This is a genomic window from Streptomyces sp. NBC_00258 (genome assembly GCF_036182465.1).
Taxonomy (GTDB): Bacteria; Actinomycetota; Actinomycetes; order Streptomycetales; family Streptomycetaceae; genus Streptomyces.
The window spans coordinates 11,132,624-11,247,966 of record NZ_CP108081.1 but is presented as its reverse complement, the minus strand read 5'-3'; the positions used below and the strand labels follow the sequence as shown (position 1 = coordinate 11,247,966).

At 69.9% G+C, this 115,343-nt stretch carries 93 protein-coding genes and 2 pseudogenes (2 of these 95 running past the window's edge); 31 read left to right on the top strand and 64 right to left on the bottom strand.

Features of this window, described 5'->3' with window-relative positions; genetic code table 11:
* From OG718_RS49835 to OG718_RS49800, 8 genes are all read right to left on the bottom strand, one after another.
* Nucleotides 1–1,237: the 5' portion of a fatty acid--CoA ligase gene (locus OG718_RS49835; RefSeq protein ID WP_328847343.1), read on the bottom strand. 323 nt of this gene lie to the left of the window's left edge; only the first 1,237 of its 1,560 coding nucleotides appear in the window; the start codon lies at nucleotides 1,235–1,237; the stop codon falls past the left edge of the window.
* A gap of 23 nt (nucleotides 1,238–1,260) precedes the next feature.
* Nucleotides 1,261–1,758: a (2E)-enoyl-ACP glycyltransferase gene (gene scoD / locus OG718_RS49830; protein WP_328847342.1), complete on the bottom strand. Its 498-nt coding sequence runs from the start codon at nucleotides 1,756–1,758 to the stop codon at nucleotides 1,261–1,263.
* On the bottom strand, nucleotides 1,755–2,645 hold the full coding sequence (scoE, locus tag OG718_RS49825; protein ID WP_328847341.1) for a (3R)-3-[(carboxymethyl)amino]fatty acid oxygenase/decarboxylase: 891 nt from the start codon (nucleotides 2,643–2,645) through the stop codon (nucleotides 1,755–1,757). Before scoE ends, scoD begins: the two co-directional genes overlap by 4 nt.
* Before the next feature lie 34 nt (nucleotides 2,646–2,679).
* On the bottom strand, nucleotides 2,680–2,919 hold the full coding sequence (locus OG718_RS49820) for an acyl carrier protein (RefSeq protein ID WP_143642120.1): 240 nt from the start codon (nucleotides 2,917–2,919) through the stop codon (nucleotides 2,680–2,682).
* Nucleotides 2,916–3,998: a beta-ketoacyl-ACP synthase III gene (locus OG718_RS49815; RefSeq protein WP_328847340.1), complete on the bottom strand. Its 1,083-nt coding sequence runs from the start codon at nucleotides 3,996–3,998 to the stop codon at nucleotides 2,916–2,918. The genes OG718_RS49820 and OG718_RS49815 overlap by 4 nt, the downstream gene beginning before the upstream one ends.
* A gap of 91 nt (nucleotides 3,999–4,089) precedes the next feature.
* Nucleotides 4,090–5,502: an MFS transporter gene (locus OG718_RS49810; RefSeq protein WP_443055386.1), complete on the bottom strand. Its 1,413-nt coding sequence runs from the start codon at nucleotides 5,500–5,502 to the stop codon at nucleotides 4,090–4,092.
* 223 nt (nucleotides 5,503–5,725) lie between these two features.
* Nucleotides 5,726–6,478, bottom strand: coding sequence for an aspartyl/asparaginyl beta-hydroxylase domain-containing protein (locus OG718_RS49805; protein ID WP_328847338.1), 753 nt, complete (start codon nucleotides 6,476–6,478; stop codon nucleotides 5,726–5,728).
* Nucleotides 6,479–6,534: 56 nt separating this feature from the next.
* The gene (locus tag OG718_RS49800; protein WP_328847336.1) at nucleotides 6,535–7,269 is read right to left on the bottom strand and encodes a DJ-1/PfpI family protein; all 735 of its coding nucleotides are present in this window, start codon (nucleotides 7,267–7,269) and stop codon (nucleotides 6,535–6,537) included.
* A gap of 572 nt (nucleotides 7,270–7,841) precedes the next feature.
* Here OG718_RS49800 and OG718_RS49795 point away from each other — a divergent pair.
* The gene (locus OG718_RS49795) at nucleotides 7,842–8,363 is read left to right on the top strand and encodes a copper chaperone PCu(A)C (protein ID WP_143642130.1); all 522 of its coding nucleotides are present in this window, start codon (nucleotides 7,842–7,844) and stop codon (nucleotides 8,361–8,363) included.
* A gap of 80 nt (nucleotides 8,364–8,443) precedes the next feature.
* Here OG718_RS49795 and OG718_RS49790 read toward each other — a convergent pair whose 3' ends face one another.
* The 5 genes from OG718_RS49790 to OG718_RS49770 all read right to left on the bottom strand — a co-directional run bounded on the left by OG718_RS49790 (nucleotide 8,444) and on the right by OG718_RS49770 (nucleotide 13,211).
* Nucleotides 8,444–9,094, bottom strand: coding sequence for a sigma-70 family RNA polymerase sigma factor (locus OG718_RS49790; protein ID WP_373466316.1), 651 nt, complete (start codon nucleotides 9,092–9,094; stop codon nucleotides 8,444–8,446).
* Between the two features lie 236 nt (nucleotides 9,095–9,330).
* The gene (locus OG718_RS49785) at nucleotides 9,331–10,032 is read right to left on the bottom strand and encodes a hypothetical protein (protein WP_328847335.1); all 702 of its coding nucleotides are present in this window, start codon (nucleotides 10,030–10,032) and stop codon (nucleotides 9,331–9,333) included.
* Between the two features lie 151 nt (nucleotides 10,033–10,183).
* On the bottom strand, nucleotides 10,184–10,702 hold the full coding sequence (locus OG718_RS49780) for a copper chaperone PCu(A)C (protein ID WP_143642134.1): 519 nt from the start codon (nucleotides 10,700–10,702) through the stop codon (nucleotides 10,184–10,186).
* Nucleotides 10,699–12,969 (bottom strand): heavy metal translocating P-type ATPase, encoded by a 2,271-nt coding sequence (locus OG718_RS49775; RefSeq protein ID WP_328847334.1) that lies wholly within the window; start codon nucleotides 12,967–12,969, stop codon nucleotides 10,699–10,701. The genes OG718_RS49780 and OG718_RS49775 overlap by 4 nt, the downstream gene beginning before the upstream one ends.
* The gene (locus OG718_RS49770; protein ID WP_143642137.1) at nucleotides 12,966–13,211 is read right to left on the bottom strand and encodes a hypothetical protein; all 246 of its coding nucleotides are present in this window, start codon (nucleotides 13,209–13,211) and stop codon (nucleotides 12,966–12,968) included. The genes OG718_RS49775 and OG718_RS49770 overlap by 4 nt, the downstream gene beginning before the upstream one ends.
* 98 nt (nucleotides 13,212–13,309) lie before the next feature.
* Between OG718_RS49770 and OG718_RS49765 the strand changes: the two genes are divergently transcribed.
* The 7 genes and pseudogenes from OG718_RS49765 to OG718_RS49735 all read left to right on the top strand — a co-directional run bounded on the left by OG718_RS49765 (nucleotide 13,310) and on the right by OG718_RS49735 (nucleotide 17,647).
* Nucleotides 13,310–13,468, top strand: a complete 159-nt coding sequence (locus OG718_RS49765; protein WP_306942352.1) for a hypothetical protein — start codon at nucleotides 13,310–13,312, stop codon at nucleotides 13,466–13,468.
* A 67-nt stretch (nucleotides 13,469–13,535) separates the two neighbouring features.
* Nucleotides 13,536–13,874 (top strand): PadR family transcriptional regulator, encoded by a 339-nt coding sequence (locus OG718_RS49760; protein WP_328847333.1) that lies wholly within the window; start codon nucleotides 13,536–13,538, stop codon nucleotides 13,872–13,874.
* The gene (locus OG718_RS49755; protein ID WP_328847332.1) at nucleotides 13,871–14,758 is read left to right on the top strand and encodes a hypothetical protein; all 888 of its coding nucleotides are present in this window, start codon (nucleotides 13,871–13,873) and stop codon (nucleotides 14,756–14,758) included. Before OG718_RS49760 ends, OG718_RS49755 begins: the two co-directional genes overlap by 4 nt.
* A gap of 70 nt (nucleotides 14,759–14,828) precedes the next feature.
* On the top strand, nucleotides 14,829–15,767 hold the full coding sequence (locus tag OG718_RS49750) for a DUF4184 family protein (RefSeq protein ID WP_223064972.1): 939 nt from the start codon (nucleotides 14,829–14,831) through the stop codon (nucleotides 15,765–15,767).
* Nucleotides 15,706–15,892 (top strand): annotated as a pseudogene (locus OG718_RS49745) (ATP-binding protein); the annotation flags it as partial. The gene OG718_RS49750 and the pseudogene OG718_RS49745, both read left to right, overlap by 62 nt.
* A 57-nt stretch (nucleotides 15,893–15,949) precedes the next feature.
* Nucleotides 15,950–16,972 carry a GNAT family N-acetyltransferase gene (locus tag OG718_RS49740; protein ID WP_328847972.1) on the top strand — a complete coding sequence of 341 codons (1,023 nt, stop codon included), beginning with the start codon at nucleotides 15,950–15,952 and terminating at the stop codon, nucleotides 16,970–16,972.
* A gap of 192 nt (nucleotides 16,973–17,164) precedes the next feature.
* Complete coding sequence (locus OG718_RS49735) at nucleotides 17,165–17,647, top strand: DUF4259 domain-containing protein (RefSeq protein ID WP_328847331.1); 483 nt, start codon at nucleotides 17,165–17,167, stop codon at nucleotides 17,645–17,647.
* A 53-nt stretch (nucleotides 17,648–17,700) separates the two neighbouring features.
* On the opposite strand, the gene OG718_RS49730 is transcribed toward OG718_RS49735, so the two are convergent.
* Both OG718_RS49730 and OG718_RS49725 read right to left on the bottom strand, forming a co-directional pair.
* Entirely contained in the window at nucleotides 17,701–18,510 is an 810-nt protein-coding gene (locus OG718_RS49730) for an alpha/beta fold hydrolase (protein ID WP_143642152.1), read from the bottom strand.
* 46 nt (nucleotides 18,511–18,556) lie between these two features.
* Complete coding sequence (locus tag OG718_RS49725; RefSeq protein WP_143642154.1) at nucleotides 18,557–19,015, bottom strand: cupin domain-containing protein; 459 nt, start codon at nucleotides 19,013–19,015, stop codon at nucleotides 18,557–18,559.
* Nucleotides 19,016–19,150: 135 nt separating this feature from the next.
* Between OG718_RS49725 and OG718_RS49720 the strand changes: the two genes are divergently transcribed.
* Complete coding sequence (locus OG718_RS49720; RefSeq protein WP_143642155.1) at nucleotides 19,151–19,747, top strand: TetR/AcrR family transcriptional regulator; 597 nt, start codon at nucleotides 19,151–19,153, stop codon at nucleotides 19,745–19,747.
* Nucleotides 19,748–19,783: 36 nt separating this feature from the next.
* On the opposite strand, the gene OG718_RS49715 is transcribed toward OG718_RS49720, so the two are convergent.
* Nucleotides 19,784–20,470, bottom strand: coding sequence for a response regulator (locus OG718_RS49715; protein ID WP_143642157.1), 687 nt, complete (start codon nucleotides 20,468–20,470; stop codon nucleotides 19,784–19,786).
* Nucleotides 20,467–21,642, bottom strand: a complete 1,176-nt coding sequence (locus tag OG718_RS49710) for an ATP-binding protein (RefSeq protein WP_328847330.1) — start codon at nucleotides 21,640–21,642, stop codon at nucleotides 20,467–20,469. The genes OG718_RS49715 and OG718_RS49710 overlap by 4 nt, the downstream gene beginning before the upstream one ends.
* 181 nt (nucleotides 21,643–21,823) lie before the next feature.
* Here OG718_RS49710 and OG718_RS49705 point away from each other — a divergent pair, with 181 nt between their 5' ends.
* The 3 genes from OG718_RS49705 (at nucleotide 21,824) to OG718_RS49695 (ending at nucleotide 25,955) form a co-directional block, all read left to right on the top strand.
* Nucleotides 21,824–22,399, top strand: coding sequence for a class I SAM-dependent methyltransferase (locus tag OG718_RS49705; protein WP_143642161.1), 576 nt, complete (start codon nucleotides 21,824–21,826; stop codon nucleotides 22,397–22,399).
* A gap of 132 nt (nucleotides 22,400–22,531) precedes the next feature.
* The gene (locus OG718_RS49700) at nucleotides 22,532–24,757 is read left to right on the top strand and encodes an MMPL family transporter (protein ID WP_186001397.1); all 2,226 of its coding nucleotides are present in this window, start codon (nucleotides 22,532–22,534) and stop codon (nucleotides 24,755–24,757) included.
* A 178-nt stretch (nucleotides 24,758–24,935) separates the two neighbouring features.
* Complete coding sequence (locus OG718_RS49695; RefSeq protein ID WP_328847329.1) at nucleotides 24,936–25,955, top strand: NAD-dependent epimerase/dehydratase family protein; 1,020 nt, start codon at nucleotides 24,936–24,938, stop codon at nucleotides 25,953–25,955.
* Between the two features lie 40 nt (nucleotides 25,956–25,995).
* On the opposite strand, the gene OG718_RS49690 is transcribed toward OG718_RS49695, so the two are convergent.
* Nucleotides 25,996–26,454 carry a TetR/AcrR family transcriptional regulator gene (locus OG718_RS49690; RefSeq protein WP_328847328.1) on the bottom strand — a complete coding sequence of 153 codons (459 nt, stop codon included), beginning with the start codon at nucleotides 26,452–26,454 and terminating at the stop codon, nucleotides 25,996–25,998.
* Between the two features lie 4 nt (nucleotides 26,455–26,458).
* On the opposite strand from OG718_RS49690, the gene OG718_RS49685 reads away from it, so the two are divergent.
* Nucleotides 26,459–26,758: a hypothetical protein gene (locus OG718_RS49685; RefSeq protein WP_328847327.1), complete on the top strand. Its 300-nt coding sequence runs from the start codon at nucleotides 26,459–26,461 to the stop codon at nucleotides 26,756–26,758.
* A gap of 73 nt (nucleotides 26,759–26,831) precedes the next feature.
* Here OG718_RS49685 and OG718_RS49680 read toward each other — a convergent pair whose 3' ends face one another.
* Complete coding sequence (locus OG718_RS49680) at nucleotides 26,832–27,305, bottom strand: carboxymuconolactone decarboxylase family protein (RefSeq protein WP_143642170.1); 474 nt, start codon at nucleotides 27,303–27,305, stop codon at nucleotides 26,832–26,834.
* A 228-nt stretch (nucleotides 27,306–27,533) separates the two neighbouring features.
* Here OG718_RS49680 and OG718_RS49675 point away from each other — a divergent pair, with 228 nt between their 5' ends.
* Nucleotides 27,534–27,881, top strand: coding sequence for a VOC family protein (locus tag OG718_RS49675; protein WP_143642172.1), 348 nt, complete (start codon nucleotides 27,534–27,536; stop codon nucleotides 27,879–27,881).
* On the opposite strand, the gene OG718_RS49670 is transcribed toward OG718_RS49675, so the two are convergent.
* The 13 genes from OG718_RS49670 to OG718_RS49610 form a co-directional block, all read right to left on the bottom strand.
* Nucleotides 27,859–28,389, bottom strand: coding sequence for an SRPBCC family protein (locus tag OG718_RS49670; protein WP_143642174.1), 531 nt, complete (start codon nucleotides 28,387–28,389; stop codon nucleotides 27,859–27,861). The two genes, OG718_RS49675 and OG718_RS49670, sit on opposite strands and share 23 nt — an antisense overlap.
* Before the next feature lie 92 nt (nucleotides 28,390–28,481).
* Nucleotides 28,482–29,471: a sugar kinase gene (locus tag OG718_RS49665; protein ID WP_328847326.1), complete on the bottom strand. Its 990-nt coding sequence runs from the start codon at nucleotides 29,469–29,471 to the stop codon at nucleotides 28,482–28,484.
* Nucleotides 29,468–30,319 carry an SMP-30/gluconolactonase/LRE family protein gene (locus OG718_RS49660; protein ID WP_328847971.1) on the bottom strand — a complete coding sequence of 284 codons (852 nt, stop codon included), beginning with the start codon at nucleotides 30,317–30,319 and terminating at the stop codon, nucleotides 29,468–29,470. Before OG718_RS49660 ends, OG718_RS49665 begins: the two co-directional genes overlap by 4 nt.
* Nucleotides 30,320–30,438: 119 nt before the next feature.
* The gene (locus OG718_RS49655) at nucleotides 30,439–31,071 is read right to left on the bottom strand and encodes a bifunctional 4-hydroxy-2-oxoglutarate aldolase/2-dehydro-3-deoxy-phosphogluconate aldolase (protein ID WP_328847325.1); all 633 of its coding nucleotides are present in this window, start codon (nucleotides 31,069–31,071) and stop codon (nucleotides 30,439–30,441) included.
* A gap of 24 nt (nucleotides 31,072–31,095) precedes the next feature.
* Nucleotides 31,096–31,938, bottom strand: a complete 843-nt coding sequence (locus OG718_RS49650) for a hypothetical protein (protein WP_328847324.1) — start codon at nucleotides 31,936–31,938, stop codon at nucleotides 31,096–31,098.
* The gene (gene dgoD, locus OG718_RS49645) at nucleotides 31,935–33,080 is read right to left on the bottom strand and encodes a galactonate dehydratase (RefSeq protein WP_328847323.1); all 1,146 of its coding nucleotides are present in this window, start codon (nucleotides 33,078–33,080) and stop codon (nucleotides 31,935–31,937) included. Before dgoD ends, OG718_RS49650 begins: the two co-directional genes overlap by 4 nt.
* Nucleotides 33,077–33,820 carry a FadR/GntR family transcriptional regulator gene (locus tag OG718_RS49640; RefSeq protein WP_143642183.1) on the bottom strand — a complete coding sequence of 248 codons (744 nt, stop codon included), beginning with the start codon at nucleotides 33,818–33,820 and terminating at the stop codon, nucleotides 33,077–33,079. Before OG718_RS49640 ends, dgoD begins: the two co-directional genes overlap by 4 nt.
* A gap of 34 nt (nucleotides 33,821–33,854) precedes the next feature.
* Complete coding sequence (locus tag OG718_RS49635; protein ID WP_143642185.1) at nucleotides 33,855–34,628, bottom strand: SDR family NAD(P)-dependent oxidoreductase; 774 nt, start codon at nucleotides 34,626–34,628, stop codon at nucleotides 33,855–33,857.
* A 71-nt stretch (nucleotides 34,629–34,699) separates the two neighbouring features.
* A complete protein-coding gene (locus tag OG718_RS49630; protein ID WP_328847322.1) occupies nucleotides 34,700–36,778 on the bottom strand; it encodes an alpha-galactosidase in 2,079 nt (692 codons plus the stop codon).
* Entirely contained in the window at nucleotides 36,775–37,623 is an 849-nt protein-coding gene (locus OG718_RS49625) for a carbohydrate ABC transporter permease (RefSeq protein WP_143642190.1), read from the bottom strand. Before OG718_RS49625 ends, OG718_RS49630 begins: the two co-directional genes overlap by 4 nt.
* Entirely contained in the window at nucleotides 37,623–38,558 is a 936-nt protein-coding gene (locus OG718_RS49620) for a carbohydrate ABC transporter permease (protein WP_328847321.1), read from the bottom strand. Before OG718_RS49620 ends, OG718_RS49625 begins: the two co-directional genes overlap by 1 nt.
* A 1-nt stretch (nucleotide 38,559) precedes the next feature.
* Nucleotides 38,560–39,849, bottom strand: a complete 1,290-nt coding sequence (locus tag OG718_RS49615; RefSeq protein WP_306942306.1) for an ABC transporter substrate-binding protein — start codon at nucleotides 39,847–39,849, stop codon at nucleotides 38,560–38,562.
* A gap of 114 nt (nucleotides 39,850–39,963) precedes the next feature.
* Nucleotides 39,964–42,135, bottom strand: a complete 2,172-nt coding sequence (locus OG718_RS49610; RefSeq protein WP_328847320.1) for a glycoside hydrolase family 27 protein — start codon at nucleotides 42,133–42,135, stop codon at nucleotides 39,964–39,966.
* A gap of 383 nt (nucleotides 42,136–42,518) precedes the next feature.
* Here OG718_RS49610 and OG718_RS49605 point away from each other — a divergent pair, with 383 nt between their 5' ends.
* Nucleotides 42,519–46,598, top strand: coding sequence for a discoidin domain-containing protein (locus tag OG718_RS49605; protein WP_328847319.1), 4,080 nt, complete (start codon nucleotides 42,519–42,521; stop codon nucleotides 46,596–46,598).
* A 27-nt stretch (nucleotides 46,599–46,625) separates the two neighbouring features.
* Here OG718_RS49605 and OG718_RS49600 read toward each other — a convergent pair whose 3' ends face one another.
* The 3 genes from OG718_RS49600 to OG718_RS49590 form a co-directional block, all read right to left on the bottom strand.
* Nucleotides 46,626–47,009, bottom strand: coding sequence for a VOC family protein (locus OG718_RS49600; protein WP_328847318.1), 384 nt, complete (start codon nucleotides 47,007–47,009; stop codon nucleotides 46,626–46,628).
* 89 nt (nucleotides 47,010–47,098) lie between these two features.
* Nucleotides 47,099–47,680, bottom strand: coding sequence for a PadR family transcriptional regulator (locus OG718_RS49595; protein ID WP_143642201.1), 582 nt, complete (start codon nucleotides 47,678–47,680; stop codon nucleotides 47,099–47,101).
* 24 nt (nucleotides 47,681–47,704) lie between these two features.
* Complete coding sequence (locus OG718_RS49590; protein ID WP_143642203.1) at nucleotides 47,705–48,532, bottom strand: SGNH/GDSL hydrolase family protein; 828 nt, start codon at nucleotides 48,530–48,532, stop codon at nucleotides 47,705–47,707.
* Between the two features lie 246 nt (nucleotides 48,533–48,778).
* Here OG718_RS49590 and OG718_RS49585 point away from each other — a divergent pair, with 246 nt between their 5' ends.
* The 6 genes from OG718_RS49585 to OG718_RS49560 all read left to right on the top strand — a co-directional run bounded on the left by OG718_RS49585 (nucleotide 48,779) and on the right by OG718_RS49560 (nucleotide 57,645).
* Nucleotides 48,779–49,894: a LacI family DNA-binding transcriptional regulator gene (locus OG718_RS49585; protein ID WP_443055297.1), complete on the top strand. Its 1,116-nt coding sequence runs from the start codon at nucleotides 48,779–48,781 to the stop codon at nucleotides 49,892–49,894.
* Nucleotides 49,895–50,344: 450 nt separating this feature from the next.
* Entirely contained in the window at nucleotides 50,345–51,730 is a 1,386-nt protein-coding gene (locus tag OG718_RS49580; RefSeq protein ID WP_143642205.1) for an ABC transporter substrate-binding protein, read from the top strand.
* A 1-nt stretch (nucleotide 51,731) separates the two neighbouring features.
* Nucleotides 51,732–52,628, top strand: a complete 897-nt coding sequence (locus OG718_RS49575) for a carbohydrate ABC transporter permease (protein ID WP_143642207.1) — start codon at nucleotides 51,732–51,734, stop codon at nucleotides 52,626–52,628.
* The gene (locus OG718_RS49570; protein ID WP_260695646.1) at nucleotides 52,625–53,575 is read left to right on the top strand and encodes a carbohydrate ABC transporter permease; all 951 of its coding nucleotides are present in this window, start codon (nucleotides 52,625–52,627) and stop codon (nucleotides 53,573–53,575) included. Before OG718_RS49575 ends, OG718_RS49570 begins: the two co-directional genes overlap by 4 nt.
* A gap of 49 nt (nucleotides 53,576–53,624) precedes the next feature.
* Nucleotides 53,625–55,781 carry a beta-galactosidase gene (locus OG718_RS49565; protein ID WP_328847317.1) on the top strand — a complete coding sequence of 719 codons (2,157 nt, stop codon included), beginning with the start codon at nucleotides 53,625–53,627 and terminating at the stop codon, nucleotides 55,779–55,781.
* A 112-nt stretch (nucleotides 55,782–55,893) separates the two neighbouring features.
* A complete protein-coding gene (locus tag OG718_RS49560; protein WP_328847969.1) occupies nucleotides 55,894–57,645 on the top strand; it encodes an RICIN domain-containing protein in 1,752 nt (583 codons plus the stop codon).
* A gap of 34 nt (nucleotides 57,646–57,679) precedes the next feature.
* Here the strand turns inward: OG718_RS49560 and OG718_RS49555 are convergent, their stop codons facing one another.
* A complete protein-coding gene (locus tag OG718_RS49555) occupies nucleotides 57,680–58,696 on the bottom strand; it encodes a LacI family DNA-binding transcriptional regulator (RefSeq protein ID WP_328847316.1) in 1,017 nt (338 codons plus the stop codon).
* Nucleotides 58,697–58,997: 301 nt separating this feature from the next.
* Here OG718_RS49555 and OG718_RS49550 point away from each other — a divergent pair, with 301 nt between their 5' ends.
* Nucleotides 58,998–62,306 carry a discoidin domain-containing protein gene (locus tag OG718_RS49550; RefSeq protein ID WP_328847315.1) on the top strand — a complete coding sequence of 1,103 codons (3,309 nt, stop codon included), beginning with the start codon at nucleotides 58,998–59,000 and terminating at the stop codon, nucleotides 62,304–62,306.
* A gap of 13 nt (nucleotides 62,307–62,319) precedes the next feature.
* A complete protein-coding gene (locus OG718_RS49545) occupies nucleotides 62,320–63,819 on the top strand; it encodes a family 43 glycosylhydrolase (protein WP_328847314.1) in 1,500 nt (499 codons plus the stop codon).
* Here the strand turns inward: OG718_RS49545 and OG718_RS49540 are convergent.
* The 3 genes from OG718_RS49540 to rraA form a co-directional block, all read right to left on the bottom strand.
* A complete protein-coding gene (locus OG718_RS49540) occupies nucleotides 63,791–65,032 on the bottom strand; it encodes a PP2C family protein-serine/threonine phosphatase (protein WP_328847313.1) in 1,242 nt (413 codons plus the stop codon). The two genes, OG718_RS49545 and OG718_RS49540, sit on opposite strands and share 29 nt — an antisense overlap.
* Before the next feature lie 99 nt (nucleotides 65,033–65,131).
* Complete coding sequence (locus tag OG718_RS49535) at nucleotides 65,132–65,890, bottom strand: IclR family transcriptional regulator (protein ID WP_143642218.1); 759 nt, start codon at nucleotides 65,888–65,890, stop codon at nucleotides 65,132–65,134.
* 62 nt (nucleotides 65,891–65,952) lie between these two features.
* Nucleotides 65,953–66,420 carry a ribonuclease E activity regulator RraA gene (gene rraA / locus OG718_RS49530; RefSeq protein ID WP_143642220.1) on the bottom strand — a complete coding sequence of 156 codons (468 nt, stop codon included), beginning with the start codon at nucleotides 66,418–66,420 and terminating at the stop codon, nucleotides 65,953–65,955.
* 321 nt (nucleotides 66,421–66,741) lie between these two features.
* Here rraA and icmF point away from each other — a divergent pair, with 321 nt between their 5' ends.
* Nucleotides 66,742–69,972, top strand: coding sequence for a fused isobutyryl-CoA mutase/GTPase IcmF (gene icmF, locus OG718_RS49525; protein ID WP_328847312.1), 3,231 nt, complete (start codon nucleotides 66,742–66,744; stop codon nucleotides 69,970–69,972).
* Here the strand turns inward: icmF and OG718_RS49520 are convergent.
* Nucleotides 69,923–70,102: pseudogene (locus OG718_RS49520) on the bottom strand (hypothetical protein); the annotation flags it as partial. The gene icmF and the pseudogene OG718_RS49520 sit on opposite strands and share 50 nt — an antisense overlap.
* 206 nt (nucleotides 70,103–70,308) lie before the next feature.
* Between OG718_RS49520 and OG718_RS49515 the strand changes: the two are divergent.
* On the top strand, nucleotides 70,309–71,418 hold the full coding sequence (locus OG718_RS49515; RefSeq protein WP_328847311.1) for a glycoside hydrolase family 76 protein: 1,110 nt from the start codon (nucleotides 70,309–70,311) through the stop codon (nucleotides 71,416–71,418).
* On the opposite strand, the gene OG718_RS49510 is transcribed toward OG718_RS49515, so the two are convergent.
* From OG718_RS49510 to OG718_RS49495, 4 genes are all read right to left on the bottom strand, one after another.
* Entirely contained in the window at nucleotides 71,419–72,450 is a 1,032-nt protein-coding gene (locus OG718_RS49510; RefSeq protein WP_328847310.1) for a LacI family DNA-binding transcriptional regulator, read from the bottom strand.
* 93 nt (nucleotides 72,451–72,543) lie between these two features.
* On the bottom strand, nucleotides 72,544–73,839 hold the full coding sequence (locus OG718_RS49505; protein WP_143642352.1) for an ABC transporter substrate-binding protein: 1,296 nt from the start codon (nucleotides 73,837–73,839) through the stop codon (nucleotides 72,544–72,546).
* A 55-nt stretch (nucleotides 73,840–73,894) separates the two neighbouring features.
* Nucleotides 73,895–74,806 (bottom strand): carbohydrate ABC transporter permease, encoded by a 912-nt coding sequence (locus tag OG718_RS49500; protein WP_328847309.1) that lies wholly within the window; start codon nucleotides 74,804–74,806, stop codon nucleotides 73,895–73,897.
* On the bottom strand, nucleotides 74,790–75,671 hold the full coding sequence (locus OG718_RS49495; RefSeq protein ID WP_328847308.1) for a carbohydrate ABC transporter permease: 882 nt from the start codon (nucleotides 75,669–75,671) through the stop codon (nucleotides 74,790–74,792). Before OG718_RS49495 ends, OG718_RS49500 begins: the two co-directional genes overlap by 17 nt.
* A gap of 308 nt (nucleotides 75,672–75,979) precedes the next feature.
* Between OG718_RS49495 and OG718_RS49490 the strand changes: the two genes are divergently transcribed.
* Nucleotides 75,980–77,335, top strand: a complete 1,356-nt coding sequence (locus OG718_RS49490; RefSeq protein WP_328847307.1) for a glycoside hydrolase family 125 protein — start codon at nucleotides 75,980–75,982, stop codon at nucleotides 77,333–77,335.
* A 365-nt stretch (nucleotides 77,336–77,700) separates the two neighbouring features.
* Here the strand turns inward: OG718_RS49490 and OG718_RS49485 are convergent, their stop codons facing one another.
* The 12 genes from OG718_RS49485 to solA form a co-directional block, all read right to left on the bottom strand.
* Complete coding sequence (locus OG718_RS49485) at nucleotides 77,701–78,984, bottom strand: NAD(P)/FAD-dependent oxidoreductase (protein WP_328847306.1); 1,284 nt, start codon at nucleotides 78,982–78,984, stop codon at nucleotides 77,701–77,703.
* Nucleotides 78,985–79,030: 46 nt separating this feature from the next.
* Nucleotides 79,031–79,696: a haloacid dehalogenase type II gene (locus OG718_RS49480; protein WP_328847305.1), complete on the bottom strand. Its 666-nt coding sequence runs from the start codon at nucleotides 79,694–79,696 to the stop codon at nucleotides 79,031–79,033.
* Between the two features lie 56 nt (nucleotides 79,697–79,752).
* Nucleotides 79,753–80,691 carry an aldo/keto reductase gene (locus OG718_RS49475; protein WP_328847304.1) on the bottom strand — a complete coding sequence of 313 codons (939 nt, stop codon included), beginning with the start codon at nucleotides 80,689–80,691 and terminating at the stop codon, nucleotides 79,753–79,755.
* A complete protein-coding gene (locus OG718_RS49470) occupies nucleotides 80,688–82,148 on the bottom strand; it encodes an aldehyde dehydrogenase family protein (RefSeq protein ID WP_328847303.1) in 1,461 nt (486 codons plus the stop codon). The genes OG718_RS49475 and OG718_RS49470 overlap by 4 nt, the downstream gene beginning before the upstream one ends.
* Nucleotides 82,145–83,098: a succinylglutamate desuccinylase/aspartoacylase family protein gene (locus tag OG718_RS49465; protein ID WP_143642238.1), complete on the bottom strand. Its 954-nt coding sequence runs from the start codon at nucleotides 83,096–83,098 to the stop codon at nucleotides 82,145–82,147. Before OG718_RS49465 ends, OG718_RS49470 begins: the two co-directional genes overlap by 4 nt.
* A gap of 24 nt (nucleotides 83,099–83,122) precedes the next feature.
* Complete coding sequence (locus OG718_RS49460; protein WP_328847302.1) at nucleotides 83,123–84,514, bottom strand: aminotransferase class III-fold pyridoxal phosphate-dependent enzyme; 1,392 nt, start codon at nucleotides 84,512–84,514, stop codon at nucleotides 83,123–83,125.
* Complete coding sequence (locus tag OG718_RS49455) at nucleotides 84,511–85,374, bottom strand: ABC transporter permease (RefSeq protein ID WP_143642241.1); 864 nt, start codon at nucleotides 85,372–85,374, stop codon at nucleotides 84,511–84,513. The genes OG718_RS49460 and OG718_RS49455 overlap by 4 nt, the downstream gene beginning before the upstream one ends.
* Nucleotides 85,371–86,303: an ABC transporter permease gene (locus OG718_RS49450; RefSeq protein ID WP_328847301.1), complete on the bottom strand. Its 933-nt coding sequence runs from the start codon at nucleotides 86,301–86,303 to the stop codon at nucleotides 85,371–85,373. Before OG718_RS49450 ends, OG718_RS49455 begins: the two co-directional genes overlap by 4 nt.
* A 1-nt stretch (nucleotide 86,304) precedes the next feature.
* Nucleotides 86,305–87,450 (bottom strand): ABC transporter ATP-binding protein, encoded by a 1,146-nt coding sequence (locus OG718_RS49445; RefSeq protein ID WP_328847300.1) that lies wholly within the window; start codon nucleotides 87,448–87,450, stop codon nucleotides 86,305–86,307.
* Complete coding sequence (locus tag OG718_RS49440) at nucleotides 87,443–88,549, bottom strand: ABC transporter substrate-binding protein (RefSeq protein ID WP_143642246.1); 1,107 nt, start codon at nucleotides 88,547–88,549, stop codon at nucleotides 87,443–87,445. The genes OG718_RS49445 and OG718_RS49440 overlap by 8 nt, the downstream gene beginning before the upstream one ends.
* Nucleotides 88,550–88,634: 85 nt before the next feature.
* On the bottom strand, nucleotides 88,635–89,696 hold the full coding sequence (locus OG718_RS49435) for a succinylglutamate desuccinylase/aspartoacylase family protein (protein ID WP_328847299.1): 1,062 nt from the start codon (nucleotides 89,694–89,696) through the stop codon (nucleotides 88,635–88,637).
* 2 nt (nucleotides 89,697–89,698) lie between these two features.
* The gene (gene solA / locus OG718_RS49430) at nucleotides 89,699–90,838 is read right to left on the bottom strand and encodes an N-methyl-L-tryptophan oxidase (RefSeq protein WP_328847298.1); all 1,140 of its coding nucleotides are present in this window, start codon (nucleotides 90,836–90,838) and stop codon (nucleotides 89,699–89,701) included.
* Nucleotides 90,839–91,120: 282 nt separating this feature from the next.
* Here solA and OG718_RS49425 point away from each other — a divergent pair, with 282 nt between their 5' ends.
* Both OG718_RS49425 and OG718_RS49420 read left to right on the top strand, forming a co-directional pair.
* Nucleotides 91,121–91,867 (top strand): IclR family transcriptional regulator, encoded by a 747-nt coding sequence (locus tag OG718_RS49425; protein ID WP_143642252.1) that lies wholly within the window; start codon nucleotides 91,121–91,123, stop codon nucleotides 91,865–91,867.
* Nucleotides 91,868–92,177: 310 nt separating this feature from the next.
* Nucleotides 92,178–92,921 (top strand): IclR family transcriptional regulator, encoded by a 744-nt coding sequence (locus OG718_RS49420; protein WP_143642254.1) that lies wholly within the window; start codon nucleotides 92,178–92,180, stop codon nucleotides 92,919–92,921.
* Between the two features lie 221 nt (nucleotides 92,922–93,142).
* On the opposite strand, the gene OG718_RS49415 is transcribed toward OG718_RS49420, so the two are convergent.
* From OG718_RS49415 to OG718_RS49395, 5 genes are all read right to left on the bottom strand, one after another.
* On the bottom strand, nucleotides 93,143–93,466 hold the full coding sequence (locus OG718_RS49415) for a hypothetical protein (RefSeq protein ID WP_328847297.1): 324 nt from the start codon (nucleotides 93,464–93,466) through the stop codon (nucleotides 93,143–93,145).
* Between the two features lie 70 nt (nucleotides 93,467–93,536).
* A complete protein-coding gene (locus tag OG718_RS49410) occupies nucleotides 93,537–95,390 on the bottom strand; it encodes an ABC transporter permease subunit (RefSeq protein WP_328847296.1) in 1,854 nt (617 codons plus the stop codon).
* Between the two features lie 5 nt (nucleotides 95,391–95,395).
* Nucleotides 95,396–96,919: an ABC transporter substrate-binding protein gene (locus OG718_RS49405; protein ID WP_328847295.1), complete on the bottom strand. Its 1,524-nt coding sequence runs from the start codon at nucleotides 96,917–96,919 to the stop codon at nucleotides 95,396–95,398.
* A 342-nt stretch (nucleotides 96,920–97,261) separates the two neighbouring features.
* Complete coding sequence (locus OG718_RS49400; RefSeq protein WP_328847294.1) at nucleotides 97,262–97,942, bottom strand: SDR family NAD(P)-dependent oxidoreductase; 681 nt, start codon at nucleotides 97,940–97,942, stop codon at nucleotides 97,262–97,264.
* Between the two features lie 105 nt (nucleotides 97,943–98,047).
* On the bottom strand, nucleotides 98,048–98,758 hold the full coding sequence (locus tag OG718_RS49395) for a DsbA family oxidoreductase (RefSeq protein WP_328847293.1): 711 nt from the start codon (nucleotides 98,756–98,758) through the stop codon (nucleotides 98,048–98,050).
* Nucleotides 98,759–98,862: 104 nt separating this feature from the next.
* Here OG718_RS49395 and OG718_RS49390 point away from each other — a divergent pair, with 104 nt between their 5' ends.
* Together OG718_RS49390 and OG718_RS49385 are read left to right on the top strand one after the other, a co-directional pair.
* Nucleotides 98,863–99,282: a winged helix-turn-helix transcriptional regulator gene (locus OG718_RS49390; RefSeq protein WP_143642264.1), complete on the top strand. Its 420-nt coding sequence runs from the start codon at nucleotides 98,863–98,865 to the stop codon at nucleotides 99,280–99,282.
* A 257-nt stretch (nucleotides 99,283–99,539) separates the two neighbouring features.
* Complete coding sequence (locus OG718_RS49385; protein ID WP_328847292.1) at nucleotides 99,540–102,668, top strand: discoidin domain-containing protein; 3,129 nt, start codon at nucleotides 99,540–99,542, stop codon at nucleotides 102,666–102,668.
* A 32-nt stretch (nucleotides 102,669–102,700) separates the two neighbouring features.
* Here the strand turns inward: OG718_RS49385 and OG718_RS49380 are convergent, their stop codons facing one another.
* The 3 genes from OG718_RS49380 to OG718_RS49370 form a co-directional block, all read right to left on the bottom strand.
* On the bottom strand, nucleotides 102,701–104,374 hold the full coding sequence (locus tag OG718_RS49380) for a hypothetical protein (protein WP_328847291.1): 1,674 nt from the start codon (nucleotides 104,372–104,374) through the stop codon (nucleotides 102,701–102,703).
* Between the two features lie 187 nt (nucleotides 104,375–104,561).
* Nucleotides 104,562–106,835: a M4 family metallopeptidase gene (locus OG718_RS49375; RefSeq protein ID WP_328847290.1), complete on the bottom strand. Its 2,274-nt coding sequence runs from the start codon at nucleotides 106,833–106,835 to the stop codon at nucleotides 104,562–104,564.
* 469 nt (nucleotides 106,836–107,304) lie between these two features.
* Nucleotides 107,305–107,622 carry a hypothetical protein gene (locus tag OG718_RS49370; protein ID WP_143642270.1) on the bottom strand — a complete coding sequence of 106 codons (318 nt, stop codon included), beginning with the start codon at nucleotides 107,620–107,622 and terminating at the stop codon, nucleotides 107,305–107,307.
* A 365-nt stretch (nucleotides 107,623–107,987) separates the two neighbouring features.
* On the opposite strand from OG718_RS49370, the gene OG718_RS49365 reads away from it, so the two are divergent.
* On the top strand, nucleotides 107,988–115,343 hold the 5' portion of the coding sequence (locus OG718_RS49365; RefSeq protein WP_328847289.1) for a non-ribosomal peptide synthetase/type I polyketide synthase. 4,878 nt of this gene lie beyond the right edge of the window; only the first 7,356 of its 12,234 coding nucleotides appear in the window; the start codon lies at nucleotides 107,988–107,990; its stop codon lies off the right edge, out of view.

Below are 115,343 nucleotides of genomic sequence, written 5' to 3'. Positions count from 1 at the left end.
CGTCCTTGATGCGGTCGCGGATGAAGACGTAGCCGTCCTCGTCGACGTAGCCGGCGTCCCCCGTGTGGATCCAGCCGTCGAGGAGGGTCTCGGCGGTCTTGTCGGGCAGTCCCCAGTACTCGACCATGCGGGCGGGTGTGGCCAGGCAGACCTCGCCGACCGCGCCCGGCGGCAGTTCACGCCCTTCGCCGTCGATGACCTTGCTGCGTACGCCCGGATAGGGGTGGCCCGCCGCCTGCATCAGGGATCCGCCGGGGACGTGTGCGGCAGGGGGCAGGCAGACCGCGGTGTTGCCGGTCTCGGTGAGGCCGTAGATCTGGGCGAACTCGCAGTCGAGGACGGCGAGGCTCTCCTCCAGCAGTGCCTCGGAGATCGGGGAGCCGCCGTAGACCGTCTTGCGCAGGGTGGTGAAGTCCTTTGCGCCGACGCCGGGTTCGGTCAGCATCATGCGGAGCATGGCGGGCACGACGCAGGCTGTGGTGATGCCGAGGTCACGGATGAGGTCGACGGCCTGTCGGGCGGCGAAGGCGCGCATCGCGACGACGGTGGTTCCGGCGTTGAAGTTCTGCGTGGCCCACCACAGGCCGCCGATGTGGAAGCCGGGGATGCCGATCAGTGCGATGTCCCCGACACGCCAGTCGATCCAGTCGAGACCCTCACTCGCCAGGGCGTCGCGGATCGCGAAGAAGCTGCGGTGGGCGAGCACGACGCCCTTGGGCAGTCCGGTGGTGCCGCTGGTGTAGAGCTGGGCGACCGGGGTGTCGGGGGTGACGTCGTGCGGCTTCGGGTCGGTGTCGGGGTGCGATGCCTTCCAGGCGGCGAAGGACGCTCCGAGCGCGACGATCGTTTCGGGGGGCGCGGTCGGCATCTTCTCGACGATCGGCCCGAACTCGTCCTCCAGGAAGAGCAGTCGGGTGCCGGAGTCCTGCAGGATGTGGCTGACCTCGGGTGCGGTGAGCCGCCAGTTGACGGGCACCAGGACGGTGCCGCTCTTGGCGCAGGCGAAGAGGATCTCGTAGTAGTGCTCGGACTCCTTGCCGAGGTACGCGACCCGGTCGCCCGGCGCGAGTCCGGCGGCCTCGAGGGCGTGGGCGATGCGGTTGCTCTCGCGGTGCAGTTGCTCGTACGTGAGCGTGCGGCCCTCGCAGAGGACCGCGGGGGTGGTGGGCTGCTGCTGTGCGTGGAAGCTCGTGGTCTGGACGAGTGTCTGGAGCTGCGGGTGGTGGAGCCGGTCCATGGTCGTGGATCTCCAGTCTCGTGTCAGGGGGCGTTGACGAATGCCAGGGTCGCCTCGCCGTCGCAGCGGCCCGAGCCGGCGTCCCAGTAGCGGAAGGCCGTATCGGCGTGCAGGAACGGGATCCCACTGGCCGGAGCGCGCCGGGTGACGGATCGGAACTCCATCTCCCCGGAGAACACACGAGGATTGACCGGGCGTCGGAAATTCGATGAGAAGCGCGCGATGAGAATGTCCGGGAGCTGGTGCTTCCAGAAGTCGGCCAGCGTCCAGGATTCGAATCCCGTCCCCAGTCCTTCCTTCACGGACTTGGCAACGAGGTAGTACATCATCTGGTTGTAGCAGATGTTCACCTCGACGGAATTCAGATGTCCGGTGTCGTCGATGTAGCACGACTCGGGGATCTCGAACTCGCAACGGGCGAAGGCGCGTCCGTCGGTCTCCGTCGCAACGGCCGAACGCAGGTACTTGCAGTGGTCCTTGTACGGCATCAGCACTTGCGTCAGCAGGGCTTCGTCCGTCATGCCGCCTTGATCCCGCCGTGGAGCTTGTGTTCGTCGTGCACGGTGACGCGGTAGGAGACGGTCGGCTCAGGGGTGGTCGTGTGCCGGGCGCGGTGGATGAGGCTGCGGTTGTCCCAGACCAGCAGGTCACCCTGCTCGAAGCTCTGCAGGAGGATGTTGTCGTGCTCGAAGGACTCGTCGAGCTGGCCGGTGGCGTCGAACAGCCGCTTGAGCAGCTCCTCGTCGAGCGGATTACCGTCCTGGTCCTCGATGCCGACGGTGAAGCCCTCACTGATGTAGAGGACCGTCTCGCCGGTCATGGGGTGCGTGAACGTGGTCGGCTGGACGACAGCCGGGGTCTTCCGCTCGACCTCCTCGATGATCTCGGAGATGGGGCGGTAGACGTCGTGGGGCCGGATCTTGAAGTACTTGCGGACGGAGTGCCGGCAGTACGTCCCACCGATTTCCTTCTTGAGATCTTCGGGCAGCCTGTCGTACGCCCGGCCCATGTCGATGAAATATGTGCCCCGGTTCTTCTCCGGAATGACCTGGGGGTAGATCAGGGTGATTCCGAACGGCTCAGGCATGAACTGGTAGTCGGCGTGCCAGAATTTCCCGGTCTTCGGGACGCCTATCTGCTTTCCGTTCTCGGGCACGTTGGAGGAGACGAATATCTCGGTGACCTCCGGGTGCTGGTACATCGGTTCGTAGTAGGTCTCCGGTCGGCCCAGCCGCTTGCCGAGTTCGAGGAACTCCTGGGGCGAGAGGTCCTGGTCCTTCAGGACGGCGATCTTCTTCGTGTAGACGGTGCTCTTGAGGGCCTCGATGTCGGCGTCCGAGGCGGTGGCGTGGTCGAATCCCTCGACCGCCGCGCCGATCGCGTTGCCGGGCTGTTCTTCGATCTGCATGGGCTGCTGCCTTTCGAGGAGTGGTGAGGAGGAGTCAGGCCGCCGCTTGTCGGGCGTCGACGAGTCCGGCGATGTCACCGAGCGTGAGGTCGGGCTGGAGTTCGTCGTCGCCGACCTTCACACCGAGGTCGCGCTCGATGCGGATGCTGATCTCGACCGTCGTCAGCGAGTCGACGTCCAGTTCGCCGAGGGTTGCCTCGGGACGGATCCGGTCCGCGGGAGCGTCGTGCAACCTCGCGAGGATGTCGACCAACTGTTCATAGGTGGTGCTCATGACGTCGTGGTCTCTCCTTGGTCGAGGGAGTCGTAGGGGTCGTACGGATGGGCCAGCGCGGGCAGCGCGGGCCAGGTCAGGAGGCAGGAACCCCAGGTGAGGCCGCCTCCGAACGCGGTGAGCAGAAGCCGGTCGCCCGGGCGGACCATGTGGCCGGCGGCCGCGTCGGCGAGGGCGAGCGGGATGGACGCGGCGCCTGTGTTTCCGACGGACTCGACATGGGTCACGCAGCGCTCACGTGGGAGACCGAGGTCGTCGGCCACCGAGTGCAGGATCCGCAGGTTGGCCTGGTGGGGTACGAAGTGGTCGACGTCGTCGATCTTCCAGCCGGCCCGGGACAACGTGGCGCGCGCGGACTCAGCCATGCGTGTCACCGCGTGGCGGTAGACCTCTTTGCCCCGCATGGCGAAGTGCCGGTCCTGGCGGCTGGGTTCGCCCGGCAGGGAGCGCTGACGGGAGCCGCCGGCCGCGACCATGATCAGGTCCTCCTGGGCGCCGTCGCTGCCGAGGTCGAAGTGACCGACCGCGCCCGGCTCGTCGGGATGTCCGGCCCGCAGGACGACGGCTCCGGCGCCGTCGCCGAAGATGATCGCGTTGGCCCGGTCCAGCGGGTCCACGATCGTGGAGTAGGTGTCCGCCCCGATGAGCAGCACCCGTTCGGCCACGCCGGCCGCGATGAGACCGGCGGCCGAGGCGAGCCCGTAGACGAACCCGGTGCAGACGGCGCCGATGTCGAAGGCGGCGACTCCCGCCAGCCCGAGTCGCGCGGCGACCGCGGGCGCGGTGGCCGGGCAGGTGTGGTCGGGGGTCGTGGTGGCGACGACCACGGCGTCGACCCGGTCCGTCGCGGCGGAGGCGAGGGCCCGGCGGCCGGCTTCGACGGCCAGGTCGGACGTCGCCTGTCCGGGATCGACGACATGCCGGCGGCGGATCCCGGTCCGAGTGCGGATCCACGCGTCGTCGGTGTCGAGCCGTCGCGCGAGGTGCTCGTTGGTCACCACGCGGGACGGCACCCACCCGGCCAGCCCGCACAGGACGGCGGCCGGAGCAGCGGAAGGACCGGCGGCAACAGGGGACATGGGGGTTCTCCTGGCATGACGGAGGACGGCCGGGCAGCCCGGACACGGGAAGGGGAAGGGAGGTGAGAAAAGGAAGTCGCGAAGGGAGGGCCTAGGGACCGCTGGTCCCGGTCGTCCTGCGCCGGACGAGCAGTGCGAGCGCACCGCAGCCGATGCCGCCCGCGATCACGAAGACGGCGGTGCGGATGCCGTCCAGGAGCCCGGGGCCCGAGCCGCTCTGCCCGACGCCGCCGGCGAGCGCGACCAGTACGGCGAGGCCCACCGCGCCGCCGACCTGCAGGCTGGTCGACGCCAGCCCCGAGGCGATGCCCTGGTCCCCGGGGGCCACTCCGGCGGACGCGGCGATCCACATACCCGTCCACGCGGCCCCCTGGCCGAGGCCCATCAGCACGATCCCCGGCAGCAGCGCGGGATACGAGCCGTCCGAGGTCAGTGCCAGGCCGAGGGCAGCCGCTCCGGCGGCGCCCAGCGCCATGCCGCCCACCAGCATGCGGCGCATGCCGAAGGCGGACACGGCCCGTTCGCCGGCCTGCGTACCGACGGCCACCACCACGGCGGGTACGAGGAACGCGAGCCCGGTCGCGACCGCGCTGTAGCCGTGGACGGTCTGGAAGTAGAGGGTCAGGAAGTACGGCACCGAGCTGAACGTGGCGCTGAACAGGGCGGTCACCCCCATGGCCGCGAGCAGACCGCGGTGGGCGAACAGCCTTGCCGGTACGAGTGGATCGCGGGATCGCCTCTCCACGACGACGAACAGCGACAGCAGCCCGACGGACAGCACCGCGCTCCCGAGGGCAACGGGCGTGCCCCAGCCCTCCGCGGGGGCCTGCACCAGCAGGAACACCAGGAGCGTGATCCCGCCCGTCGCGGTCAGCGCGCCCGCCACGTCGAAGTGCCGCGAGCGGTCGCGCGGCCCGTCCACGGGGAAGAGCGACCACCCGGCCGCCGCGAGGGCTCCCGCCACGGGCACGTTGGCGAAGAACACGGACTGCCAGCCGAACGCCTCCACCAGGACGCCACCGAGCAGGGACCCGAAGCAGAGCCCGCCCGCTCCCGCGGCACCCCACACCGCCAACGCGCGGTTCCGGTCGGGCCCTTCGTCGTACATGGTGTTGATCAGGGACAGCGTCGCCGGGAACAGCAGGGAGCCGCCGACGCCCTGTACCGCCCTGACGGCCACCAGGACGCCCGGCGAATCCGACAGGCCGCCCACGAGGGACGACCCCGCGTACAGCAGCGCCGCTGCGACGAACGTCCGGCGCCTGCCCAGCAGATCCGCGGCCCGGCCGCCCAGCAGCAGGAAACCTCCCGTCGCCACGACGTAGGCGCTCACCACCCACTGCAGGTCGTGGGCGGAGAATCCCAGCCCGGCGCCGATGTCCGGCAGCGCGACATACACGATGTTGTAGTCGAGCGAGATGACGAGCTGTCCTGTCGCCAGCACCAACAGAGGAACTCCGAGCGGCTTTCGCAGCGGCGTCTTTGCCGGCTCTGTCACGGACATCATCGATCACCCCCTCGGGATCGCAATACAAAGAATTCCCGCGAAGGAATTCCATAACGTCGATAATTTTCAGTCACGGTAGCAGCCCGGATCCAGCTTGTGAATGGTCAACCTCTCGAACCGCATTGCGTTTTCACGGAGCGTCAGGGCAGCCCTTTCACCCAGCAGTCGAAAACTGCCGGGACAGGGAAACCAGGGGGTTTACCTAATTACTTCCTCCATGTCAGCCCTCCCCCATGAGTCGCCGAATCTCAGCCATCAGGGCGACGAGAGCCCGGCGTTCCGGAACAGTGGTCTCCGGATGCCAGAGGTCGATGAGCAGGCAGGTCCGCGGGCGGGTCCCCGAGTTACGTGCCTCATGCTCGAAGGAGTAGTCGAAGAGCAGGCACTTTCCCTCCTCCCAGGAGCGCGCCTCTCCGGCGACCGTGATGCTGCACCCGTCCGGGATGTCCACGGCGAGATGCAGGTTGATGCTGAAGTTCCACAGGTCGCAGTGGGGTTCTATGACAGCGCCCGGCAACAGCGTGGAGAAATGACATTCCAGGAGAGGGCATATCTTCTCCGTGTCGACGGCCACTTCTTTCAGTACCTGATAAGCAGTGGGAGCCGTCGCGGCGGACTCCTCGACGAGACGTCCTTCGCGGAACAGGTAGAGGGCCTGCCAGTTCTCCTGGCGGGTCAGATAGTGCTCGTAGTCCGAAAACGCCTCCCGGCGCGCCGCCCATGCGGCATTCAGCTCCTTCTTGATCGCCTGATGACCGGCTTCCAACTCACGGACGACGGGGGCCAGTTCGGCGTAGGAGTACGGGTCGTGCCAGGGAGTGGGAGAGAGCCCGGGCATGATCCATTTGGCTCCCTTCTGCAGTGGATGCCGTTCGCCACCGCCCGGCTCCAGCATCTGTTGGACCCGCGTGATCGATTCCGCACCGAACTCGGCTCTGATCGCGGCGAAGGCGTTCTCTATCTCAGGTGTCATACGGTTCTCCGGAGCTGAGCGGCCGGGGGGTCAGGGGATGCGGTGACGGCCGGCGATCACGAGGAGGCGGTCGACGTCCGGAGAACCGTCCCGCGGCGCTCGAACTCCACGATCGACTCCGTGTAGGTGGCGGCGGTGCTTCCCAACTCGCGTTCCAGCAGCCACAGGGCTCCGTCGATGCCGGACGAGACTCCTCCGGCCGTCACCAGGTCACCGTCGTCGACGACCCGCTGGTCCACGACCCGGGCTCCCTGTTCGGCGAGGTAACTCCGGGCCAGGTGGTGGGTGGTGCACGTACGGCCCCTGGTCAGGCCGGCGGCGGACAGCACGATCACTCCCGTGCAGACACCGAGGACCGTCACTCCGGCTTCGTGCGCCGCGCGCAGCGCGGACGGCAATTCCCCCTTGCCGATCTCCGCCCAGACGCCGGGGCCGTCGCGCCGGCTGAAGCCACCGCCGGGCACGACGACCAGATCGGCGTCGTGCGGGGACCAGGCCGCCGCGGCCACCTTCGTGCCGAAGCTGTGAGTCACCTCGGTCGCCTCCCCGCCGGTCACCAGCTTCACCGTCACCGGATGGGCCCGGGCAGCCACGGAGAAGACCTCGAACGGGCCGAAGACGTCCAGCTCTTCCACGCCGTCGAAGGTGACGATGTGGACTCGCAGTGCTTCACCGCTGCCACCACGAGCGCGCCCCGGGGCGGCCGCGTGGGAGGTGCCGACCGCGAGTGGGGTAGTCGAGAGGGCACCGATCGCCGCCGCGGATGACTGCAACAGACGTCTTCGCTTCACGTGTGCCGAACCACCTTCGCCCGAAGTTCCGCGCCCCGACCCGCCGATGACCTCACAAGGTGGTCAGTGGGTGTCGAACCGCGCTGTCGAACCAGTAGTCGGTCACCGACGGCCCCGAGTTCCCGCGTCTTCGGGCCAATTTCCTTTGCTGTGGCGGCACTTGAGAGAACACAGCCGTGGCGTCACACGGTCGGCGGCGCGGGCACGTCCCTGGCGTGTCCACTCCCCCGGCCGGCCCCACGAACAAGTAGTCGCGCCGACGGGCCTCGGAGTTCCCGTGTTCGCACGGCGTTCTGTTCAGCCGCGCCGGCGGAAGTGCGAGCGGACCTCCACCGCGCCGCGGCCTCCGTGGTGCGGCGGTCGCGGACCCGAGACGGCCGACTCCGCGGTGTCCCTGCCTTCGGCTGTCGCGCGTGACCTGGCATGCCGCCCCTCCCCGCCACGGTCGGCACAGTTCCGCGACCGCGCTCGATCTGCGCTGCGGAGGGGCCCTTCCCCGCCACCACAGGCCGGAACCGGTCGGCCCGGCAAGTACCGGGAACCAGCCGGAACCGCGCCACGACCACTGACACATGCAGCCGAGAAGCCTGATGCGTGTGATGCGCCGGAAGCCGAACTCGCCCTTGGGAAACGCCTTACGGGCCGTCGCGGCGCCATTGGGTGCTTCCTGTGGTGCGCTGGCCCTGCTGGTGGCCTACACCGCGACCGGTGCGGCAGGCGAAGCTCCGCCCAGGATCACGGTCCTCGACGCGCGCATCATCGCGGCACCCGCGGGCTCCGACTCGACCGCCGCGTACTTCGAGGTCCGCAACGCCGGCTCGTCGAAGGACACACTGCTGTACGCGGACTCGACGGAACTGGGCCTCAGCATGCTCCGCCGTACGGTGCGCCGGACCGGGACAGGGCGTACGGATCCCGTATGGGCCGTCGACGTTCCGGCAGGCGGCACGGTACGCATGGCCCCGGGCGGACTGGGGGTCGTGATCCTGGATCCACCCGAGCTCAAGGCCGGGCAGACGCTGCCGTACACCCTGTGGTTCCGGCAGAGCGGGCGGGTCGTCGTCCGGGCGACCGTGACCGAGGGCGTGCGGTGAGCCTCTGGCACCTGGGTGGTCCGGAGAGAGGGAGGGGTGCCGGTGTCCCGCGTCCGCGGAGGACACCGGCACTCCCTTCGTCAGGCCGCCACGGCGGCCGGGGCAGGCAGTTCCTCGGCCTCGGCAAGGAGTTCGACGAGGACTGCCCGGGCCCGTGCCACCCGCGACCGGATCGTCCCTACGGGGCAGCCGCTGAACTCGGCGGCCTCCTCGTAGGGCAGCCCCGCCAACTGGGTGAGGACGAACGCCTGACGACGCTCGGGGGGCAGGGCGTCCAGCAGGTCGAGCAATGCCACGCCTTCCTCGAAGCCGGGGAGCCCTCTCGGCTGGGCCCTCTCGGCCCGTATCGTCCAGTCGTCCCCGTCGGCCAGCCGCGGCCGCGTGGCGGCGTACCGCAGGCTGTCGACCACCGTGCGACGCGCGATGGACAGCAGCCAGGTGCGCGCCGAGGAGCGCCCCTCGAACCGGTGCAGACTGCCGAGCGCCCGCAGGAACGTGTCCTGCGCCAGGTCGTCGGCGAGCTGGCGATCGGATGAGAGGTGGGTGATGTAGCGGACGACGTCGGGATGCAGGGCCCGTACGAACCGGTCGACGGCGTCAGGGTCGCCACCGCGGGCGGCCAGCGCCCAGGCGGTGGCCGACTCGTCGCGCGATGCCGCGCCGGACTCGTCCGTCACCTCGTACCCCGCCGCACGCTTTTCGCGCGAGGCGGGAAGGACAGGAGTGATCACCTGTGTGTCCTTCTCTGGTTGTCCGGGATCCGGCACGGCGGCACGCGCGACCGCGCACTGGCGCGCGATGCGCCGAGCACGCGCGGTACGCCGCTGCGGAGAAGTCCCGGAACAGGAGGAAAGTGGGATGGGGCCGTACGACGTGAACGACCCGTGCCCGAGAGTCCTGCCCCCGGTCCCGCGCCGACTACGCGGCGCTCATGGGGATGGGGGACGGCCTCGGGGAACCGGCTGCCTCAGGCGACAGCGGTCCCGGCCGGAGGCCCCCGAGAGATGATCGTGTGAGCAAGCGTCAGCCTTGGTACCCGCTGCGAACGCTCACGGGTGGGCCGCGGGCGCGGCGGGTGGTGCGGCGCGGCGGACAGGGCCGTCGGCAGCCGCAGCGGAGCGGCCAGCCATCCCGCGACGGCCCGCAGGACACGGAAGGCGGCCCGCTCACCGTGGGCCAGCCACAGGCCGCTGAGCAGTGCGGCCAGAGTGTGGGCGGCGAGCATGCCGAACGACGACGTGCCGCCCATGTCGTGAGCCATGTGGCCGAGTTGCTCCGCATGCGCCGAGTGGCCCATGTCCATGGAACCCATGGAGGCCATGTCGATCGCGTCCATGGACGCGGAGCCCATGTGCATGCCGCTCGGGTCACCACTCATCGGGTGCGCCACGGAGTCCGTGCCGGACGCCGAGACCGCCGACTGGGCCAGCGAGAAGGTCCAGTGGAGCGCGCCCTGTGCGAGGGCGACAGCGGACACCACCAACGTGAGCCCGCGTTCACGGCCCGCCAGACACCAGCCGACGCCGCTCGTGGCGACGAACCCGGCGGCCATCGTCCACCAGGGCACGGTGGAACCCGACATCAGGACGTGTCCGAGGGCGGCGAGCAGCACACAGACGACCGCGAACACCGCGGCCCGTATCGTGCGTGCACACCACCCGGCAGTCATGTCGGCCTCATCCTTGCATCCGATCCCTGCTCGTCACAGGTGGGTACGCACACCACCCGGGCCTGCCACTCAACTCCGCATCAGTGATAGACGACACACCAAAGTGTCGGAACCCGACGGGCGGCCCGCCCGACTTCTGAGAGTGGGGACGTCACGTTCCGTCCTGGCCCGGGCGGACCACGACCGCGGGGTACTTCACGGCCGCGCTGTGCTCGAAGTGCAGGGTGAACGTGATGAGATCACCGGCCTGCCACTCCGTCTTCGCCGGCACGATCACGTCGAGGCCGGACGGGGACATGGCGAGGCTGCCGCCGGCCGGGACGGACACCGAGGTCACCGTACGGTCGGATGCCGTGTTGGCGGTGACCATGCGGTGGCGGCTCAGCCTGGTGACACCGTCGATTTCGGCGGAGGTCACCTTCAGCAGCCGGTCCGCCGATCCGCCGCTGTTGGTGATCCGGAAGAAGGCCGCCGTGACGGGGGTGTCGCCGGTAGGCAGGAACACCCGGCCGTCGCTGACCGCGACACGGGCGGGACTGCCCGCGTTGCCGTAGGCGGTCCACATGCTCAGACCGCCGAGGGCGAGTCCGAACGCGGCGACGGGCGCGAGCGCGGCGGACAGGGAGTCGGTGAGCCGACGGCGGTCGGGTCTCCAGGTGTCGCCGGTCATCGGGTGCGGCTCCGTGCGGGTGAGGGCTGCCAGGCGCGCAGCCGCAGGCTGTTGGCGACGACCAGCACCGAACTGGCCGACATGGCCGCCGCGGCGACCATCGGATTGAGCAGGCCCACCATCGCGAGCGGCACGGTGACGGCGTTGTAGCCGAAAGCCCAGAGAAGGTTGGCACGGATCGTGCCCAGCGCGCGCCGGGCGAGCTTGATCGCGTCCGCCAGGGCCTCGATGTCACCGCGCACCAGCGTGACATCGGCGGCTCCGATCGCGACGTCGGTGCCGGTGCCCATGGCGATGCCCAGGTCGGCGCCGGCCAGCGCCGCGGCGTCGTTCACGCCGTCACCGACGACCGCGACCCGGTACCCCTGCTCCTGCAGGTCCAGTACGAGATCGGCCTTGTCCTCAGGTGTGCGGCGGGCATGCACCTCGTCGATGCCCAATGCGTCCGCGACGGCCCGGGCGGGCGCCTCGCGGTCGCCGGTGGCGAGCACGGGGCGCACACCGAGGCGCCGCAGCCGCTCGACGGCCCGGTAGCTGCCGGGCCGCACGACGTCACCGATCTCGATCAGGGCTTCTGCCGTGCCGTCCACGCGGACCAGTACGGGCGTGCGGGCGGCGGCTTCGGCCACCGGCAGGGCATCCGCGAGGGCCGCGGGCAACTCGTCGTCCGGAGCGAGGACTTCGACCAGCCGCCCCTCGACCTTGCCGCGCACCCCCAGCCCCGGCAGGGCGCTGAAGCCGCTCACGTCCGGCAGCCGTTCCTCGGGCGACTCCCGCCGGGCGTATGCGGAGACGGCCCGGCCCAGCGGGTGTTCCGAGCCCTGCTCAACGGCACCGGCCAGCCGCAGCACCGCATCACGACCGAGCCCGTCCGGCACAGCGGTGACCCGGGCGACGCTCATGTGCCCGGAAGTGAGCGTGCCGGTCTTGTCGAGGACTACGGCATCGATGTGCTGAAGTCCCTCCAGTGCCTGCGGACCGGTGACGAGGACACCCAGTTGGGCACCCCGTCCGGTGGCGGCCATGAGCGCGGTCGGGGTCGCGAGGCCCAGCGCGCACGGGCACGCCACCACCAGGACGGCCACACAGGCCGTGATCGCCGCCTGCGGATCCGCCCCGGCACCCAGCCAGAACCCGAGTGCCGTGACGGCCAGTGCCAGCACGACGGGCACGAAGACACCGGCGACCGAGTCGGCCAGCCGCTGAGCGCGCGCCTTGCCGGCCTGCGCGTCGGTGACCAGCCGGGTGATGCGGGCAAGTTGTGTGTCGGCACCGACGGCCATCGCCCGTACGAGCAACAGCCCGCCTGCGTTGACGGCCCCACCGACCACGGCCGAGCCCGGCCCGACCTCGACCGGCTCGCTCTCGCCGGTGACCAGAGACAGATCGACCGCGGAACTCCCCTCCACCACCTCGCCATCGGTGGCGACCCGCTCCCCGGGCCGCACGAAGAAGACCTGCCCGGCCCTCAACTCCTCGATGGGGATGAGCCGTTCGATGCCGTCCTCGCGCACCGAGACCTCCTTGGCAGCGAGGTTGGCCAGCGACCGCAGCGCTGCCCCGGTCCCGCGCCGGGCCCGCGCCTCCAGGAACCGACCGGCCAGCACGAACAGCGGTACCCCCACGGCCGCTTCGAGATAGATGTGCGCGACACCGTCCGAAGCGGTCGGCACGAGTGTGAACGGCATCCTCATCCCGGGGTCGCCGGCTCCCCCGAGGAAGAGCGCGTACGTCGACCACGCGAAGGAAGCCACCACGCCGAGGGACACCAACGTGTCCATGGTCGCCGTCGAGTGCCGCAGCCCTCGTACCGCCCGTACGTGGAACGGCCAGGAGCCCCATAGGGCGACGGGCGCGGTGAGGACGAAGCACAGCCACTGCCAGTTGCGGAACTGGAGCGCGGGCACCATGGACAACACGAGCACCGGCACCGCAAGCAGCGCCGTGATCAACAGACGGTCGCGCTCCTGCCGAGCGTCGTCGGACTCCGCGTCCCCCTCCGCATCCTCGGGCTGTGGCTGCCGCTTCTTCGGCGGCTCGGGCAGGGCGGCCGTATAACCGGCCTTCTCGACCGTCGCGACCAGTTCCTCGGGGCTGATCTGCGACGGATGGCTCACCCGGGCCCGCCCGGTAGCCAGATTGACGGTCGCAGTGACCCCGTCCAGCTTGGCGAGCTTCTTCTCGACCCGGTTCACGCAGGCCGCACAGGTCATACCCCCGACGGCCAGATCGGTCGTCACCAGGGAGGCCACCGGCTCGGCACTCATCCGTTGCCTCCCCCGCGCATGTCCATCTCGTTCATCTCTCCCATGTCCCCGCTCCCGCCGCCGGGTGTGTCACTGGTGCCGTGCATGCCGGGCGCGACGGGACCACTGGCCGTCCCTGCGGCGTAGGACGCCGTGAAAATCAGGGCCAGCAACAGAAGGAAGCCGCAGAGCGCGGGCGGGGGCGCCACTCTCCGCAGCACCGCGCTCACGCCCACGAAGGAGAATTGCCGGGACTCGTCCATCAACCGCGTCTCCAGGTCACGACGTACGGCGTCGCTCGGATCGCGCCGTACCGAAGCAGTAGTCGGACTGGCTGCGGCCCGAGTTCCGGAGCAGATCTATGGCGCGCGTCACACTGGAGCCGTCCGTCCCATACGTCGCGTCGGGCACACGGACGTCCTGCCCACGCTTTGACGTATTCGTCGACCTCGTCGAGAGTCCGCGCAACCCGGCGGCCATCGCCCGCCTCGGTGCGTACCTGCGGACGACGGTCGGGTGATCTGGTCCTTCCGAGGGTCCGTGGGAAGGCCGATGGGAAGGTCCGTCGGACGGAATACTCTGCTGGTATGAGCGAACGAGGAATGCAGGAGCTGGCCTTGCTCCTGCTGACGGCGCTGGCGGATGCACCCCGGCACGGATATGCCGTCGCCCAGGAGGTCAAGGCCATCACCGACGGCCGGGTGGTGCCTCGTACCGGGGCGCTGTACGGAGCGCTGGACCGGCTGTTGGCGGAGGGCCTGATCCAGGTGGAGCGTGAGGAGGTGGTGGGTGGCCGGGCACGCCGAATCTTCGGTCTCGCTCCCGCCGGGCGGGAGCGGCTGGAGGCCGAGGCGGAGCGGCTGGCCGCCACCGCCCGGGAGGTCAGGCGGCGTCTGGGTTCCGGCGGGGCGGCGACGCTGACGTGACCGATCCCCTGCTCCGTCTGTATCCGCCCGCGTACCGGGCCGCCCACGGGCAGGAAATCGTCGATGTGCACCGGGAGATGACGGCGGACATGCCGCGCGCTGCTCGACTGCGTGCGGACGCCGACCTGGCCGCCCACGCCGTGCGGGTCCGGCTTGGCCTCGACTCTGTCTCGCCCGCGGGGCGCTTCTTCGCCCTGGCGGCTCCGTTCGCCCTGGCGGCCGGTGCGGTGGACAACGGGCTGCGTCTGACGCGCTGGTACGAGGGGTTGGTTCGGTCGCCCGCTCCGGTGTGGGTGCAGCTCTCCACGATGGACGGCGCCCGGGCCGTGCACTTGCTGCTCTCACTGCTGGTGTGCCTCGGCGCCGTCATCGCCTTGACCGGCCGGTGGCTGCCGGGTGCGGGTGTGGTCGTGTGCGGGTTGCTGGGGACGGCCGCGCAGTGGGCTGTAACCACCCCCTCGCCCGGCGAGGGGGCGGCCGCTCCTGTCACCGCGGCCCTGCTGACCGCCGCCGTCGTGCTCAGCTGCCCTCCTGATCGACGTGGTGACAGGCAACTGTCCACGGCAGCCGGAGTGATGGCCGCCGCGGCCTGGTTTCCCGTCGTGGTCGTGGACACCCGGGCCTTCGGCGTGACCACGGACTATGGCGCCTGGCCGATGCTGGTCCTCGCCCTCACGGGTGCCGTCCTCGCCGTGCGTGCACGATCCTCCGGTCTGCGTGAACTCGGGGCGATGGCGGTGGCCTCTTCGCCTCTGGTCGCCCACGCCTACACGGACGCCTGGCTCGAACTCCGGCCTGTATTGGGGCTGTTCCTCCTGCTGCCGGTCTCTGCCGCGCTCACCGCGTGCTTTCAGGCGGTTCGCCGTCGGCGCCGATTGCGATAGTCCGTCGAAGTGAATACTCTCTCCGGTGTTCTATACGTGAGTTCCTTCCGGACCAGAGAAGACCATCAAGTTGCCGTTCACCTTGTCCCATCCCGCCGCCGTGCTGCCGCTGATGCGCCGGCCGTTCGTTCCGGCTGCTCTGGTCGCGGGCGCCGTGGCACCCGACGTCCCGTACTTCCTCACCCGCCTCGGCGTGTCGGAGACCAGCTCACAGGACTGGTACGGGCCGCTCCTCAACGCGACGGAGACCCACTCGTTCGATGCGGGCCTGCTGGTCGACCTGCCCCTTGCCGTCGTCTTGGTCGCCGCCCACCGGATGCTGCGCGCCCCGGTCACCGCTCTGCTGCCGTCCGGCCTCCGCCTGCCGGAACCCGAGCGGGTGCCGGGCCTGCGGGCCAAGGTCAGATACACGGTGTGGCTGCTGGTCTCAGCGCTGATGGGCATCGCCTCCCACCTGGCGTGGGACTCCTTCACGCACGGCGACGGATTCCTGGTCACCCACGTGGAGGTGCTACGCGCCTCGGCCCTGGGCGGCCTGACGGTCGCTCGGCTGTTGCAGTACGCGAGTACCGCCTTCGGCCTGGCTGCCGTCGGCCTGCATCTTTGGCGGCGCCGCGACCGACTGCGTACCCAGGACGGCACCGTGGCGCGCCTCGGTCCTGTCATGCGGTGGAGCGTGGTGGCCCTGCTGGTCCTGTCACCCGTACTGGGCGGCACTGTGCATGCCCGCGCCGACTTCAACGCCTACCGCCATGTGACGGAAGTGGACTACAGCCGACCGACCACCGTCGATCTGGGCGACGGCGCGAGCGAGACCACTTACCCCTCCAGGACGGTCCGGGCTCCCTGGGGCACCCTCGCCGAAGGCGTGCTGACCGGGGTCACCACGAGAGCGGGCGCCTCCTTCGCGGTCGCTCTGCTGCTGTATGCCACTGCCTGGCAGATCGGGGCTGTCGCTCCTCGCCCGACGAGGAGGACAGCTGCTGTTCCAGCTACTGACGGAACGTGAGGGGAAGATTTCCGTGGCAATCGCCTCCACCGAATCCGTTGGCGGCTGGACGAAAACCCTCACGGATCCAACGCTCCGCACCGGCCATCGTGGACCGGTTGACGTTCGGCGGCAGCGTCGTCGAGAGGAGTTGCTGAGTGGCCCTGTCACGTGGACCCGTTCTGCGTACCCAGAGGCTTGTGATGGAGCCGATCCGCCGCGAGGACAGCGACGATCTCTTTGAGGCTGTGGTGAGTCAGGAAAGCGTCATGCGATGGCTGGCGACCGGCCGGGCGGACAGCCGATCCGCGGCCGAGGCCATGTGCGACGAGCACGTCGCCCACTGGACCAGACACGGCTACGGCGACTTCGCGGTCAGGGATGCCGCAACGCACGCGTTTCTCGGCCGCGTGGGACTGCGAAATCGGGCCCGGTACGGAGTCGACCTCGGTTTCGCCCTGCACCCACGGGCCCAGGGCCGCGGGGTCGCCGGCGAGGCCGGCCGCGCGTGCCTGGACCTGGCATTTCGCCGCCTCTCGCTCCCCGCCGTTTTCGGGTTCGTCCTGCCCGGCAACACGGCCTCGATCGCAGTACTGCGCCGCCTGGGCGCCCAGGCGGACGGGGCAGTCCAGTCCAGCGGCCTGCATTGTCTGCGCTACCGGTTCGACCCCGCCGCCACGGCCGCTGCGGAGCATGTGGTGGACAACGGCTGTGCGGACCTCCAGCTGGTCCATGCGCCGGGCCCCGGTTCTCCGGACGACAATGCCGCACTCCGCGATGGCCGGTCCGACCCCTTCGGGGTGAACGGGCTCGGCCTGGTGTGGGCTGACAAGCAGCACACCCTCACCGCTGTCTCCGAAGGCCGGCCGGTGGCTTCCGCGGGATGGCTCCTACGGGACATGGCCTTCGACGGATTGCCGCGCCGCGCCGTGGGGTTGGGCGGTTTGCTGGTGCACCCCGCCCATCGAGGCAAGGGCATCGCCCGGACGCTGATCAGCGTGGCGGTCGAACACGCACGAGCAGCCGGCGCCGAGACCATGATGCTGCTCTGCCACCCGGACCTGATCCCGCTCTGCACACAGCTGGGATGGAGCCGGCTCTCCGTGCCCGTCGCCGTCCGACAGCCCGACGGCCCGCGGATCTCTCCACTGACCACCATGATCTACGACCTGGCCGGCCTGCCTCATCCCACCATCAGTGTGGACCTGCGGGGCCTGCCCTTCTGATGCGCTGGGCAGAATTCAGCGTGTGGTCAGGCTGCATCGGCAAAGGGACCTCCGCTCCAGCGGATGCTCTTCTCACTGCGGATGCGGGCGCGCCGCCGGTGTTCAGCGGGCAGCACGTCCGCCAGGTGTTCGGCCGCGCAGGCTTCGCGCTCCTACGAAACGTGTTCTGCTCGCCTCATAACACCACTGTCAGTGGCCGATGCGATGATCACCGCACGTTGGCGTGAGGAGATCACCATGGGCACCTGGGACATCGGCCCGCTCGAGAACGACATGGCCGCGGACTTCGCAAACACTCTGGACGAGACTGCCAAGGACAAGCGAGAGGGTCTCGTGCGTACGACGCTGACCCGCACCATCCAGACCTTGGACTACCTCGAGAGCCCGGAAGGGGAGGAAGCTGTCGCTGCCGCCGCTCTCATCGCGGCACAGTGCCCAGGGGGTGAGCCGATCAGCACGAGCTACGGGCCTGACGAAGCCCTCCCGGTCTTCGCTCACAATCTTCGGCCACTTGCGGTCGAGGCGCTCGACCGGGTGGTCGCCGAAGCGTCCGAACTCGCCGACCTCTGGGACGAAACAGCCGATGGCCCGGAGTGGCGGCAGAGCATCAGCCGCATCCGCACTGTCCTCGCACCCGAGGCCGCGCCTCAGGTAAGCCTACGGTTCGATCTCTAGCCGACCAACCCAGAGTTGCCGGTCACAACACAGCACTCGCCCCCCTCCGACGGTTAGAGCTGCGGCCGGCCGGTGGCGTGGGTGTCGGCGAAGTCCCAGAGCACCGGGAGGAGTTGCTCGGGTGTCTCGGTCTGGGGCATGTGGCCGGTGCCCTCCAGCAGACGGAACTCGGCGTCTGGGATGACCTGTGCGTACGCACGCCCGTAGTCGGCGTCCACGACCTGGTCGCCGGCGCCCCATGCGACCAGGGTGGGGTGGGTGACCTTGGCCAGGCGGTCGGTCAGTGTCGGGTCGGCCATGGCGTGCGGGCCCGAATAGACCTGCAGGGCGGCCCGGTTGGCGGCCATGACTGTGCGCTGCGGCTCGGTCAGCGTGCTGGGGTCGAAGCGGAACTTCGAGGGGTCGTGGAAGGAGAGGCGGGACAGTTCGACGGGCGTCAGGGAGAACGTGTCGGCTATCGGGTGGCCGGGGACCTGGATGCCGACGGCGTTGACGAGGGTGACACTGCAGATCCGGTCACTGCCCAGGGCGGCCAGTTCGGCGGCGATCCAGCCGCCGATCGAGTTGCCGACGACGGCGACGTCGCGCAGGTCGAGTGCGTCGAGCAGCCGTGCGTAGATCTGAGCCAGCGTTGTCACGTCGGTCAGCCAGTCGGGGCGGTCGGTGCCGTCGAAGCCGGGGTGGACCGGCGTGAACACCCGGGCAGGCCGCTGCTCGGCCAGGAGGCCGGCGAACGGGGTGACGGTCTGTGGTCCGCCGCCTCCGTGCAGGAGCAGGAAGGGGTGGCCCTGCTGTCCATGGAGGTCGACGGTGACGTCGAGGCTGCCCTGGTCGAGCGTCAGGGTATGGGTGCTGCGGGTCATTCGGTGCTCCTCAAGTGGGCCGTGTCGTAAGGAAGATGGGGTGCCGTCACGCGAAGTCGGTTGCGGGGACCGTGGCGTAGCGGCTCATCACCTCGACCGTCGACTCCGGGGTCAGTTCCCGGCCGCCGGCGATCATGTTCCGCAGGTCGCGGAAGTACTGGACGTACAGGTCGGGTGTGAAGGTATTGAGCATCATCGCGGGCGTGTCGCCGTGGTTGGCGAAGGTGTGCGGGGCGCCGGGCGGGATCATGGCGAGCGTGCCGGCCGGGGCGGCGTGGGTGGTTTCCCCGATGGTGAAGTGCACGGTGCCGGAGACGACGTAGAAGCCCTCGTCGTGCTGGGCGTGGCGGTGCTGTGGCGGGCCCTGGGTGTGCGGGGCGAGGGTGATCTCCCCGATTCCGAGGCGGTGCCCGGTGGTGGTGCCGTCCTCGAGGATGCGCATCCGCGTGGGGCCCAGCTGGATTGTCTCGCCGTCGTCCGGGCCGACCATCGAAACCGTGCTCATGGCTCCTCCTGCACAAATCCTTCGTGAGAGCTGACTCTCATGAGGTTAGTGAGGCCGAGCCTCTTTATGCAAGTGAACTCTCATAACGAGAGTCGTTTGCTAAGATGTGCGCGAGCCAACAGGAGGAGTCCCACGATGACGGCGCAGGCGGGTACGGGCCGCACCAACCAGAAGCAGCGCACACGGATGGCGATCGTGGCGGCCGCCCGGGACCTCATCGGCACGGGCGCCGAGGTGACCATGCCCGCGATCGCCCGGGCGGCCCTGGTCTCCGAGGCCACTGCCTACCGGTACTTCCCCGACCTCCCCTCGCTGATCAGCGAGGCCCTCGCCGGTGTCTGGCCGCCCCCCGCCGAGGCGCTCGCGCCGGTCGCGGACTCCGCCGACCCCGTCGAACGCGTCGCTTTCGCCTGCGAGTTCCTGCTGCGCGGCATCCGTGCCCGCCAGGGCTCGGTCCGCGCGATGATCGCCGCCACCATCACCCGGCCCGAGACGGTGACCACGCGCCCCGGCATCCGCTTCGGCCTCATCGACCATGCGCTCCTCCCTCTGGAGGACACCCTCGGCACGACGGATCCGGACGTGTTCGCCCAGCTCAAGAGGGACCTCGCGGTTGTCGTGAGCGCCGAGGCGTTCTTCACCCTCACCGATCTGTGCGGCCTCGACGCCGACGAGGCCATCGCCAGTGCCGTACGGACCGCAACCACGCTCACCGAGGCGGCAGTGCGCTGATCCTGTAGCGGCCGGCCGCCCGGAGTACGGGAAGTGCTATTCGGGGCCCTCGGCGAGACGGAAGTCGTCGTCGACCAGGCCCAGTCGGTGGGCCACGACAGCGGCCTGGACGCGGTTGCGCAGTCGCAGTTTGTCCGTGACGGAGGCGACGTGGGTCTTGACCGTGGTCACGCCGAGGTGAAGGCTCTCGGCGATCTCGGCGTTGGACTGTCCGACGCCGACGAGGGCGAGTACGTCTCGTTCGCGGGGTGTGAGTGTTGCCAGAATCGCCGGATCGGCCGTGTCGCCGGTGACGTCCTGGTGGTGTGACTGGACGGCGCGCCGGACGACGCGCGCCATGACCGCGGGAGCAAGGAGCGACTCGCCCTGCGCGGCCCGCCGTACGGCGGACAGCATCGCGTCGGGTTCGCCGTCCTTCAGCAGATAGCCGACGGCCCCGGCGCGCAGGGCACCGTAGACCTCGGCGTCGTCGTCGAAGGTCGTGAGCATCACGATGCGCGTTGCCGGGAGGGTCTTGAGGATGCGGCGAGTGGCCTCGATTCCGTCCACCCGTGGCATGCGCAGGTCCATGAGGATGACGTCCGGGCGCAGCCGCTCGGCCATGCGTACGGCTTCGAGTCCGTCCGTGGCTTCGCCGACCACGTTCTCCCCCGCTGTACGCAGCAGGAGGGTGACCCCGGCGCGTACGAGGGTCTGGTCGTCGACGACGAGTACGCGGATCATGAGCGGGCTCCCAGGGGCAGCGTGACGCGCAGTCGCCAGCCGCCGGTGTGGGTGGGGCCGGCGGCGAGGGTGCCGCCGAGGATCTCGACGCGTTCACGCATACCGGCCAGACCGTGTCCCGACGCGGGCAGAGTGGGGTGCGGGCCGACCGGTCCGGAGTTGGCCACTTCCACCGACAGTTGGGTGTCGTCGACATCCACGGTGGTCTCGACCTCGGCGCCGGGGCCGGCGTGCTTGAGCGCGTTGGTGAGTGCCTCCTGCACCACGCGGGCGGCCGTCACCCGGAGCGTGAGCGGCGCCTCGACCGTGCCGTCGTCCAGGTGGGCGACCACGTGCAGTCCGGCGGTACAGCTGCGCTGGACCGCGTCGGTGATCATCCGCTCGGGGTCGACCAGGGACTCCTGGTCGGAGGGGTTCCGCAGCACGCGCAGCAGGCTGCGCAGATCGACGAGGGCCTGGCCCGCGCTCGTGTGGATCGCGCCCAACGAGTCGACGGCCACGCTCAGGCGCTGTTCGGGGTCGGGTGCGTGGGTGGCGGCGTACTGCGCTGTGCCTGCCTGCAGCGCGATCGCGGACACGTGGTGTGCCACCAGGTCGTGCAGATCACCGGCGATCCGGGCGCGCTCGGCCAGCCGAATGGCCTGCATCTCGGCGTCCCGCCGCTGCTCGGCGTCGCGGACCCGTTCCTCGGCGACGGCCGCGGCCAGTCGGACGCCGGCGAGGTAGCGTCCGAACGCGACCGGCGCCGCCACCGTCAACGCCAGCGTGACGATGCGCACCAACCCGTCGACGCCGGTCAGCAAACCGCCGTCGTCGCTGCCGAACGCCACGAGGATCGTGGCGTACCCGACGAGGTACGCGGCGGCGGTGGCGAGCCAGCGGTGCCGGTACGCCACCGCTCCCAGCGCCACCACCCCAGCCAGCGGAGCGACATGGCTACCGGCGGGAAGGACGGCGTCGCCGACGAGGGTCAGGACCACCTCGACCGCGAAAACGATCAGGGGCACATGGCGTACGAGGCCGAGCGCCACGGCCGCCGTCCCGACCAGAACCCACTCCGTGGCCCCGCCGCTGGACGGTGGGCCCAGGACGATGCTCACCGCCCCGAGCCCGCCCGCGACGGCCACGATCGCGGCGTCGAGCCAGGGCCACCGAGCACGGAATCTCTCCACCTGGCCAGAGTACGGCGCGATCGCCGACGGCCCCCTCCTCCGACCGGTCACCCCGTCTCCTCCTTCTGGCCGCGGATGCGGCCGCTGGCACGAAGCCGGCGAGGGCGCGTCTCCCTAGCGTCGATGTCCTGACCACCGTCGCCGCGGGTCTCGCGGCGGCCGTTCACGAAGGGCACGTGACGTGACGTTTTTCGGGGAGTTCCTGCGCAGTCCGCTGACCGTGGGGGCGGTCGCGCCGAGCAGCGGCGCGCTCGCTCGGGTGGTCACGGCGCCGGTGCCGGGGAGCGGCAATCCGGTGGTGGTCGAGCTGGGCCCGGGGACGGGCGCGTTCACCGGTGCCATTCAGCGACGCCTCGGCGGCCGGGGCCGGCACATCGCCGTGGAGGTCAACGAGCGGTTCGCCGCGCGGCTGGCGGCCCGGCATCCGGGAGTGGACGTGGCGCTGGCCGACGCCGGGAGCCTCGCCGGAGTGCTCGGTGAGCGTGGCATCGAGCGGGCCGATGTGATCGTCAGCGGCCTGCCGTGGGTGGCGTTCGGTGAGAACGAGCGCCGTGACGTTCTTGCCGCGGTGGTGGACGGGCTGTCCGAGTCCGGGGCCTTCACGACGTTCGCGTACGTGCATGCCCGCTGGGCGGGTCCGGCGCGGCGGCTGCTGCGGTCCTTGGAGGCGCGCTTCGACGAGGTCGTGGTGGGCCGGACGGTGTGGGGCAACCTGCCACCGGCGCTGGTCTACCACTGCCGTCGACCGGCCTGGTGATCCGCCCCGCCCGTGATGCGGCTCGGTGATCCGCCGGCGCGGTCCGCCCCGGCGACTTGACCCGGTGATTCAGCCCGGTGATTCGGGCTGCTGATGAGAAGTCCTGATGGCACGTCAAGGAGAGGGATTGTGATGGCAGACATCGACGACCGGAGCCCGGTGGTGGGTCCGTTGGGCCGGCTGGGCCGGTTCGCGTACCGGCGTCGTGGCCGGGTGTTGCTGTTGTGGCTGGCCGGGCTGGTGGCGGCCGTGGCGCTGTCGGCGGCGTTCGCGGGTGAGTTCACCGCGGACTACTCGGCACCCGGATCGGACTCGAAGAAGGCCCAGCAGGTGCTGGAGCAGCGGTTCCCGAGCCAGTCCAACTCGGTCGTCACGGTCGTGGTGCGGGCGGACGCCGGTGTGCGGGACGAGGGTGTCCGGCGTGAGGTGACCGAGCTGCTGGACGAGCTGACGACGGTGCCGCACGTGGCGGGGGCCAACGATCCGTACGTGACCCCGGGCGCGGTGTCCGCCGACGGGCGCACCCTGCTGGCGAACCTGCGCCTGGACGTGGTGAACGCGACGGACATGCCGGTCGAGGACAGCACCCGGCTGATCGACGTCGCAGAGGAGAGCAGTACGGCCGGGATGCGGGTGGCACTCGGCGGGCAGGCGATCTTCCTGGCCGAGGGCGGCTCGGTCGGGTCGGAGGCGATCGGACTGGCGGTCGCCGCCCTGATTCTCCTGCTGACCTTCGGCAGCGTGGTCGCGGCCGGGCTGCCGTTGCTGGTCGCGGTGGCGGGTCTGGTGGTCAGCGGCGCGTTGACCGGTGTGGTGATCGCGTTCGTCGACGCGCCCGAGTGGTCGACGTCGCTCGCGGCCATGCTGGGCATAGGCATCGGTATCGACTACGTCCTGCTGATGGTGACCCGGTTCCGTGAGTGGCGGGCGGCCGGACTGGACCCGGAGGCGGCCACGGTGGCCACGCTCGACACGGCCGGGCGCTCGGTCGTGGTCGCGGGCGTGACGGTCGTCGTCAGCCTGCTCGGCCTGTTCGCCATGGGGCTGTCGTACATGCGTGGTGCCGCATTGGTGGCGATCGTCGGTGTTCTGGTGGTGCTGGCCGCGAGTGTCACGCTGTTCCCGGCGTTGCTCGGCTATCTGGGTCGTCACGTAGACCGGTTGCGGTTGCCCGGTCGCCGCCGCACGGCAGTGGTGAGCGCCGACGGGCACGTCAAGCCCAGCCGGGCCTGGCTGCGGTGGAGCGGGCTCGTCCAGCGACACCGGTATGTGGCGGGGGCGGTCGGCCTGGCCGCGATGCTCGCGCTGGCCGTGCCGTTCCTGAACGTTCAGTTCGGCTTCCCGGACGCGGGCAACAACCAGGCCGAGACGACGACCCGGCAGTCGTACGACCTCATCTCCGACGGGTTCGGGATCGGCGCCAACGGACCCGTCCGCCTGGCCGTCCAGCTTCCCGACGGCGACGACTCGGTCCTGACCCGGTTGAGTGCCGCCGCCACCGACACACCCGGCGTCGCGTCGGTCTCGCCACCGCTGCTCAACCAGGCCGGTGACACCGCCGTTCTGACCGTCACGCCGACCACCGGTCCGCAGGACCAGGCCACGCAGGATCTGGTGCACCGCCTGCGGGACACCACTGTCCCGGCGGCCGTCGACGGTACGGACGCGACGGTCCTGGTCGGTGGGACCGCGGCGACGTCGATCGACAGCACCACCGATCTGGCCGGCCGCATCCCGTACCTGATCACCGGGGTCGTCCTGCTGTCGATGCTGTTGCTGCTCGTCGCGTTCCGCAGCATCGCCGTCGCGGTCAAGGCCGCCGTGATGAACCTGCTGTCCGTCGCCGCCTCGTACGGGGTGGTCGCCCTGGTCCTGCAGGGCGGCTGGGCGGGGCAGTTGATCGGTATCGACACGCCCACGCCGTTGCCGCCGTTCGTCACCGTCCTCATGTTCGCGGTGCTGTTCGGGCTGTCCATGGACTACGAGGTGTTCCTCCTCAGCCGGGTGCGGGAGTCGTGGATCCGGACCGGCGACAACGCCCGGGCGGTGACGGAGGGTCTCGCCGGTACCGGTCGGGTCATCACGGCTGCTGCCGCGATCATGATCGCGGTGTTCGTGGCGTTCGTGCCGAGCCCGGACGTGGTCCTGAAGCTCATCGGCGTCGGCATGGCCGCCGCCATCCTCCTCGACGCAACCGTCGTACGGCTCCTGCTGGTGCCGGCGGCTATGCACATGCTCGGCCGGTTCAACTGGTGGATCCCGCGCCGACTCGACCGCAGGTTGCCGCAGTTGCACGTCGAGGGCCACCCGGAGCACCACGCCGCGGCCCCGCCCGGTCCAGCGCCCGTACGCGTCTGACCCGCCCCCGCGGCAACGAGAGACCCGGTCGGCCATCACACATCTGGTGGCCGACCGTTCAGCAAGAACAGGAAAGGACCGAGATCATGACGGTGCAGAGAGCCGGGCAGGTCGCCGTGTCGCCGGTTGCGGCGGGACCCGTTTTCCGCCGCGTCGGCCGGCCGACGGAGGAGGAGCAGTGACGGAGACAGTACTGGTCACGGGCGGCACGGGGTACGTCGCCGGCTGGGTCGTCGTCGGGCTGCTCGATCGCGGCTACGAGGTCCGCACGACAGTGCGCAGCCCCGGCAGGGAGAAGGCGGTCCGCGACGCGGTGGCGACCGTGACGGCTCCGGGCGACCGGCTGAGCTTCGCCGTCGCCGACCTCACCGCCGACGAGGGGTGGGATGCCGCGATGGCGGGCGTCGACCACGTACTGCACGTGGCCTCTCCGCTCGGGGACGAGAACACGCGCGACGCCGCGGCGCTCGTCGTCCCGGCCCGGGACGGCACTCTGCGCGTGCTGCGGGCGGCCACGGCGGCCGGCGTGAAGCGGGTCGTGATGACGTCCGCGGCGAACGCCGCCAGCCCGTCCTCCTACACGGAGGAGGGCGTGACCGACGAGACGTTGTGGACCGACCCGGACGATCCGACTTTGATCCCCTACCGCAGGTCCAAGACGGTTGCCGAGAAGGCGGCCTGGGACTTCATCACCGACCATGGGGGCCCGACCACGCTGACGACGATTCTGCCCGGCGCCGTGTTCGGCCCGATCCTCACCACCCGCAACCTCGGATCGGTCCGGATCATCCAGCGCATGGTGGCGGGCAAGATGCCGGGCACGCCACGGATCGGGCTGGAGATCGTCGACGTCCGCGACCTCGCGGACATCCACATCCGTGCGATGACCTCGCCGGAAGCCGCGGGACAACGGTTCCTGGCCACGGGTGAGTTCACCTGGATGCGGGAGGTGGCTCAGGCGCTTCGGGCCGGGCTCGGTCCGGCCGGGGCCAAGGTGCCCACGCGCCAACTCCCCGACTTCATGGTCCGGTTCGCGTCGTTGTTCGACCGGCAGCTTCGGACGATCACCGTCTCGCTCGGGCGCCGTAACCGTCACAGCACCGGGAAGGCGAAGCGCGTCCTGGGCTGGCAGCCCCGGCCGGCGGCCGAGACCGTTGTCGACTGTGCGAGGAGCCTCATCGACTGGAGGGTCGTCTAGGCTCGATCCGGTGGGTCAGGAGCCGGCGTTCTGCTGCACCTCATCCATCGTCAACTCGGTCAGCCGGTCGAGGTACTGGTCCGTCCACCGGCCGGTCGTGGGTGAGGCGCCAGAACACCGGTGCGATGGTCAGGTCCAGGACCAGGTCGACGTCGTCGGTGGCCGGTTCGCCCCGGTCGCGCGCCCGGTGCAGCGCGGTGTGGGCCCAGGTCACGCGCGGACCCGTGACATGCTTCGCCACCGCCTCGGCGAGCACCGCGTTGCGGTCGGACTCGGCGATCAGGTCGGGCAGTACGGCTCGGATGCGCGGGTCGCTGAGCCAGTCGAAGGCAGCCTGCATCACCGCCCGCACATCACCGCGCAGGGACCCGGTGTCCGGGGCCGGGCCGATCGGGGTGCTGAGTCGCACGAGCCCGGCGACGATCATCTCCAGCTTGGACGGCCAGCGCCGGTAGATCGCGCTCTTGCCGACATCGGCGCGCTTCGCCGACGGAATCATCAGGATGACCGACGCGGCCGATGACCGCCTCTGGGTCGAAGCCTGGCGAACCTTCACCTACGCCGTCTTCATCGGACTCTTCGCCCTGCTCGCGGCCAGGCCGCGCCAAGCACCGGCCGTCTGGGAACCCGTGCTCGCCAACAAGGCCGCACTCGTCGTGTTCGCCGTGAGGGTCGGTGACATTCCCGAGGCACGGTTGGCCGGCATGGTGGACTTCGGCCTCGTCGTGGTCGTCGCTCCGGCCTACGTACTGTCCCGCGGCCGGCAGGCCTGGCAATCCCTTCAGCCTCCGGTCCCCGTATAGGTCCGGGGACTCAGCGGCATCGGCCCCCGGGGCCCGTGGCAGACAGGCACGGGCCCCGGCTGGGTGTCGCTCGTCATCCGAACTGGCCGGGCCGGTAGTCGCCTGCAGGCTGCTGGACCATGACGTTCAGACGGTTGAATGCGTTGATGATGGCGATGATCGACACCAGAGAGGCGAGCTGCTCCTCGTCGTAGTACTTGGCGGCGTTCGCCCAGGCCTCGTCCGTGACCCCACCGGCCGCGTCGGCGATGCGGGTGCCCTGCTCCGTCAGCTCCAGGGCAGCGCGCTCGGCGTCGGTGAACACCGTGGCCTCTCGCCAGGCCGCGACCAGGTTGAGCCGCACCGAGGTCTCCCCCGCGTGGGCGGCGTCCTTGCTGTGCATGTCGGTGCAGAAGCCGCAGCCGTTGATCTGACTGGCCCGGAGCCTCACCAGCTCCTGGGTCGCGGCCGGCAGCGTCGACTCCCCCATCACCTTGCCCGCCGAGACGATGTGCTTCAGCGACTTGACTGCGATCGGGATGTCGAAGAGGTTCAAGCGGGCTTCCATGGTGCACTCCTTGCCGTTGTTGGCGGATACACCTCTATGACGCGGCGGCCCGGCGAGATGTGACACCGCAGAGTGTGACGCGCGTCTCGGTGCGGGGCGGGACCTCGCAGCTGAATGCGGCCCGGCTCCTGGGCCGCTTGCCAATGTGCGTGGCGACGGGTGCGCCGCAGCGGCCCTCCGGAGAGAATCAGGGCCACGTCTACTCTCGCCCGTCAGCAGGAGTCGCCCATGTCCATCCGCCGGGTCATGCCAGACATCCGATCAGAGTCCATGGAGGAGAGCCGGGACTTCTACGGCCTCCTGGGGTTCGAAGAGGTCATGAACCTGGGCTGGGTCATGACGCTCGCCTCTCCTTCCAATCCCACGGCGCAGGTCACCTTCATGAGCCAGGACAAGAGCGCACCCGTCGTGCCCGACATGAGCGTCGAGGTGGACGACGTGGATGCGGTCCATGCGGCGATGCGAGAGAGCGGCGCGGAGATCGTGCACCCCTTGCAGGACGAGGAGTGGGGAGTACGCCGCTTCTTCGTCCGTGACCCCAACGGCAAGGTGGTCAATGTGCTGAGCCACCAATAACACCGCCTGGTGCCGTTTCCAGCTCCCGCTTCAGGTTGCGCAGGGTCCTTTCGATGTTGCGCACCTGGAAGTCCGCGAACGTCTGGCCCCCGGTGGCCACGCGGTCGAACACGTTGGTCACGAAAGTCGGCCAGGAGCGCCGGTCGTCGGTCCAGGTCTCGGTGACCCGCGTGGCATCGCCGTCCCGTTCGAAGCGGTACTCCCAGGTGGCGATCGAGCCTCTCAGGCGGGGGCGGTTGAGCCCGATCGCGTGGACCCGAAAGGCGAAACGGCTGCCCGGCTCCGCCGCCGTCACCGTGCACCGAGTCACCCAGCGGAAGGCGCCACGCTTGTTGCGCCCTTCGAAGGTCAGCCCGAGCTGGGCTGACTCATCGGGCGCCGACACAGTCGCGCCGAGGTTCTCCGGGCTCCAGCGCCCCATGTGGGCGGGGCGGCTGATCGCCTCGTACGCGACAGCCGGTGACACCTCGATGAGGACGCTGCGGGACACGGTGAAGGTACGGGCCACGTCGGACTCCTTTTCCCGGCACACTGATTACTCGCCGGTAACCATCATGGCACAGGGCCCGCGACGGAGGGTGACGCCCATGAACTGGGCTGTCAGGAACCGCCATCGGCTTCTGCCTCCCACTCGTGTGCCGGGAGGTCGAGGAGCTGTTTGATCCGGGCGGTGTCCGGCAGCGGGCCATGATCACCCGTCACCTTGAGTGCCGACGCGGCCGTGATGTGTCCGAGCCGCAGCGCGCGCTCCATTCCCCCGCCGCGCAGGAGGCCGGTCAGGAATCCGGCGGCGAAAGCGTCCCCCGCGCCGACGGGCTCCACCACGTCCGTGCGCAGAGCGGACACCGTCCACACACCTTCCTCGCCGAAGGCGGTGACCGCACGGCCACCGTCCTTGACGACAAGGAGGCGCGGGTGCGGCAACAGCGCCCGTACGTCGGCCGGTTCGAGATCGGCGTCCCAGAGTTCCTGTGCCTCGTCGAGGCCGACGAAGGTGATGTCGGCACGGTCGGCCAGGTCACGCAGCACGGGGGCGGCCGTCCCGGGCGGCCACAGAGCCGGGCGGTGATTGACGTCGAAGCTGATGGCGTACCGGCGCTCTGCGGGCGGAGTGGCGAGCGCCGCCACGACCAGGCTCCGGCAGGACGGGGACAGAGCCGGGGTCACACCCGTCAGGTGGACGACAGAGGCGGACCGGAGTCTGTCGTCGGCCAGCACGTCGGGTCCCAGGGCCGAGGCGGCCGAGTTGCCGCGGTAGTAGTGGACGCGGGTACGGGTGCCGGTCGGTTCCTTCACGAGCAGGCCCGTGGGCCGTTCCGGGTCGGATCGCACGCCGTCGACGTCGACGCCCGCCGCGCCGACCGCGGCGAGTACGCGCCGTCCCAACGCGTCGTCCCCCAGCGCAGACAGCCACGAGACAGGGATGCCCAGGTCTGCCAGGTACATCGCCACATTCGATTCGGCCCCGGCCACCGACACACGCAGGTCCTCGGCGGTCTCCAGCGATTCGGAGGGGGCGGGAGCCAGGGCGGCCATGGTTTCCCCGATGCAGACCACCGGTCCTTCGGCGGGCCTCCAGCTGTCCTTCATGACCTCTCCCCCGGGAACGAAGCCGACCCGTCGTGGCGGTAGGCGGTCGCAAGCAGACCCGGTACGTCGACACGGGCGGTGAACAGCGCACCGTCGTAGGGGCCCGGCTCGGCAAGTCCCACACGAGCGGTCGTGATGTGGAGCAGGTCCTCCTGCAGACACACACCGGCGGGCTGTCGCGCGGGCAGACTCAACGTACGGTCCAGGCGGCCGTCCGGCAGGTACCGGCGTACGGATCCCGTGCCCCACACCGCGACCCATACGGCGCCTTCGACGTCCACCACCATGCCGTCGGGGCTGCCGTCGTCCACGGTGACGAACACCTCCGGGGACCCGAGTTCGGCGGTTTCCGGGTCTACCGGGTAGCGCCTGATGACTCCCCGGGCGCTGTCGGCCAGGTACATGGTGGCGCCGTCGGCCGTGAAGGCCGGCCCGTTCGGCACCGTGATGTCGTCGAGGACGCGGGTCACCGTACCGTCGTGGTCCACCCGGTAGAGGGAACCGGCCCCCTCGTCGGCGTCGTACGCCATGCTGCCCGCCCAGAAGCGGCCGAACGGATCCGCGGTCGCGTCGTTCATGCGCATGGGCCGTGCGGCGTCCGCTTCGGGCCGTGCCAGCCACCGCGTCGACCCGTCGGCGGAGAGCAGGCAGACCCCGGTGCCGGCGGCGGCGATCCAGGTGCCGGGAGCATCGGCCACGGGGGCCACCGCACCCAGGGGAACGGGCAGTTGGGCCAGTTGCCGCAAGGGGTCCGTGGGATGACCGACGGCGGTGAGCAGGCGGCCGGCGAGGATGTCCACGAGCACGATGCCCCGGTCCGTCCAGCGGATTCCCTCGCCGAGCTCCAGACGGTCGGGGCGGAGAGCTTCGGCGCCGGCCTCGGCTCCGACTCCGACTCCGACTCCGACTCCGACTCCGGTCGAGCCTGCGGCGTTTCCTCCGCCCTCGGTGTGCGCTGGGGCTTCGGTCACGGCGTGTCTTTCCGTACGACGGTCAGGAAGGCGCGGGCTCGGTCGCGCAGCGCGGTCAGGCTGCCGCCGTCGGCTGCGTCTCCGATCAGCGGTGAGCCGACCCCGACCGCGGTCGCCCCGGCAGCCAGATAGGCGCGGGCTGCCGCCTCGTCGACACCGCCCACGGGCACGAACAGTTCGTGTGGGAACGGGCCGCGCAGGGCTTTGAGGTAGGCGGGGCCGCCGGCCTGGGCTGCCGGGAAGATCTTCAGTGCGGCGGCGCCGAGGGGGCGTGCGGCCAGGATCTCGGTGGGTGTCATGACCCCGGCCAGGACCGGCAGGCCGAGTTCGTGTGCCGCGACCACGCCTTCACCGAGTGCGGGGGTGACGGCGAAGTTCGCGCCGGCCTGCTGGGCGGCGCGAGCATCGTCGGCGGTCAGGACCGTACCGGCGCCGAGGGGCCGGTCGGGGCCGAGTGCCTTGCGCGCCCGCTCGATGACGGACAGGGCGTCCGCGCCGGTCAGGGAGACCTCGATCAACTCGACGCCTTCCTCGGCGAGGGTCAGTACGGTGCGTACCGAGGCTTCGGGGTCGGTGCCGCGGATGATCGCGACCAGGCGGTGGGCGGCCAGCGCCGCTCGCAGATCCATGGACGAACTCCTTTTCACGCAGGTTCAGACAGGTTCACACAGGTCGGTTCGGGCACAGCGGCAGTTCGCGGTCAGTGTCAGCCGCCATCGCACCTCGCCCGAGGCGGGTACCCGGGCAGCGTCGCCGGGGCCCGCCTCTGCGAGATCGAAGACACGGCCGAGCATCGGTTCGACGCCCGTGCTGCGGTAGGGGTGCCCGGCGGGGAAGCCGCCCAGATTGCGCCACAGGGCGACGGACACGGGCTGTCCGTCGGCTTCGAGGGCCAGCGACAGACGGTCCGTCTGGTCGTGGACGCAGCAGTGGGAGGCGTCCACGACGGCTCCGACGGCGGTGCCGTCGTCCGGGCCCAATTGGTCCAGGCTCAGTCCACAGGGTGCGGGCCAGCTCCCCTCGACCCAGGCGGCGCCTTGCGGCCACGCCCGGTCCAGCAGCGGCGCCGCCTCGGGGAAGAGGCGGGTGCTCGCTCCCTCGCGGATGTGCAGTGTCGCCCGGTCTGAGAGGTCGAGCAGGGCGTGGGCGGCCCACACGAAACGGAAGTCGGCCTCGGCCTTCAGCACGTAGTCGGCCTCGGCTCCGCCGGTGGTGCCGCGGATCGTGCGGGTCAGGGTGAAGCGGTCGCAGTGGAGGACATCGCTGTCCGCTTCTCGTGTCCAGGGGCGTGACCAGGCGTCACCGTGGTCGGGCGTGCCCCGGACCGTGGGGATGCACTCCTCCAGTCCGCCCGCGTCCACGAAGGCGTCACCGAGGGACACGCTCAGCCGCCCGGGTGCCTCGCGTCGCCAGAGCCATTCGCGCCCCGCGGTGCGCAGCGAGGTCCAACGGCCGCCGTGGGCAAGGTCGGTGACGATGTCCATCGGTGCGGTCACCACTCCGCGAAGGAACCGTCGGGGTGCCGCCACACCGGATTGCGCCAGGCGTGACCGTTGCGGTCGGCGGCGCGTACGGCGGTCTCGTCGATGGTGATGCCGAGGCCGGGGGCGTCACGGCGGGAGGCGTGGCCGTCGACGAACCGGAACGGCTCGGTGTCGACGAGGTAGGAGAGCAGGTCGGCGTCCTTGTTGTAGTGGATGCCGCGGCTCTGCTCCTGGATCAGGAAGTTCGGGGTGGCGAACGCGACTTGAAGGCTGGCCGCGAGCGCGATGGGGCCGAGGGGGCAGTGCGGGGCTAGCTGGGCACCGTATGTCTCGGCGAGTGAGGCGATGCGGTGCACTTCCGAGATCCCGCCGGCGTGGGACAGGTCGGGCTGGGCGACCGCGATGCCCGCGGCGAGTGCGGGCAGGAACTCGGCGCGCCCGTAGAGGCGTTCACCGGTCGCGAGCGGTACGGAGCTCGCGGCGACCAGGCCCGCCAGCAGATGACCGTGCTCGGGGACGACGGGTTCCTCGATGAACAGCGGGTGCAGCGGGGCGAGTTCGGCGAGAACGCGGCGGGCGCCCGCGGCGGTGAAGCGGCCGTGGAAGTCGACGGCGACGTCGCGGTCCGGGCCGAGTGCCTCGCGGGCGGCGGCCACGCGGGCGACGACCGCGGCGGTTTCGGCAGCGGTGGGAACCGGTGAGGTGGCTCCGGCGGCGTTCATCTTCACCGCGGTGAAGCCCGCTTCGACCTGGGCGGCTATCTGCTCGGTCAGTTCGGCGGGTTCGTCGCCGCCCACCCAGGCATAGACCCGGACGCGGTCACGCACCGGGCCGCCCAGCAGGGCGTGCACAGGAGCGCCGTACACCTTCCCGGCGATGTCCCACAGGGCCTGGTCGAGGCCGGCGACGGCGCTGGAGAGGACCGGGCCGCCCCGGTAGAAGCCGCCCTTGGTCAGCACCTGCCAGTGGTCCTGGATGCGCAGCGGGTCCTGGCCGACGAGGTATTCGGCGAGGACGTCGACGGCGGCTCGGACGACTTCGGCGCGGCCTTCGACGACCGGTTCTCCCCAGCCGACCACGCCCTCGTCGGTCTCGACGCGGCAGAACAGCCAGCGGGGCGGGACCAGGAAGGTCTCGATGCGGGTGATCTTCACTGGGAGCGGAAGCCTTCCACGGAATCGGAGTCGGAGTCGCCGACGCGGTCCAGATCGCGGCCGGCCTGGTCGAGCAGGGCACGCATCGCTGCCTCGGCGGCGCCCGGGTCCCGGTCGCGTACGGCGTCCAGGACGGCGCGGTGGGCCGGGACCGGGTCCTCGCTGTGCGGGGAGCTGTGCACGATGCGGTCGCGATGGGCCAGGCCGGACTCGATCACCATCTCCATGCGTTCGAGGAGTTCGTTGTGGGTGGCGGTGAGGAGGGCACGGTGGAAGGCCAGGTCGGCCTCGACGGCGTGGGCGGCGCCGTTGTCCCGCTCCCCCATCGCCTCGATGGCGGCGTCCAGGGCGGCCAGGTCCTCGTCGGTGCGGCGTTCAGCGGCCAGTCGGACGGCGGCGGGCTCGATGATGGCGCGTACTTCGGCGAGGTTGTGCAGCAGTGCCCGGTCGGACGCGTTGGTGCGGCCGCCCTCGAACTGCCAGCGCAGCACGTCGGCGTCGAGCAGGTTCCACTCGGCGCGGGTACGCACGAAGGTGCCGCGCCGCTGGCGGGCGTCGACCATTCCCTTGGCGGCGAGCACCTTGAGCGATTCGCGCAGCGCGGTCAGGCTCACGTCCAGTTCGCTCTGCAGGGCCACCAGGTCCAGAGTGGCCCCCTCGGGGATCTCACCGCCCAGGATGCGACGGGCGAGGACTTCCACGGTCTGGCCGTGCACGCCGCGACGGGCATAGGGCGTCATGTCGTACAGCCTTTCTGCTGGTGAGGGAGCGTGGTCATGCGGAGGCCTTGACGACGCTCCAGCCGCCGTCCACGACGAGACTCGTTCCGGTGATGTAGGAGGCTTCGTCGGCACTGAGGAAGGCGATGGCCGCGGCGACCTCCTCGGGGGAGCCGAAGCGGCGTACCGCCGTCTCGGCGATGCTGCGTTCCCGATCCTCGGGCGGCACCCTGTCCCAGGCGGCGGTGAGGATCGGGCCGGGGACGACGGCGTTGACGCGCACGTCGGGACCGTATTCGACGGCGAGTTGGGCGCACAGGGAGAGCAGGGCGCCCTTGGAGGCGGCGTAGGCGGGGTGGCCGGGGATGCCCTTGTGGGCGTGGACGGACGAGGTCAGCACCACGGCCCCGCGGCGGTCCCGCAGATCGGGCAGGACGGTCCGGAAACCGAGGAAGCCGCCGGTGAGGTTGACGGCGAGCTGCCGCTGCCACGAGGCGAGGGACATCGTGTGGGCCGGTGCCACCTCGACGGTGTAGGCGTTGCTGACGAGGACGTCCACGGGCCCGAAGTCGTGCGCGGCGGTGACGATCCGCGTCCAGTCGTCCTCGTCGGCCACGTCGGCTCCGACGAACCGGGCGAGCCCGCCTGCCTTGGTGATCCGCGCGGCGACGGCCTCGCCCTGTTCCTCGGCGATGTCGGCGATCACGACGGCGGCTCCCTCCTCGGCGAGGCGTGCTGCCGTGGCGGCTCCGATGCCGGAGGCCGCTCCGGTGACCACGGCCGTGCGGCCGGTGAAACGGGCGCCGTGCCGTCGTGCGGACTGCTCCATCGTGGGGTTCGACTCCTTCGCGGGCGTGGGACGGTTGATCGGCCGCCTCAAGAACATATGCCGGACCGGGCTCACTGCCGTATCAGCACCACCAGTTCGGCGTCATGGTCGGCACTCCAGGCGAAGGGCAGTCCGTAGTGGAGCAGATGGGCTCCGCTGTATGTGCTGCCCGATTCGGCGTCGCGATAGCGCGCCTGCGGCGCGAGGCCCCGCAGTCGCAGCCGGGCCGGGCGGCCGGGAACCAGCGGAGATCCGTCTAGGCGCCCCGTGCTGAGGGCCGCGACGACCGTGCGCCCCGTCTCCGGGTCGTCGTACTGCACGCCGAAGGTGGGGTCCTCGGGAGAGCCGAGGATGCGGGCGTCTCCGTGGTGGACGGTCTCCCGGACCTCCTTGTAGCGGGCGATCCACCGGGCGGCCTCGGCGCGTCGGCCGGACGTCCAGGCGCGCAGGTCGGCGCCGATACCGAGGACGCCGCACATGGCGTTGACGAAGCGGAAGGCGAGACTGCGGGGGCGCGGGTCGAAGATGCCGGGGGCATCGGTGACCCAGGAGCTCATGACGTGCGGGGCATGGGCGTGCAGGAAGCCGTACTGGATGGACAGCCGGTCCAGGGGGGCCGTGTTGTCGCTGGGCCAGACGACGTCGGTGCGTGCGAGTGTCGCGTGCTCGATGCGGCCGCCGCCGCCCGCGCACCCTTCGATGGTGACGTCGGGGTGGGTGGCGCGCAGGTGGTCCAGGACCCGCAGGTATCCGGCGACGTGCTGGGCGTCCAGGTCGAGGTGGTCTGCACGGTCGGTGCCGGGGCGGCCTCGTTCGGTGGGCGGCCGGTTCATGTCCCACTTCAGGTAGCTGACGGTGTACTCGGTGAGCAGCCGGTCCAGCGTGCCGATCACGAAGTCCTGTACGTCGGTGCGGCCGAGGTCGAGCAGGAGTTGGTTGCGGACCAGGCGCGCGGGACGGCCCTCGATCCGATACACCCACTCGGGGTGCTCGGCGTAGAGGCGGCTGGTCGGGCTGACGGCTTCTGGCTCGACCCACAGGCCGAAGTCCAGCCCGAGCGCCCGGATGTCCTCGACGAAGGCTCCGAAGCCGTGCGGGAACGCGGCCGGGTCCGGGTACCAGTCGCCCAGTCCCCCGGTGTCGTCGTCGCGGCCGGTGAACCATCCGTCGTCGACGACGAACAGTTCGGCGCCGATGTCCGCGGCCAGCTTGGCCAGCTCCAGCTGGCCGGCCGCGTCGACGTCGAAGCCGGTGGCCTCCCAGGAGTTGTAGAGCACCTTGCGGGGGCGGTGCAGTCGCTCACCTGCGAGGTGGCGTTCGTAGCGGTGCCAGACGCGGGAAAGCCCGTCGAGGCCGTCGGGGCTGAAGGCGCAGGCGAGGCGGGGGGTGGTGAGGGTGTCGCCGGGAGCCAGATGTACGACGCCCTCGTGCGGGACCCGCCCGGCGCGGACGCGCACGCTGCCGCCCGGCTCTGCCTCAGCGGTGATGTGCCAGTTGCCGGGCCATTCGAGGGCGATGCCATGGGCCGCCTGCGCCTCCCCGTCCTGCACGGCGAGCCAGGGTGCGTACGCGTGTCCGGGCGCGCCCTGGAGGCTGCCCATGGTGAACGTTCCCCTGGCCAGGTCGAGTTGGGTGCGCTGGAACTCCTGGGACCACTGGCCTGTGAGGTAGGTCAGCCGGGCTGCACCCGTGACGGGGATGTTCACGGCGGCCGAGTCGAGTCGCTCCAGACGCAGTTCTTGCGTGGAGGTCAGTTCGGTCCAGCGGAGGATCACGTCCGTGCCCGGAACCGTCTCGTAGCAGAGGACCGTACGCAGTCCCAGGACGTCGTCCGTGAAGCTGAGCCGCAGGCTTCCCTCCCCCTCCTCCGCTCCGTCGAAGTCCCACCACACGCCCCGGTCCTGGCCCGGGCGTGCCGCGACCAGCTCGGAGCCGGTGAACGGCCGCAGCCCGTACGGCAGATACTCGGCGGGCGCCGCGTCGGCGGGGGTGACGAAGTGGGTCCGACGGGACCGGTCGAGGGCGGAGGGCCCGTCTTCGACACCGAGCGGGCCCCAGGCGTCGAGTTCGGCCCACGGGCCGTCCGGGGACAGGCGGACGGTGTAGCTGGTGTGCTCGGTGCGCAGCGTCCAGCGCGGGGACGACGTCACTTCACCGCTCCCAGGTTGAGGCCGGCCACGAAGTGCCGCTGGAACCGCAGGAACACGGCCACGGTGGGCGCGGCGGCGATGACCGAGCCGGCGGCGATCACGTTCCACATCGATACGTACTGTCCCTGAAGTCCGATGAGGGCCGCGGTGATCGGCATCTTGGTGTCGCTGCGCAGCACGGTGATCGCCCAGAGCAGGTCGTTGAAGATCCAGGTGAAGGACAGGGCGCTGAGGGCGGCCAGGGCGGGGCGGGTGAGCGGGAGGATGATCCGCCAGAAGATTTGCCAGGGCCCTGCGCCGTCGACGACCGCCGCCTGCTGGATCTCCGCGGGTATCCCGCGCATGAAGCCGTGCAGGACGAAGACGTAGAAGCCGACGCCGAAGCCGATCTGTACGCCGATCAGCGCGGGCAGGGTGTCGAAGACACCCATCTGCTCGCTGAGCTTGGAGACCGGGATGAGCAGGATCTGCGGCGGGAGCAGGTTGCCACCGAGCATGAGCAGCAACAGCGAGCGGCGGAAGGGCAGTTCGTAGCGGCTGAGCGAGAAGGCGGCCATGGCTGCCAGCGCGAGCGTCACCAGGACGCACGGCACGGTGACCAGCAGGCTGTTGATCAGGGCGCGCTGCTGGCCGCCGTCGTTCCAGGCCTGGCCGAAGTTGTCGAGGGTGAAGGACTGCGGCCAGCTGCCCAGGCCGTTCGCGGCGATGTCGTCGAAGGAGCGCAGGCTGGTCACCAGAACCAGGGCGATGGGCAGCAGCCACAGGAGGGCCAAGGCCCCGGCTCCCAGGTGGAATCCGGCGGTCGCGGCCCGTTTGCGGCGCAGTGCCGTGGACGTGGCGGACATCAGTCGGCCTCCCGGAACGCGCGGACGAGGTAGGAGCAGATGACGCCGAAGGCGAGGACGAAGATGACGACGGCGAGTGCGGAGCCGTAGCCGAGGCGCAGGGACTGGAAGGCGGTTGAGTACATGTAGGTGCTCAGCAGCTCGGACGAGTGGTAGGGGCCGCCGCGGGTCAGCGACCACACGACGTCGAAGGAGCGCAGCGAGTCGATGACGATGACGGACAGGACGACCGCGTTGACGCTGCGGAGTTGGGGCAGGGTGACGTGCCGGAGGCGTTGCCAGGCACTCGCGCCGTCGACCTTGGCAGCCTCGTACAGAGCCGGGTCGATGCCCTTGAGGCCGGCGAGATAGAGGACCATGACGTAGCCGATCTGCCGCCACAGCGCGGGCACGATCACCGCGTACAGCGCGGTGTCCTGGTCGGCGAGCCAGGCATGACGCAGGCTGCCGAGGCCGACCGATTCCAGGAGTTGGTTCAGGACGCCGTCGGGCTGGTAGATCGCCTGCCAGACGAGGGCGGTGGCGACCAGGGAGAAGACGACGGGCAGGAACAGGGCCGCGCGGTAGAAGCCGACGCCGCGCCGCTCTTGCTGGAGCAGCAGCGCGGCCGCCAGGCCGAGCAGGGCTGAGAGGCCGCCGAAGAGCACGAGCCACAGCACGGTGTTGCCGGCCGCGCTGCGGAAGACCTCGTCGTGGGCCATCTCCCGGAAGTTCTCCAGGCCGACGAACTGTGGTGGGGAGACCCCGTCCCAGCGGGTGAGGGCGAGGTAGAAGCCCTGCAGGGCGGGCCAGAACACCCATACCGCTTCGGCGAGGAGCGGGACGAGGACGAACGCGAGCACCAGCGGAGGCGTACGGCGCGGGCCCCCGGTCCGCCTGCCGCGGGGCGACGGCGGGGCCGGGGACTTCCGTTCGGACGCGGTCAGGACTGCCATGTCAGGCGTTCCAGATCTTCTCGGCGTCGCGCTGCCAGCCGGTCAGAATGCTGCCGATCTCCTTCGGCTTGGCCAGGAACCGGGTCAGTGCGGTGTCCGCGGTGGGCTGGAGGGCGTCGCTGGAGTCCCGGTTGAAGAACTGGGTGATCTCGGCCGCCTCCTCCACGTGCGCGCGGCCCTTCTTCACCAGGGCGGTGCCCGCGTCCTTCGCCTTCGGGTTGCACGGCAGGACGGTGCCCGACGAGCCCTTGATGTAGATCTCCTGGGACTCGGCGGTGGCGAGGTAGCTCATCAGGTCGACGACCTGGTCGCGGCGGCCGGTGCGGGCGCTGGCGAAGTAGCCGTCGACCGGGGCCTCTTCGGCGAGCGGGATCTTCGGGTCGATGACGGGGAAACGGAAGAAGTCGATGTCGTCCAGGGCGTCCTTGGGCGCCGCGTCGGCGAAGAAGGTGCCGATGAGCATCATGCCGCTGCGACCGTTGAGCAGAGTGGTCGTGGCGTCCTGGAAGGGGACGGCGTCGCCGTTCGGGTCGAAGTACGGCAGCACCTCCTGCCAGCGGTCGAAGACCTTGCGCACCTCGGGGTCGTCGAACCGGTGCTTTCCGGCGAGGAGTTCGCGGTGGTACTCGGCGCCGTTGATCCGGATGTCGAGGTAGTCGAACCAGGCCGAGGCCACCCACGCGGTGTTGCCGCCCGCGCCGAGGCCGATCGGGTCGACGCCCTTGCTCTTGAGCTTGTCGCACAGGTCGAGGAAGTCGTCCCAGCTCTTGGGCTCGCTCACGCCCCACTTCGCGAAGTTGGACTTCCGGTAGAACATGCCCCACCAGTAGTAGGTGGCGGGGACGAAGACCTTCTTGCCCGAGCTCGACGTGCACAGGGAGTTCAGTGCCTTGGAGTAGTTCTTGAGGTCGGGCGAGGAGCTCCAGACCTCACCGAGGTCCAGCAGCAGGTCCTTCTTCGCGTAGGCGTCCGCCACCGAGCCGGGGTACCAGGTGTACACGTCCGGCGGGTTGGCGGAGGTCAGGTAGGTCGGCAGCTGGGTGCGGAAGGTCTCCGCGGCGACCGTGTTGAGGCCGGCGCGCCCCGACCCCTTCTTCGCGTACGCGGCGACGAGGTCCTCCATCGCGGCCTTGGCCTGCGGTGCGGACACGTTGGACTGGAGGGTCACCGCGCCCTTGGAGGAGCTCTTGCCGGAGGAGGTGGAGGTGACACAGCCGCTGAGCAGCGCCGTCGTCCCGGCGGCACCGAGTCCTGCGAGGAACCGGCGTCGGCCGGTCTGATGGTTCGTCATGGATGGCTCCCTGTGGATCCGCGCGGGCGGGGGCGGCCCTCCTGACGGCCGGGCCCCGCTCGCGCGGATACAGATTCGCGTGGCACTCACGCCACGTCAAGAATAATTACTAATTTATTTGAACTGGGTCCGGTGCACGTAGCCGTCGACTCCGCGGAACACCGCGTCGACGGTGCCGCCCGGCCCGGCCACCGCTCCGAGCGCGCCCTCGAAGGCCGCGCCGGGGAACTCCTGCCGCTTGGTCCAGCCCTGCCAGCCGCCGTTCTCGTACCGCTGCTGCCAGAGCGTGTAGTCGGAGGCCCGCGCGTACAGCACCACCGCGTCTCCCACGGTGACGAGCGTCGGGCTGCCGCTGACGGTCCCGCCGAGCGATGTCCACGGCGACCACTCCCCCGACGTCGATGCCTCCCTGGACCGCGTCCACACGTCGTCCGCCGCGGAGCGAACGGCCACGTGGACCCGCCCCTGGGCGTCGACGGTGGCGGACGGCCGTCCGTACACCGGCCGGTCACCGGGTGCACCGAGCGAGGACCATCCGGACGACGGGCCGCGCTGCACGACCTGCCCGTCGGAGCCGGTGGCGAACAGTGTCCAGTGCCCGGGGCCGGTGAACGCCACCGACGGTGCGTCGGTCACCCGGCCGCCCAGGCTCTGCCAGTTGCCCCAGCGGCCGTCGGCGAAGACCCGCCGGTACACCCTGGAGTCGGTACCGCGCACGAAGACGTCGATCCGGCCGCCGGCCGAGGCGTACGCGGCGGGCTGGCCAAGGATCCTGCCCTTCGTGGGGCCACCGAGATCCCGGGGCCGGGCCCTGCCGTTGCCGTCGGCGGAGGTCGTGTGCTGGACGAGGGAACCGTGCGGTCCACGGAGGAAGGTCGTGAGCGTGTCGCCCTCGCGCACTACTGCCGGGCTCGCCGTTGCCTTCTGCCCCAGGCTGGTGCCGGGCAGCGCGTCGGCGCCGGTCAGCTTCAGGAACGCGGTGCCGTGCGCGGGGACCTCGACCGTGTACGAGTCGGTGTGGGTGCCCCGGTCGGCCCTGGCCCGCAGGTCACGCACCTTCACCCCGCCGCCGAGCCCGACGTCGGAGAACCGGACCGTGCGCTCGACCGCCTTGTCGGAGCGGTTGAGCAGCACGACCGCGCGCCTGCCGTCACCTGCGAGGACCTTGCTGTAGACGTCGCCGACGGAGTCACTGGCCACCCGTACGCCCTGGATGGCGAGGGGGTCCTGGTCGACGGCGATGATCTCCGGGTTGCGCAGCGTCTCGATCATCGCGTCGGACAGGGTGCGCGGGTCGGATCCGATGACCAGTGGCGAGCCCATCTCGGCCCACATCACGAACTGCGTGGTGGACTCCTCCTGCGTCAGTTCCAGGGATCCGTCGCTCATGCGCCGCATGGGGATGAGGTAGTCCGGGTCGTTGTAGTGGCCCGGCCCCTGCGCCTCGGGATGCCAGGCGTTCGCGTCCATGTTGCGCAGCACGTTGGGCCACTGTCCGGGGCTCGGGGTGCCCCAGGCGATGTCCGTGCCGGTTCGCCAGGAGTCGGCGATCGTCGGGGCGTAGACGTACGAGTTGTGCGCGTCCTGCTCGGGTGTGTGCGGCAGGCCCCAGTCGTCGGTGAGGGGGTTGCAGAGGTTGAGCAGCATCTTGCGGCCCGACTTGGCCACCGCGTCGCTGAACTCCTTGAACGCCGGGCCCGGATCGAGCTTGGCGCCGATCCCGCACAGGAAGTCGACCTTGACCGCGTCGATCTTCCAGCCGGCGAACTGCCGGGCGTCCTCCTCGTAGTGGCCCCTGCTGCCGAGGCCGCAGGTCTTTCCGCCGTCGTAGGCGCCGGCGTCGGTGTAGATGCCCGCCTTCAGGCCGCGTTTGTGCAGGTAGGAGACCAATGCCGGGATGCCGGAGGGAAAGCGGTCCGGATGGGCGGCCAACCGCCCTTTCGCGTCACGTGGGTTGTCGGCCTGCCAGCCGCCGTCCAGCCACACGATGTCGTACCCGCTGTCACGCAGACCGCTGCTGACCAGCTTGTCCGCTACGGAGCGCACCGCCTGTTCGGTGGGTGCGCCCAGCCCGTAGTAGGTGTTCCAGCCCATGTAGGGCGTCGGCGCGAGACCACTGTCGTAGTAGTCGGGCGCGCCCTGGTCGACGGCGCCCCGATCGACGGCGGTCTGCGCCGTGGCCGCCGGCGCGGCGGTCACCGCCAGAACGGTTGCGATCGCGACCGCGGTGGCACGGCGCGTCAGTCTGGTCGCCGCGGGTGTGCGGACCTGCGGGTGTGAAGTCACTTGCCTCTCCCGAGGGTTGGGAAGCACGAGAACGTGACGTGGGCCGCACTGCGACAGGGGGCCGTCTACGTCACGGCGAAGACTGTGGCGCGCGGCCGAAACCCTGTCAATATTAATTCCTAATTTAATAGCAAGCCGCATCGTGGCGTGCCGCTCGCCCAGGCACCCTGGCGGACACTTCGCCCTGCTCAGGCGTCCGGGAGCGCCCCCCAGGACGAGGAGCGATGACGACGCTCGACCAGGCCTCAACAGACAAACTCCGCATCAGGGGTTGACAGAAACCCACTCGCGCCACAGCCTTTGGCAACGTTGTCATTCCGTTGGCATCACGTGCCGTGTCGTATCCGGCCCGCGCTGCTGTCTTTTGATGGGACATCACGCTCATGACAGATCAGTCGAGCTCGCCACGCCTGTCGCGACGCTCCCTCGTCACCACGGGTTCCACCCTGCTGGCGGGGTTCGGACTTGGTTCCCTGTTGCCCGCGTCGACCGCCTCCGCTGCCGTCTCCGACGCCTCGGCCGCGCCCTCCTCACCTCGTGAGCTGGCGCTGTACCGCCCTGTCACGGTCTCTTCGACGGCCTACGCGCCCACTCCGGGCTCGTTCGTGGTCGACCGGCTCGCCTCACCGGGAGTGCGGGGCAGCGGATGGCGGTCCGCGGCGGGCGACCCGCAGTGGATCTCGATCGATCTGCAGGCCGCCTGCGAGGTCACCTGGATCCGCCTCACGTTCGAAGCCGACGCGAGCGACCCGGTGTTCACTCCCCCGACCGCGGGAAATCCCGCCAACGGCACCACGGGCAAGGAGATCCAGTCGAGTTACGCGGTCGAGTACGTGGTCGAGACATCGACCGATCGCGAGTCCTGGACCAGCGTGTACCGCACGACGGCGGGCACGGGCGGAGTGGTGAACATCCAGCTCCCACGCCCGGTCACCGCACGCTGGGTGCGGATGACCTCGCGCAAGCGCTCCAACCCCAATCCCCTCGGTCTGAACGGCTTCGAGGTCTACGGCAGCCCCAAGGGGCACCGGCCGTCGGCCACCGGCTGGACGGACTGGGACAGGCAGTCCGGGCCCGCGCCCAAGCTGGTGGTCGCCGACGACGGCACGGTGCCGGTGGAGTCGGGCTGGCGGCTGACCCTCGACGACTGGGCCGACGCCGACGGCGAGGAGCTGTCGAAGACGACTGTCGACACCAGCGATTGGCTGCCGGCCACCGTACCCGGCACGGTTCTGGGCTCACTGGTGGACCAGGGCAAACTGCCCGATCCGGTCGCCGGACTGAACAACCTCCATGTCCCCGAGGCCCTCTCGCGGCACGCGTGGTGGTACAAGCGGGACTTCGAGCTGCCGCGCGGGCTGCGCACCGGGGCCGGCCGGCGGATCTGGCTGGAGTTCGACGGCATCAACCACAAGGCCGACATCTGGCTCAACGGCAAGCAGGTGGGCGACCTGACGTATCCCTTCGCCCGATCGGCCCACGACGTGACCAAGCTGCTCTCGACGGGCGGGGAGAACGCGCTCGCGGTGAAGATCACGCCGATGCCTGTGCCCGGCAGCCCCGGCGACAAGGGCCCCGCCGGTGAGGCCTGGGTGGACGCGGGTGCCAACCAGATGAACCTCAACTCGCCCACCTACCTGGCTTCTTCGGGCTGGGACTGGATGCCGGCGGTACGCGACCGGGCCGCAGGCATCTGGAACCACGTCCGGCTGAGATCCACCGGCCATGTCGTGATCGGCGATCCTCGTGTCGACACCCTCCTGCCGAAGCTGCCCGACGTGTCGGTCGCCGAACTGACCATCGTCGTTCCGGTCCGCAACGCCGACACGACCGACCACAGGGCGACGGTCTCCGCGGCCTTCGACGGCGTACGGGTGTCCAAGGTCGTCACCGTGCCGGCGGGCGAGAGCATCGACGTCACGTTCACCCCCGACGCCTTCGGGCGACTGCGGCTGCGCAACCCGAAACTGTGGTGGCCCAACGGGCTCGGCGACCCCGCTCTGCACGACCTCACCCTGGTCGCCTCGCTCGACGGCGCCGAGAGCGACCGCCGCACCACCCGGTTCGGCATCCGCCAGTTCGGCTACGAGTACGAGGTGCCGCTGCCGTTCACCGCCTCCGACGACGCCTACACCCAGTCGGTGACCTTCGACCGGCAACAGGCCCAGTACGTACGCATCAAGTGCCTGACCAGGGCCTCCGGTTGGGGCAACTCGCTGTGGACGCTGTCCGTGTCCGACAGCGTACGCCCCTCCGTCGACCTCGCCCTGCACGCACCCGCCGACGCGTCGACCAAGGACGGGGACGACCACGGCCCGGCCAACGCGACGGACGGTGATGCCGGCACCCGCTGGTCCTCGGCCTACGAGGACGACCAGTGGATCCGGGTCGACCTGGGCTCCCCTCAGTCGTTCGACCGGGTCGACCTGACCTGGGAACAGGCGTACGCGAAGACGTATCTGGTGCAGGTCTCGTCGAACGACGCCGACTGGACCGATGTCGCGTCGGTGGACAACAGCGCTGTGCCACTGCCCTTCGACAACGGCAACGCCAGCCTGCGGGTCGAGGACTTCGCTCCGCGCACCGCCCGTTACGTCCGTATCGCCTGCGGGGTGCGCAACACGAGCTGGGGCAACTCCCTGTGGTCCCTCGGCGTCATCGACAGCGCCGAGCCCGGAACCGACCTGGCCCTGCGTCAGAAGGCGACCGCCTCGACCGAGGAGTCCGACCACCCGGCCTCGCACGCCACCGACGGCGACGCGGGAACCCGCTGGTCGTCCCAGTACGAGGACCACCAGTGGATCCAGGTCGATCTGGGATCCGCGAAGAGGTTCGACCGGGTGGCGATCGTGTGGGAGCCGGCCTACCCGAAGACCTACGTGATCCAGGTGTCCGACGACGGGGACACATGGACCGACGTGAAGTCCGTGTCCAACACCCCCGACCCTCTGAAGATCAGCGTGAACGGAGTGCGGGTCCTGGCCCGCGGCGGCAACTGGGGCTGGGACGAACTGCTGCGCCGGATGCCGCCGGAGCGGATGGACGCGGCGGTACGAATGCACCGCGACATGAACTTCACCATGATCCGCAACTGGGTGGGCACATGCGACCGGGAGGAGTTCTTCGCCGCCTGCGACGAGCACGGGATCCTGGTGTGGAACGACTTCCCCAACGCGTGGGCCATGGACCCGCCGGACCACGACGCCTTCAACTCGATCGCGCGGGACACCGTCCTGCGCTACCGCACCCACCCCAGCGTGGTGATCTGGTGCGGAGCCAACGAGGGCAACCCGCCTGCGGCCATCGACAAGGGCATGCGCCAGGCCGTCGAACAGCAGGTCCCCGGCATCCTCTACCAGAACAACTCGGCCGGCGGCATCATCACCGGTGGCGGTCCGTACGGCTGGGTCGAGCCGGAGAAGTACTTCGATCCGTCCACGTACGGCAGCAAGGACTTCGGCTTCCACACCGAGATCGGTATGCCGGTGGTGTCCACCGCGGCCAGTATGCGGAACATGACGGGCGACGAGCCCGAGTGGCCGATACGCGGCGCGTGGTACTACCACGACTGGAGCGAGCGCGGGAACCAGGCACCGCACACGTACAAGGCAGCCGTCGAGGCCCGTCTCGGAGAGACCGAGGACCTGGACGACTTCGCCCGCAAGGCCCAGTTCGTCAACTACGAGAACACGCGCGCCATGTTCGAGGCGTGGAACGCGAACCTGTGGGACAACGCCAGCGGCCTGATGCTGTGGATGTCCCATCCCGCGTGGCACAGCACGGTCTGGCAGACCTACGACTACGACTTCGATGTCAACGGCACCTACTACGGCGCCCGGACGGCGTGCGAGCCCCTGCACGTCCAGGCCGACCCGAAGGGCCAGGTCCTGGCCGTCAACCACACGCGCAAGGACCTCAAGAACGCCACCGTCTCGGCCCGGTTGTTCGACCTGTCGGGCCGACAGCTGGGCAGGACCACGAGCGTACGGCTGGACGTGGCACCGGCCGCCACCGCGAAGGCGTTCACCAGCGCCTGGACCGACAGCCTGCCCGACCTGCACCTCCTGCGCCTGACTCTGGAGGGCAGTGACGGCCGTGTTCTGTCCCGCAACACGTACTGGCGCCATCGCACCGCGGCCGCCATGCGGGCGTTGACCAAGGCGCCGCAGACCAGGGTGTCCGGAACGGTGACGGGCCTGTCCCGTTCCGGAAGCCGTCACGAACTGACCGCCACCGTCCGCAACCACGGTCGGTCCGTCGCCGCCATGGTCCGGCTGTCGCTGCTCAACGACAAGACCGGCCATCGTGTGCTGCCGACGCTCTACAGCGACAACTACTTGTGGCTGCTGCCCGGCGAGTCACAGACCGTCACCTTGTCCTGGCCCGCCCGCGCTCTGCCGTCACACCACCCGCTCCTGAAGGTGGAGGCGTACAACAGCCGCTCCTCGACAGCACGCCCGTAGGTTCTCTCCGCCGAACCTCCGGCCTGGTCAGAGGGGCTTGATCCGGGCACGCAGGAGGCAGAATTCGTTGCCTTCCGGGTCGGCCAGGGTGTGCCAGCTCTCGGCGCCGGTCTGGCCGACATCGGCAGGCCTGGCGCCGAGGGCGAGCAGCCGCTCCAACTCGGCGTCCTGGTCACGGTCGGTGGCGTTGACGTCGATGTGCAGTGGGAGCTTCCCGGCCCGCGGGTCACTGCTGGGGCTCAGGACGAGAGTGGGCTGCGGGCCGCCGAAGCCGGCGTCGGGCGGCCCGATCTCGATGCTTCCGTCGTCCTCCCGGCCGAGTTCGACGTAGCCGAGGACCTCGCACCAGAATACGGCGAGCCGGTCGGGGTCTGCGCAGTCGAGAACCAGTTCACTGATGCGGCATGCCATGCCGGGGAGTGTACATAGACACCCCGAAAGCCGATCGTCGTCGGCCGCGGCACGAGAACCCGCGAGACCGCGGCAAAGAGCCCACGTGCTCAGTCGCGTGCCGGGGAAGCAAGCGCCTCCGCACGCTGTGCGAGTCGCTTGAGAGTCACCTCGCCCCAGGTCAGGTTGTCCCGTTCGAGGGACAGGCCCCGCAGACAGGTGAGGTAGGGCCCGATGCGTTCGGCGGTGGTGAAGTACTCGTCCTCGGTACGTCCGGCCAACAGCCATTCCCGTACCCGCTCGTAGCGCGCGATCTTGGTCGCGGCCAGCTCCATGCGCTGGGCGACGGCGGTTCGTACGGCCTCCATGTCGCCGACGTCCACGCACTGCACCTTGACCAGCAGCTCGTCCCGGATCGCCGTCGGTTTGGCGGGCGGTTCGGCGGTGTAGGCCCGTACGGCGGCAAGGCCCTCGTCGGTGAGCGAGAACAGCCGTTTGTTCGGACGGCGCTCCTGCTGTACGACGCGAGCGGCGACGAGGCCCTCGCCTTCCATGCGCTCCAGCTCGCGATAGATCTGCTGCGGTGTGGCCATCCAGAAGTTGGCGACCGACGCCTCGAACCCCTTGGCAAGGTCGTACCCCGACGCCTCACCCTCCAGAAGCGCCGCCATCACCGCGTTGCGAAGAGCCATGAATCCAACCTAACAGCCTGTTGATTACTCAATGCGACGACTGTGAACGGGCCCTCGCGAGGGGTCTTCGATGGCATGGGCCACCGGAAGGAGGGTGGGTCGCTTGGCTTCCCGGCCGTCACCGGACGAGCGGCCGCGCAGGCGCCGGGCGAGCCAGGGTCCGAGGAAGGAGCCGGCCCAACGCAGCTCGGTCCCGACGGCGCGCAGCCCTGAACGCATGGACGCGTCGGCGGGCAGAGGGTGGATCCAGCTGTCGTCGCTTCCCGGTACGGCGAGCGCCTCGGCGACCGCGGCGGCGATCAGGGCGTGGCCGCGCGGGCTCGCGTGCAGCCGGTCGGGGCTCCACAGGCGGAGGTCGGTGGCCACCGGGTGAGGCTCCGCGTCGGCCACCACCACACCGTGGCGTCGGGCCGCCTCGCGAATGCGGCTGTTCAGTGCGGTGACCCGGTGGCCGATGGGTCTGGCGGCCGGGACGATCCGCGCGAAGTCGGGGAAGGTCAGCGTCGCGACGCGGGCACCGCTCGCGGTGAGCGCGGCGAACATCGCCTCCAGGTGCTCGGCCACCTCGTCCGCGTCGAAGCGGGGCCGCAGCACGTCGTTGACGCCGGCGACGACCGTCGCCAGGTCCGGGCGCAGCGCCAGCGCGGGAGCCAACTGCTCCGAGCGCACCTCGCCCGCAAGGCGCCCACGGACTGCGAGGTTGGCGTACAGGAGGCCGGGGTCGGTCCGCGCGATCTGCTCGGCGAGCCGGTCCGCCCACCCTCTCGGGTTCCCTGTGCCGTCATCGTCACCGAGGCCCTCGGTCTGGCTGTCGCCCAGGGCGACGTACCGCGCGTAGCCACTGTTCGCCATGGTCGCCCGCCTTCTCTGAGCTCGGCCCCCCGCTGCCCACGGAGCGAGAGCGGATGACTAACTAGTCGCCTATTAAGATAGTTGACTATCCCAGGAAGTGCACATGCCCGTGCGGAGACGAGGCTCCGTCATACGCGCCAGAACTCTTGACGTCGGCCATATGACTGCGTAGACATGTCTGCGCAGTCAGACCATCGATGGTCTGGCATCCTTGGGATCCGGTTCGTCGGCCGTTGGGGAGGCTCCATGACGCGAGGTACAGGGCGGGGCGGGGGCTCCGCAGCGCCGCGCAGTGTGGACGTGGCCCGGCTGGCCGGGGTGTCGCAGAAGACGGTGTCGCGGGTCTTCAACGACGAGCAGTACGTCTCCGCCGACGTGCGCCAACGCGTACTCGCCGCCGCCGAGGAACTCGGATACCGGCTCAACAACGCGGCCAGGGCGCTCGCTTCGGGACGGACCCGTTCCATCGGTGTGGTGACGCTGGGCACCGCCCTGTACGGACCGGCCACGCTGCTCATGGGTGTCGAGCGGGTCGTCCGGGACACGGGATACGCGCTCCGCGTGGTCAACACGATGGAAGGCGACCCTGCGGGCATCGCCGGTGCGGTGGACTCGCTCCTCGACCAGGGCGTGGACGGCATCGTCATCTCCGAGCCGATCGACGAGGAGGGCGACGGAGGGGACATCTCCGCCCGGCTCGACGTACCGGTGCTGGTCATCGGCGCGCCTTCGCCCTTCACCGCGTCCACGGTGCTGGCCGCGGGCGGCGGCGCCGACCGGATGGCCCGGGCGGCCACCGAACACCTGCTGGACCTGGGCCATGTGACCGTGCATCACCTGGCCGGTCCGCAGCGGTGGTACGCAGCCCGGGACCGCCTCGTGGGATGGCGTTCCGCGCTCACAGAGCACGGCAAGGACGTTCCGCCGGTCGTCCAGGGCGACTGGTCGGCCGCGTCCGGATACACGGCGGGCCGCGAACTGGCCTCCCACCCGGAGGTGACCGCGGTGTTCGCCGCGAACGACGACATGGCCATCGGTCTGATCCGCGCGCTGACCGAGGCCGGCCGACGCGTGCCGGAGGACGTGAGTGTGGTCGGCTTCGACGACATCCCGGTCGCCGGCTATGTGACTCCCCCACTGACCACGGTGCGTCAGCCGTTCGACGCCGTGGCGCAGGAGGGCCTCAAGCGTCTCGTGCACTCCATCGAGAATCCGCAGGCGGACCCACTGCCCGCGAGCGACCCACCGGTCGATCTCATCGTCCGCGCCTCGACCGCGCCTCCGCCGCCCCGGAAGCCCCCGGGACGCGGCCGACGCGGTAACTCCCATCTGCCGAAAGGAGGTTCACCCACACCCCGTTGACACCCACTGCCGCACTCCGACAACCGCTCACCGGCGGAGGCCGGCCCGGCCGACGGAGCCCATGACCGGCATGTGATCCCAGGACGAGCCGTCATACCGGCCGCAGTTCAGCTCGTTCCTTCTCCGACCGCGCCCCGCTCGTCCGGACGACCCCGGGAAACGAGCGCCGCCGGACCATCCCTCTCACCACGGGACCCCTGAGCCCGACCGCCGCGCCGGTCCCACATCGTCGCGCCGGCCCCTGCCCAGCCCGCTTCTTCTCCTGTCGGCCGCGTCCTTCCACCACCGAAGCAGGTGGAACGCACGCCGGTCCCGGTCAGCGAGGACGTGCTCCCGACCGCACGGTCCACAACCCGGTCGTCACGCCCACGCCTGCCCCCTCTCCCTTTCTCCGTGTTCCGCACGCCCTCGCTCGGCGTGCCATGCCCTTCGCCATCGCGGGAGTTCACCATGCCCACATCCAGGTCCTTCGCCAGTCCCTCCGCCATGAACCGCCGGCTCTTCCTCACCGCGACGGGAGCCCTGTCGCTCGGTGCCGCGCTGTCCGCGTGCGGCGGCGACTCGGGCGGCTCGTCCGCCTCCGCCAAGCCGGTCGGTCAGGCCGACATCGACAAGGCCATGAAGACCCCGACCGAGCTGACGTTCTGGACCTGGGTGCCGAACATCGCGAAGGAGGTCGCGCTCTTCGAGAAGAAGTACCCGGCCGTCAAGGTCAAGATCGTCAACGCCGGTCAGGGCACCCCGCAGTACACCAAGCTGCGTACGGCGCTGAAGGCCGGCAGCGGCGCTCCGGACATGGTGCAGATCGAGTACCAGGCCATCCCGACCTTCACTATCACCGACAGCCTGCTGGATCTTCGCCCTTACGGCGCCTCCGCACTCAAAGGGCAGTTCGTCGACTGGACCTGGGGTCAGGTCAGCGGCAGCGACGGCGAGGTCTGGGCGATCCCCCAGGACACCGGCCCGATGGGCATGCTGTACCGGCAGGACATCTTCGACGAGCACGGCATCGAAGTCCCCAAGACATGGGACGAGTTCGCCGCGGCCGCCCGCAAGCTCCACAAGGCCGACCCCGACGTCTACCTCACCAATCTCGCGGCGAACCAGCCCGCCGCCTGGCACGGCCTGCAGTGGCAGGCGGGTGCCAAGCCCTATGTCACCTCCGGCGACGACATCACCATCAGCGTCGACGACGCCGTCTCCAGGAAGCTCGGCGCGTACTGGGGCGGGCTGGCGAAGGAGGGGGTCATAGGCGTCGAGCCGGACTTCACCGACTCCTGGTACGCGGCCCTCAACAAGGGCAAGTACGCCACCTGGATCACCGCGGCCTGGGGGCCGGTCTTCCTCTCCGGTTCGGCCAAGTCCACCGCGGGCAAGTGGCGTGCGGCCCCGCTGCCGCAGTGGGACACCGCCAAGCCGAGCTCCGGCAACTGGGGCGGCTCGACGACCGCCGTGATCCGGTCGACCAAGAACCCCATCGCGGCCGCCGTGTTCGCGCAGTTCCTCAACACCGACCCCGCGAGCGCGAAGATGTTCGCCACCGAGCAGTTCTTCTTCCCGGCGACGAAGGCGCTGCTCACGGACGCCGCGTTCGTCGGGGACACGCCGACCTTCTACGGCGGCCAGAAGGTCAACCAGGTATTCGCCGACATCAGCTCCACGGTCAACTCCTCCTTCCAGTGGCCGCCGTTCCTCGACCAGGCGGCAACCGACTGGACCGAGACGGTCGGCAAGTCCCTCGCCGACAGGACCGACACCGTCCGCGCACTCGGCACCTGGCAGTCGCGGCTGACCACGTACGCCAAGGACCAGGGCTTCACCGTCAAGGGGAGCTGAGATGGCTGTCACCACCCCCGCGTCCGCCAAGGGGAAACGCCGTGCGGCAGGGCCGCTGTTCGTCGCGCCGTTCATGGTGCTCTTCGTCCTCCTCTTCCTCGCCCCGCTCGGCTACGCCGCCTACCTCAGCCTGTTCCAGGAGAAGCTGATCGGCGGGACGGCGTTCGTCGGCCTCGACAACTACGTCAAGGCAGTCCAGGATCCGCAGCTCATCCACGGAGTCGGACGCGTCGCGCTGTTCTTCGTCATCCAGGTCCCGCTGATGCTGGTTCTGGCCCTGCTGTTCGCGCTCGCCCTCGACAGCGGCCTGCTGCGCCTGGCCCGGGTGATCCGGCTGGGCATCTTCGTCCCGTACGCGGTCCCGAGCGTGGTCGCCGCGCTCATGTGGGGCTATCTGTACGGACCGGACTTCGGCCCCTTCGCCCAGCTGAGCGAGAAACTCGGCCTGCCTGCCCCGCACTTCCTCAGCGACGGCTGGATGCTCGCCAGCCTGGCGAACATCGTCACCTGGGAGTTCGTCGGCTACAACATGATCATCCTGTACGCCGCCCTGCGGACCATCCCCCACGAGCTGTACGAGGCGGCCGCGATGGACGGGGCCGGTGCCTGGCGCATCGCCCGCTCCATCAAGCTCCCCGCGCTGCGGCCGGCGCTGATGCTCACTCTGCTGTTCTCGGTGATCGGCAGCTTCCAGTTGTTCAACGAACCGAAGCTGCTGATGGCCGTCGCCCCGGACGTCATCAGCAGCTCCTACACCGCGAACCTGTACTCCTACTCCCTCGCCTTCACCGGCCAGAAGCTCAACTACGCGGCCACGGTCTCCTTCCTTCTCGGCCTCGTCATCGTGATCACCTCCTACGCCGTCCTGCTCACCGCGAACCGTAGGAGGACCCCGTGAGTACCACCGCTCCCGCGACCACGACCGCGGCGACCGTGACCGCGGCGGCGAAGGGTCGGCCGCCCGCGGGGCGCGGCCCACGCCGTTCCGCGGCGTCCCGGCGCCGCAGCACCCCGCTGACCATCGCCATGCTGGCCGCTCTCGCCTACTTCCTGCTGCCACTGTTCTGGCTGGTCGTGGCCTCGACCAAGAGCACGCAGGACCTGTTCAACAGCTTCGGCCTGTGGTTCTCACACGCCCCGCAACTGTCGGCGAACATCAAGGAAACCCTCACGCAGGACGACGGAGTCTTCCTGCACTGGCTGCTCAACACGGTGATGTACGCGGGCGTCAGCGCTTTCGGGGCCGCCCTGCTGGCGGCCGCCGCCGGGTACGGGTTCGCCAAGTTCCGTTTCCGCGGCGACCGTGCGGCCTTCAACCTCGTCCTCGGCGCCGTGATGGTCCCGGCCACCGCCCTCGCGATCCCGACCTATCTGCTGTTCGCGAAGGCCGAGTTGGTCAACACGCCCTGGGCGGTCATCCTGCCCTCCCTCGTCAACCCCTTCGGCCTCTACCTCATGCGCGTCTACGCGCAGGACGCCATTCCCGACAGCATCCTGGAGGCCGCCCGCATCGACGGCGCCGGGGAAGCACGGATCTTCTTCACCATCGCTCTGCGGCTTCTCGCGCCCGGCCTGGTGACCGTCCTGCTGTTCACGCTCGTGGCGACCTGGAACAACTACTTCCTCCCGCTGATCATGCTCAACGACCCGAGCCTGTACCCCATCACGGTCGGTCTCTCCTCCTGGGCCGCCCAGGCGCAGAACGGCGGGGCCGGCGCCAGCAGCGACATGCTCGCGCTCGTCGTCACCGGCTCCCTCATCTCGATCCTCCCGCTCGTCATCGCCTTCCTCCTGCTCCAGCGGTACTGGCAGAGCGGCCTGGCCGCCGGCGGCGTCAAGCAGTAACGCGCCCACGCGCACTCCACGTACCCCTCGACCTTCCGGAGGCTCCTCCATGGCGGATCTGCCCGCCCGTGTCCTGTTCGGCGCCGCGTACTACCACGAGTACCGACCCGCCTACCACGCCGAGTCGACGCCCGAAGAGCAGCTCAAGACCGACCTCGACCTGATGGCCGCCGCGCACTTCACCGTCATCCGGGTCGGCGAGTCGGTCTGGTCGACGTGGGAGCCCGCGAACGGCCGGTTCGACCTCGACTGGCTCCAGCCGGTGCTGGACGGCGCCCACGAGCGCGGTATCTCCGTCGTCCTCGGAACGCCGACGTACGCCGTACCGCCGTGGCTTGCCCGCCAGTACCCGGAGATCGCCGGGGAGCGGCCCACCGGGCAGCGCATCGGCTGGGGTGCCCGTCAGGAGGCGGACTTCACCCACCCGGCGTTCCGCTTCCACGCCGAGCGGGTGATCCGGAAGGTTGTCGCCCGGTACGCCGGCCACCCCGCGGTCATCGGCTTCCAGGTGGACAACGAACCGGGCCTGCACCTCCTGCACAACCACGGTGTGTTCCAGCGTTTCGTGGACCACCTGCGCGCGAAGTACGGCGACGTCGAGACCCTCAACCGCGAGTGGGGGCTGGTCTACTGGTCGCATCGGCTGTCGACCTGGGCCGACCTGTGGACGCCGGACGGCAACGCCCAGCCGCAGTACGACGTCGCATGGCGGGAGTTCCAGGCCCGCCAGGTCACGGAGTTCATCGGCTGGCAGGCCGACATCGTCCGCGAGTACGCCAGGCCCGAGCAGTTCGTCACCACGTGCATCTCCTACACACGCGACGCCGTGGCGGACGACGAGCTGACCGACCGCCTCGACATCGCCTCGGGCAACCCGTACTACGACATGCAGGACGGCCTGCTGCTCCCCGACCCCACGCCCGAGGACCACGAGCAGAAGTGGAAGACCACCGGCGTGTGGTCGATGTACCAGACCGCGGACTGGATGTACTCCTCCCGTCAGGAGCCGTTCCTGGTCACCGAGACCAACGCGAACTCGATCGGCATGGCATGGGACAACCGGCCCGGCTACGACGGACAGTGGCGCCAGGCCGCCTGGGCACAGGTCGCGCGCGGCGCACGGATGATCGAGTACTGGCAGTGGCAGACCCTGCGCTTCGGCGCGGAGACCTACTGGGGCGGTGTCCTTCCGCACACCGGCCGACCGGGCCGTACGTACGCCGAAATCGCCAGACTGGGCGGGGAGTTCGAGGCAGCGGGTCCGCTGGTCGCCGGGATCGAGCCGGACGCCGACATCACGATGGTCCACTCGACGCCCAGCAAGTGGCTCATGCAGAAGCACCCGCCGCTCGCGACCGCCGACGGCGGACCGGACCCCGCGGCGTACCACCGGATCTTCGACCCCTTCTACCGCGGCGCCTTCGACACCGGACGCCAGGTGCGGATCGTGCACGCCCGCCAACTGCACGATCCGCGCGGCGAGCGGGAGGGCCTGACGGCCGAAGAAGGTGTCCGGCGTCATCCGGTCCTGGTCGTCCCCGCGCTGTACGTCGTCGACGACACGACGCTCGACTGGCTCGCCGCATACGCACACGCCGGCGGCCATCTGGTCCTCGGCCCGCGCACCGCCTACGCCGACCACGAGGCACGGGCCCGGCAGGAGGCGGCACCGGGGCGACTTGCCGACGCCGCGGGTGTCACCTACGACGAGTTCAGCAACCTCGCCCGGGAGGTCCCCGTTCGGTCGGCGTCCGGCGGTCCCCTCGACCTGCCCGAGGGGGCAACTGCGACCCGCTGGGCGGACGGCCTGACCGTCACCGACGCCGACGCCGACGCCGACGCCGACGTGATCGTCACGTACGACCATCCGCACTTCGGCCGATGGCCCGCAGTCACGACCCGCCGCCACGGGGAGGGCCGCGTCACCTGCGTCGGCACCGTCCCCGGACGCGACCTCGCCCGGGCCCTGGCCGTCTGGACGGCACCGGCCCCCCGCAGCGCATGGCGGGACCTGCCCGCGTCCGTCACCGCGACGACCGGCACGTCCCCCGACGGCCGTCGCGTCCACATCGTGCACAACTGGGCCTGGGAGCCCACCGGCGTCGCCGCCCCCATGGACCTCTCCGACGCCCTCGACGGCACGTCCGTCCCCGCGGGCACTGAGCTGCACCTCGGCGCCTGGGACGTCCGCGTGTTCGTCTCCTGATCCACTCCTGATCCACCCCCTACAGGCAACCACCGTGGCCATCCCCCAAGGAGGGGCTTTGCAAAGAAGAAGAGCAGGGAAAGCGCTGGGAACCTTCGTCGCGGCATCCGCGATGCTGGCGATCCCGATGGGCACCGCACAGGCGTACAACCCGACCGGTGGAATCCTCTACCAGCTCGGAAACGAACCGTGCCTCAAGGGGCGGGGCAACTGCGCGGTCTACCCGAAGTCGGCGCAGTTGCCGAGCGGACGCCTGGTCGCGTCGTTCGAGAAGTCCACGGTGGTGCCGGAGACGGGCAGCGCCTCCAAGCAGACCCTCCCCGTGTACAAGAGCGACGACCACGGAACGAGCTGGCAGCCACTGTCGCAGGTCAAGGCGCCCGCGTACCTCTCCAACGATCCCAAGTACGCGAAGTACACGAGCAACTGGACGAACCCGTACCTCTACACGCTTCCCCAGGATGTCGGGAACCTGAAGCAGGGCACGCTGCTCCTGGCGAGTGTCGTGTCGGGCGACGACTACTACTACAAGGAGCACAAGGCGGCGGATCCGAACTGGACGCCGTCGAACGACGGAGACCGCAAAAACCTGGCGATCGCCCTGTACTCCAGCACCAACGACGGCAAGACGTGGAAGGTCCTCAACGTCATCGCGACCGGCGGCTGGCAGGGCGGCAGCGCGGGCGCAACCGGCCAGAACATCGCGGACGCGAACACGAAGAAGCAGGTGGATCCCCTCTGGGAGCCGTACCTGATGGTCTACAAGGGCAAGCTCGTCTGCTACTACTCCGACGAGAACGACTACATCGGCTTCGACCCGGCCACCGGCGTCCCGACGCTGGACCCCGCGAACGACACCGCCCCGGATTCGCACGGCCAGATCCTCGTGCACAAGACCTGGGACGGCCGCAGTACGCAGTGGAGCGCACCCGTCGTCGACCTCGCGGGACTGACCCAGGACATGGGCGGCGGCAAGACGGAGATCGGAGGCGGACGGCCGGGCATGACGAACGTCGTCCGGACGACGGACGGCAAGTGGATGCTCCCGTTCGAGTACTGGGCCGGCGGAGCCAACACCCGGTACGTGATCGCCGACAGCCCGCTGGAGTTCTACCGCGGCTCCGCCACCGGCACGGACGTCGCCTCTCTGCCGGTCGCCGCCGGCTCCCGTCCTCTCGCGAGAGGCGGCAGTCCGGTCGTCGTCAGGCTTCCCGGTGGGCGCCTGGTCTACAACGCCGCAGGCAGTGGCAACGTCTGGGTCAACGAGAGCGGACGCAGCGACGGCACGTGGAAGGAGTACCAGACGACCTCGCCTGCCGGTTACAGCCGCAACCTGCAGTACGTCGAGGGCACCGGGCGCATCGCGATCCTCAACAACCAGGGCGCCTCGACGATCGCCTTCGCCGAGGTCGACCTCGGCCAATCGGACGGCGCCTACTACCAGTTGGTCAACCGCAGGACCAACCAGGTGATCGGCACCGGCAACAAGACCAACGACGCGAACATCGGCAACGGGGACGTTCCTGACGTCGTGTTGGAGGAGCCCGGAGCGGCGGCGAACCCTGACACCCAGTACTGGCACGTGGTGACCGAGCCCCAGGGCGGCGTCACGCTGCTCAACAAGTCGGGCGGTCGCGCGGCGGCGATCTGGACCGGGAACGCGACGGTCGGGCAGCGGATCGGCCAGTGGGTCGACAACAGCCCCACCGGCAGTTGGAACCTCATCAAGACCAGCGATGGCTTCTACAGACTGCAGTCGGTGAAGAACCAGGACCTGTACCTGACCGGCGCGTCGGACGGAGCGGCGCTCACTTTGCAGAACACGGTCGCGGACGGCTCGCAGGAGTGGGAACTCGTGCAGTAGGCATGTGGTGCAGCAGGCACCGCGCCCTGCGGCCCTACTGCGCCACGGTCGACTCCCGGATCGTCAGGCTGCAGGGCATGCGGTGCACCCCCGAGGCGGCCCGGCCGCCGATGGCGGCGAACAGGTGCTGGGCCGCCGTGCGGCCCAGCACCTCCAGGTTCATGTCGATGGTCGTCAGAGGTGGCCTGGTCTCGGCGGACAGGACCTCCCAGTTGTCGTATCCGACGACCGCGATGTCGTCGGGAACGCGGCGGCCCCGTTCGCGGACCGCCTCGACGAACCCCGCCGCGATCTGATCGCTCCCGCAGAACACGGCGTCGATCTCCGGGTCGGCGGTGAGCACGATCTCGGCGGCCTGCCGCCCCCACCTCCGCGACCACGCGCCGAAGAGCACCTGGCCGCCGGAGAGGGCGAGTCCCGCCTCCTCCAGGGTCTCGATGGTGCCGGCCGACCTGTCCTGGGCGGCCTGGTAGTGGGTGGGCCCGGTGATGTGGGCGACGCGCCGCCTGCCGACGGTCAGCAGGTGCTGGACGGCGATGCGCGCCCCTCCCCTGTCGTCGGGCACGAACGAGACGTCTTTCGGGTCGTCGGAGGGCGCGTAGGCGTAGACGACCGGCACGGGCAGATCGAGGTTGATCGACGGTCGTGGATCCGTGCTCTCACCGACCACGATGATCCCGTCGACGCGACGGGCCAGCAGGGTGCGAAGGTAGTGCCGCTCGCGGATGGCGTCTCCGCGGGCGTCGCAGAGCAGGACGGCCATCTCCCCCGTGCCGAAGGCGTCCTCCGCGCCGAGCAGCACGGGGATACCGAAACGGCCGACGCTGTCGCTGGTGAGCAGCCCGACGGTGCGGGTCTGGCCGGAGATCAGGCTCTGGGCGAGCGCGTTCGGCTGGTATCCCAGTTCCTCCGCCGCCCGGAGGACACGCTGGAGGGTCTCGGCGCGGACTTGGCTCCGGCCGTTGAGAGCCTTGGACGCGGTCGCGATCGACACCCCCGCGCGTGTGGCCACATCGGTGATCGTGGTCGCGCGCCGCCGCGTAGAATCCATCGTCACGAAAACCTTTTCCGCCTAGAGGAAACCGTCACTTCAGACGCCGTCTGCCCTCGCCTGATCCGAACCTAGACCGGTAAGCCCTTGCCATGTAAGGGATGCGGCCCTCTCGGCGGCTATTGACAGTGCATCAGCTCGCCTCTATGTTGCGAAAACCTTTTAGGTCAGCCTCATTTGCGGCGCCCCAATGACGCTTGCGCCTGTCAGGGACACGCCATAGCCCACGGCCCCGGCGGCCGCGCGGCCGAACGCACCATCGCGAGCAACCGCCTGCTGTCAACCGGACAGGGAGCCTCCGATGAGAAGACCGCACGCCCTACTGACACGACGTCGGCGCACTAGATGCCTTCTCGTCGCGCTGATGCTCAGCGTCTGTTCCGTCGTCGCCGGGACCCCGGCCCACGCCGCGCAGACCATCGGCTTCCCCACCTTCGGCGGCCCCGCGATCCCGGCCGCGCCCGTCGCCTACACGCCGGGCGACATGATGCGCAGCATCTACGACGCGGAGAGCTCGGGGACCGACTTCTGGATGGACCGCCTCCTGGCCCGCTCGGGCAACGACCCGGCGGGCCCTTGGCTGATGAGCCGTGGGCGCGCGGTCTTCATGAAGACCCACGATCCCGCGGTGCTCGGCTTCGGCGGCCATGTCGCCTACTGGGAGAGCATCAACGACCAGAACGCCTACAGCGTCGCGATCAGTCCGGGCACCTTCACGGAGCAGGTCGCCCAGCGCCGGCAGGTGCCCAGCCACTGGAAGAGCGTGCACACCAGCGGTTCGGTCACGGTCGACCAGACCAAGTTCATCACCGACAACAACGTCGCCGTGACCAACCTGTCGATCAAGAACAACGGCAGCAGCTCCACCACACTGCAGTTGCGGGCCACTTCGCCGTACGCCACCACGGGCAGCGGCAGCGAGTTGACCGGACAGGTGGGCGCCTACAACAACCTGACCACCATCCGCCCGCGGCTCACCGGCGACGGTTTCGCCGTGTCCGGCGGCGGCCTCAACCGGTCCGTGACGATCGCGGCCGGAGCCACCGTCACCACCAAGGTGGTCATGGGCTTCGTCACCGACGAGATCCCCCGGTCGCTCACCGAGTACAACGCCTACGCCGGTTACTCCAACGCCACCGCGTTCGCCACCCACGTCAAGGCGTACAACCTGTGGTGGGCGCAGAACGTGCCCTACATCGACGTGCCCGAGGGCGCGATCAAGAAGAACATCTACTACCGCTGGTGGCTGATGCGCTTCAACAGCCTCGACGCCGACATCCCCGGGCAGACCTTCCAGTTCCCGACCTCGACCGAAGGCGTCCTCGGCTACAACAACGCGATCGCACTGACCCAGCCCATGCACATCGACGACCTGAAGTACCTGCGCAACCCGGCCTACGCGTACGGGGACTGGCTGAGCGTCGGCCAGACCTCCAAGGGGGCCCGCTTCCTCGACAACCCGGGCGACCCGGAGAACTGGTCCAACAGCTACACCCAGTACATCGCAGAGGCGGCCTGGAAGAGCTACCAGATCCACGGTGGCCAGCCGGGCATCGCCGCCAACCTGGCCCGCTACGCCGAAGGTGACGTCAAGGGACAGCTCGCGCACTACGACCACGACAACAACAAGCTCATCGAGTACGACTGGGGCGCCCTGACGGGCAACGACGCCGACGCGGTCTCCTTCCACTGGAAGCCCGGCAACATGGACCGCGCCGAGTCCGCCTACCAGTACAGCGGTGCGCTCGCCGCCGCGCAGGCCTACGAGGCGACCGGCAACACGGCCAAGGCCACCGAGATGCGCACGCTCGCCAACCAGATCAAAGGCGCCATCGTCAACGTGCTCTGGAACCCCAACCGGCAGCTGTTCGAGCACCGGTTGAAGTCGACCAACGAATGGGTGCCCTGGAAGGAGATCAACAACTACTACCCGTTCTCGGTCGGAGCGGTCCCCAACACGGCAACGTACAAGCAGGCGTTGCGCCTTTACGACGACCCGGCCCAGTATCCGATCTTCCCCTTCTACACGGCCAACCAGGTCGACAAGAAGGCCGCCGCCGACGCGGGCAACCCGGGCTCGAACAACTTCTCCACCATCAACTCGACCGTCCAGTTCCGGCTGTACTCCTCGGTGCTGCGCAACTACTCCAACTCATGGATGAGCGCGACCGACTACAAGAAGCTCCTCTACTGGAACACCTGGGCGCAGTACGTCGGCGGCAACACCCAGTGGCCGGACGCCAACGAGTTCTGGGCCGACTGGAACGGCAGCTCCATCAACTACCGCTCCTGGATCCACCACAACATCCTGGGCAGCAGCAACTGGACCGTGATCGAGGACGTCGCCGGTCTGCGGCCCCGCAACGACGCCAAGGTCGAGCTCTCCCCCATCGACATCGGCTGGAGCCACTTCACCGTCAACAACCTCCGCTACCGGGGCGCCGACCTGTCCATCGTCTGGGACGACCCTGCCGACGGCGTGGTGCGCTACCCCGGGGTCCCCGAGGGGTACTCGATCTACGTCAACGGCAGCCGGGCCGCCACCGTCAGCTCGCTCGTGCCCTTCACCTGGGACCCGGCCACCGGTGACGTCACCACGAGCGGCACGGTCACCCACCACACGTCCGTCACCGGGCTGAAGGCCCCGAACCAGGTCGTCCAGGACAGCCCCCAGATGGTCGACATGCTCGCCAAGGCCGGCGTCGACCTGACGGCCGACCTCACCAACCTCGCCTCCGGGGCGACCGCCTCCGCCTCCCACACCGGGTCCGGCAGTGCCGCCTCCGGAGCGGTCGACGGCTATCCCACCAACGAACCCTTCTGGGGCGCGGGCGGCTCCCCCAACAGCCAGGACTGGTACGAGCTGAACCTCGGCACCGCCCGCACGCTCAACGAGGTGCGCCTGTACTTCAAGGACAGCCGCCCGGCCAGTACCACCTACCGGACCCCGTCGGCGTACACCATCCAGTACTACAACGGCAGTTCATGGGTGAGCGCACCCGGGCAGGCCAAGAGCCCGCCCGCGCCGCGGGCCAACTACAACGTGGTGCAGTTCCCGGCGATCAGCGCCCAGCGCATACGGGTCCTGGCCACCAACGCGTCCGGGGCGAAGACGGGCCTCACCGAGGTCAAGGTGTTCAACAGGGGCGGCGTGCAACCACCGGCCAACCAGGCAGGATCCGCGACGGCGTCCGCGTCACACACCTCTTCCTGGGAGAGCGTCGCCGCGGTCAACGACGGGATCGATCCGCCGTCGTCCAACGACACCGTGAATCCGCGCTGGGGGACCTGGCCGGAGACCGGCCAGCAGTGGGCGGAGCTGACCTGGCCGACCGCGAGGACCCTCGACAAGGCCGAGGTGTACTTCTTCGACGACGACCAGGGCATCGACATGCCCGCCTCATGGAAGCTGCAGTACTGGAACGGCAGCGCCTATGTCGACGTGCCCGGTGCGGGCGGCTATCCGCTGGCCAAGAACCAGTACAACACCATCACCTTCACCGCCACGAGCACTACGCGGCTACGGGTGCTGCTCACCGGGAACGGCACCAGATCCGTCGGTCTTCTGGAGGCGAAGGTGTACGGCCCCAGCGCGACCGCCAAGCGATGAGAGGTGTGCCCAAGTGACTCGTTCCAGATGCCTGTCCGTGCTCACCGCCGTGCTCGCCATGGTGGTCGCCTTCCTGGTGGCGCCGCCGCGCGCGGCCGCCGCCGTCACGTTCACCTCGACGGGGGTGAACCAGAACGGCGCCAACTGCCTTGATGTACCGGGCAGTTCGACGACCAACGGAACACAGCTCCGCGCCGGCACATGCGCCTCAAGCGCGAGCCAGTCCTTCGGCTTCACCCCGGTCGCGGGGACTGCCGACACCTACACGATCAGTACGCATGCCTCCGGCCAGTGTGTCGACGTGTACGGCGCGTCCACCGCGGACAACGCCACGATCATCCAGTGGACCTGCCACAACGGCACGAACCAGCAGTGGCGGCTCGTACCCGTGACCGTCAGTGGAACCGACAGGACGTTCAACCTCGTCTCCGTCGGCTCCGGCAAGTGCGTCGTGCCGAGCGGCGGTTCGTCGGCCTCGAACACGGGCCTGGTGCAGCTGCCGTGCGGTACCGGGAACGGCAGGGTGTGGCGCCTGCCCGGCTTCACCGGCGGCGGCACGACCCCGGGCACGTTCACCAACCCGCTCTCCCAGCGCGGGCCCGACCCCTGGCTGACGTACTACGACGGCTACTACTACCTCGCCACGACCACCTGGAACTCGACGGTCACCATGCGCAAGGCCGACACCCTGGCGGGCCTCGCCACGGCCACCGACCAGGTGATCTTCAACCTCACCAGGCCCAATGGCGCCGGCACGATGTGGGCCCCGGAGTTCCATCTGCTCGACGGTCCCAACGGGAAGCGGTGGTACTTCTACTACACGGCCGGGCGGGAGCCGTACGACCTGGGCACCCAGCGGATCCATGTCCTGGAGAGCGCGGGCCTGGACCCGATGGGCCCCTACAGCTTCAAGGCCGACCTGCTCGACCCGGCCCAGGACAACACCTGGGAACTGGACCCGGGCATCCTGAAGTTGAACGGTCAGCTCTATCTTCTCGGCACGTTCTACAACGGTTCGCAGCCGATGTTCATCCGGCCGCTGTCGAACCCGTGGACCGCGAGCGGCACCCGCCGGGTGCTGTCCACCCCGACCTACAGCTGGGAGACGGTGGGCGGCGCGGTCAACGAGGGCGCCGAGGTGCTCCAGCGGGGCGGCAAGACCTTCATCGTCTACTCCGCCAGCCACTGCTCCACGCCCGACTACAAGCTCGGGATGCTCACGTACAACGGCGGTGACCCGCTCAGCTCCTCCTCCTGGGTCAAGTCACCGAACCCGGTCTTCCAGCGGTCCAACGCCAACGGTGTGTACGGCCCCGGCCACAACGGCTTCTTCAAGTCGCCGGACGGGACCGAGGACTGGATCGTCTACCACGCGAACAACTCAGCGGGCGGTGGCTGCGACATGAACCGGTCCACCAGGGCGCAGAAGTTCACCTGGAACGCCGACGGCACACCGAACTTCGGCACACCGGTGGCTCTCGGCGTCACACTGACCGCACCGTCGGGCGAGTAGCGGTCGCTTCGGAATCAGTAGCTCCGCTCGCTCCGCAGACCGCCGGTTCGGGAACCACCACGTCCCGGACCGTCGGTTTGCGGATCAGGAGCAGTGCCGCGTCGTCGTGGAGGCGGCCGCCGACATGTGCCAACAGTTCGTCATGCAGCGCGGTGAGGGTACGGGCCGGCTCGTCGGACACGTGGCGTGCCAGCCCTTCGGCGAGCTGGTAGAACTCACGGCCGCGGTCGCGGGCCTCGGTGACCCCGTCGGTGTAGAGCAGCAGCTGGTCCCCGTCGGCGAACGGCACGACCTCCAGGGCCGGGGCGTGCTTCGCGAGGGCGCGCAGGCCGAGGGGCGGGGCCGGATGCGCGGGCTCCACCGACTCGACGCCTCCGGACGCGCGTATCAGCAGCGGAGGCGCGTGTCCGCAGTTCACCACCTCGAGCTGCCCGGCCTGTGAGTAGCCGGCGACCACGGCGGTGACGAAGTCGTCGCAACCGAGATTGCGCGCCAGGCTCCGCTCGATCCTGTCGATGACGGCGAGGAGATCCGGCTCGTCGTAGGCGGCCTCACGGAAGACACCGAGCACCAGCGCGGCGGTCCCCACGGCCGGCAACCCCTTGCCTCGCACATCGCCGACGATCAGCCGCACTCCGTAAGGGGTGGGTATCAGTGCGTAGAGGTCCCCGCCGATTCGGGCCTCTGCCGCCGCGGCGCTGTAGCGGACGGCCACCTGGAAGGGACCGACAGTCGCGGGTACGGGCTTCAGGAGCGCGTGCTGGGCGGTCTCCGCGACCGAGCGGACGGCAGCGAGCACCCGGTCACGGCGCCCGCGCAGCGCGCTGGCCAGGCCACTCGCCACAGTGACGGCGGCCAGGGCGGAAAGTACGGCTGCCAGCTCGGAAGCCGGAACGCCGTCCCGGGCTCCGAGCGTCGCACCGAGCACCCCGGCGAGGAGACCGACGCACACGACACCGCGCGGCCCGTTCGTGGTGGCGGCCAGTGCGGGCCCGGCCGCGAGGAGGGGCAGCCAGACCATCCCGGCTCCGCCGACGAAGTCGGCGAGCACGACGGCGGAGACGATCAGGACGGGCAGTGCGTGCAGTACGGGCGTCCCGGCGGCCAGCCGTGCGGTGGCCCGGCCGCGCGCCGAAGTTCGGGAATCGGTCACCCGGTTCCCGAGTGTCCGTATGGACCGGTGGTTTCCACCATGATCACGGGCCTGACTCATACTTCGTCCGCTGTCCTCACCTGTGCGCGACGCACATTCCTGAAATGCCGGTTTCATCCAGGAAACGGTGTTGGCCCGGACCTCACAAGAAGCTGATTTTCAGATAGTGAGCGACAGCCCTCTGGTCACGCGGTTCGCGGTCGGGATCAGCCGCGCCCGGACGTCCCGCACCCGGGAAAGCCGTTCCACCGGCATCGAGACACCGAGCGAGCCCAGCGTGTCCCCGCTGTAGACGGGCACGGCGACGCAGACCGTGCCCAGCGCGTACTCCTCAAGATCCGTGACGGCCGGGGCCACGGGTGAGGTGTCCAGGCGCCGGAGCAGTTCCGGTCTGCTGGTGATCGTCCGCGGTGTGAGGTCGGCGAGGTGGTGCCTGGAGAGGTAATCCTTGCGGTTCTCCTCATCCAGTTCTCTGAGCACGGCCTTGCCCAGCGCGGTGGCGTGGCCCGCGTCCTCGAATCCCACCCAGAGGTCGACGCGCGGCGCCCGGGGGCCGTCGACGATCTCCGCGACCCGGATCTCGCCCTCCTCGTAGAAGGTGAGGTAGGCGGCGGTCGCGAGCTCGTCGCGCAGCGCGGCGAGCACGGGTCGGACACGGCTGAGCAGCGCCTGGCCACGGCCCGTGCTCTGCATCACCTGCAGCTTGTCGCCCAGGACGAAGCCGCCGTCGTCCAGCTTCCGCAGGTATCCGTCGTGGACCAGCGTCCGCAGCAGGTGATACGCGGTGGCCAGGGGCAGGCCCGTCTCCCGCGCCAGCTGCTTCGCGGGCGCCCCGTTCTGGTGCGCGCTGACGGCTTCCAGGAGGCGAAAGGCCCGCTGGACGGACGTGATGAGGGTGGGGCTGTCGTGCGCACCCATACGACCAGCGTGCGCCAGACGGCCGACGCGGGCAAGGCGAGCACGGCCCTGCGCGCGAAGCCCTACACGCGAGTGACGAGGATCCCGTCGGCGTCGCTGTAGAGATGGCAGCCGGGCGTGAAGGTCACCCCGCCGAACGAGACCTCGACGTCCCTGTCCCCGACACCCTCCTTACGGCTCTTCCGAGGGTTGGATCCCAGGGCCTTCACACCAATGTTGATCTTCGACAGTGCCTCGACATCGCGGACGGCGCCATTGATGACGACGCCCTCCCAGCCGCTGGACGCGCCCAGGTCCGCGATGAGATCCCCCATCAGAGCGGCGGCCAGCGAGCCACCACCGTCGACGACGAGCACCCGCCCCGCGCCGGGCTCCCCGAGGGTGGCCTTGAGGATCACGTTGTCCTCGTGGCACCTCACGGTCGTGACGGCACCCTCGAACGACGTCCGGGCACCGAAGATCCGGAACTGGGTGGTGCACGACTGGAGGTCGTCACCGTGCTCGTCGTAGAGGTCGGCTGTGGGCTTCATCGGATTCCTCTCGCGGAGACTCAGGCACCCTGGAGCGGCCCGCCAACGCCCGACAAGCCGCCGGCCAAAGCCTACGGCGACACGGCCGCCGACTCCGTGCCCCCCTCACTGGCTTCCGCCAAGGGACCACGAGGGCCGTCCACAGGGCCGGTCGCCCAGTCCGGAGTCGCCGCGGCCGCCGACGGGGAGGCGCGCGAGGCACCGAACCGACCCACGCGCTCCCTGTGCTTCTGCTCACACCGGCGCTGCCTCCTGTAATTTACTAGGACGTCCTACTATCTAGTCAGTCAGCGTTACCCTGACCTGTCTGGGAAGGCCCCCATGAGCGACCTGCACCGCCCCGTGCACCCCATCCGTCTGGTCACCGCGTCGGCGCTGTTCGACGGGCATGACGCCTCGATCAACATCATGCGGCGGATCTTCCAGTCCCAAGGGGCCGAGGTGATTCATCTCGGACACAACCGGTCGGTGCAGGAGGTCGTGGACGCGGCGCTCGAGGAGGACGCGCACGGTGTGGCGGTCTCGTCCTACCAGGGCGGGCACGTGGAGTACTTCGAGTACCTGGTCGACTCGCTGCGCCGGCAGGGAGCCGAGCACGTCCGGGTGGTGGGCGGCGGGGGCGGTGTCATCGTGCCCGAGGAGATCGTCCGGCTGCGCAACAGCGGGGTGACCATCTTCTCCCCGGAGGACGGCCAGCGCATGGGCCTCGCCGGAATGGTCAACACGGTGGTGAAAGACTGCGACTTCGACCTCTGGGACGGCAAGCCCGCCGACGCGGCCGCCGTGCTCGCGGGCGACCGGTTCGCGATCGCCCGCGCCATCACGGGCGCGGAACTCGGCAAGCTGCCCCCGGACTTCCTGGATCAGCTGCGTGCCGCCGGGGCCGCGCGCAGCACGCCGGTGGTCGGCATCACCGGCACCGGCGGCTCGGGCAAGTCGTCGCTGACCGACGAGCTGGTGCGCCGGTTCCGTCTCGACCAGCAGGACAAGCTGCGGATCGCGGTGATCGCGGTCGACCCGACGCGACGTCGCGGCGGCGGTGCACTGCTCGGTGACCGGATCCGTATGAACTCCCTCGACGGGAACCGGATCTTCTTCCGGAGCCTGGCCACCCGCGGCAGCCACGAGCTGCCCGAGCACCTCTCCGAGGTGATCGACGTGGTCAAGGCCGCCGGCTTCGACCTGGTGATCGTGGAGACACCGGGCATCGGCCAGGGCGACGCGGCGATCGTGCCGTTCGTCGACACCTCGATGTACGTGATGACGCCGGAGTTCGGCGCCGCCTCGCAGCTGGAGAAGATCGACATGCTCGACTTCGCCGACGTCGTGGCGATCAACAAGTTCGAGCGGCGCGGCGCCAAGGACGCGCTGCGCGACGTGGGACGCCAGCTGGTCCGTAACCGTGAGGCGTTCGGGAAGCGGCCCGAGGACATGCCGGTCCTCGGCACCTCGGCGGCCACGTTCAACGACGACGGTGTCACCGCGCTCTACCAGTACGTGAAGGCGGCGCTGGCCGAGCACGGGCTGCCGTTGTCCGAGGGCACGCTGCCGCCGGTCGACGTGCGCCACTCCTCCGGCATCCGGCAGGTGGTTCCCGCGGACCGGGTGCGCTACCTCGCCGAGATCACCGACTCGGTCCGCGGGTACCACGCCGCCACCGAGCTGCTGGCCGAGGCGGCCCGGCGGGTGCAGCGCCTGGAGGCGGTCGAGGGCGAGCTGGTCGCGGCCGGCTCCGAAGCGGGGAACGTCCAGTCGCTGCTCGACGGCGCCCGCAAGCAGCTCCCTGAGGATGTGAGGGAGCAGATCGCGAACTGGCCCTCCGTCGTGGCCTCGTACTCCGGCGACGAGCTGGTCGTGAAGTCGCGGGACAAGGAGATCCGGACCAGGCTGACGCGCGAGTCCCTTTCGGGCAACAAGATCCCGCGTGTCTCACTGCCCCGGTTCACCGACCACGGGGAGTTGGTGCGGTTCTGGCGGCGGGAGAACCTGCCGGGCCACTTCCCGTTCGCCGCCGGGGTGTTCCCCTTCAAACGCGACGGTGAGGATCCGGCGCGGATGTTCGCCGGCGAGGGAGACCCGTTCCGCACCAACCGCCGCTTCAAGCTGCTGTCCGAGGGCCAGCCGGCCACCCGGCTGTCCACGGCCTTCGACTCGGTCACCCTCTACGGCCGTGACCCGGACGAGCGTCCCGACATCTACGGCAAGGTCGGCACCTCCGGGGTGTCGGTGGCGACCCTGGACGATATGAAGACCCTCTACGACGGCTTCGACCTGATCGCTCCGACGACCTCGGTGTCGATGACGATCAACGGCCCGGCCCCCACCGTGCTCGCGTTCTTCCTGAACACCGCCATCGACCAGCAGATCGAAAGGTTCCGCACCGCCGAGGGCCGCGACCCCTCCCCCGAGGAGACGGCCGGACTGAGTGCCCACGCACTGGCGAACGTGCGCGGCACGGTGCAGGCCGACATCCTCAAGGAGGACCAGGGGCAGAACACCTGCCTGTTCTCCACCGAGTTCTCCCTGCGGATGATGGCGGACATCCAGGAGTGGTTCATCGCCAACAAGGTCCGCAACTTCTACTCGGTGTCCATCTCCGGCTACCACATCGCCGAGGCCGGGGCGAACCCCATCAGCCAGCTCGCCTTCACCCTCGCCAACGGCTTCACCTACGTGGAGGCCTACCTCGCACGGGGTATGCACATCGACGACTTCGCCCCCAACCTGTCGTTCTTCTTCTCCAACGGCATGGACCCGGAGTACTCGGTCCTGGGCCGGGTCGCCCGCCGGATCTGGGCCGTCGCGATGAAGGAGAAGTACGGCGCGGGCGAGCGCAGCCAGAAGCTCAAGTACCACGTCCAGACCTCCGGACGCTCCCTGCACGCCCAGGAGATGGACTTCAACGACATCCGCACCACGCTGCAGGCGCTCATCGCCATCTACGACAACTGCAACAGCCTGCACACCAACGCCTACGACGAGGCCGTGACCACCCCCACCGAGGACTCCGTCCGCCGGGCCCTGGCGATCCAGCTCATCATCAACCGTGAGTGGGGTCTCGCCATGAACGAGAACCCCCTCCAGGGCTCGTTCATCATCGACGAACTCACCGACCTGGTCGAAGAGGCCGTCCTCCAGGAGTTCGAGCGGATCAGCGAGCGAGGCGGCGTGCTCGGCGCCATGGAGACCGGCTATCAGCGCGGCCGCATCCAGGACGAGTCGATGCTCTACGAGCAGCGCAAGCACGACGGCACCCTGCCCCTCATCGGCGTCAACACCTTCCGCAACCCCCACGCGGACACCGCCGAACCCGTCGTCATCGAGCTGGCCCGTGCCACGGAGGAGGAGAAGCAGTCGCAGCTGGAGCGTGTGCGCGACTACCAGTCCCGCCACCGCGACCCGGCCCACGCGGCCCTGTCCGCCCTCAAGGACGCGGCCGTCAGCGGCGACAACGTCTTCGCCGTCCTCATGGAGACCGCCCGCGTCTGCTCGCTCCAGCAGATCACCGACGCCTTCTTCGAGGTCGGGGGCCAGTACCGCCGCAACGTCTGATCCGGCACCGGTCACCAACCGTCAAGTGCTCGGCTCCGGTGACCTCGGCATGCATGCGCAGGGGTGTCCGAAGAGGAACGGGACGGTGGTAATGCACCTGAAGGGAGATGGTCATCCCCGTCGCCCCGTCGCCCCGGCGGCGGGGGCAGGCCCCACCCCATCAGCTCGTCCGGAGCTGACTGTCGCGGGGATGAACTACTCGTGCTGCCAGAAGCGTTGACGATCCAATGGGTCAATGACAACGTTTCCATAGCCGCATCCTTGGAGGCGCTCCCCATGCCCATGTTTCCCTCTCGGCGAGTGATGGTCGGTTCCGGCCTGGCCGCGATGACAGCGATGGCCACCGCACCGGCGGCCGCGGCGGAGCGCCCGGGCCCGGCCCGGGCGCTGTCGCGCGCCATCGCCGCGTACTCCGCGATCGAGAGACACTTCGGCACGAATGACGGTTCCGGGCTGGTCCGCGAGCAGTATCCGGCGGCTGCCGACGACAGGCCGTACTCGTACGAATGGCCCTTCTCGCAGGTGCACATCGCCGCGCTCGATCTCACGGCCGCGGACGCGACGTACGAGGCGGAGCTGGCCCGACGGTCAAGATCGCAGGAGCACTTCTGGAACGCCGGCGGAGGCACGACCGGGCTTCCCGGATACGACTCCTACCCCGTCGCCCCGTACGGCTCGGGCGGCGACATGTTCTACGACGACAACGAATGGGTCGGCCTGGCGAAGGTCCAGCGTCATCTGCAGACCGGGGACGCCGCCGCGCTGGCCCGCGCGAAGGAGATCTTCGCCCTGGTCAAGTCCGGCTGGGACACCGATACGAGCCACGCCGCACCCGGCGGAGTCTTCTGGGCCCAGGCCGACTGGAGCCACGACCGCAACACCGTCTCGAACATGCCGGGTGCCCAACTCGCCCTGCGCCTGCACCAGATCACCGGCAAGGCCGACTATCTGCACTGGGCGAGACGCTTCTACGACTGGACGAACACGCATCTGCAGAGCCCCGGCGGCCTGTACTGGGACCACCTCGACCTCGAGGGCACCATCGAGAAGACCTTCTGGTCCTACAACCAGGGCGTGCCGGTCGGCGTCAACGTTCTCCTCTACGAGGTCACCCGCGACCGCGCCTATCTGCGCCGGGCCGAGCGGATCGCCGAGGCCGCGTACGACTACTACGTCACGCAGGGGCGGCTGTTCGCGCAGCCCGTGTTCTTCAACTCGATCTTCTTCAAGAACCTGCTGCTCCTGGAGTCGGCGACCAGGAAGGACAAGTACCACCAAGCGATGGCGGACTACGCCGACCAGGTGTGGTCCACGATGCGCGACCCCGCCACCGGCCTCGTGCACTTCAATGCGGCCGGCGGTACGGAAGCTATCCAGCAGGCCGCGTTCGCGCAGATCTACGCCGTGCTCGCGTGGCCCCGCGCCAAGTGGCGGACGCTCTACTGACTACTGGTGCCCGATCTCTCCCGTGCCGCGCGCGATCAGCTGGACCGGGAGGACGACACGGCGGGAGGGGGCGTCGTCGCCGTTGATGCGGTCCAGCAGAAGGTGGGCGGCATGGCGGCCGAGTTCCTCGGTGTCGGAGGTGACCACGGTGACCGGGGTGGGGAGCATGTCGGCCAGTTTGAAATCGTCGAAGCCGACGAGCGCGACGGTGGTCTGGAGCTGCCGGCAAGCGCGCAGGACGCCCTCGGTGAGGAAGCCCGTGGTGGAGAAGACCGCGGTGGGTGGACGGTCGGAGGTGAGCAGGGTGTGGGTGGCGGACTCGGCCTCCTCGGCGGTGCCGCGGCTCAGGGCGACGACCAGGTCGTTGTCGGGGCTGATGCCGCTGCGGCGGAGGGCCTTGCGGTAGCCGCGCAGCCGTCGGCCGGTGCTGTAGTAGGAGGGGGCGACGAGGATCGCGATCCGGCGGTGGCCCTGGTCGATGAGGTGCTGGGTGGCCTTGTGTCCGCCGTCCTCGTTGTCGACGAGCACGACGTCGGCCTCGGCGCCCGTGGCCGGCCGGTCGACGAAGACGATGGGCACGTGGTCGTGGCCGTTGATCTCGTTGAGGAACGCGTGGTCGCCCTGGTCGGGGACGATGATGAGCCCGGCGACACGGCGCCCGATCAGCTCGCCCACGGCACGGCGTTCGACCTCGGGGTCCTCGTCGGCCGTGCTGAGGAGGACCGCGTAACCGGCCTGGCTGGCGACCTCGACGGCGGCCTTGGCGAGGGACGCGTAGAACGGGTTGGTGAGGTCGCCGAGCAGCAGCCCGACGGTCATCGAGTTCTGTCCGGGACGCAGCGAGCGCGCGATCTCGTTGCGCTGGTAACCGATCGCGCTGATAGCCGCGTTCACCCGCTCGGCCGTCTCCTCGCGAACCGTTCCGATGCCGTTGACGACGCGGGAGACGGTGACGACGGCGACTCCGGCCCGCTCCGCGACATCGCGCATCGTGGGCCGGGCGTTCTGCTGGTGCGGAGGACGACTGCTCACGTGAGTTGAAGACCAACCTTCCATCGCGTACCGGGGGCCGGGACCGCCCTCAGGATACGTTTCGGGCCCCGGCCCGCCGCTCGGTCCGCGTCGCTAACCGTTGTTCTTGATCACATCGTTGATCTTGTCGGTCATCGTCTGGAGGTCGGAGAGCGGCTTCTTGCCGTTGAGGATGTCCGGCCAGTAGGCGGTGATCAGGTCGTTCGACTGGCTGGCCCACTGGGTGGTGAAGCGCACGCCGATGGTGGTCTTTGTGTTCAGTCCCGCCTTGACGGTGGACGCGACGGTCGTCTGGCCGGACTTGTCGAGGGCGCCGAAGTAGGCGTTCTGGGCCGAGAGGTAGGCCGGGGCCGCGACCGGGGAGTCGGGCAGCACCTTGGTCCACACGGTGGAGTCGAGGTACTTGAGGACCTTGAAGGTGGCGTCCGCGTTCTGGGTGTACGACGGGGTGCAGATGCCCACGGCGTCGTACAGGGTGGCCGGCTCGGTCACCTGGGGAAGGGGCGCGAACCCGTACTTGATCTTCGGCTTGTCGGTGAGGAAGCCGGCGGCCAGCCACTGGCCGCTCCACAGCATCGGGATCTGTCCGGCGGCGAACAGCGCCTGCTGGTTGCTGATGTCGTAGCCGGGAGGTGCGATGGCCCCGCTCTTGATCCCTGCCACGACCTTGCGGACGCCTTCGGTGTATGTCGCGTCGATGGTCGTCCTGGTGGGCTGGTGGACGGAGTCGGCGAACGGCGCGCCGCCCGCGGACAGCGCGTACGTGCTGAGGGAGAAGGGGCCGTCCGTGGAGGTCAACGCGTCGGCGACCAGGCCGTACTTGGCGCCTTTCGCGTGCAGTTCGGCGGCGGCGTCGAACATCTGGTCCCAGGTCCACCCGGCGGCGGGCACGCTGATGCCGGCGGCCTTGAAGGCGTCGACGTCGTACCAGATGCCGTACGTGTTCAGCAGCGAGGGGACACCGCCGATCTTGCCGTCGGCGGTCTTCCAGTTCTTCATGGTGGACGAGACGAAGCTGCTCGCGCCGAAGTCGCTGGAGCCGGAGAGCCGGGAGGACCAGTCGGTGAGCAGGCCCTGGTTGGTGTACTGCTGCTCGGTGTCGTTGCCGCACCAGAACAGGTCGGGCAGTTTCTTGGCCTGGGTCAGGGCAGCGAGCTTGTCGCTGTAGTTGCCGTTGGGTGTGTCCACGCGCTTGACGGTGATGTTCGGGTCGTGGAAGCCGGTCAGCGCCTTGTCGATGGCCTTGTTGGTGGCGGCGGACTCCCAGGTCATGAGGGTGACCGTCGCCTTGCCGTCCGACTGCTCCCCGGACGAGCCGCCGCAGGCCGCCGTCGCGAGCAGTCCCCCCGCCGTCAGCAACGCTCCGGCGAGACGGATCAATCGTTTCATCATGGCCTCCTGATACCTGGCTGGTACACGGCTCGTTGGTGGGTCGGGGTGTGGATCAGCGCTGGTTGACGGTGCCCAGAGCGCTCAGGCCCTGGATGAAGTAGCGCTGGGCGACGAAGAACACGGCCAGTGGCGGGAGCATGTAGAGCAGGTTGGTGGCCATGTAGAGGTTCCAGTCCGGGGTCTGGCCGGCGAACTGGGAGGCGAAGGAGGCCATGCCGACGCTCAGCGGCCATTTCTCCGACGAGTACAGATAGATGAGCGGGTTCAGGTAGTCGTTCCAGGACATCTGGAAGGCCAGGATTGACATCGTTATCCAGGCAGGCTTGGTGATCGGGAGCATGACGCTGACGAAGATCCGGACGTGTCCCGCGCCGTCGACCTTCGCCGCCTCGTCGATGGAATGAGGGATCGACAGGAAGTACTGGCGGGCAAGGAAGATGAAGAGCGGATTGCCGCCCAGGAAGGCCGGGACGATCAGCGGCAGCCAGGTGTCGTACCAACCGATGTCCTTGAACAGCTGGAACAGCGGGATGATGCCGACCACCGGGGGCAGCAGCATGCTGCCGACGAAGACGTAGAACCACACCTTCCGGCCGGGGAAGCGCACCCGGGCCAGGGCGTAGCCGGCCATCATCGAGGTCATCACGCCGCCGATCACCGACAGGCCGGTGATGACGACGGAGTTCAGCAGCAGGCGCGGGAAGTGGATGACCTTCGGCCCGTCGATGAAGTTCTTGAAGTGGAACTCGTGGGGCAGCAGTCTCGGCGGGACCTCGAAGACCGCCGAGGGGCCCTTCAGCGCGACGGTGAGCATCCACAGGATGGGCAGGATCATCACCGAGCTGATCAGCAGCGCGACGGCGTACCAGGACGCCGTGCGTACGGTCCTGCCGCGCGGCTTCGCCGGCGGGACTCTTGTCGGCGCCTTCGTCGGCGCCCTCGTGACGTCAGGAGACGTGGTCACTGTAGGTCCAAATCGACGAGAAGCGGGCGGTGGCGGCGATCACGACGACGATGACGAGGAAGAGCACCCACACCTGGGCGGAGGCGTAGCCGAACTGGGAGACCTGACCGAGTTTGGGGAAGCCGTTGCCGTAGATCGACAGCATCAGGGTCCTGGTGCTGAACCCGGGACCGCCCAGGCCGTCCGGCGAGAGGATCTTCGGCTGGTTGAACGCCTGAAGCGCCGTCACCATCTGCAGGACCACCTGCAGCATCATGATCGGGCTGATCAGCGGCAGGGTGATCCGGAAGAACACCGTGCGGGGGCCGGCGCCGTCGAGCCTGGCCGCTTCGTACAGTTCGGTGGGGACCGCCTGGAGCGCGGCGAGGAAGATGATCATCGTGGCGCCGACGCTCCACAGCATGACGATCACGATCGAGGGCATCGCCGAGTTCTCACCCGACAGCCACTCACTGGTGGGCAGGTGGAGCCAGTCCAACACCTGGTTGGCCAGGCCGACTTGGGGGTTGAACACAAACTTCCAGAGCGTGATCGTGGCCACCACGGGCAGCACGACCGGCAGGTAGCACAGGGTGCGCAGCAGGCTGACACCCCGCATCCGCTGGTTGCAGAACACCGCCAGGGCCAGCCCGATGGCCAGCGACAGCGGCACGTACAGGACGACCAGCAGCAGCGTGGCGCGCACCGACGGCCAGAAGGACGGGTCGGTGGTGAACATCCTGCGGAAGTTGTCGAGGCCGATGAACTTCGGGTCCGACAGGCCGTTGTAGCTGGTCAGCGCGAAGTAGGCGGACCGGAACAGCGGGTAGAGGACGAACGCCGTGAAGCCGATGACCGCCGGTGCCAGGAACACGTACGCGGCCACGGTGTCCGAGGACCGCTTGCGTCGCCGTCGCCAGGGTCGTCCGAAACGCCCCGGGCTCCCCCGGCCTGGCGGCCGATCCACGAGTGGTGCGGTGGTTCGCGCCTCTTGGTGCGGAGCGGCTGTCACACGCGCTCACCTTCTTCCTCCGAGGAGTCGGCGATCACTCGGACCGGGCGGACCCGACCGTCTGGTGGCCTCCAGCCCCTTCAAGGTAACGTTTCCATTCCCTGTTGATCACACGGTGGCGCACGCCCCAGAGGGAGTCAAGAGGCGCGATGGTAACGTTTCCCAGGCCAACATCCGGAACAGTGTGGGCGGTTCCGGAGTCGCTGAGGACACTCGGAAGCCGGCTGGCCACCGAACTGCGCGGCAGCCCGGCAGCGGACATCGTCGAGAGTTGCCTGACCAACACATGGACCACATCGATGAGTTGGGGCACCCCGCCGTCTGATGCCCCGGGAGTGCCGGAGGTCTTCGTCAGGACCGGAGACATTCCGGCGATGTGGCTGCGGGACAGCACGGCCCAGGTCCGCCCCTACCTCGCCGTGGCCAAGGATCCCGAGGTCGGCGACGTCCTCGTCGGCGTCTCGCGTCGACAGATCCGCTGCGTCCTGCTGGACCCGTACGCCAACGCCTTCAACGACGGACCCACCGGTACGCACGGCGAGCCCGCCGACCGGCCCACGCCCGGGGCATGGGTGTGGGAGCGCAAGTACGAACTCGACTCCCTATGCGCTCCGTTGCAGTTGGCGTACGCGATCCGGCGGGCAACGGGCCGCGAGGACCACCTCGACGACGCCTTTCACCGCGCCGCCTGGACGATCGTACGGCTGTGGCGGGCGGAACAGTCCCACACGCACTCGCCCTACTGGTTCGTCCGGCCGTCAGGCCCCTTCGCCGGTGACAGCCTTCCCCAGGGCGGCCGCGGAGCCGGCGTCCGGCGAAACGGTATGACGTGGTCGGGCTTCCGGCCGAGTGACGATCCCTGCCGGCACGGCTACCTCGTCCCGGCCAACGCCCTGGCGTCGGCGAGCCTGCACGGCCTGGCCGAACTGGCCTCGTCCGCTCTCCGCGACACGGAACTCGCCCGCGAGTCCCGGAGGTTGGCCGCCGAGATCGACGCCGGAATCCTGGCGCACGCGGTGGTCGAGGCCGACGGCGCATCCGTACTCGCCTACGAGGTGAACGGCCTCGGCGCGGTGCTGCTCGGCGACGACGCCAACCTGCCCAGTCTGCTGAGCCTCCCCCTGAGCGGCTGGTGCGCACCGGAGGACCCTCTCTATCAAGCGACCCGGCGTCTGGTGCTCTCCGAGGCGAACCCTTCGTTCTTCGGCGGCAGGTACGCGTCCGGTGTCGGCAGTACGCATACACCGGACGGTCACGTCTGGCCGCTGGCGATCGCCACCGCCGGCCTGACCGGCGACGAGAACGCCGCGGCCCGGGCCCTGGAGACACTGGCCGCCACGACCGGCGGCACCGGCCTGATGCACGAGAGCTTCCATGTCGACGACCCCGGCCGGTTCACCCGGCGCTGGTTCGGCTGGGCCAACGCCTTGTTCTCCGAACTCGCCCTCGATCTGTGCGCGGAAGGCGTACGGCAGCTGTTTCCCGTGCACCCGCGGGCCCTGCCGGCTACGCCGAGCGCGAGCGGCAGGCCCGCCTGACCTGCGTCAGTCGTCGGCGTCAGCGTCGGGAGGACAGCTCGGCCGGTCCGGCGGCGCCAGGACGGCGACGCTGCCACTCGGCCATTCCGGATCCGTACGCCGCGCCTTCGCCGCGCCTTCGCCGCGCCTGAACCGTCGCCGTCCCGCACCCCGCCTGCGTATATGCGCCCGCGCAGGCGCCGAGGGTCCGTCGCGGATCGTGCTGCGCTGGAGGGACAACGCGCCCGAAGACGCGCGGATCAAGGCTGGGATGTCGGGGCGGGTGCTGGAGCACGCGTATGGGGTGCGCCGGCCGGAAGGCCGCGGGGACGGGCCAGGGCCGCTGCTTGGGTGGTCCCCGCGGCTTCAACGCCGTCGGAATCGGCTCAGAGCAGCCTGTCCTTCGCCTTGTAGTAGGCGCCGCCGAAAGGCAGGAACCAGGGCGTGCCGTTGTAGAAGGGGACGGGGACTTTCGGGAAGCCGAATCCGCGCAGCGGGTTGGCCTCGGGCTTGCCGTCCATCATCTCGGCGACCGTCCGCCCCATGTACGTGGCCATCTGGACGCCGTGGCCGCAGTAACCCATGGAGTAGTACAGGCCGTTGACTTCACCGGCGTGCGGGATGCGGTCCCAGGAGAAGCCGACCATGCCGCCCCACACGTAGTCGATCCGCGTCCCGGCCAACTGCGGGAAGATCTCCGTCATCTCCCGCTTGAGGATGTCACCGCTCTTGATGTCGGAGGCCGGGTTGGAGGGGGCGAAGCGGGCCCGGCCGCCGAAGGCGAGGCGGTTGTCCGGGGTGAGGCGGACGTAGTGGCCGACGTTCTTGTGGGCGACCAGCAGGCGGCCGTTCGGGATGAGCTCCTTGGCGCGTGCCTCCCCCAGCGGCTCGGTGACGATGATGAAGCTGCCGACGTTGATCAGCCGCTTGCGGAACCACGGCATCGACTTGTCGGTGTAGGCGTCCGTCGCCGCCATGACCTGCTTGGCACGGATGGTGCCGTTCATGGTCTCCACCAGAAAGCCTCCGCCGGACAGGCGGGTGAGGCCGGTGGCGGCGTTGCGCTCGTGGATCTCGGCGCCGGCGCGCTCGGCGGCGTCTGCCAGGCCGCCGACGAACTTGCCCACGTGCAGGCCCGCGCTGAGCGGGTCGAGCAGGGCACCGTGGTAGTAGTCCGTGCCGAGTTCGGCCCGCAGTTCGCTCCTGCTCAGGACGACCGTCTCGTGGCCGAAGTTCTCGGCCAGATCGCGCTGTTTGGCCCGCAGGCCCTCGAAGTGCCCGGGCTTGCAGACCGCGCCGAGGCGCCCGGAGCGGTTGAAGTCGCAGTCGATGTTCTCGGTGTGGGTGAGTTGCTCGACGACGTCGACCGCCTCGCGGAAGGCGTCGTACAGCTCACGGGCCCGCTCCTGCCCGTAGCGCTTGCGCGCGTCGGCGGGGCTGATGGTGATGCCCTGGGTGCACATGCTGCCGTTGCGCCCGGAGGCGCCCGAGCCCACCTTGTCCTTCTCGACCAGGACGACCCGGGCGCCCTTGCGGGCGGCGTGATAGGCGGTGGACAGGCCGGTGAGACCGCCGCCGATCACCACCACGTCCGCCTCGTCGGGCAGGTCCTTTCCGGAACGGTCGGGGAAGGCGGGGGCTGTGTCCAGCCAGTAGGGGATCTGCTTCATGGCGTGCGTCCTCTTGTTCTCGGTCTGTTTCGCCGTTGCGCTTCGGTCAGCAGCCGAGCAGTTTCGGCAGGCCCGACAGGTCCCGCAGCTCGTCGTACGGCTGGTAGTCGGCGCTGCCGGGGCGGCCGTAGCGGTTGATCCACACCCGGCGCTTCAGACCGAGGTCGCGGGTCGGGATGTGGTCGTACTCCCAGCCCTGGGCGGTGTGGATGACCTGGGACGGCTCGACGCCCATGGTCTTGAAGGCGTACTCGAAGGTCTGGCGGTCCGGCTTGTAGGCGCCGGCCTGCTGGGCGGTGATGACATGGTCGAACTCGACGCCGATGTTCTCCACGTTGCGCGCGATCAGGTTGTCGTCGGTGTTGGAGATGATGGCGATCTCGTACTTAGTCTTCAGGGCGCGCAGCGCGTCCGGAACCTCCGGGAAGGGGCCGAAGGTGGGGACGGCCTCGACGAGGGCGTCCCCGTCGGAGTCGCGGTACGCCAGGCCGTGCAGACGCATGGCGTTGCGGAGGCTGGAGTGCAGGATCTCGTGGTACGGACGGTAGGCCTCCAGGACGGCCTGGAACCGCATGACGCGGAAGTCGTCGAGGAACTCGTCGACGTCCAGGTTGTCCAGGTCCAGCCGGTCTTCGAGGACCTTCAGGGTCGTGGGGGCGAGTTCGAAGTTGATCAGGGTCGCATAAGCGTCGAAGGTGACGATCTCTCGCATGGTGTTCGCCTCAGTCTCGCGGGTTTCCGGATTTTCCAGGGGGTGGGGTGGGGGCTTCAGACGACGCGTTCACCGGGGGTGACGATCGCGTCGAGTGCGGTCAGGTCGGCCGGGTCGGGGGTCCAGTCGGCCGCCGCCGCGTTGGCGGTGACCTGTTCGGGCGTCATGGCGCCGCAGATGACGGAGCCGACGGCGGGGAGCGCGGCCAGTGCCCCCACGGCGACCTGGAGGAGGGTGAGTCCTCGTTCGGCGCCGTACGCGGTGAGCGCCTCGGCCTTGTCGAAGGCCGCGTCGGTGAGCCAGCCCTGCCGCCAGGACAGCCGGCTACCGGGCGGGAGCTCCTCTCCGCGCCGGTACTTTCCGCTGAGCAGGCCGTTGGCCAGCGGGTAGTACGGCAGGAGGCCGATGCCGTGGCCGACGCAGGCGGGGACGACGTCCTTCTCCACAGCGCGGTCGAGCAGGTGGTATCGGGCCTGGACCGACACGAAGGCGTCCGTGAGGACCTCGGCCGGGAAGTTGGAGCAGCCGATGTACCGGATCTTGCCCTCGTCGACCAGTTCCCGGAGCGCGGCCACCGTCTCCTCCAGCGGAGTGACGCCGTCCGGCTCGTGGTACTGGTACAGATCGATGCGGTCGGTGCCGAGCCGCCGCAGCGACGCCTCGACGGCGTACCGGAGGTAGGCACGTGCCCCGCGCGGCCCGTACAGGTCCGCGTCTCTGCTCATCTCCATGCCGAACTTGGTGGCCAGCACGACTTCGTCGCGGCGCCCCTTGAGGGCGGCGCCGAGGAGCCGTTCGCCGTCACCGCGCCCGGTGCCGCTCTCCCCGAACCCTCCGTACATGTCGGCGGTGTCGAAGAGGGTGATCCCCGCGTCGAGAGCCGCGTGGACGACGGCCTTCGTTCCGTCCTCGTCGAGTCGGGAGCCGAAGTTGTTGCCGCCGACGCCCACCACGGAGACGGCAGGGCCGCGTTCACCGAGCGCGCGGTATCTCATGACCGGCTCCCGAAGCCGATGCAGACGTTCTTGGTCTGCGTGTAGCTGTCGAGTGCCGCGAGGCCCTTCTCCCGGCCCCAGCCGCTGTGCTTGTAGCCGCCGAAGGGCAGTTCCACGCCGGTGCCGACGCCGGTGGCGTTGACGTAGACCTGGCCGGCCCGGATGCCCTCGGCGAGCCGCATCGCCTTGTCGATGTCACGGGTCCAGACGTAGGACGCGAGGCCGTACGGGCTGTCGTTGGCGATGTCCAGGGCCTCGTCGGCGTCGTCGAACTCGATGACGGTGATGACGGGGCCGAAGATCTCCTCGCGGGCGCACCGGGCGTCGTTGGTCAGGCCCGTGAGCACGGTCGGTTCGACGTAGTAGCCGTCGGCCAGGGCCGGTTCGGACGGGGCGCGGCCTCCGGCCCGTGCCACGGCGCCCTCCTCCCGGGCCAGGTCCAGGTAGCCCAGCACCCGGTCGCGCTGCCGGGCAGCGACCAGCGGGCCGACGTCCGGGTCGGTGAGACCCGGGCCGACGCGCAGTGCGGCGGCGTGGGCGACGAGCTTGTCGAGGAACTCCTCGGCGCCGCGCTGGAGCAGCAGCCGGGTGCCGGCCGAGCAGGTCTGGCCGGCGTTGCCGAAGGCCGAGGCGACGACAGCTCCGAGGGCCAGGTCGAAGTCGGCGTCGGCGAAGACGACGACCGGGGACTTGCCGCCCAGTTCCGTGACGGAGGGGACCACGTTGGCGGCGGCGGCCTGGGCGACCTTTATGCCGGTGGGCACCGAGCCGGTGAAGGTGACCTGGTTGATGTCCGGGTGCCCGGCGAGAGCCGCGCCGGTCTCGCCGTCACCGGGGACGACGTTCAGGACGCCCGGCGGAAGGCCGCACTCCAGGGCGATCCTGCCGATCTCCAGCGGGGTGAGGGGCGCCTCCGGGGAGGGCTTGAGCACCACGGTGCAGCCCGCCGCCAGCGCGGGGGCGGAGCCCCTCGCGGTGTTCTGCAGGGGGTAGTTGAAGGGGATGATCTGGCCGGAGACACCGATCGGCTCTCGGACGGTGTAGTCGATGAGGCCGGGCCCGAGGGGGATCGTGGTGCCGCCGAGCTTGTCGGCGACGCCCGCGTAGAACTCGAAGTACCGGGCGGCAGCTTCGACGTCGGCCTTTGCCTGGCGCAGTGGCTTGCCGACGTCCTGACTCTCCAGGCGGGCCAGCCGTTCGCCCTGGTAGCGGATGGCCTCGGCGATCCGGTAGAGGATGCGGCCCCGGTCGGCGGCGCGCATCGCGGCCCATTCGGGAGAGGTGAGCGCCGCGCGGGCGGCGGCCACCGCCTGGTTCACGTCCGCCTCGCCGGCCAGGGCCACCTGGGCGACGGCCGTGCCGTTCGACGGGTCGAGGACGGTGAAGGAGCGTCCGTCGGCGGCGGGGACCTGCTTGCCGTCGATGAGCATTTCTGTCAGCTGCGGTTCGCCGGTCATGGCCGGATCTCCCCCAGCACCTCGCCGAAGATGACGACCTCGTCGCCGGGGCGGACGGTGCGGATCCGTCGGACCCAGAGCACGATGCCGTCCTGCGGGGCAGTGACCTCTTCCAGCGTGTTGCCGTAGTGGTCGGTGATGGTGGCGATCAGGTCGCCTTCCTTGCAGTTCTCCCCCGGCTCGGCGCGGGCGACGAAGAAGCCGCCGGCGGCGGAGCGGGCGAAGGTCCCGGAGACGGTGGTGTAGGTGTCCCGCAGCTCCGCCTCGCCGTCGGTCATGCCGAGGCTGCGCAGTACGTTGCGGATCGAGTTCATGTGCGTCTCGACATTGGCCTCGCGGTAGGTGCCGCCGCCGACCTCGATGGTGATGGCGGGCTTGCCCGCCGCGAGAGCGGGGTGGCGGACCGTGCCGCCCCACTTGCCGCCCTTCCAGACCAGCTCGTGCCCGGCCGCCAGCGCCAGGTCGGTTGCCAGGTCCTCGTAGCCGCCCTGGAGGATGACCAGCGGGGCGATCTCGCCGTAGGCGCCGCCGGTGTGCAGGTCGACGACGGCGTCCACGGCCGGCACGACCTGCTCGACGAAGGTGGCGGCCAGCCGCTGCGAGTAGGAGCCCTCCGCGTCGCCGGGGAAGATGCGGTTGAGGTTGAGGTGGTCGATGCCGCTGGCGCGGGCGGCCGCCTCGAAGGCGGGGGTGTTCATGCAGGGGATGCCGACGACGGTGCCGCGCAGGGTGGCCGGGTCGATCTCGGCGAGCACACGCCGGACGGCCTCCTGGCCGTCGTACTCGTCGCCGTGGACGCCCGCGTCCACACACAGGACCGGGCCGTCCTGCGCGCCGTTGACGACGATGAGCGGGATGCCGAGCTCCACGCCGTAGGTGCTGGTGCCGACCGGGATGAGGCCCTGGGCGCGCTCGCCGGGGGCGACGGTCAGCGAACCGATGGAGTACATGGGGTTCCTTTCCAAAAACGTGGATCAAAGGCGGGCGGATGCCTCGGCGAGGGTGCCGGCGACGATCGCGGCGATACGGTCGAGGAGAGCGCGGTCGCTGATCAGCGGGGGCGCGATCTGGACCAGCGGCGCGGAGCGGTTGTAGACGCGGGCCAGCAGGCCGGCTTCACGCAGTCGGCGCGGGATCAGGCCGACGATCAGATCGGCCCGGGCGCGGTCGCTGAAGCCGCCGCCGTCGAGGTCGCCGACGAGTTCGCAGGAGTAGAAGAACCCGGCGCCGCGGACATCGCCGACGATTCTCAGGTCCGTGAGGGCCGCCATGCGGTTCGCCAGGTTGTCCTGGAGACCGCGGACGTTGTCCAGGATCCGGTCCCGCTCCATGATCTCCAGGTTGCGCAGGGCGATGGCCGCGCTCAGCGGGTGCCCGGCGAAGGTGTAGCCGTGGTTGAGGACCGCGCCGGGCCGGTTGATGACCTCGGCGACCTGGGTGCTCACCAGGGTGGCGCCCATCGGGGCGTATCCGGCGGTGATGCCCTTGGCGACGGTGACCATGTCCGGGCGGGCGCCGTAGAGGTCACCGCCGAACCACTCCCCGACCCGGCCGAAGGCGGTGATCACCTCGTCGGCGACGAGCAGGAAGCCGTACCGGTCGGCCAGCGCCCGCAACCCCTGCCAGTACCCCTGGGGCGGGGTGATGCAGCCGCCCCGGTTCTGCACCGGCTCGGCGATCAGCATGGCGATCGTCTCCGGGCGCTCGGCCAGGATCTCGGCCTCCAACTCGGCCAGCAGGTGCGCGGTGAAGGCGGTGTCGTCGGCGAACTCCGGTGCCAGACCGAAGCGGCTGGTGTTCGACACGAACCGGGTGTCGATCGCCGGCGGACCGTACGGGTCCGTCAAGCCGGGGTCGTCGGTGAGGGACAGGGCCCCGATGGTCAGGCCGTGGTAGGCGCCGCGCCGGGCGATCGCCTTGGTGCGGCCGGGTTCGCCGTTCAGGGCGTGGTGGCGGCGGGCGATCTTCCAGGCGGTCTCCACTGCTTCGGCGCCGCCGCCGCAGAAGAAGGTGTGCTCGATGTCGACGGGGGCGATCCGGGACAGCCGCTCGGCGAGTTCGATCGCCGTCGGGTGCGCGGAGCCGGTCCACAGCGAGCTGTAGCACAGCTCGCGCAGTTGCTTCTCCGCCGCCTCTGCGAACTCGGGGCCGTAGGAGTAGCCGAGCTGGCAGCAGTACAGCCCGGACAGGCCGTCGACGTAGCGCCTGCCGTCGGCGTCCTCGACGTACGGGCCCTCCCCGCACCGGACGACGAAGAGGTCCTCGCCCTCCGGGCCCAGCGAACCGTTGGGGGTCATGTGGAGCAGCAGGTGCCGGGCCGCGGTGGCGGACAGTTCACCGGCCGAAGAGCGGGTGCTGGTGATCATGACGCCTCGCTCCCCGCGGACAGACCCATCCCCGGCTCCGTCGGCAGCAGACCCTCCTGTTTGCCGACGCCCAGTCGGCGCACCGCGGCGACCAGGACCAGCGCCACGACGGCGACCGCGATGAGCAGCGCGCTGACGGCCGTCACCGACGGGTCGACATCGAACTGGAGGACGTTGAACATCTGGACGGGCAGGGTCGTGGTGTCCACCGAGGACAGGAACATGGAGATGAAGAACTCGTCGAAGCTGGTGATGAAGGAGAAGATCGCGGCGGCGATCATCCCGGGCATGGCCAACGGGAGCGTGATGCGCCGGGCGACGGTGAGACGGCCGGCGCCCATGCTGGCCGCCGCGTCCTCCAGCCGTTCGTCGATGCCCTGCAGCGTGGCCATGAGGATCATCACGGCGATCGGCGAGGCCAGCACGGTGTGGCCCAGCGCGAGGGCGATCGGACTGCCGAGCATCGAGGCCGGCTCGAAGAGAAGAAACAGGCCAAGGGCGATGACGACCTGCGGGATCACCAGGGGCGCCAGGACCAGGCCGTAGACGGCCGAGCGCAGCGGCAGCTTGCTGCGCACCAGGGCGGTCGCCGCGGTCATGCCCAGGACGAGCGAGAACACGGTGGTCAGCGAAGCGACCAGGGCACTCAGGGAGAGCGCGGCCGGCCACTTGCTGCCGTCGGCGAACAGCTGCTCGTACCAGCCGAGCGTCCAGGAGTCCGGCGGGAAGGACCCGAACGCGTCGCTGCCGAAGGAGGTCACGACGATGAGGACGATCGGCAGGGCGAGGAAGAGCAGCACCAGCGTGGACAGAACCGTCAGGACGATCCGCCCCGTCAGTGTGGAACGCAGCGCGATCATGACGTACCCCTGTTCTTCGCTGCCTCGCCGACGACCTTGATCAGCCGCAGCAGGAGCAGCCCCACGAAGGTGAGGAGCAGCAGGATGATGCCGAGCGCGGCGGCGCCGTTCCACTGGCTCTGCTTCATCACCTGCTCGCTGATGAGCGAGGCGACCATGGTCTGCTTCGGGCCACCCATCAGGGCAGGAGTGAGGTAGTAGCCAAGGCAGAGGATGAAACACAGGATGCCCGCGTTGATCAGGCCGGGAGCGACCATCGGCAGGTAGACCCGGCGGAAGATCGTCAGCCGTCCCGCGCCCATGCTCGCCGCGGCGGCCGGCAGTCGGCGGTCGATGCCCTTCATGACCGCGTACAGCAGCAGGACGGTGTACGGCAGCATCACCGAGGTGGTGCCGATGACCACGCCGAGTTCGTTGTAGAGCATCTGGAACGGAGCACCCGGGACGTCCAGGTCCGTCAGAGCGTTGTTGATGACACCGTGTTCACCGAGCAGGATGATCCAGCCGTAGGTGCGCACCAGGGCGCTGATGAAGTGCGGCACGATGACGATGATCATCACCAAGCCTGCCCACATCGGCTTGAGCCGGGAGACGGCGGCAGCCAGCATGAAGCCGATGGCCAGGCTGAGCAGCGAGGTCTCGGCGGAGATCCGCAGAGTGGTGAGGAGGACCTTCAGGTTGGAGCCCTGGAGGGCGTTCGCGTACCAGTGCAGCGTCCAGCCACCGTCCTCGCTCTTGAGGCTGAGGAGCAGGGTGCTGAAGATCGGGTAGACGAACAGCACCAGCAGATAGACGACCACGGGGGCGGCGTTGAGCAGCCCGAAGCGGGTGCGGCGCTCGGACAGCGCGCGGCGCAGTCGTCCCTGGGAGGCCGCGGGGGCCTTGGGACCCGGGGCAGGAGGCGCGGGGGCGAGAACGGATCCGGCCATGTCACCCACCTCCTTCCACCGCGAACACGCTGACGTCGTCGGGGTCGGCGGTCAGGCTGGCCTGTTCGCCGATGACCGGGGCCTGTCCGGCCGGGAGTTCCAGCCGTACGAGGCCGGTGGCGGCGTCGCCCGCCGGGCGGACGGTGACGCGGACGAGGGTTCCCACATAGGTGACCGTCTCGACGGTCCCGGTACAGAACCCGTCGCCCGGCGTACACAGCCGGAGCCGGCCCGGCTGCACCGCGGCCCGTACCTGGGCTCCCTCCGCTCCCCCCTGCGAGCGGGCGTTGAGCAGGCCTCCCGTGTCCAGCCGTACGAGGGTCTGCTCGGACGTCTGCTGCTGGACGGTGCCGGGGAGGAAGTTGGCCGCGCCGAGGAAGTCGGCGACGAACGGAGTGCGCGGGCGCTCGAAGAGCTCGCGCGGGGTGTCGAACTGGTCGATCAGTCCGTCCCGCATCACCGCGATACGGTCGGACAGGACCAAGGCCTCCTCCTGGTCGTGCGTCACGTAGATGACGGTCAGGCCGAGTTCCTGCTGGATGCGCTTGATCTCGGTCTGTAGCTGGTCGCGCAGCTTCTTGTCGAGCGCGCCGAGCGGCTCGTCCATGAGGATGACCGGCGGCCGGTAGACCAGCGCCCGGCAGAGCGCGACACGCTGTTGCTGGCCGCCGGACAGCTCGCGGGGCCGGCGGCGGGCCATGGCCGAGAGTCCGGCAATCTCCAGGGTCTCGCCGACCCGGCGGCGCAGCTCCGCCTTGGGCACACCGCGCAGTTGGAGCGGGAAGGCGACGTTCTCCCAGACCGTCATGTGCGGGAAGAGCAGGTACTGCTGGAAGACGAAGCCGAGGCCGCGTTTCTGCGGGGCGAGGCGGGTCACGTCACGGCCGCCGACGACGATGCTGCCGGAGTCGGGCTCGCAGAACCCGGCGATCATCATCAGGGTGGTGGTCTTGCCGGAGCCGGAGGACCCCAGGAAGGTGACGAACTCGCCGCCCGCGATCTCCATCGAGACCGTGTCGACAGCGGTCACGCCGCTGTACGTCTTGCGCAGGTCCGTGACGGAGAGGGGTTTTCCGGTACCGGTCCCCGGCTGCGGGGAGACCGCCGGGGACGAAGCGTGCTGGGACTTCAGGTTCAGCTCAGGCATTGACCCACTCCTGCCAGCGCTTGGACACGGCCGCCTCGTTCTTGATCCACCACTCGACGTCCAGGTCGAACCCGGACTTCAGGTGCTCGGGCGAGCTGGCCAGGTTGTCGGTGGCGGCCGAGGAGAGCTTCTTGTAGGCGGCGGGCACCACCGGGGCCATCGGATAGACCTCGGCGTAGGCGGCCTGGATGTCGGGCCGCAGTGCGAAGTCGACGAGCTGGTAGGCGGCATCGAGGTTCGCGGCCCCCTTGGGGATGCAGAAGCCGTTGCTCTGCCGACGGGCTCCGTTCCACTGGTACGCGAGCGGCGCGCCCCCCTTGATCAGGGCGTCGAGGCGGCCGTGCCAGACGCTGGTGGCGACGACCTCCTTGCGGCCGAGCAGCACACCGGGGAGGGCACCGGTGTCCCAGAACTTGCGGACGGATCCCTGGATGTTGTCGAGGGACTTGAAAGCGCGCTCGACATCGAGCGGGTACAGCTTGTCCGGGGGAACGCCGTCGGCGAGGAGGGCGAACTCCAGCTCGGGCAGGTCGGCGTCCCGGGCCTGGAGAGCACGGCTGCCGGGGAACGCCTTGGTGTCCCAGAAGTCGGCCCAGCTCTCGGGCTTCTTGCCGTCGAAGGAGTCGGTGCGGTACGCCATGACGCTGGCCCAGTAGTTCTTGCCGATGCCGTGGGTCATCATCAGGGAGTCGGCGATGCCCGTGTTCTTGGCGCTCTTCAACCGGTCGTAGTCGAGCGCCTCGGTCGCGTCCTCGTCCTTGAAGCGCACCACGTCGGCCATCGAGGTGTCGATCACATCGAACTGCGGGCGGCCCTGCTTGATCTGAGCGAGCAGCTGCGCGTACGCGATGTTCACCACCTTGATCTGGATGCCGGTCTCCTTGGTGAACGCGTCGTAGACCGCCTTCTGGTTGGCCTCGCCATACGTGCCACCGCTGTTGCGCACGACGAGTGTCTTGGAGCTCTTGCCGCTGCCGGCGGTCGTGCTGCGGCTGCTTCCGGTGCCACAGGCACTCAGGGCGGACGCGGCGGCGAGACCCGCCGTGACTCCGCCGACTCCGCGCAGGAACAGCCGGCGGTCTATCCGGGCGTCTCTCATGGTGTGCCTCCTGGGGGTGGTGCTGCTGGGAAGGGGGGCAGGGGGTGTGGGGCGCTGCGGGCGGGGGGCACTACGGGCGGGGGCGCTACGGGCGGGGGGCCGCCTCGTCGGATCCGTGGCCCGCGCCGGGGGTTCGGAGGGTGTCGGGGCTCGGAGCCGTGTCGGGGTCCCACGGCACGGCGAGGGCGGCGAGTTCGGCGCCGGGGGCGACGGTGAGACCGTGCATGCCGTAGAAGACGCGTCCACCGGCCGGTGCGTGGACCGTGTGCTCCGTGCCGTCGGCCGGGTCGACGATGCGGCCCAGGAGGTCACCCTCGGCTACTTCGCCGATGACGTCGGCGTCGAAGGAGAACTCCGGGTACCACAGGCCAGTGGCCTCGGCGGTGACGCCGGCAGACCAGACCCACTCGCGGATCGGGGCCGGGGCGGAGCCGTTCTGGTCGAGGACGCCCAGGTGGCGCAGTGCCGTGAGGAGCCCGTCGACGCGGCGGATGGCCGTGGGTTCGTCCCGCTGCCCGAGTGAGCCCACCTCGACCAGTACCGCCGAGATGCCCCGGCGGGCGGCGGCCGCGTGGCTGTTGCCGCCGTCGGCCTTCAGTCCGAGGATGACGTCCTCGATGCCGAAGGAGCCTGCCAGTTCGGCCGTGGCCTTGTCGAGGTCCGGGTCACCGGTGAGGCGGTAGCCGACGAAGTCGCTCAGAACCTGGTCGATGCCGCCGCAGTGCAGGTCGATGTAGACGTCGGCGCCGTCGACGAGATGGGCGAAGAGCCAGGCGGCCAACCGCTCGGTGGGGCCGCCGGCCGGGTCGCCGGGGAAGACGCGGTTGAGGTTCACGCCGTCGACCGGGGAGATGTTGAGCCGGCCCTGGTACACGGCGGGCGGGTTGGCGACGGGGCAGATGATCACCTGTCCGCGCACCTCGCGGGGGTCCAGTGCGTCGGCCAGTCGTACGACGGCGTCGATGGGCGTGAACTCGCCGCCGTGCACGCCCGCGGTGATGACGACCCGGGGGCCGGGGCGGGAGCCGTTGACCAGCGTCAGCGGAATGTCCGCGGTGAGGGTGCCGAGGTCGGCCTGGAGAGTGCCGCGGGCCTTGGTGCCGGGCTGGGCCTCAAGGGAGCCCACGGACAGGGTGGTGTCGTTCATGGTCATGCCTCCGTACGGCCGACGGTGGAGATGAAGTCGATGGGCTGGGGCGAGGAGCCGTCCAGCGCCAGGTCGGCGGCGATGTCGCCGAAGGCGGGCGAGAGCTTGAAGCCGTGGCCGGAGAAGCCGGCGAGCAGGATCACGTTCTCGGCACCGGGCAGGGGGCCGACCAGGGGGCGGCTGCTCTCGGTGTAGCCCTCCATGTAGACGGAGAGCCGGGTCGGGTCCGGGTGCAGGTCCGGCACGTGACGCCCGATCAACTCGGAGAAGATCTCCAGCTCTTCCGGCCGCACCGTCCGGTCCAGCTGGTTCGGGTCGCCCGCCGGCTGGTGCAGGGCGCGGGACAGGCCGAGCTTGACCGAGATGCCGTCCGGGGAGGGCAGGCCGTAGCAGTGGGTGGGCGCGGTCCGGATGAACGCCGGGCGCTCCTCGCCGAACCAGGCCTCGGGCGTGGTGGGCACGTACCAGGCGCTGACGAGGCGGCGGACGTCCACCTCCCACGGCAGGTCGGGCAGCAGGTCGTTGATCCACGGTCCGGGGGTGACGACGGCGGTGTCGAAGCGCTCGCTGCCGGAGTCGGTGCGGATCTCGACGCCGCCCGCGACGGGGACGATCTCGCGGACCGTGCTGTAGCGGTGGATCACCGCGCCCAGCTGCTCGGCGCGGCGGGCGGCGGTCTGGATGGTCAGCTCCGGGCGGATGAACCCGGCGCGGCGGTCGAGCACGGCCGCGTCGCCGTCCTCGGTGCGGTACTGGGGGAATCGTTTCGCCAGAAGCTCGGCATCCAGCACCTCGTGGTCGAGGTCGTGCTCCGCGATGGACTCCAGGACGGTGGCCATCTGGTGGTGCCCGGTCGGCCCCATCAGCAGACACCCGGTCAGCCGTCGCAGCTCGCGGCCGGTCTCCTGCTGCAGCTGCTCCCACAGGGCGTCCGCGTGCTTGAGCAGCGGGACGTAGCGGGAGTCCTCGAAGTGCGCGCTGCGGAAGATCCTGGTCTCGCCCCCGCCGGCACCGCGGTCGTGGCCGGGGGCGAACCGGTCGTACCCGACAACCTCGGCGCCCCGGGCCGCCAGCCGCCAGGCGGCCTGGCTGCCCATCGTTCCGACGCCGACGACGGCGACGCGCTTCCTGGCAGCTGACACAGGACTTTCCTTTCGTATCGTCGGGGCGCATGCTGAGCGCCCGACATGAGGCTGATCGATTCGAGTCGGTTTGGACGGGGGCCGGGCCCCTTCTTCGGGCCCTCGGCTCACAGCCGCCGTGTCTCGCGGTGCCGGCCACTTCTTCGGGATCCATCCGCTGGGCCGTGCCACATTGTGGAACGCTGTGCTAGAATCTGGCACGAGAATGACAGCGGCTCGGAGGGGAGTCAAGAGGGTGTTCATCAGAAGTTCCGAGGATTAACGGGGGGAAATCGGATGGAAATGAAGAGCGTGACCAGATCGCTGCGCATCCTGGAGGCGGTCGCCCAGCATCAGCCGGTCACCGTCGGGGAGTTGACGAAGCTCTTCGGCCTGCCGAAGTCGACCGTGCAGCGCACCCTGGTCACCCTGGCCGAGTCGGGCTGGCTGCGCGCGAACCGCAGGGACACCACGCGCTGGGAGATCGGCGCCCGGGTGCTGGCCGTACGACCCGCGGCCCTCCAGGGCTCCAGCCTGTTCGCCGCCGCCCGCGAACCCATGATCCGACTCCGGGACACGGTCAACGAGACCATCCATCTCTCGGTACCCGACGCACTGCACAGCATGGTCGTCGTCGACCGCCTCGACTGCGACCACCCCGTACGGACCTTCCACACCATCGGCGACACCTCACCGCTGCACGCCACCGCCGTGGGGCGCGCGATCCTCGCCCAGCTTCCGAATCGGGACGTCGAGGAACTCGTCGCTCAGGGCCTGGAGCGCTTCAGCGACACGACCCCCGCCGACCCCGACGAACTGCGCGCCGAGCTCGACCGGATCCGCACCCACGGCTACGCGGTTAACCGGAATCAGTACCGGCCGGGCGTCTGCGCCCTCGCCGCACCCGTGCTCGACGAAAGCGGGACACCGCTGGCCGCCGTGGCGGTCTCGATGCCCGACTCCCGGTACGACGCGGACCGGGAGTCCGAGTGGGGCGGCCACGTCGCCGGCACGGCGAAGGAGATCAGCGGACGCCTACTGGGCGGCTGACGGAAGGCGGCGGCCCAAAAGGGCCCCGGACCGGCGAGGGCCGGCTTGCGCGCGTCGGAGCGTGCGGGCCTGCCCTCGCCGCATGCCAGGGGATGCGCAGGCCCAGGGCTGCCACCCGGCACGGCGGGGCGGGGCCGCTCCCGCCGTCCACGGCCGCGAAGGTCATGGCGGCTCCGGCCGGCCCCCGACGCCATGCCATATCGTGGAACGCCATGCTAGAATCCGGCATGAATTATGCCCGCGGCTCCGGGGAGGGAGTCACACGGTGGGCACGACGAAGCCACGCGACTGTCGGGGGCCCCGGATGGAAATGAAGAGCGTGACCAGATCGCTGCGCATTCTGGAGGCAGTCGCCCAGCATCAGCCGGTCACCGTCGGGGAGTTGACGAAGCTCTTCGGCCTGCCCAAGTCGACCGTGCAGCGCACCCTGGTCACCCTCAACGAGGCGGGTTGGCTCAGGGCCAACCGCAGGGACACCACACGCTGGGAGATCGGCGCCCGCATCCTCGCCGTACGACCCGCCGCTCTCCAGGGCTCCAGCCTGTTCGCCGCCGCCCGCGAACCCATGATCCGACTCCGGGACACGGTCAACGAGACCATCCATCTCTCGGTACCCGACGCACTGCACAGCATGGTCGTCGTCGACCGCGTCGACTGCGACCACGCCGTTCGGACCTTCCACCCGATCGGCGACACCTCACCGCTGCACGCCACGGCCACCGGGCACGCGATCCTCGCCCAGCTCCCGAATCCCGAGGTCGACGAGTTCGCCACGGGCACGTTCGAGGGGTACGGCGACGAGACCATCACCGACCCCCAGGAGCTGCGCACGGAGCTCCAGCGGGTCAGAGAGCGTGGCTACGCCGTCAACCACAACCAGTACCTCCAGGGGATCTGCGCCATCGCGGCACCCGTCCTGGACGGTGACGGCGTCCCGCTGGCCGCCGTGGCCATCTCGCTGCCCGACTCCCGCTTCGAACCCGGCCGGCTCGACGAGCTGGGGCGGCTGGTGACCGAGACAGCAACGGAGATCACCGCCCGCCACCTGCGCTGAGGGCGGCTCCGCCGTGATGTTTTCCGCGGCCCTGCAAGAGGGCCGCCGGCCTCCGGGCCCGGCATGGCTGTTCCCCCTGTCGAACCACACCGCGCGGGTGCCGGCCAACGGCGGCAAACTCATCATGCGCCAGCCCGAGTTGGGGCGTCATGAGGTCACGCGAGCCCATGCTGACCGGCACCCTGGACGCTACGGCTGCAGACCGTGCGTCTGGATCCGATTCAACAAGTCAGAGGTCCGACCATCGCCCCTCGGTGGTTGCGGAGCTTGGAACCGAACCGAGTTGTTGCGTGTGGTTGCGCTCCGACTGCCGCGGCTTGCTGCGGCACCCCTTCCCGTGCCAGCACGGTCGTCGGCAGACGGCTGCAGCTGATCGCCCGGCCGGCGGCCTGGGGCAGATGCTCGGCCACGGCCTTGCCGGTGAGAGCGTCACCGGCGATCTCCATGGTGCGGCCGGCGTAGCGATCGGATGAGCCGAAGACCGCGGCGAAATTGCGGCCGACGTCGCGTACCGCGATGAACTGTACGGCCTGGTCGGGGTGCATCAGGAAGGACAGGTGCCCTCGGGCGAGTGCCCGCCCGCTGGAACGGGACGCTGACGCTCTACAGCCACGGCTACTTTCCGGGTGCCCGAGGGCGGCCAGGTGACGAACCGGGTCGAGACCGGACGGCGGGGAGCCGGCGTCGTTCGGTTCCGCGCCCGGGGGTGTGGCGTCGGGTTCCGCGTCGTCCCAACGCCGTGCCGGACACGGCCAGGACTGAGAGGAGGACGAGGGCGCAGGCCGGGCCGAGTACGGTCCAGGGGGCCAGTTCCACGTACGGCTGGTTCTCCGACAGGAGACGGCCCCATTCCGGAGTGGGCGGCTGCTCGCCCAGACCGAGAAAGCCGAGGGAGGCCAGTACGAGGACCGCGGTGGGCAGCCGGAGCAGGGCGTTGCGCAGGACCGAGGGCAGGACCGCGGGCAGCAGGTGGTGGCGCAGCAGGTATCGCTGGCCGGCGCCGAACGAGATCGAGGCGAGCATGTGACCGCTCGCGCGTTCCTGTTCGAGCAGTGCAGCGGTCTGGGCGGCGTACGGGGTCCATCCGACCAGGCACACGGCGCACGCGGCGCCCCAGACCGACGGCCCGGTCACGGCGGTCGTCAGGAGTCCGGCGAGGACGGCCGGCAGCGTCGCCGCCACTTCGGTCAGGCCCGCGCCCACCTGTGCGGCCATGCCGAGCAGCAGCCCGATGAGGGTGCTGGCCGCCGACACCGCGAGGGCCACGCCCGCAGTACGCGCCGCCCCGTGCCCCAGCCGGGCCAGCAGATCGCGACCGAGCGCGTCGGTGCCCAGCGGGTGCGCGGTGGAGGGAGGCAGCAGTCGCGCCGCTGTGTCCACGTGCAGGGGGTCACGCAGCAGCCCGCTCACGACCAGAGCGAGCAGGGCGACGGCACAGAATCCGGCCACCCAGAGTGTGGCGCGCTGTCGCGGGAGGGCCGGCGGGTGCAGGGCGGGCAGGGCGCCGTCCCGCAGGGCGGGGCCGAGGAGTGCGTGACGCAGGGCCTGGATGAGCAGTCCGGCGGCGATGCCGAGGAGGACGAGGACCAGGGTCGTGGTCTGCAACGGCGGGAGATCCTGGGCCACCGCGGAGTCCAGGGCGAGCCGGCCGAGCCCTGGGATGTTGAAGATCTTCTCCACCGCGACCGCACCGCCGACCAGGGCCACGACGGTCGGCAGGAGCTGCGGGAGCACACCGGCCAGTGTGCGGCGCAGTGCGTGCCGCGCGATGTGGCCGGTCGAGAAGCCGAAGGCGTGCCAGGTCCGCGCCCAAGGCTCGTTGAAGGCCGCGGGCAGTGACTGGTCGAGCAGACCGCCGATCATCGCCCCGGACGGTATGCCGAGGGCGAGCGCGGGCAGCACCATGGCCTGTGGCCCCTCCCAGCCGCTGGAGGGGAACCAGCCCAGCCACACGCCGCACACGGTGGCGAGCAGTGAGGCGAGCAGGAACTTGGGCAGAGCGGCGAGGACCGCGGCCCCGGTGCCTGCCCGTGCCTGTCGCAGCCGTCGCCGGGATCCGAGATGCAGGGTACGGGCGCAGACGAGCGCGGCCACCGCGATCGTAACCACGAGTGCGCCGAGCATCAGCGTGAAGGAGACCGCGAACGCGGACGTGACCTCGGGCAGGACCGGTTCGCCCGACACCCAGGACGTGCCCGCCTCCCCGCGCGGCAGTCCGCCCAGCCAGTGCACCAGATGTGCGAACGGTCCTTCGTCGAGGCTCAGTTGCTCACGTATGGCGGCCAGTTGCCCGGGGGTCGGGTCCTGGTCGGCGGAGCGGGCCCGCAGGACGGTCAGCGCGGGGTCCGTCCCGGACAGCCAGGGCAGCAGGGCCACGGCCGTCAGCAGCGCGGTACCGGCGGCGACGCGGGCGACCCCCGCGCGCCACCGGACCGGGCGGGTGTCCGCACCGCCCGATGTGACGCTCACGGCCGCTACTTCACACGCGTGTCGACGTCGACCAGGGAGCGCTCGCGGGGGTCGAGGAGGACGCCCTCGACCTCCGTGCTGATCCCCTGCACGACCTTCTCGTGGACCAGCGGCACGACGGCGTCGGTGCGCAGGATCTCCGCCTCGGCCCGCATGACCTTCTTCTGCCGCTGGGCCGTGTCCGCCTCCTCGGCGGCGGACTTGATGGCCCGGTCGACCTCGGGGTCCTTGAGTCCTGGGATGTTGTAGACGCCGTTGCTGGTGTAGTCGCTCGCCAGATAGGCGACCGCGTCGCCGGTGTCGAGCAGGGTCACGCGGGAGAAGACGAGGGCGTCGTACCTGCCCGCGAGGAGGTCGGTCTCCATCTGCGTGTACTCGCGTACGTCCTGCTTCACCGTGAACCCGGCCTTCTCCAGCTGCTGCTGCAGTACGGTCGCGGCTTCGGGGAGTTCGGCGCGGTTGGTGTAGGTGGCCAGGCGCAGGGTCCTGTCCTTGGTCTTCGATTTGACCTGTGCGGTGGTCGCAGCTTCGGCGCGGCCGGTCACCGCGACACGGTTGTCGGCGGACCAGGGGACGGCGGGCCCGAACAGGCCCTGAGCGGGGTCGGCGTATCCGCCGAAGACCGAGTCGACGAGGGCGGAACCGTCCACGGCCTCGCGGGCGGCAGCGCGCAGCGCGGGGTCGGTGAAGAGGCCGCTGCGGGTGTTGAGGACCAGGCTGTCGGTCCGGACGGAGGGCACGTCGTGGCGGGTGTCCTTGGCCAGCAGCTTCGCCTGGGCGGTGGGTATCCACTCGGCGATGTCGACGTCCTTGCCGCGCAGGGCGTTGGCGCGGGCGGTGCCGTCGGCGATCCAGGTGACGTCGATACCGGTCGCCTTGGCCTTGCCGCCCCAGTAGTCGTCGTAGCGGTCGACCGAGACCTTGGTCTTCCCGGTGAGCTTTGTGATCTCGAAGGGACCGGTGCCGGTGCCGACCGGGCTGACGGTGCCGTTCTTCGCGTACGCCTTCGGGGCGAGGATGCCGAGCGCGGGGCTGGCCAGCCGCAGGGGGAGCACCGGGTCGGCCGTCTTCGTACTGATCGTGACAGTGTCGGCGTCCTCCGCCGTGGCCGTCAGGGTCACGTCACTGAGGACGCGAGGCTTGGGCCTGGCCTCGCCGGCGTGTTCGAGCGCGTTGACGACGGACTCGGCGGTGACGGCGGTGCCGTCCTGGAACGTGGCCTTGCGGAGCTCGAAGGTCCAGGTGGTGGGGTTCTTCGAGGTCCAGGACTTCGCCAGGGCGGGCGTGGCGGCCCCGTCCTGGTTCAGCGCCGTGAGGCCTTCGGCCACGGCGAGCTTGCTGAGCACGGTGGCGTCGTTGCTGTACGGGGACAGTGCCTGCACCGGTGGCACCGCGAGGGCCACCCTCAGCCGACCGCCCGATCCCGCTTCGCCGCCTGTGTCCGAGCCACCTTCGCCGGACACGAAGCAGCCAGCCAGCAGCGGGGTGAGAGCGAGGGCCGCGAAGAGGCCGCGGGAGGTGGTTCGCATGGCAGGTCCTGTCGTGCGGAAGAGGTGGTCACTCCTCGGCACGCAGGGACGGCAGCGAGGGCTGCGTCAGCATATAAGGCAAGCCTTACCAAACTCTCATCCGGGTGGATGAAGTCTCAACCACTGAGACCGTTCCCCTGAGAAGCCGCACGTCACCAGCCCGGCGAGCACTCCAGGACCCTGTCCAGCGTTCTGGCCCCGTCAGCGCCAAGGACCGCCTTCCCCTGGCCTCTGGACGACGGCGACCAAGCCCGGAAGGCCGACGATTCCAGCCAAGGACAGCAGGAGCGTCAGTCAGGCGAAGAGTCAGACCCCGAGCGGTGCCATCACCAATCCTCACTGTCAGGCGTTGAAGACGGCCTCGGAGCGGTCGCGGTTCTCGTGCAGGTCCCAGTACAGGGGGGCGATCTGCTCGGGCGTGGCCGTCGGGCTGCCTTCCGGGCCGCCCCCGCCGATCCAGACGTTGATCACCACGTGGGCGGCGTGCACGCCGCTGCCGGCCAGTTCCTTGTTCAGGTTGATCGCCCAGTTGCGCAAAGCCGCTTGGGCCGCGTTGGCGTTGCCGAACATCGGCACCGGGTCCACGGAACCGCCGCCGGTGGTGAACAGCAGGGTCCCGGCGCCCGCCTTGCGCATCGCGGGCAGTACCGTCCGGGCCGCCGTGATGGCGCCGTAGAAGCCGTACTCGATCATCGGCTGCAGATTGTCCACCGTGACCTCCGAGGGAACGGCCAGGGTGAGGCCGGGCACCGGGGAGTGCGGGGCAGGCGAATACTCCAGTACGTCGATGCCGCCGAAGCGGGCCTTGGCCGCGTCCAGGGCATCGGTCAGTGAGGCGCGGTCGAGGATGTCGGCGGGAAACGCGGCTGCCGTGATGCCTTCCTGGCCGAGCTGGGCGACCAGCGTTTCCAGCTTCTCCTTGGTACGGGCGATCAGGGCGACGTCGAAGCCGCGGCTGCCGAAGGTGCGGGCTATGGCCAGGCCCATGCCGGGGCCGGCGCCGACGATGGCGAGAGTGGGCACGGTGAGATCTCTTTCGTGTTGTGATTCGTGTTGTGACCGCCGGGACATGCGGAGATCGGATGCCCGGCCGGCGTGTGGATCGGGCGTGTGGATCGGGCGCGTGGATCAGGCCTGGGCGTCGGGAACGGCGCAGCCGTCCGGGCCGCAGATCGCCGCGTCGTTGTCGGCATCGAGAACGGTCGGGTGGGTCTCGTCCCAGACCTGGCACAGGATGCCGAGCAGGGTGTCGGTGTCCTGCGCTCCTGCAACGGCGTACCGGTCGTCGATGACGGTGAAGGGGGCGCCGCTCGCCCCGAGTTGCCGCGCCTGGTGCGCGTCTTCCTGTACCTGACGGCGGTAGCGCCGGTCGGCGAGTACCTGGCGGGTCCGGTCGCGGTCCAGGCCGAGATCGTCGGAGAACCCAAGCAGGTCGTCGAGCGTGAAGATCGACTCGGCCTTGCCGAAGTAGGCGCGGAAGATCATGTTCCAGGCCTCGCCGTTCCTGCCTTCGGCGGAGGCGTGGGCCAGGAACTCGTGGGCCAGGTCGGTGTTCCCGACTCGGTTGTCCAGGACCCGGTAGGGGGCCAGGCCCTCGGCGGCGGCCATGCCATCGATATCCGGTACGCCGGCCTGCCCGGGGATGACGCCGTACTTGGCCGACAAAAATTCGCGGACGCTGAGCGTGCGGTCCTCGGGGAGGCCACTGCCCAGAGGGAACGAGCGGTGGACGACCTCTACGTGGCCGCTGTGCTCGAATCGCTCCACGGCCCGATCCAACCGATGGCTGCCCAGACCGCACCAGGGGCAGGCGATCTCGGACCAGATCTGCACCTGCATGATCTCCTCCAATTCCTACTGTTTGTTCGTAACGCCACTATGAGCCAGTATTGAAGGCCGTACAAAAGGCACATGGGTGTGCGCGACGGAGAGGAACGGGCGCTATGCAGGACAGTGCGGGTACCGGGATGGCGGCTTCGGTCGGGCCGTGCGCGAGCATCCCCGCCGATCACATGGACTTCATCCGCCAGGTGCTCGACCGGGTGGGCGACAAGTGGAGCATGTTGATCATCGCCGTCCTGGAGGGCGGCCCGATGCGCTACACCGACTTGCAGCGCCAGATCCCGGGCATCTCCCAGCGCATGCTGACCCACACCCTGCGCCACCTCACAGAGGACGGGTTGATCAGCCGTACCGCCTACGCCGAGGTGCCACCGCGCGTCGAGTACGCGCTCGTCCCGCTCGGCGGCGGCCTGAACGAGATCGTCAAGCAGCTGATCGGCTGGGCGGCCGACCACCACGACGAGATCCGCGCCAACCGTTCCCGTTCCGGCACCACCGCCTCCTCCGCGCCCCGGTCCTGAAGGCGTCACGCTTCGCACTCGCATGCACGAGTAGTTCTGAGAGATCACGGACCCTCACCGGACAAATGTTCCACTGTGGTCTGCAGTGTTCCGGCGGCGGTCGCGATGAGGTCTTGCCGCCGTTCATGTACGTCGCCCCCGTCGGTAGTTGGCCGAACGCGGTGAGCGCCGCAAGGGACTCCGAGAGTCTTGACGTGCGGACGGGGCGACCACAGAATGACCGCACGCTCTGACAACGTTGTCGAAAGGTTGCGTCCATGCCGCAGCACGCCGTGGGGTTCACACGCCGTCGAGCCATGCAACTCCTCGGCGCTTCCGGCATCGTGACCGGCCTCCCGCTCGCTCTGGGTTCGGGCCGGGCCTCCGCCGCGACAACCGCTGCCGCCCCAGGAGGGGACCCGGTCTCCGACACGTACTACCGCGTCCTGCTCTCCCACACCCGGTGGTCGGAACAGCAATGGAACCCGGCCCAAGGCCACTACACGGACAAGGACTTCGGCTTTGCCGTCGTACTCGGCAACGCCGTCCTGCTGACCCGGGGCCCGTACGACGCCGAGCGTGCCGGAGTCGACAAGGACACCCTGCGCGCCAGGACCGTCGCCACCGTGAAGCACTTCGCGGCATCCAACCGGCTGACCGGCGGCACCCAGTGGGGGCGAAAGCTGTTCTGGGACACCACGTTCCAGTCGTACTTCGTGCTCGCGGCCCGCCTGTTGTGGGACGACCTCGACGAGGCGACGCGCCGGAACGTGGACACCATCGCCCGCGAACAGGCGCAGTTCACCACGCAGTTGGGCACGGGCGACGATCCCGACTCCGGTGACTGGACCCCTCATGGCCTGACCGGGGGATTCGAAGGCGACACCAAGCTGGAGGAGATGGGCGTCTATACCCAGTCACTGGCTCCAGGGCTGGCCTGGGCGAGCGACGATCCGCGGCACGACGCATGGCGCGCCGCCTTCGGCCGGTGGAGCCGCAACGAGGCGGGACTGCCGGCCGCCGACCTCGCCAACCCGGCCCGCGTGGACGGGGTCGCCGTCAGCGCGAACACCGCGCAGAACCTCTATGACACGTTCATCGTCGAGAATCACGGTTCGTTCGGCCCGCACTATCAGGAAGAACTCTGGCGTACCTCGGGACGCAACAGTGCCCACTTCCTCGCCGCGGGCCGCGCCCTGCCCGAGGTGTTCACGGCACAACCGAACGCCGGGCCGTTGTGGCACACCCTGCTCGGCGTGATGAGCGACGCCGGAGAGCCCCTGATGCCGATGGTCGCCGATCGAGAGCACCTCTACGGGCGGGACGTCATTCCGCTCGCCTTCCTGGCCCAGGTCGTCGGCGACCGTGCGGCGGCCCGCTGTGAAGTGGCCCTGGCCGAGCGCCTGGAGGCGTACCAGGAGTACCCGCCGCAGTACCGCCTGGCGAAGTTCTCGGGCGAGTCCAAGTACGAGCCGGAGGCCCGGGCCGAACTGGCCATCAGCTACCTGCTGCACGAGTGGCGGTCCCGGTCGGGGCAGGCACCCGTGCGTCCCCTGTCACAGCGCGAGCTCTTCGAGCGGGCGAGCGGCGTCACCGACTACGGCCCGGGTCCCGGCCTCGTCTCCCATCAGTCACCGGGCGCGTGGTCCGGTGCCGTCAGCAAGTCCGGCTTCGTGAAGTTCGCCTGGCAACCGGCCCACGACGACTGGCTGTTCGCACTCAGCGGTACGACACCGATGTTCCTGCCGAGCACCCGCGCCAAGGTCACCGGGCGTTCGGTCCTCACGTACTCGCGGCCGCGGGACGGGTTCGACGGCAGCGCGACCCTGCTCACGCTGGACAGCGGATACGCGGGGTTCACCACGTTGCCGTCCGGTGCCGTCGTGTACGCGACCTCCGGAACGGCGTACGGCGAGGGCCACTTGGAGGTGCGCAACCTGACCATGCCCGGGATGCCGGGGCTGGACGGGAAGCGCACCTATCGGGCGGCCGAGGGAAGCACAACGGTCGCGGCCGGGAGCGGTGCCACCACGTCCGCCGGCCCACGCGTCGACGAACTCACCTTTCCGCGTGCCCGGTTCCGTCATCTGCGCATGCTCGGGGTGCGCCCCGACCCGTCGTACGGCTATTCGCTGTACGCCTTCGAGATACGTGACGGAGCCTCGGGCCCCGACCTGGCGCGCGAGGCCGGGTCGACGGCCTCCGCCTCCTCCTTCGACCCGGGCAGGGAGCCCAGGCTCGCCGTCGACGGTGACGCCGCAAGCCGCTGGGCGGTGTCGCGCGCGGACCGTCCACGGGCGGACAGCTGGATCGCGGTCGACCTGGGCGCGTCCCGGGACGTGGACCGGGTGACGCTTCGCTGGGAGGCCGCGGCGGGCCGTGCGTACCGGATGCAGGGATCGGTCGACGGGCAGCAGTGGACCGAACTGGGCGCCTGGCCGCGACCGGACCTCACCAGCCGCGGCGGATGGCTGGACATCGACGGCCGCGCGGGGCTTCTCGTGCGAGGCGGCGCCAACCCGATCTCGGTGTACGGCGACACGGTCGTCCTCTCCGACGGACCGGCCGCGAGCGTGCTGGTCGAGGCACTCCCCGGCGCATCGCCCGAGGAACTGCGTACCGCGGCCGCCCGCAAGACCCCCTCGACGCAGTCCGCACAGGTGAAGGCAGCCCTCACGGACCACTACCTGAGCCTGTTCAACCTTTCGTCGGACTCCGTGACCACCACCGTGACGATCCCGGGTTCGGGTGCCGGGGGAATCCGCCTTTACCAAGGCGTTCAGACCGTCACCGAATCGGGCACGGCCTTCCACGCCGAACTGCCCGCCGCCTCTGCCGCCCTGGCGCCTGCGCGCATCGTCCTCTCCGGCGGCCGCATTCCTGTCGGGCTCCGCGCCGAGGTGCGTGACGGCCGCACCGTACGACTCACCGGCCCCTCCTGCCGCGTCACCGTCTCGGCGCAGGGCAAGAGCGTCGACGCCACGGTCCGGGCGGGTCGCACGACCACCGTCACCGTGCCGCGCGCCACGGCGTACCCCCTCGCCGACCTGGCACTCGGCCGCACCACCTTCCCGACCGCACCACTGCCACCCGGTATGACGGACCCCAGGGCCGCGGTCGACGGTGACGCGGGCACCGCATGGTCGCCCGGTCCCGACGGTCGCATGGTCGTCGACCTGGGTGCCGAACAGCAGATCACCGAGATCCGGACCCAGTGGCGAGGAGGCCATGCCCCGGCGTCCCAGGTCGAGTTCAGCCTGGACGGCCGCACGTACAGCGGCGCGGCGCGGCTGTCGGCGCGTGGTGTCCTGCGCACCGACCGCACCGCCCGCTACGTGGCACTACGGGTCATCACATCGGCCGCACGCCCTGCCTCACTCGTCGCCCTCACTGTTGTCCAGGAGTGACCGGCCCCGCTGAGGGATCGGGTCGGTGAACTTCAGCAACACCCCTCGCCGGCACCGCCGTTGACCGCTTTGAGGCGGCAGAAGCAGGACGCCTCGACCGGTACGTCCGCCAACGCCGTGGCGATCTTCAGTTGTTGGGCCACGATCCGCGCCTCCCCCGCCCTGCCCAGACGGACGAGGCACTCGTGGAAGCCGTGCAGGGCCCAGACGTTGCCGGGGTGCTGCAGGGCGCGAGGCAGCGTGTCGTCCAGGCCCAGGTCGGCCCGGTAGACGGCTTCGGCCTCCGCGACGCGGCCCTGTTCGAGGAGGAGGGCGCCGTACGCGTGGCGGGTGGGCTGCATCCAGCCCCACGGCTCGTCGTAGGGAAGGTTGTCGTCCAGTTCGATGGACCGTTCCAGGGCGGCGAAGGCGGCCTCGTGGTTGCCCTTGCGGTATTCCAGTTCGCCGTCGAGCATCGCCGAGGCGATCGCGAGGATGTCGGCGCAGGTGTTGTTGAACAGCATCCGCGTCTCCGGAACCCGGGTGACCGCCTCGCGGAACAGTTCGCGCTCGGCCTCGGCCGCGCCGATCCGGCCGGTGGCCGAGAACGCGACCCCGCGGGCGTAGTGGAGCATCGCGGTCGTCGCGCAGTACAGCTTCGGGTCGGCGGGCAGCGGCAGTTCCACGATGTCGGACCAGCGGCCGAACCGGATCAGTGCATGGACCCGCATGGCGAGGAAGGCTTCGAGCCAGTCCGCCATGGGCGGGCTCTGCACTCGCAACAGGTCCTCCGGGATGGAGGCTTCGAGTTGGGCGGCGGTCTCCAGGGCGGTCTTCGACTGGCCGAGGAACATCGCGCCGTAGATCTTGAAGTGGTAGTTGTGCGACCGGTACAGGGTGTAGAAGTTCATGGCCCCGGCCCTCGCGCGGTACTTCTCGTCGGCGACGATGGCCGTGCTGTTGTCGGACACCACGCGCCGGTAGTCGCCGCAGAGCACGTCCAGGTGTGTGGGCATGTGCTGCAGGTGCCCCGCGTCGGGGACCAGGCCGCGCAGCCGGTCCGCGACGGGCAGCGCGGTCTCGGGGGCCGAGGACATCTCCATGAGGTGGATGTACATGTGCAGGATGCCCGGATGGCGCGCCCCCGCCTCGGTGTCGATCGCCCGTTCCAGGACCGCCTTCGCGTCGAGCGTCCGCGCGCCCTCGGCCGGCTCGCCGGTGCGCAGGTCCCACAGCTGCCAGGGGGTGAGGTTCATCAGCGCGTCGGCGTAGAGCGTGGCGATGTCGAGGTCGTCGGGTGCGAGTTCGTACACGGCCCGCATGCTGTCGGCGTAGGGCTCGTTCCACACCGAGCAGTCCTCGACCGCCTCCGCCTGCGGATAGCGGGCCCTCAGCGCGCCGATCAGCGCCTGTTCGACGGGGGTGGCGCCGGCCGCCTTCTCCTGCGCGAGCTCGACGGCGGCGTGGGTGCGGTCGACGGTACGGGCCAGGTCCTCGCCGTCGAAGAACTCCCAGGGCTTGTTGTAGTTGGGGCCCAGGGCGTAGGCGATGCCCCAGTGGGCCATGGCGCAGTCGGGATCCGCCGCCACGGCCGCCTCGAAGCAGGAGACGGCTTCCTCGTGATGGAAGGCGTACGACCAGACCAGGCCGCGGTCGAACCATTTCTGAGCCTCGGGGGACGATGTCGTCACGGGCCGGCTGTGGGTGCCGAGATCGTAGTGGTCCATCGGTCCGCCTCTCCTGTGCTGCCTCCGTGGCCGGAGCCCCGAGGAACATCTCTACCACCGAGGCTAGAGGCGAGAGCGGACACGCCACAGCAAGAGCGGGCGACCGGAACATGGGACTGGAAGGTACGACGCGAACGCCCGCCCGGACCATGGCGCGGTCCGGGCGGGCGTGAGAGCGGGCAGTGGGTCAGGGAGTGATCCTCCACTGCTGGATGTAGCCGACGTCGATCGACGCCACGTCACGGACCCGCAGCTTCCAGGTGCCGTCGACCGGCTGCGCCGAGGCGTCCACGACGAAGGTCTGGTTCACGTTGTCCGCCGAACCGCCGCTCCGGTTCAGCAGCGAGTACACCGTCCCGTCGGGGCCGATCAGATCGACCGTCAGGTCACCCCGGTAGGTGTGCACGATGTTGACGTACACCTCCGTGGCCGCCGAGGCGTTGCCCGGGCGGCCCGTGATGGTGACGGGCGACTCGACCGCGGCACCGAGGTCGGGGATGTCGACCCGGGTGGAGTTGCCGTAGACGTACGCCACCCGCCATTCGAAGGTGTCCGACACGGTCGCACCCGTGCTGTCGGTCACCGTCACGGTGACGTCACTGGTGCCGGTCGTGGTCGGGACGCCGGTGATCAGCCCGCTGTCGCTCGCGGTCAGGCCGTCGGGCAGGCCGGTGACCTCGTAGGTCAGCGTCGCGTCCGCGTTGGTCGTGTAGGCGTCGATCTGCAGGGACACCTCCTGGCCGACACCGGAGGTCTGGTCGTCGATCGGGGCGACGTTGACGCCCAGCGCTATGCGGTCGCCGACGTTGATGCCCGCCCAGGCGGCGGCGACGGCGAGGTAGGTGTCGCTGTAGGCACCGAAGAGGTCACCCGCGGCCTGCAGGGTCGCGACCCTGGCGCCCGCGTAGTTGGTCGAGGACGTCATGTACGTGGTCAGCGCCCGGTACCAGATCCGGGCCGCGTTCTCGATGCCGATGCCCGCGACCGGGACGCCGTCGGCGGTGGGGCTGTCGTAGTTCACCCCGTTGACGGTCTTCGCTCCGCTGCCCTCGGACAGCAGGTAGAAGAAGTGGTTCGCAGGACCGGAGGAGTAGTGGACGTCGATGCTGCCCAGCGAGGCGTCCCAGTTGTCGCGGGACGAGCCGTCCTTGGAGGGCTTGTCCATGTACCGCAGCGGCGTGCCGTTGCCGTTGATGTCGATCTTCTCGCCGACCAGGTAGTCGGGGACGTCGGCGTCCAGACCGGCGTCGAACTCCACCGCCGCGGCGAAGATGTCGGAGGTCGCCTCGTTCAGGCCGCCCGACTCCCCCGAGTACGTCAGGTTGGCGGTGGCGCTGGTGACACCGTGGGTCATCTCGTGGGCCGCCACGTCCAGCGAGGTCAGCGGCTTGGCGTTGCCCGCCCCGTCGCCGTACGTCATGCAGAAGCAGGAGTCCTGCCAGAACGCGTTCACGTAGTTGTTGCCGTAGTGGGCGCGGCTGTAGGCGGCGACTCCGTCGTTGCGGATGCCGTTGCGGCCGTAAACGTCCTTGTAGTAGTCCCAGGTCGCGGCTGCCCCGAAGGCGACGTCCACACCGGCGGTCTGCCGGTTGCCCGGGGTGCCGTCGCCCCAGACATCGTTGTCATCCGTGAAGAGTGTGCCCGTCCCGGAGGTTCCCTGGTTCAGGTCGTACGTGCGCTGTCCCGCGCGATCCCCGTCGACCATCTGGTACGACGAACCGGACGCCGTGGTGCCGATCGGAACAGAGCCGTTGTACTGGCCCGTGCCCGTGCCGGTGTGCACGCTCTCGTACTTCGAGGCGACCTTGCCGGAGGCCGCGTCGGTGACGACGTGCAGTTCGCTGGGTGTGCCGTCCTCCTGGAACCCCTCGACGACGGATTCCCAGGCCAGGGTCGGCTTGGACCCGGCGGCGGCCCAGACGACGAGCCGGGGCTTGCCCTCGACCTCGGACCGCTCCACGTCGGCCGCCTTGCCGATCGCGAGCGCCTTGGTGGCGGCACGGCTCGCGGTGATCTTCGGCGTGGTGGTGGGCACCGCGATGGTGGCGCGGGTGGCCTTGGACGTGGTGGTCCGGCCGTTCTTCAGGTGCAGCACCAGGTCGCCGCCGAGGACCGGGAGTCCCGCGTAGGTGCGCTCGTACCGGGTGTGGGTCGTACCGTCGGCGTCCTTGATGACGTCCTTGACGACGAGCTTCTCCCGCGAGCCGAGGCCGAGTTGCTCGGCCGTGTCGCCGGCGGTGGCGGTCGCGCTCTTGAGGAGCGAGGCGCGCTTGGCGGGCGACAGTTCGGTCTGGGCCGCACCGGCGCGTGGCGTGGCGGTGATCTTCGAAGAACCGGGATCCGCCGGTGCGGCGGATACGGGTCCGGCCTGGACTCCGAGAACGAGCAGCGAGCTCGCGGTCGTGAGGGCCAGGGCCGCGGCGCGTCTGCGCCGGTGGGTGGAACGGTGATACCCGGACAAGGTCTTCTCCTCCTGCGACAGCCGGCCCCTGGTGAGGGCCGGCGGCGAGCGGACCGACTGGGTGCAGCCGGTCCGGAATGGGGGGTAGAGCGGGAAGGAGCGCCGCACGAGCCGACACGCGCCGGCGTCCGAGGACGCGACGACGCGTGCGACGTGAGGGTGCGGGGATGTACGAGTGGGGGACGTGGGAGGTGTGAGAGGTGCGATGATGTGAACGAACAGTGAATGTTCCACAGCAGAGTGACACCACTCGCACAGGGTTGTCATGGAAGTGACAAGACAACGGCTTGAATTGACCATTGTTTGCTGTGAGTTCATCACCGTCGACGGACACTTTCAGCCGTTGCGCGAGGGCTGATCCACTCGGCGCAGGGCAATCGCCGGCCCGGCCTTCGGCGCATGGTCGGTCTTCGGCGTCAGTGCGGTCTTCGGCGCGGGTACCTGCCCGGCTGTGGAGGGCTGTGCCTTCTCAGAACTCGCTGTCGATTCCGGTCACGACCGCCTGCCCCAGCGGGGCGTCGTCCTCGGTGAATCCGCTGTCGCGCAGAGCCTTCGACACCAGCCCCACCGCCTCGCTCTCGGCGCTGGAGCGGTCCGCCGCCTCGACCTCGATCCTGGCCGAGAACATGCCACCCTCCTCGACGGTCAGCAGGCTCAGTTCCTCGCTCTCGCCCAGGTCCGTGTTCTGCGGATCACGAGGCCGGAGCCTGTCCTCGATGTCGGAGCGCGCGGCGTCGGAGACGCTGCGGACGAACGTGCCGGGAACGGTGATGACGTACGTGGTCACTGGAACTCCTTACGAGGATGTCCGGTCCGTCGGGGGCTTCACGAACCGGGCGGACAGACGGCATGAACGAACAGACGGCATGACCCGTGCGCCCGGCTCGCGTGCAGTGCTCCCGACTCCCATGTACTCCACGTTCCCCGCCATCGGCCAGGAATGCGAACCGCCGGCCCGGCTGACGCCCCGAGCAGTGGTTCGATACGGAACGCCGTTTGAGTATGCGTACTCATGAAACGGGACACGGGCTCCGGCAGGCTCCCCGCATGAACGACTCGGCAAGATCGCGAGGGCAGGGGCCTTCGTCTCGCCACCCGGCTTGGCCCGCCGCTGTACCGGCTCAATCCACCCACGCACGAACGAACGGACCCATGAAGACTGCATCGCTGTTCGACGTACTGCTGGACGCAGCCCGCCAGGCCCCTGAGCAGGTCGTCGTACATGTCCGTGGGGACGGCAGCGAAGTGGCGGTCACGTTCCGGGAGTTGCTCGACGAGTCCCTGCGCGTCGCGGGCGGCTATCGCGGCGCGGGAGTCGAGCCCGGCACCTGCGTACCGCTGCTCGCGGAGCGCAGCGAGGACTTCCAGCCGATGTTCTGGGGCGCGCTGGCAGCCGGGCTGGTGCCGGTGCCGCTCGCGCCCGACGCGCGGCGGGTCGCCCCGGTGTGGGAGCACCTCGGCCGTCCGCCCGTCGTGGTGGACGCGGCCTGTGCGGGGGTGACTGCCGAACTGCCGTCCGGCGTAAGGATGTTGAGGCTGGAGACACTGCGGGAGTGTGCCGAACCGGTCGCGCCCGTCATGCCGGGTCCGGACGATCTGGCCTTCCTGCAGTTCTCCTCCGGAAGTACCGGGTCGCCCAAGGGTGTTGAGCTGACGCATGCGGCGGTCGTGGCGAACCTGCGTCAGATGGCCGCCGCCTCGGCGCTCAACGAGCAGGATGTCGTGGTCAGTTGGATGCCCTACTTCCACGACATGGGTCTCATCGGCACCCATCTGGCGCCGCTGGCCGTGCGGGCGAAGCAGGTGAAGATCGGTCCCCTGTCGTTCGCGAAGACGCCGCGCCTGTGGTTCGACGTGGCCGCCGCGCACCGGGCCACGGTTTTGTCGGCCGCCAACTTCGCGCTCGCCCTGGCCGTCCGCCGGGTCCCCGACGAGGTACTCGCCGCTGTGGACCTGAGCCCGGTACGGCTGATGCTGGTCGGGGCCGAACCGATCTCGGCGACGGTCTGGCGGGATTTCGCGGCCAAGATGCGGCCGACCGGACTGGACCCTCGCGCGGCCACGCCCGTCTACGGGCTCGCCGAGGCGACGCTGGCCGTCACCTTCCCGCCGCTCGGTGAAGTGGCGGCGCCCGTGGCGCTGGACCGGGCCGCTCTCAGCCGTGGCCGGGCGGTGGAACGTGAGCCTGGCGGCGACGCCGTGGAAGTGATGGATGTCGGCGTACCGGTGCCCGGCTGCGCTGTACGGATCACCGACGGGGCCGGCCGGCCGCTGGGTGACCGGCGGGTCGGTCACATCGAGGTCGGCGGCCCGCAGATCGCGCGCGGCTACCACCGCCTTCCCGAGACGACCGCGCAGACCTTCGCGGAGGGCTGGCTGCGCACCGGGGACCTCGGCTTCCTCCGGGACGGCCGGCTGTGTGTCAGCGGCCGCCACAAGGACGTCCTCTTCCTCAACGGCCGTACCTTCCACGCCCCGGACATGGAGGAGGTGGCGGCCGCGACGCCCGGGCTGCCCACGGGCATCACGGCTGTGGTCGGCTCGACCGACCCGGTGACCGGGAGCGAGCGCGTGGTGGTGTTCGTGTCCTGGAGCCGCCCGCCGCGCACCGCGACGGAGGTACTGGACCAGGTCGCTCGGCGGGTTCGTGGAGCCCTCGGCCACGACGACGTGCACGTCCTCGCTCTCCCGCCGTCTGCCTTCCCCCGCACCACCAGCGGCAAGCTGCAGCGGCAGCGGATGCGGGCCCGCTTCGAGGCGGGCTCGTACCGGCCTGCGGCCTCGTCCGGCCCGCTGCCCATCCCCTCTGCTCCCTCAACCACCATCTCGGCCGCCGTCCCGTCCACCGCCTCGGCTCCCGCCCTGTCGGGTTCAGCGGCGCCCGGGCCGCGGCAACCCGACGCCGTACGGCGATCGGCGCCGCCGCGTTCGCGCGCCGACGTGCGGCAGCTGGTGCGCGACGTCTGGACGCGAGTACTGGCGCGACCTGGGGCGTCCTTCACGGACCGGGACCGGTTCGCCGATCTGGGCGGTACCTCGCTCAAGGCCATGGAGGTGCTCGCCGAACTGGAACACGCCCTCGATGTCGCCCTGGCGCCGGCCGTGATGCGCGACGACACCGTCGCCGCGCTCACCGACCATCTGCTGGCGGCAGTTGACGACGACACGTCAGGCCGACGGTCTCCCGCCACCGGCCAGGGGACTCCGCCCGCCCCGGCTGTCGCGCCCGCGACGGCGATCGTCGCGATGGCCTGCCGGTTTCCCGGCGCGAGCACGCCGGAGGAGTTCTGGGACCTGTTGGCCGCCGGCCGGGACGCCGTCACCGCGGTGCCGCCCGGCCGCTGGGACGGCACGCCCTCGGCACAGGCGGGCGAGTCGTCTGCCTGGTCCGGCGGACGCTGGGGGTCCTTCCTCGACGACCCGGCCGCCTTCGACGCCGGGTACTTCGGTATCGGTGACGAGGAGGCCCGCACGCTCGACCCGCAGGCGCGGATCTTCCTCGAACTCGCCCACGAGGCACTGGAACGGGCGGGCTACGCCGGAGCCCGCCGCCGTGGCCTGCGCGTGGGCGTCTTCGCCGCCGTCGGAGACAGCGGCTACCGGCAGATCCTCGCCGATGCGACCCCTGCCGGTGCGCCTCCCGCGGCCACGGCCCTGACCGGGAACCTGCCCAACCTGGTCGCCGCCCGTGTCGCACACTGCCTCGACCTCGACGGGCCGGCGCTCGCCGTGGACACCGCGTGCTCGTCGGGTCTGGTGGCACTGCACCTGGCCCGGCGCAGCCTCGCGGACGGAGAGTGCGACATCGCCGTGGTCGGCGGCGTCAACCTCCATCTCACACCCGACGGGTACCAGGCACTCGAGTCCGCGCAGGCCCTGTCACCGACCGGCCGCAGCCGCGCCTTCAGCACCGCGGCCGACGGGTTCGTACCCGGTGAGGGCGGAGCTGCCCTCGTCCTGCGGCCACTTGAGGAAGCCGGCCGCGACAACGACGAGATCCTGGCCGTCGTACGCGGCACCGCCGTCAACAACGACGGCACCTCCCTGAGCCTGATGGCACCCAATCCGCAGCGGCAGCACGAGGCGATCGGCCGAGCGTACGAGATCTGCGGCGTCGATCCGCGGTCGGTGACGTACATCGAGGCCCACGGGACGGGCACGGCCGTCGGCGACCCGATCGAACTGCGGTCACTCGCGCAGGCCTTCCCTGCCGACCCGGACGGGCGGCCTCGGCTGCTCGGCTCGGTGAAGACGAACGTCGGACACCTGCTCAACTCGGCCGCCCTGCCCTCCCTGGTCAAGGTGGTGCTGGCCCTCGGACACGGCCGGCTGCCGGCCTCCCTGCACCACACATCACCCTCCCCCGCCGTCGAACGGTCCGGGTTCGCCCTGGTCACCGAGCTGACCGACTGGGAGTCGCACGGTCCGCTCAGGGCGGGCATCAACGCGTTCGGCTTCGGCGGCACGAACGCGCACGCGGTCCTGGAACAGGCACCGCCGGCCCCGGCTTCCGCCCCCGCGCCGCGCGCGGGAGGCGGTCCGCACCTGCTGACCCTTTCCGCGCGCGGTGCGGACGGTCTGGCCGCCTGGACGTCCCGTCTCGCGGGCCACCTGCGCGATCATCCGGAACTCGATGAAGGTGACGTCTGTCTGACGGCGGCCACGGCACGGGACGAGGGACCGCACCGCCTCGCCCTCGTGGCCGACGGGGACCTCCGGGAACGACTCGCCGAGGCGACCGCCGCGCGTGACGGCCGGCCGCCGGGAGTGGCCACCGGGACGGTGGCGAACCGGCCGCGGACCGTCTTCGTCTTCCCCGGCCAGGGCGCCCTGCGGCCGGGCCAGGGTCGTGCGCTGTACGCGACGGCACCGGTGTACCGCGGCACGCTCGACGAGGCCTCGGCCCTGGTCGGCGCCGTGCACGGGCGGCAGTTGACGTCCTGGTGCGTGGACGCGGAGGTGGATCCGCAGGCGCAGGCCGCCACCGAGGTGGCGCAGCCGCTGCTGGTCGCGCACGGGGTGGCCCTCGCCCGGCAGTTGATGGCTTGGGGCGTACGGCCCGACGCGCTCTTGGGACACAGCGTCGGCGAGCTCGCTGCCGCCTGTGTCGGCGGGGTGTTGTCGCTCGCCGACGCGGTGGGGTTCGCGGCGGAACGCGGGCGGCTCATGGGCACGTTGACCTCGCCGGGCTCGATGCTGGCCGTACGAGGAGCCGACGAACAGGACGTGGCGGCCCTGGTGGCCGCATCACCCGGCGAACTCGCGGTGGCCGCCTACAACGGTCCCGGTCGGCTGGTGATCTCCGGCAGTCCCGACGCCGTTGAGCAGGCGGCGGAGAAGCTCGCCGGGCTGGGGGCGGCGGTGCGCCCGCTGCGGGTGTCGCACGCCTTTCACTCACCGTTGATGGAGCCGGTCGCGCGGGCCCTGGCCGACGCGGCACGCACTCTGGACACCGGCGTTGCCGGCCTGCCCGTGATGAGCACGCTCACCGCCGGGTGGCAGCCGCGCATGGACCCGGACCACCTGCGCGAACACGCCCTGCGGCCGGTGCTGTTCGGCCGGGCCGTGGCACGGCTGCTCGACGAGGGCTACGACACGTTCGTCGAACTCGGGCCGGACGAGAACCTCGCGGGCCCGATCCGCGCGGCGGCAGCCCATCGCGGGGTCACCGGCACGGACGGCACTCGTGTGCTCGTCGTGTCCGCGCCCGGGGAGCGGGACCGAGCCGGGACGGCCGCCGAGGGCGGTACCCCGGGCGGGGCGCGGGAGTTGCTGGAGACTGTGGGACGCCTGTGGACGCGGGGCGTGACGCTGGACCGTACGGCGCTCGACGCGGGCCGTCGGCGTGTGACACTGCCGCCCTATCCCTACCAGCGGCGCCGGTACTGGCCCGACACCGCGGCGCATGGACTCCTGCATCGCGTCACTTGGCAGGCTGCGCCCCTGGCCGACGACGCTCCCGCCGGCCCTGTACTGGTGACCGGCCCGGACGCGACGGCCGTGCGCGAGCTCGCGGCACAACTCGCGGGTCGGGGCACGGAGGCGACCACGGACCCCGAAGTCGTTGCGGCGCAGACCGTGGTCCTGCTCGCCGGGTCGACCGGGCGCGGCATGGCCGCCGAGTTCGAGCGGATGCAGCGTCGTTGGGTCACGGCGTTCCAGGAGGCGCTCGCGCTGTTCGACCGGACCGGGGCTCGTCGTCTGCTGGTCGTGACCGAGGACGTGCACGTCACCGGACACGGCTCCGAGCGTCCGGACCCGGCACAGGCCGTGCTGGGCGCCCTCGCTCTGGCCGTGCCCGAGGAGTTCCCCGGAGCGGTGGCGAACTGGGTCGACCTCGCGTCCCTCGACGGCGCCGGGCAACGGCTCCGGGCCGTCCTCGCCGAGGTGGCGGCGCCGCAGGCGGCCGGAGTGGTCGCCTGGAGGGACGGGCAGCGGCTGGTACGGACCGTCGTCCCGCAGCCGGCCGAGACGCCCCACGGCGGGGAGCGGCTGCCCGCCGACGGGACCTTCCTGATCACGGGCGGCTGTGGAGGCATCGGTTCCGCTCTGGCCCGGGACCTCGCCGGCCGTGGCCGGCCGGTGGTCATCCTCACGGGCCGCTCTCCGCAGCCGCCCGAGGGTCTGGTGGAGGAACTCGCGGCGCTCGGCGCCGATGCCCGCTACCACCCGGCCGACCTCGCGGCGCAGGACGACGTCGACAAGCTCGTCGCCGAACTGCCCCGGCTGGACGGTGTCTTCCACGCGGCAGGAGTGGTGCGCCCCGGTAGCCTGCGCGCAACTGATGTACAGGATGCGGTGGATGCGCTTCGGGCGAAGACGCTCGGCACGACGCTGCTGTCGGAGGCACTGCACCGGCACGGGCAACGTCCCGCAGTGTGCGTCGCGTTCTCCTCCGTCTCTTCGGTGCTGCCCGGGCTGGCCGGGGCGCTGGGCGTCTACGCGGCGGCGAACGCCTTCCTGGACGCCTTCGCCGCCTCCGAGCGGCAGGCCGGACGACCGTGGCTGTCGGTGAACCTCGGGCCGTTCGCCGAGACGGGACTCGCCTCCTCTCTCGGCGCCGGTGTCCTCGCGCGTGCCGGAATCCGCCCGTTGGCGACCGCGCCCGCGCTGGCCGCGCTGCGTTCGGCCTGCGACACGGACGCGGCGCAACTGGTACTTGCCGATCCAGCGTCCGTGCCCGGACCGCCCCTCGCCGACTCGCCGAGGCGACCTGCGGAAATGCCGCAGCATCAGGCCGCGGCGGCAGCGGCTCGCCGACCCTCCGGCGCGGACGGGCCGACGTCCGTCTCCGGCGCCGCTGCCGTGCTCCGGGAACTACTTGCGCAGTCACTTGGCGTACCGGTGTCGGCCGTCGACGACGACGCACCGTTCCTGTCGCTCGGGCTGGACTCACTGGGCGCCGTCGACCTCGTCAAGCGGCTGGAGCGCAGGACGGGGCGCCCATGGCCCACCACGCTCTTCTTCGAGTACCGGACCGTGCGCGAGCTGGCCGCCCACCTCGACACGCAGGCCGTGGCCGGAGCCGACGCCGTCGAGCCGGGGCCGGACGCTCACCGTGGCCTGCTTCCGGCCGCGGTGGACGACGGCACCCCCTTCGCCCTCACCCCCGTACAACTGGCCCTGCACACCAGCAGCCGGCTGCACCCGGACGTCCCGGCCCGTGGTCATCTGCGCCTGACGATCCGCGGCCCGCTGGACACCCACGTCCTCAGCCGGGCGTTGACAGCTCTGGCCGAACGGCACGGCATGCTGCGGCTGCGTATCGACGACGCGGGCGCCACGCCGCTCCAGCGACTGGCGCCGACGACGCCCCTGCAGACCTGGTACGAGGTGCGCGAGGGGACCGGCCAGAGCCTGGCCGACGTCGAATCGGCCCTCTGCAACCGGCGTTTCGACCTTGCCGTCGAACCGCCGGTGCGGGCTGTCGTACTCCGTCAGGAACCGAGCCTGGCGCACCTGCTGCTGGTGGTCCATCACGCGGCGGCGGACGGGTACAGCCTCAACGTCCTGGCCGAAGACCTGTGGGCCCTGTACACCTCGCTGTGGCGCGGAGAACGACCCCAACTGATCCCGCCAGCGCTGGACTTCGCGACGTACGCGGCAGCGCGCGTCCACTCCCCCGGTTCCAACAACCCGGACGCCACCCGGCGTTACTGGGCGGAGCGCCTGGCCGGACGGGGCGAACCGCTGCGGCTGCCGTACGACGGTGATCCCGACGCGCCCCCGTCGGGCCCGCTCGTGCAACACCACGGCGCACTCGACGCGGCCCTCACCACCGGCCTGGAACGGCTGGCCGCCGCGCATGACGTATCGCTGTTCCACCTGCTGCTCGCCGCGTACGTGCGCTGTCTGGTGCGGTGGACGGGCCGCCGGGACATGGCCGTGAACGTGGCCCGGGCCGGGCGCGACGACCGGTTCGAGGGGGTGGACCGGCTCGTCGGCCCACTCGCCGACACGCTTCCTCTGCTGTGCGAGGCGGACCTGGAGGAGCCGCTCGTGGCTCTG

What these genes read in the sequence shown, in the direction of transcription:
- scoD (WP_328847342.1), bottom strand. Translation starts at nt 1,758, where the DNA reads ATGACGGACGAAGCCCTGCTGACGCAAGTGCTGATGCCGTACAAGGAC.
- scoE (WP_328847341.1), bottom strand. Translation starts at nt 2,645, where the DNA reads ATGCAGATCGAAGAACAGCCCGGCAACGCGATCGGCGCGGCGGTCGAG.
- OG718_RS49820 (WP_143642120.1), bottom strand. Translation starts at nt 2,919, where the DNA reads ATGAGCACCACCTATGAACAGTTGGTCGACATCCTCGCGAGGTTGCAC.
- OG718_RS49815 (WP_328847340.1), bottom strand. Translation starts at nt 3,998, where the DNA reads ATGTCCCCTGTTGCCGCCGGTCCTTCCGCTGCTCCGGCCGCCGTCCTG.
- OG718_RS49810 (WP_443055386.1), bottom strand. Translation starts at nt 5,502, where the DNA reads ATGTCCGTGACAGAGCCGGCAAAGACGCCGCTGCGAAAGCCGCTCGGA.
- OG718_RS49805 (WP_328847338.1), bottom strand. Translation starts at nt 6,478, where the DNA reads ATGACACCTGAGATAGAGAACGCCTTCGCCGCGATCAGAGCCGAGTTC.
- OG718_RS49795 (WP_143642130.1), top strand. Translation starts at nt 7,842, where the DNA reads ATGCAGCCGAGAAGCCTGATGCGTGTGATGCGCCGGAAGCCGAACTCG.
- OG718_RS49785 (WP_328847335.1), bottom strand. Translation starts at nt 10,032, where the DNA reads ATGACTGCCGGGTGGTGTGCACGCACGATACGGGCCGCGGTGTTCGCG.
- OG718_RS49780 (WP_143642134.1), bottom strand. Translation starts at nt 10,702, where the DNA reads ATGACCGGCGACACCTGGAGACCCGACCGCCGTCGGCTCACCGACTCC.
- OG718_RS49775 (WP_328847334.1), bottom strand. Translation starts at nt 12,969, where the DNA reads ATGAGTGCCGAGCCGGTGGCCTCCCTGGTGACGACCGATCTGGCCGTC.
- OG718_RS49770 (WP_143642137.1), bottom strand. Translation starts at nt 13,211, where the DNA reads ATGGACGAGTCCCGGCAATTCTCCTTCGTGGGCGTGAGCGCGGTGCTG.
- OG718_RS49765 (WP_306942352.1), top strand. Translation starts at nt 13,310, where the DNA reads ATGGCGCGCGTCACACTGGAGCCGTCCGTCCCATACGTCGCGTCGGGC.
- OG718_RS49760 (WP_328847333.1), top strand. Translation starts at nt 13,536, where the DNA reads ATGAGCGAACGAGGAATGCAGGAGCTGGCCTTGCTCCTGCTGACGGCG.
- OG718_RS49740 (WP_328847972.1), top strand. Translation starts at nt 15,950, where the DNA reads ATGGAGCCGATCCGCCGCGAGGACAGCGACGATCTCTTTGAGGCTGTG.
- OG718_RS49730 (WP_143642152.1), bottom strand. Translation starts at nt 18,510, where the DNA reads ATGACCCGCAGCACCCATACCCTGACGCTCGACCAGGGCAGCCTCGAC.
- OG718_RS49725 (WP_143642154.1), bottom strand. Translation starts at nt 19,015, where the DNA reads ATGAGCACGGTTTCGATGGTCGGCCCGGACGACGGCGAGACAATCCAG.
- OG718_RS49720 (WP_143642155.1), top strand. Translation starts at nt 19,151, where the DNA reads ATGACGGCGCAGGCGGGTACGGGCCGCACCAACCAGAAGCAGCGCACA.
- OG718_RS49715 (WP_143642157.1), bottom strand. Translation starts at nt 20,470, where the DNA reads ATGATCCGCGTACTCGTCGTCGACGACCAGACCCTCGTACGCGCCGGG.
- OG718_RS49700 (WP_186001397.1), top strand. Translation starts at nt 22,532, where the DNA reads ATGGCAGACATCGACGACCGGAGCCCGGTGGTGGGTCCGTTGGGCCGG.
- OG718_RS49690 (WP_328847328.1), bottom strand. Translation starts at nt 26,454, where the DNA reads ATGATTCCGTCGGCGAAGCGCGCCGATGTCGGCAAGAGCGCGATCTAC.
- OG718_RS49685 (WP_328847327.1), top strand. Translation starts at nt 26,459, where the DNA reads ATGACCGACGCGGCCGATGACCGCCTCTGGGTCGAAGCCTGGCGAACC.
- OG718_RS49680 (WP_143642170.1), bottom strand. Translation starts at nt 27,305, where the DNA reads ATGGAAGCCCGCTTGAACCTCTTCGACATCCCGATCGCAGTCAAGTCG.
- OG718_RS49675 (WP_143642172.1), top strand. Translation starts at nt 27,534, where the DNA reads ATGTCCATCCGCCGGGTCATGCCAGACATCCGATCAGAGTCCATGGAG.
- OG718_RS49665 (WP_328847326.1), bottom strand. Translation starts at nt 29,471, where the DNA reads ATGAAGGACAGCTGGAGGCCCGCCGAAGGACCGGTGGTCTGCATCGGG.
- OG718_RS49655 (WP_328847325.1), bottom strand. Translation starts at nt 31,071, where the DNA reads ATGGATCTGCGAGCGGCGCTGGCCGCCCACCGCCTGGTCGCGATCATC.
- OG718_RS49640 (WP_143642183.1), bottom strand. Translation starts at nt 33,820, where the DNA reads ATGACGCCCTATGCCCGTCGCGGCGTGCACGGCCAGACCGTGGAAGTC.
- OG718_RS49635 (WP_143642185.1), bottom strand. Translation starts at nt 34,628, where the DNA reads ATGGAGCAGTCCGCACGACGGCACGGCGCCCGTTTCACCGGCCGCACG.
- OG718_RS49625 (WP_143642190.1), bottom strand. Translation starts at nt 37,623, where the DNA reads ATGTCCGCCACGTCCACGGCACTGCGCCGCAAACGGGCCGCGACCGCC.
- OG718_RS49620 (WP_328847321.1), bottom strand. Translation starts at nt 38,558, where the DNA reads ATGGCAGTCCTGACCGCGTCCGAACGGAAGTCCCCGGCCCCGCCGTCG.
- OG718_RS49615 (WP_306942306.1), bottom strand. Translation starts at nt 39,849, where the DNA reads ATGACGAACCATCAGACCGGCCGACGCCGGTTCCTCGCAGGACTCGGT.
- OG718_RS49605 (WP_328847319.1), top strand. Translation starts at nt 42,519, where the DNA reads ATGACAGATCAGTCGAGCTCGCCACGCCTGTCGCGACGCTCCCTCGTC.
- OG718_RS49600 (WP_328847318.1), bottom strand. Translation starts at nt 47,009, where the DNA reads ATGGCATGCCGCATCAGTGAACTGGTTCTCGACTGCGCAGACCCCGAC.
- OG718_RS49595 (WP_143642201.1), bottom strand. Translation starts at nt 47,680, where the DNA reads ATGGCTCTTCGCAACGCGGTGATGGCGGCGCTTCTGGAGGGTGAGGCG.
- OG718_RS49590 (WP_143642203.1), bottom strand. Translation starts at nt 48,532, where the DNA reads ATGGCGAACAGTGGCTACGCGCGGTACGTCGCCCTGGGCGACAGCCAG.
- OG718_RS49585 (WP_443055297.1), top strand. Translation starts at nt 48,779, where the DNA reads ATGACGCGAGGTACAGGGCGGGGCGGGGGCTCCGCAGCGCCGCGCAGT.
- OG718_RS49580 (WP_143642205.1), top strand. Translation starts at nt 50,345, where the DNA reads ATGCCCACATCCAGGTCCTTCGCCAGTCCCTCCGCCATGAACCGCCGG.
- OG718_RS49575 (WP_143642207.1), top strand. Translation starts at nt 51,732, where the DNA reads ATGGCTGTCACCACCCCCGCGTCCGCCAAGGGGAAACGCCGTGCGGCA.
- OG718_RS49565 (WP_328847317.1), top strand. Translation starts at nt 53,625, where the DNA reads ATGGCGGATCTGCCCGCCCGTGTCCTGTTCGGCGCCGCGTACTACCAC.
- OG718_RS49560 (WP_328847969.1), top strand. Translation starts at nt 55,894, where the DNA reads ATGCTGGCGATCCCGATGGGCACCGCACAGGCGTACAACCCGACCGGT.
- OG718_RS49555 (WP_328847316.1), bottom strand. Translation starts at nt 58,696, where the DNA reads ATGGATTCTACGCGGCGGCGCGCGACCACGATCACCGATGTGGCCACA.
- OG718_RS49550 (WP_328847315.1), top strand. Translation starts at nt 58,998, where the DNA reads ATGAGAAGACCGCACGCCCTACTGACACGACGTCGGCGCACTAGATGC.
- OG718_RS49540 (WP_328847313.1), bottom strand. Translation starts at nt 65,032, where the DNA reads ATGAGTCAGGCCCGTGATCATGGTGGAAACCACCGGTCCATACGGACA.
- OG718_RS49535 (WP_143642218.1), bottom strand. Translation starts at nt 65,890, where the DNA reads ATGGGTGCGCACGACAGCCCCACCCTCATCACGTCCGTCCAGCGGGCC.
- rraA (WP_143642220.1), bottom strand. Translation starts at nt 66,420, where the DNA reads ATGAAGCCCACAGCCGACCTCTACGACGAGCACGGTGACGACCTCCAG.
- icmF (WP_328847312.1), top strand. Translation starts at nt 66,742, where the DNA reads ATGAGCGACCTGCACCGCCCCGTGCACCCCATCCGTCTGGTCACCGCG.
- OG718_RS49515 (WP_328847311.1), top strand. Translation starts at nt 70,309, where the DNA reads ATGGCCACCGCACCGGCGGCCGCGGCGGAGCGCCCGGGCCCGGCCCGG.
- OG718_RS49505 (WP_143642352.1), bottom strand. Translation starts at nt 73,839, where the DNA reads ATGAAACGATTGATCCGTCTCGCCGGAGCGTTGCTGACGGCGGGGGGA.
- OG718_RS49485 (WP_328847306.1), bottom strand. Translation starts at nt 78,984, where the DNA reads ATGAAGCAGATCCCCTACTGGCTGGACACAGCCCCCGCCTTCCCCGAC.
- OG718_RS49480 (WP_328847305.1), bottom strand. Translation starts at nt 79,696, where the DNA reads ATGCGAGAGATCGTCACCTTCGACGCTTATGCGACCCTGATCAACTTC.
- OG718_RS49475 (WP_328847304.1), bottom strand. Translation starts at nt 80,691, where the DNA reads ATGAGATACCGCGCGCTCGGTGAACGCGGCCCTGCCGTCTCCGTGGTG.
- OG718_RS49470 (WP_328847303.1), bottom strand. Translation starts at nt 82,148, where the DNA reads ATGACCGGCGAACCGCAGCTGACAGAAATGCTCATCGACGGCAAGCAG.
- OG718_RS49465 (WP_143642238.1), bottom strand. Translation starts at nt 83,098, where the DNA reads ATGTACTCCATCGGTTCGCTGACCGTCGCCCCCGGCGAGCGCGCCCAG.
- OG718_RS49460 (WP_328847302.1), bottom strand. Translation starts at nt 84,514, where the DNA reads ATGATCACCAGCACCCGCTCTTCGGCCGGTGAACTGTCCGCCACCGCG.
- OG718_RS49455 (WP_143642241.1), bottom strand. Translation starts at nt 85,374, where the DNA reads ATGATCGCGCTGCGTTCCACACTGACGGGGCGGATCGTCCTGACGGTT.
- OG718_RS49450 (WP_328847301.1), bottom strand. Translation starts at nt 86,303, where the DNA reads ATGGCCGGATCCGTTCTCGCCCCCGCGCCTCCTGCCCCGGGTCCCAAG.
- OG718_RS49445 (WP_328847300.1), bottom strand. Translation starts at nt 87,450, where the DNA reads ATGCCTGAGCTGAACCTGAAGTCCCAGCACGCTTCGTCCCCGGCGGTC.
- OG718_RS49440 (WP_143642246.1), bottom strand. Translation starts at nt 88,549, where the DNA reads ATGAGAGACGCCCGGATAGACCGCCGGCTGTTCCTGCGCGGAGTCGGC.
- OG718_RS49435 (WP_328847299.1), bottom strand. Translation starts at nt 89,696, where the DNA reads ATGAACGACACCACCCTGTCCGTGGGCTCCCTTGAGGCCCAGCCCGGC.
- OG718_RS49425 (WP_143642252.1), top strand. Translation starts at nt 91,121, where the DNA reads ATGAAGAGCGTGACCAGATCGCTGCGCATCCTGGAGGCGGTCGCCCAG.
- OG718_RS49420 (WP_143642254.1), top strand. Translation starts at nt 92,178, where the DNA reads ATGAAGAGCGTGACCAGATCGCTGCGCATTCTGGAGGCAGTCGCCCAG.
- OG718_RS49415 (WP_328847297.1), bottom strand. Translation starts at nt 93,466, where the DNA reads ATGCACCCCGACCAGGCCGTACAGTTCATCGCGGTACGCGACGTCGGC.
- OG718_RS49405 (WP_328847295.1), bottom strand. Translation starts at nt 96,919, where the DNA reads ATGCGAACCACCTCCCGCGGCCTCTTCGCGGCCCTCGCTCTCACCCCG.
- OG718_RS49395 (WP_328847293.1), bottom strand. Translation starts at nt 98,758, where the DNA reads ATGCAGGTGCAGATCTGGTCCGAGATCGCCTGCCCCTGGTGCGGTCTG.
- OG718_RS49390 (WP_143642264.1), top strand. Translation starts at nt 98,863, where the DNA reads ATGCAGGACAGTGCGGGTACCGGGATGGCGGCTTCGGTCGGGCCGTGC.
- OG718_RS49385 (WP_328847292.1), top strand. Translation starts at nt 99,540, where the DNA reads ATGCCGCAGCACGCCGTGGGGTTCACACGCCGTCGAGCCATGCAACTC.
- OG718_RS49380 (WP_328847291.1), bottom strand. Translation starts at nt 104,374, where the DNA reads ATGGACCACTACGATCTCGGCACCCACAGCCGGCCCGTGACGACATCG.